We start from the raw sequence: 113,567 nt of genomic DNA on the forward strand, positions 1-113,567 counted from the left end.
GCGGCGGGGCGCCCGTGCTTTACACCCCCCCCCACCCCCCCCCCCCCCGGGGGGGGGGGGGGCCCCCCCGGCCCCCCCCCCCGCCCCGGTGACTTTCGGGCGCCCGCAATCCTGCCCATTGACAACGCCACAAATCGGACTTTAGGTTTGCGAAACGTTTCGACTTCTCACATCGACCGTTGGAGCGCCATGACCTCGTTGCGCGACGTGGCAGCACGCGCGCAGGTGGCCGTCAGCACCGTCTCGGCCGCGCTCAACGGCACCCGCCCCGTGGCGGCGGCCACGAAGCTGCGCATCGAGCAGGCCGCCCGCGAGCTCGGCTACCGGCCGAATCTGCTGGCCAGGGGCCTGCAGAGCAAGCGCACCCGGATCCTCGCGCTGCTGTTCCCCGCGCCGATCGGCGGCTTCGGGCCGACGGAGATGCGCTTCGCCACCGGCGCCGCCGAGGCGGCCAAGGAGCTGGGCTACCACGTGCTGCTCTCGCCGGAGAGCGCGGGACCCATCGAGGAGCTGCGCCACCTGACCGGGCTCGGCCTGGTGGACGGCGTGCTGCTGATGGAGGTGCGGCTCGACGACGAGCGGCCGGCGTTCCTGACGCGGGCGGGGGTGCCGTTCGCGATGATCGGGCGGACCCGCGAGCCCGGCGGCATCGACTACGCCGACATCGACTTCACCGCGACCGCGCGGCAGGCCGTGGCGCACGTGGCCGGGCTCGGCCACCGGGTGCTGGCCTTCGTCAACCTGCCCGCCGCCGCTTTCGCGGCCGGGTACGGCCCCGCCGTCCGCGCCTCGGCCGCGCTCGCCGCCGCCGCCCGGGAGGCGGGCCTGGCGTACGTGGACGGCGGCCACGCGGGCGCGCCCGAGGAGGGCGCGCGAGCGCTGGACGCCCTGCTCGACGCCCGCCCCGACGTGACCGCGCTGGCCGTGATGGACGACCGCGCGGCGGCCGGGGTGCTGGCCGCCGCGGCGCGGCGCGGCCTGCGCGTCCCCGACGATCTGACCCTGCTGCTCGTGCTGTCGTCCGCGCGGGTCGCGCAGATGTTCCACCCCAGGCTGACCACGCTCGAACCGCCCAGCGCGGAGCTGGGCAGGCTGGGTGCCCGCATGCTCATCGACCGGTTGGGCAGCGGCGGGCCGCCCCGGCAGCGGCTGGTGCCCTGCCGGCTGGTGGCCGGCGACAGTTCAGCACCACCACGTACGGGAGCCGCTTCGTGAAGCTCGGAATGCACACCCTCACGCAGAAGAGGGGGCTGCTGTTCGGCGGGGACTACAACCCCGAGCAGTGGCCCGAGGAGGTGTGGGCACAGGACGCCGCGCTGATGCGCGAGGCCGGGGTCAACCTGGTCACGGTCGGCGTGTTCAGCTGGGCGCGGCTGGAGCCGGAGCCGGGCAAGCACGACTTCGGCTGGCTGGACCGGCTGCTCGACCTGATGGCCGGGCACGACATCGCCGTTGACCTGGCCACGCCGACGGCCTCGCCGCCGCCCTGGCTGGGCCACCGCTGGCCGGAGACGCTGCCGGTGGACGAGTCGGGCACCACGCTCTGGTACGGCGCGCGGAACCAGTTCTGTCCTTCTTCGTCCGTTTATTGGGAGCGCTCCCTCGACATCGTGACCGCCCTGGCCGACCGCTACGCCGGCCATCCCGCGCTGGCGATGTGGCACGTGGGCAACGAGTACGGCCAGTTCTGCCACTGTGACGAGTCGGCCGCCGCGTTCCGCCGCTGGCTGCGCGAGCGGCACGGCGACCTGGAGACGCTCAACGAGGCGTGGGGCACGACGTTCTGGAGCCAGGGCTACGGCGACTGGGAGGAGATCCTGCCGCCGCGCACCGCCCCGTACATCATCAATCCCGGCCAGCGGCTCGACTGGCGGCGCTTCTGCAACGACCAGCTGCTCGCGCACTTCCGCGCCCAGCGGGACGTGCTGCGCGCCCGCACCCCCGAGGTGCCGGTCACCACGAACTTCATGGGCTTCTTCAAGCCGGTCGACGCCTGGGCGTGGGCCGCGGAGGAGGACGTGGTCGCCAACGACTGCTACCCCGAGCCGGGCGACCCGCTCACCCCGGCGCGGACGGCGCTCACCCACGACCTGATGCGCGGCCTGGCCGAGGGCCGGCCGTGGCTGCTGATGGAGCAGGCCACCACCGCCGTCAACTGGCGGCCGCACAACCTGCCCAAGCCGCCGGGGCAGTTCCGCTTGGAGTCGCTGCAGGCGCTCGCGCGCGGCGCGGACGGGCTGTGCTACTTCCAGTGGCGGGCCTCCCGCTTCGGCGCCGAGCGCTTCCACGCGGCGATGGTGCCGCACGCCGGTCCTGAGACGCGGCTGCACGCCGCCGTGCGCGCGCACGGCCAGGAACTGCGCGGGCTCTCCCGGGTGGCGGGCACCGAGGTGCCGGCGCGGGTGGCGATGGTGTTCGGCTGGGACAGCTGGTGGGCGCTGGAGGATCGCGGGCGGCCCAGCGACCGGCTCAACGCCGACGAGCAGCTCCTGAACTACTACGTGCCGTTCTTCGAGCGCGGCGTCGCCGTGGACGTGGTGCCGCCCGGCGCGGACCTGGACGGCTACGCGCTGGTCGTGGTGCCGAACCTGTTCCTCGTCAGCGACGAGCAGGCGGCCTGGCTGGACGCGTACGCGCGAGGCGGCGGGGTGCTCGTGGTGGGGCCGTTCTCGGGGATCGTGGACCCGCGCTCGCACGTGCGCACCGGGCGCTTCCCCGCGCCGCTGCGCGAGGTGCTGGGCGTCTCCGGCGAGGAGTGGCTGCCCGTGGGCGGGCCCGTACGGTGCCGGTGGAGCGGCGGCGAAGACGGATTCGCCGCCGGCACCTGGACCGAGTTGCTGGCCGCCGAGGGCGCCGAGGTGGTGGCCGAGTTCGCCGACGGCGACCTGGCCGGGCACCCCGCGATCACGCGGCACCGGCACGGCGACGGCCTGGCCTGGTACGTCGGCACGATGCCCGAGCAGGCCGCCCTGGGGGCGCTGGCCGAGCGCGTGCTGGCCGATGCGGGCGTGGCGGGCGAGTTGCCCGATCTGCCGCCAGGCGTGGAGGCGGTGCGCCGCGGCGAGGTGCTGTTCGTGCTCAACCACGGGACGCGGGACGTACGGGTGGAGCTGCCGGGCCGCGCCGACGACCTGCTGACCGGCGCGCCCGCCGAGGGCGCGATCACGCTGGCGCCGCGCGAGGTCGCCGCCCTGATTACTACCTGACTTTCACCCTGAATCCACCATTAATCACCCCAAGGAGTGACATGTCCGTCTTTCCCGACAACTTTGTGTGGGGCACCGCCACCGCCGCCTACCAGGTCGAAGGAGCCTGGAACGAGGACGGCCGCGGCCCGTCCATCTGGGACACCTTCTCCCACACGCCCGGCCTGGTGGCGGGCGGCGACACCGGCGACGTGGCCTGCGACCACTACCACCGCCTGGAGGAGGACCTCGACCTGCTGGCCGCGCTGCGCGTCGGCGCCTACCGCTTCTCCATCTCCTGGCCGCGCGTGCAGCCCGGCGGGACCGGCCCGGTCAACGCCGCCGGGCTCGACTTCTACCAGCGGCTCGTCGACGGCCTGCTGAGCAGGGGCATCGCGCCGGTCGCCACCCTCTACCACTGGGACCTGCCGCAGGAGCTGGAGGACGCGGGCGGCTGGCCGCATCGCGACACCGCGGAGCGCTTCGGCGAGTACGCGAGGCTCATGGGCGAGGCGCTCGGCGACCGCGTGCACACGTGGATCACGCTGAACGAGCCGTGGTGCTCGGCCTACCTCGGCTACGCCTCCGGCGTGCACGCCCCCGCGCGCACCGAGCCGGCCGCCGCGCTGGCCGCCGTGCACCACCTCAACCTCGGCCACGGCCTGGCCGTGCAGGCGCTGCGCTCGACCGCGGCCAAGGACGCGCAGATGTCGGTGACGCTCAACCTGCACCACGTGCGCGGCGTGTCGGAAGCCGACGCCGACGCGGTGCGCCGCGCGGACGCGCTGGCCAACCGGGCCTTCCTCGGCCCGATGCTGGAGGGCGCCTACCCGGCCGACCTGCTCGCCGACACCGCCGGGGTGACCGACTGGTCGTTCGTGCGCGACGGCGACGAGGCGACCGCCTGCCAGCCGCTCGACGTGCTCGGCGTCAACTACTACAACCCCACGCTGGTACGCCACTGGGACGGCAGCGGCCCCAAGGAGACCGCCGACGGCCACCAGGACGGCGCCGCCTCGCCGTGGATCGCCTGCGAGAGCGTGGAGTTCGTCCGGCAGCCGGGCCCGTACACGGAGATGGGCTGGAACATCGACGAGACCGGCCTGACCGACCTGCTGCTGCGCCTGCACCGCGACTACCCGGACCTGCCCACCATGATCACGGAGAACGGCGCGGCCTTCCCCGACCCGGTCTCCCCCGACGGGCGCGTCCGCGACCAGGACCGCGTCGACTACCTGCACCGCCACCTGACGGCGGTCAGCGAGGCCATCGCGCAGGGCGCGGACGTGCGCGGCTACTTCGTGTGGTCGCTCATGGACAACTTCGAGTGGGCGCACGGCTACGCCAAGCGGTTCGGCATCGTCCGGGTGGACCGCGAGACGATGGAGCGCACCTGGAAGGACAGCGCCCACTGGTACCGCGACGTGGTCACCTCCGGCAAGCTGCCGGTCGGCTGACGTCCGGGCTCAGGGTCAGCGGGCTCAGGGTCAGCGGGCTCAGGGTTTGCGTGCCACGCCGCCGACGAAGGTGTGGTACGTGATCCCCGGCGTCGCCTGGTGGTCCCCGGTCTCCGGGCGCCATTCGGGCAGCGGCACCAGGCCGGGCTCCAGCAGCTCGAGCCCCTCGAAGTAGGCGAGGATCTCCTCCCGGGTGCGCCAGCGGCCGGTGCCGAGGTTCTCGTTGAAGATCTTCTCGGCGCTCCTCGCCTGCTCCGACACCTCGGGCAGCGCCGCGCCCGGGTTGTGGAAGTGGGAGATCACCACGTGGCTGCCGGGGGCGAGCCTGCTGATGTAGCGGGCGGCGACGCCTCCGGGGTCCTCCTCGTCGTTGAGGTGGTGGAGGATGCCGAAGAGCAGCAGCCCGACCGGCTCGGAGAAGTCGATGAGGGCCTGCGTCCTCGGGTCGTCCATCACCTTCTCCGGCTCGCGGGCGTCGGCGTCCACGATCGTGGTGGTCTCGTCCACGGCCAGCAGGGCGCGGCCGTGGGCGAGCACGATGGGGTCGTGGTCGACGTACACGACGTGGGCCGCCGGCGTCACCGACTGGGCCACCTCGTGCACGTTGCCCTGGGTGGGCAGGCCGGAGCCGATGTCCAGGAACTGGCGGAGACCGGCCTCGGCGAGGTAGCGCACGGTGCGCCGCAGGAACTCCCGGTTGGCCATCGCCGCCTGCGGCGCGTCGGGCGCGACCTGCAGCGCGGCTGCGGCCACCTGGCGGTCGATCTCGTAGTTGTCCTTGCCGCCGAGAAAGTAGTCGTAGACGCGGGCGACGCTGGGCTTGCTCGTGTCGATCCCGCTGGACGCGCTTTCCCGCTCGCTCTCGGGCACTGTCGGCTCCTCGTGGATGATCGTCAAGGGGGTATGGCGATGATCCTAAGATGGAGCACCTGGCAAGGCGCGGCAATCCGGGAAATATCGGGTTTGCGGTGAATGGTCACCATTGGTCGATGTGTAGCACCTCGTCCAGCGGCTGCCGCTTCGCCCGCCCGAACGTCTCCCCCGTGTAGTACGCGGTCGGGATGAGCACCCCCTGCCGCACGTCGTCCGGGATGCCGAGCAGCTCGGCGATCTCGGCCTCGTACGCCAGGTGCAGCGACGTCCAGGCGGTGCCCAGCCCCCGGGCGCGGGCGGCCAGCATGTAGCTCCAGGCCGCCGGCAGCAGCGAGCCCCACAGCCCGGCCTGGTTCCCCTGTGGCAGGGCCGGCACGGTCAGGCAGCCCAGCACCAGCACCGGCACCTCGCCCATGTGCTCGGCCAGGTAGGCCGCGCTGGCCGAGACCCGCTGCTGGGTGGCGACCCTGGCCGGGTCGTTCTCGTACAGCCGCTCGGGCGACGCCTTCGACTCGTAGTAGCGGCGCCACGAGCGCCCGTAGTAGTCACCGATGGCCTTGCGCTTGTCCTCGTCGGTGACCACCACCCAGTGCCAGCCCTGCGCGTTGCTCCCGGTGGGCGCCTGGAGCGCGATGTCCAGGCACTCCCTGACCAGGTCGAGCGGGACCCGGCGGGTCAGATCGAGGCGCTTGCGGACGCTGCGGGTCGTGGTGAGCAGCTCGTCTGCTGAGATCGTCATGCGCTTCATCATGCCCATCCCGGACGCCGCGGACCCCGCCCGGCCCCGCCCGGCCGCGTGCGGTCAGCCGCGGCCGAGCACCGTCAAGGCCGGGAGCGCGCGGCCCGAGTAGTCGAACAGCGCCTGGTTCTCCCAGCCGTTGCCGGACGACGGGTCGGCCGGGTCCCAGCCGTTGCCGCGCACGCCGGTCCAGGTGGCCTCCCAGGTGTAGAGGCCGAGCCCGCGGCCGTTCGGGACGTTGCGCACGATCTCGGCGACCTTGGCCAGCATCGCCGACTGGCCCTGCGGCGTGGCCCGGTAGCCGGGGTACGGCTCGCCGGCGGTGATGATGTTGGGCCAGCCGTCGGCGTCGGCCGTCGTGAACGGGTACGCGGTCTCGACGACCAGCACCGGCTTGCCGTACCGGGTGGCGACGTCGTTGATGTTGGCCCTGAAGGCGTCCAGCGTGCCGTGCCAGTAGGCGTAGTACGACAGCCCGATCACGTCGTACCGGATGCCGTGCGCGCCGGCGTTGTCGAACCACCAGCGGTAGAGGCCGTTGTCGCCGCCGTCGGCCAGGTGCAGCACGACCTTCGTGCTCCCCGAGACGGCCTTGACGGCGTCGTAGCCGGCGTTCAGCAGGGCGGCGGTGTTCGGCCAGGTGGAGTTGGAGCCGTCGGGCCACAGCAGGCCGCCGTTGATCTCGTTGCCGACCTGCACCAGGTCGGCCGTGGTGCCCTGGCGGCGCAGGGCGTCGAGCACGTCGTAGGTGTGGGCGTACACCGCCTGCTTCAGCTGCTCGAACGACAGCGACTGCCAGGCGGCGGGCTTGACCTGCTTGCCGGGGTCCGCCCAGCTGTCGGAGTAGTGGAAGTCGACGAGCAGGCTCATGCCGAGCGCCTTGGCGCGCCTGGCGACGGCGAGCACCTGCGTCTTGGTGTTGTAGCCGTCGGCCGGGTTCACCCAGACCTTCAGCCGGATGGAGTTGAGCCCGCCCCGCGCGAGGATGCGCAGCGCGTCGCCGGCCCGCCCGCTCGCGTCGCGGTAGACGCCGCCGAGCGCCTCCGACTTGGCCAGGCTGGAGACGTCCGCGCCCCTGATCGCCAGTCCTCCCGGACCCTTCGCGGCGTGCGCGGGCTGGGCGACGACGAGGGCGCCGAGTAACAGCAGTGCGGTGAGGATGCGTCTCATGACGGTCTCCCTAGGGGTGGGGGGTTGTTTCCTGGGTCTCTTCGATGACCGTGACGGCCCCGGCCGCGACGGTGACCGGCCCGTCGTGCCGTACGCCGTCGAACACGCTCACGCCGCTCACCCCCTCGACCGTCACGGGCCGGTCGCCGTGGTTGATGAGGAACAGGTGGCGGCCCCTGCGCACGCGTTCGAGCGTGTCGGGCAGGCCGCGCGGCCGGGTCACCCCGGCGTGGTCGAGCACCTGGCCGAGCAGGCCGGGCAGGCCGGTGACGGGGGCCGTCGCGAGGTACCAGGCGGTGCCGGCGCCGAGGTCGTGACGGGTGAAGGCGGGGTGGCCCGCGTCGGGCCCCGCGCCGAAGCGCCGCACGGCCCTGGCCCCCGCCAGGCGCACCCGCTCCGACCAGACGCGTGCCTCCTCCTCGGCAGGACCGTCGATGGAGCCGTCGATGAGGGTGACCGTCTCGTGCTCGCGCAGCGGGTGGAACTCCTCGATCGACAGGCCGAGCAGCTCGCGCAGCGCGCCGGGGTGGGCGCCGGGGTGGATGGTGTCGTGCTCGTCCACGATGCCGGAGAAGTACGACACGAGCAGGTTCCCGCCGGACTCCACGTACCGGTGGAGGTTCTTGGCGGAGGCTTCGGTCAGCAGGTACGAGCTGGGCGCCACCACCACCCGATATCCCGAAATATCGGCGGAAGGGTGGACGAAGTCCACCGTGACGTGCTCCCGCCACAACACCTCGTAGAAGGCGTCCATCCGCTCTCTGAACCCCAGGTCGACCGACGGCCGCCAGTCCAGCTCCAGCGCCCAGTACGACTCCCAGTCCCACACCAGCGCCACCTCGGCCCGCACCCGGCTCCCCCGCACCCCGGCCAGCCGCCGCAGGTCGGCGCCCAGCCGCACCACCTCGCGCCACTGCTCGGAGTCGGTCCCGGCGTGCGGCACCATCCCGGAGTGGAACTTCTCGGCCCCGAACCGCGAGGCCCTGAACTGGAAGAACAGCACGCTGTCGGAGCCGCGCGCGACGTGCGCGAGGCTGTTGCGGCGCATCTCGCCGGGCCGCTTGGCGAGGTTGCGCGGCTGCCAGTTGACCGCGCCCGCCGAGTGCTCCATGAGCATCCACGGCGCGCCGCCCGCCACGGACCGGGCGAGGTCGGCCGACATGGCGAGGTCGATGTGGTTGTCGGGCCGCTCGGCCTGCAGATAGTGGTCGTTGGCGACGACGTCGAGCTCGCGGGCCCACTGCCACAGGTCGGTGGACTTGCAGTTGACGGTGCCGGCGAAGTTCGTGGTGACCGGCAGGTGCGGGGTCAGCTCGCGCAGGATGTCGCGCTGCAGCGCGTAGTGCGCGCGGTGCTCGCCGTCGCTGAAGCGGGCGTAGTCGAGGCGCTGGGCCGGGTTGACCGCCGTGTGGTTGGCGCGCGGCGCGTCGATCTGCGACCAGTCGGTGTAGGTCTGGCCCCAGAACGTGGTGCCCCAGGCGTCGTTGAGCGTGGCGAGGTCGAGGTAGGTGTGCCGCAGCCACTCCCGCCAGGCGGCCACGCTGTGCGCGCAGTAGCACTCGCCGAGCGGGGCGCCGTACTCGTTGTGCACGTGCCACATGACCACGGCAGGGTGGTCGCGGTAGTGCTCGCCCAGCGCGCGCACCAGCCGGGCGGTGGCCGCGCGGAAAGCCGGGGCGCTGGAGCAGGCGCTCTGCCGCCCGCCGAACCCGATCCGCACGCCCTCCCTGCTCACCGGCAGCACGTCGGGGTGGCGGGCGACGAACCAGGCGGGCGGCGCGGCGGTCGGGGTGGCCAGATCGACCGCCACGCCGGCCGCGTGCAGCCGGTCGATGATCTCGTCGAGCCGGCCGAACGTGAAGCGCCCCTCCTCGGGCTCCATCAGCGCCCACGAGAACATGCCCAGGCTGACCAGGGTGACCCCGGCCTCGCGCATGAGCGCCACGTCCTCCTCCAGCACTTCGCGCGGCCACTGCTCCGGGTTGTAGTCGCCGCCAAAGGCGATCCCGGCTGGACGCTCCGGATACATCCGTTCCCCCCGCAGACTTTTGTGTGAACGTGCACAGTAAAGCCGACGTGCCCCGGGGAAGAACAGTCACCTCTGCGCCCAATTTTTCCAGGCACGCAACGAGAACGTAACGACCTCTTGACGCCTATTTCCGGGCTGTTCCACTCTGTGCACGTTCACAGAACCCTCTGGAGGTACGCATGCGCGCCCACCGCCTTGGAGCAGCCCTGGCCGTCGCACTCACGGCCACACTCGCGAGCTGCGCGTCCGGCGAGCCCGCCGAAGCGCCCGAGGCGGCGCAGAGCCAGGCGACCGCCGTCCAGGGGCCCGTCAAGCTCACGTACTGGACCTGGGCCCCCAACATGGACAAGATCGTCGAGGTCTGGAACGCCGCCAACCCGGACATCCAGGTGACGGTCAGCAAGCAGGCGGGCGGCGACGACGCGGCGGCCAAGTTCCTCACGGCGGCCAAGGCCGGCAACCCGCCGGACGTGGTGCAGGCCGAGTACCAGCACCTGCCGTCGTTCATCGCCGCCGACGCGGTGGCCGACCTCAAGGCGGAGACGGCGTCGATCAAGGGCGAGTTCACCGACGGGCTGTGGGGCCTGGTGACGCTCGGCACCGACGCGGTCTACGGCATCCCGCAGGACAGCGGCCCGATGATGCTCTTCTACCGCAAGGATCTCTTCGACAAGTACGGCATCGAGGTCCCGAAGACCTGGCAGAAGTACGGCGAGGCGGCCCGCACGGTCAGGAAGAAGGACTCCAAGGCTTACCTCGGCACGTTCTCCAGCAACGATCCGGGAGCGTTCACAGGTCTGGCGCAGCAGGCGGGCGCGCAGTGGTGGTCGATCAGCGGCGAGTCATGGAAGGTGAACATCGCCGACGAGGCCACCACCAAGGTCGCCGACTACTGGGGCGGCCTGGTGAAGGAAGGCGTCATCGACGACATGCCGTACTTCACCCCCGAATGGAACAAGGCGCTCAACGACGGCAGGCTGCTCACCTGGCCGTCGGCCGTGTGGGCGCCCGGCGTGCTGTCCAGCAACGCGCCCAAGGGCAAGGGCAAGTGGGCCGTCGCGCCGCTGCCGCAGTGGAACGCCGGCGAGAGCTTCAGCGGCTTCTGGGGCGGCTCGTCCACCGCCGTGGCGGCCAAGTCGCCGAACAAGGCGGCCGCCGCCCGCTTCGCCACCTGGCTCAACACCGACCCCAAGGCCATCGACCTGCTGGTCAAGGAGGCCGCCATCTACCCGGCCGCCACCAAGGCCCAGTCGGCGCTGGGTGCGGCCCCCGGCTACTTCTCCAACCAGCCCGACTTCTGGCAGCAGGCCGCCGCCGTCTCCGCCGGGGCGCGCGGGTTCACCTTCGGGCCGAACGTGGGCGTGGCGTACAACGCGTTCAGGGACGGCTTCGGCAAGGCGCTGCAGAACGGCACCCCGTTCGCCGACGCCGTACGCGGCATGCAGGAGGCCACGGTCGCCGACATGCGCAAGGCCGGCTTCCAGCTCGCGTCATGACTCGCCCTTCCATGAGGCGGCCCGAGCAAGGGCCGTGGCCGTACCTGTTCCTGGCCCCCGCGATGGTGCTGTTCACGCTGTTCCTCGCGGTGCCCATCGGCTACACCGTCTACCTGGCCCTGCACAGGACCCGCGTGTCAGGGCTCGGGCTGGGCAAGGGGGCGCGCAGGGAGGTGTACGTCGGGCTCGAGAACTTCGCCGCCGCCCTCGCCGACGCCGAGCTGTGGGCCGGGTGGCTGCGCGTGCTCGGCTACGGCACGCTGGTGCTGGTCGTGATGCTGGGGCTGGCGCTGCTGTTCGCGCTGCTGCTCGACTCGGCGCGGGTGCGGCTCGCCCGCTTCTCCCGCATCGCGATCTTCCTGCCGTACGCGGTGCCCGGCGTGGCCGCGACGCTGCTGTGGGGCTTCCTCTACCTGCCCTCGCTCAGCCCGATCCGCGACGTCCTCGACGTGGACTTCCTGAGCGCCACGACCGTGACGTACTCGATGGCGAACGTGGCGGTGTGGGGCGGCACCGGCTTCAACATGCTGGCCCTCTACACCACGCTGCGCGCCATCCCCCGCGACCTGTACGAGGCCGCCCGCCTCGACGGCGCGTCCGAGCTGCAGATCGCGATCCGGGTGAAGATCCCGATGCTGACCCCGGCGATCATCCTGACCACGGTGTTCTCGATCATCGCGACCGTCCAGGTGTTCACCGAGCCCACCGCGCTGCGCCCGCTGACCAACACCATCAGCTCCACGTGGAGCCCGCTGATGAAGGTCTACCGCGACGCGTTCGTCACCGGCGACCTGTACTCGGCCGCCGCCACCTCGATCGTCATCGCGGCGATCGCGCTCGTGCTGTCCTTCGGGTTCCTGCGGGTGGTCCGCGACCGCGCCTTCGGGGAGGGCTGATGGCTCCGCTCACCGTCTCGCACCGCCGCCCGCGCACCGGCCGCACGGCGGGGCTGGTCCCGACGGCGCTGCTGCTGATCGGCGCGCTCTACTGCCTCTTCCCCGTGGTGTGGGTGCTGATCGCGGCCACCAAGTCGCCCGGCGAGCTGTTCAGCACCTCCACGCTGGCCTTCGGCACCGGCTTCCTCGACAACGTGGGCGAGCTGTTCGCCTACCGCGACGGCGTGTTCTGGCTGTGGGCCGCCAACACGCTGCTCTACGCGGGCGGCGGCGCGCTGCTGTCCACCGCCGTGTCGGCCGTCTCCGGGTACGCGCTGGCGAAATACCGCTTCCCCGGCCGGGCCCTCATCTTCAACCTGCTGATCGGCGGCATCCTCGTGCCCAGCGTGGTGCTGGCGGTGCCGCAGTATCTGCTCTTCTCCAAGGTCGGGCTGGCCGACAGCCACTGGGCGGTGCTGCTGCCGCAGATACTCAACCCGTACGGCATCTACCTGGCCCGCGTCTACGCCACCGCGTCCGTGCCCGACTCGCTGCTGGAGGCCGGCCGCATCGACGGGGCCGGCGAGTGGCTGCTGATGCGGCGGGTGGCGCTGCCGCTCATGGTGCCCGGCATGGTGACGATCTTCCTGTTCCAGTTCGTGGCGATCTGGAACAACTTCCTGCTGCCGTTCATCATGCTCGGCGACGACGGCAAGTTCCCGCTCACGGTGGGCCTCTACACGCTGCTCGCGGCCGGCGCCAACCAGCCCGCCCTCTACAACCTGATCCTCACGGGCGCGTTCCTGTCGATCCTGCCGCTGATCGCGCTCTTCCTCACCATGCAGCGATACTGGAAGACCGACCTGTCCTCCGGAGCCGTGAAATGAAACGCCCTACGATCCACGACGTCGCCGCCGCCGCGGGAGTCTCCCGCGGCACGGTCTCCCGCCTGCTCAACGGGGACAGATACGTGAGCCCGGCGGCGCGCGTGGCCATCGAACGGGCCATCTCCGAGACCGGCTACGTCGTCAACCGTGCCGCCCGCAGCCTGGTCACGCAGCGTACGGGGTCGGTCGTCATGGTGCTGTCGGAGCCCCACGAGAAGCTGTTCGAGGACCCCAACTACAGCACGCTCATCAGGGTCGCCATCCGCATGCTGGCCGAGCGCGACCTGTCGCTGGTGATGATGCTGGCCGGCGACGAGGGTGACCGCGAGCGGGTGGTCCGCTACGTGCGCGGCGGCCACGCCGACGGGGTGCTGCTCGTCTCGACGCACGCCGGCGACCCGCTGCTCGACGCTTTGCGCACCGGCCCGCCCGCCGTCTCGTGCGGGCCGGTCATCGGGCGCGAGACCGTCATCCCGTACGCCGCCGCCGACGACCGGCTCGGCGCCCGACAGATGACCGAATACTTCGTCGGCCTCGGCCGCAGGCGCATCGCCATGATCACCGGGCCGATGGACACGCCGGGCGGCATCCAGCGGCTCGAAGGCTTCGCCGACGTGCTCGGCCGCAAGGCCACCAAGCGGCTCATCGCCCACGGCGACTGGACCCAGGCCAGCGGCGAGCGGGCCATGACCGAGCTGCTGGAGCGCGCCCCCGACATCGACGCCGTGTTCGTGGCCTCCGACCTGATGGCGGCGGGCGCGCTCGCGGCGCTGCGCGCGGCCGGCCGCCGGGTGCCCGACGACGTCGCGGTGGGCGGCTTCGACGACTCCTCGGTGGCCCTCTCGACGCACCCGCCGCTGACCACCATCCGCCAGCCGCTGGCGGAGATGGCCCAGGAGACGCTCCGCCTGCTGCTGGCCCTCATCGACGGCGCCGGCCACGTCGACCCGGTGGTCCTCCCCACCGAGCTGGTCATCCGCGAGTCCGCATAGGGACGAACGGCACCCGCGCCACCGGGAGCCGGAAGCGTTCGCTGGTCAGACGACGCCGGCGTAGACCCAGCGGCCGTCCAGGCGGACGAAGCGGCTGTGCTCCTCCATCTCGCCCGGCCGCCCCCGCTCCAGGTAGTGGGCGCGGAAGCGGACGGTGCCCTCGGTGTGCACGACGCTGCCGCCGGTGGTCTCCAGCACCTCCAGCCGCACCCACTTGACCCGCCGGTCGATGCCGGCGCGCTGCGGCCGGTCGGACGGGTGCCAGGTGCGCAGCAGGTAAGCCTCGTCGCCCACGCCGAAGGCGCTGAAGCGGGAGCGCATGAGCTGCTCGGCGGTGGCGGCCGCCGCCTCACCCCGGTGCAGCCTGCCGCAGCAGTCCTGGTAGGAGGCGGGCAGGCCGCAGAGACACGTACGAGGAGGCATGGCCCCTATTCTGCCCCGAGCAGGGCGGTGAGGTCGGTCAACGCCGGCCCGAGCGGCGCGTCAAGCGTGAGCGAGGCGTCGCCGTCACCGCCGGTCGGGCCCTGGTTGACGATGGCGATGGGGATGCCGAGCTCCGCCGCCCTGGTGACGAAGCGCAGCCCCGACTTGATGGCCAGCGACGACCCGAGCACGAGCAGCGCCCGCGCGCCGCCCACCACGGCGAAGCACTCGTCCACCCGCGGCCTCGGCACGTTCTCGCCGAAGAACACCACGTCCGGCTTGAGCACCCCGCCGCACCCCGTGCAGTCGACCAGGTTGAACCCGGCGATCTGCGCGTCGGTGAGCACCGCGTCGCCGTCGGGGTTGATCGCGGCGCCCGCCTCGTCCCAGCCGGGGTTCGCCTCCCGCAGCCGGCGCTCCAGCTCGGCGCGCGGGGTGCGCTCGCGGCACGACAGGCAGACCACGCGGTCGAGCCCACCGTGCAGCTCGATCACCTGGCGGGCGCCCGCCGCCTGGTGCAGGCCGTCGACGTTCTGGGTGACGATGCCGGCCAGCAGGCCGCGCCGCTCCAGCGCGGCGACCGCGCGGTGCCCCGCGTTGGGGCGGGCCGCGCCGATGTGCCGCCACCCGACGTGGCTGCGCGCCCAGTAGCGCTGCCGGGCCTGCGCGCTGCCGACGAACTTCTGGTACGTCATCGGCTCGGCCCGCCTGGACCGCCCTGTCGGACCCCGGTAGTCGGGGATGCCGGACTCGGTGGACAGCCCGGCCCCGCTGAGCACGGCCACCCCGCCCCGGGCGACGAGCCCGGCCAGCTCCGCCACCTTCGTGGTGCTCGATATCACCCTTCTATGGTGCCTTCCGTTCCACGCTCTTCGTCCCGCCGGGCCTCGCCGAGGTCCGCGCGTTCCCCGCCCTCGGCGAAGCCGAGGTCCGCGCGTTCCTCCGCCTCGGCGACCAGCTCGGCGTGCCACAGCCGGCGCATCTCCGGGCAGCTCTCCAGCAGGTCGGCCAGCCGCCCCCGCCCGGCGACGCGGCCCCGGTCGAGGACGATCACCTGGTCGGCGCGTTCGAGCGCGGCCTGCCGGTGCGAGACGACCAGCACGGTCTCCGGGCCGCGCCCGGCGATCCGCTCCCACAGCAGCCGCTCGGTCTCGACGTCGAGCGCGGACGACAGGTCGTCCACCACCAGCAGGTCGGGGTCGCGGACGAGGGCGCGGGCGGCGGTGACGCGCTGGGCCTGCCCGCCCGACAGCCGGGTGCCGCGCGGCCCGACGACCGTGTCGAGGCCGCGGGTCAGCTCGGCCAGGTCCCGGTCGAAGACGGCCAGCTCCAGGGCCCGCCGCGCGTCCTCGTCGCCGGCGGCGCGGCCGAGCAGCAGGTTCTCGCGCAGGGTCTCGGAGAACAGGCGGGGTACCTGGCCCGCGTACGCGACCCGGCCTGGGACGAGGAACGTGCCCGGGTCGCGGATGGGGACGCCGTTCCAGGCGATCTCGCCCGCGTCGGCCCGCAGGAGACCGAGCAGGGCGCGTACCAGGGTGGTCTTGCCCGCGCCGACCGCTCCGGTGACGACGGTGAAGGAGCCGCGCTCGACGCGCAGCTCGACGTCGTGCAGCACGCCGCGCACGGTCAGTCCGCGCGCCTCCAGCACCCGCAGCCGGTCGTCGTGCGGCGGCGGCTGCGGCGCGGGCGGCGGGTCGCCGCGCAGCCACACCCCGGAGCCGCGCACCAGATCGGCGGCGTCCTCGTGCGGCGCCATGAGCCTGGTCAGCCGCTCCGTGGCGACCGCGGCCTGCGGCAGCCGGGAGAGGAACACGCCGATCGACCTCGGGAACGCGGTGAGCCAGCCGATGTAGGTGGTGAACAGCGCGAGGTCGCCCACGGTGAAGTCGCCGCCGCGCATGGCGGGCGCGGCGAGCAGCAGCACCAGGCCGGTGCCGAGCTCGACGGACGCGGTGGTGGCGGCGCCCAGCAGGTCGGTCGCCAGCCGGTCCTTGACCGCGGCGTCGCGGCGCCGCCGGTTGTGGGCGCGCAGCCGGTCGAGCACCGCCGCCTCGGCTCCCGCCGTCTTGATGGCGAGCACACCGCCGAACACCTCCCCCACGTACGCCGTCACGGTCGCGCCGAGCCGCCTGGCCCGCCCGTGCAGCCGGGCGACCACCTGCCGCATGGTCCTGCTCAGCACGCCCGCCGCGATCATCGGGACGACGAGCACCAGCGTGATCAGCGGATCGACGGAGGCCAGGATCGGCAGCGCCACGGCGGCGAACACCGCGGTGCCGAACAGGCTGACGCTCTCGTCGGTGAAGTCCACGGCGTCGGCCACGTCGTCCCGCATGCGGGCCACGGCCTCGCCGGAGGAGTGCGGCAGCCGGGCGGCGGCGGGCCCGCGCGCGGTCAGCAGGGAGCGCAGCACGTTCGAGCGCAGCAGCGAGGCCGCCGCCGCCCACCAGTAGACGCCGTACGTCCACGCGACGACGATCATCACGCCCCGCACGACCTCGACGCCCACGAACGCCGCACACCACCACAGCACGCTGTCCAGCCCGGCCGCCCGCTGCCCGCTGATCTCGTCGAACACGCGCTGCAGGACGAGCCCGCCGCCCAGCGGGATCACATGCACCGGAAGCCACAGCAGCGCCCCGACCAGGAACCGCCGGAAGTCGAACGTGGCCAGCCGCGTGGCCACCACCGTCACGGGCTTCACCGGCTCACCCCCGCCCGATCGCACGGCCGGGCGGCCATCGCCGTGTCGCGCCTCATCGGCTCACCCCCGCCAGGTCGAGGAGGTGGCCGAAGCGACTGTGCGGGTCGGCGGCCAGGTGGGCGCGGGGGCCGTACTCGACGATCTTGCCCCGGTCGAGCACCGCGATCGTGTCCACGCGGGCCAGCGACGACAGCCGGTGCGCGATGATCACCCCGGTCCTGCCCTCCAGGAGCCGCGCGACGGCCGCCTCGGCCCGCCGCTCGGTGGCCGGGTCGAGCCGGCTGGACGCCTCGTCCAGCACGACCAGCCCGGGGTCGGCCAGGAACACGCGGGCGAACGCGAGCAGCTGCGCCTCCCCCGCCGACAGCTCGGGCAGCTCGGCGTCGAGCCCGCCGGACAGGGAGGCCGCCCACGCGCCGAGCCCGACCTCTCCGAGCACCTCCAGCAGCCGCTCGTCGCCAGGCGACGGCCGGAACAGGGTGAGGTTGTCGCGCACGCTGGCCCGGAACAGCTGCACGTCCTGCGTCACCACGCCGGCCCTGCGCCGCAAGGAGTGCGGCTCGGCCTCGCGCAGATCGACACCGCCCACCCGGACGGCCCCCTGCACGGGATCGTGCAGCCGCAGCACCAGCCTGGCCAGGGTGGTCTTGCCGCTGCCGGTCCGCCCGACCAGCCCGAGCGTCTCGCCGGGCGCCAGGCGCAGCCGCACCCCCGACAGCACCTGCTCGTCGTCACCGGGGTAGGTGAAACCGACGCCGTCGAGGTCGAGCCCGAGCGGCCCTGTGGGAGGCAGCGGCCGGGTGCCGGGCGTGAGCGCCGGCCGCTCGGCCAGCAGCCCCGCGATGCGGGCCACCCCTGCCAGCGCCGCCTGATACTGCCTGATCTGGTCGATCAGCCGCTCGAACGGCGCCCGCACCATCATCGTGTACTGCAGGAGCAGCACGGCGGTGCCGACCGTGAGCGCCCCCGACCGCATGGTCCACGCGGCCAGCCCCAGCATGATCGCGGTTCCCGCGGCGAAGGCCACGGAGGTGCCCGCGAGCAGCACGGTGCCGATGCGGGCGTCGCGGTGCTCGGCGCGGAACAGCGCCGCGCTGACCTGGTGGAAGCGGCGTACGGTGTGCGCGCCGGCGCCGTTGGCCCGCAGGTCCTCTGCCCCGGCCAGCCGCTCTTCGAGCGCGCCGAACAGCGCGGCGCTCGCGGCCCGCGACCTGGCCGCCGACGGCACGGCCAGCCGCTGGGCGCGCGCCATGCCGTACCCGATGACCAGGCAGTACGCCAGCAGCGCCAGCCCGATCCGCCAGTCCACGAGGAGCACGGCGACGACCACGCCGGCCAGCAGCAGCACGCCGGCCACGACGTCGAGCAGGAACGCGACGACGAAGTCGGCGACGGCCACCACGTCGCCGTCGACCCGCTCGATCAGCTCGCCGGGCGTGTGCCGGCCGTGGAAGGCCAGGTCGAGGTGGAGCGCGTGACCGGTGAGGCGTTCGCGCAGGCGGTTGGAGCCGTCCCAGGCGAGCCGGCCCGCCAGCCACGCGGTGACGGTGCGCGCCGCCTGTCCGGCGACGGCGAGCACGAGGTAGCCGGCGGCGATCAGCGTGAGGTGGCGGATGCTCGCGCCGCCCATCGCGTCATCGACGAACCACCGGGTGACCTGCGGCGCCGCCAGCGGCAGCGCGGTCGCGGCGGACACCGCGCCGATCAGCGCGGGCGCGGCCCGCCAGGACGGCAGGAGCAGGCGGAGGACGGAAGAGGTGTCAGGTGAGAGATTCCCGGGTGTGGAGGGAGTCAAGAAGCGTCATGCCCTTTGCGTCGGAGGATTCGGTGAGCTGAGGGATCACGGACGCTTCGCGCATCGTGGGCCTCCTCCTTCGACGGGCGGTCAACGCCCGGGAGTACACCAGCCGCGCCCCGCCGGGCGCAACCGGTTTATCCCGGGGGCGGGGCTCAGCGGCTCTGGCGGGTGGTCTCGCCGGGCCAGGGGTAGGGGTGCGCGGACATCCTGCCGAACAGGCGCCTGACCGGCTTCGGGGCCGGTGCGGGCGCGCGGCGGGCGCTCGTGCCGGAGGGGCGGCGCTCTCCCCCGGCCGGGCGCAGGTAGACGCAGCGCAGCTCGGCCGCGAACCGGTGCTCGCCGTCGCGCAGCCAGCACCCCTCGGGCCCCGGCAGCACCTCGCTCACCGTGACCCCGTCGCCGCCCGCGGCCAGGCGGGCGAGCCCTTCGAGGAGGGCGGGCGAGCGGGTGTCGACGTAGACGCGCTCGCGGGCGGTGGCGGCGAAGAACACGACGGGCAGCTCGTACGCCTCCCGCAGCCGGGCCATCGCCACCAGCAGGTCGCCGTCCCCGCCCGCCTGCCCGAACCCCTCGAACGCGGCACCGCCGACATGCCAGCGCCGCCCGGCCAGGACCACGTTGTCCCAGGTCAGCCGGGGCATGCGGGGCAGGTCGCCGAGCCTCGGCAGCCGGAGCCTGGGCAGGGCGAGCGCCGTGTGCAGCGCCGTGTCGTGCTCGCCGTCGTGGAACAGCAGCGGCTCCTCGAACCCCTTGGCGTGCAGGACGGCGCGGTGGCCGTCGCTGTGCACGTACAGCTCGTCGAGGCCGATCCTGCGCCGGTCCTCGCCCGCGGTCGCGCCGCCGAGCTCCAGCACGGGTCCTGGCAGTTCCGGCCTGGGCACGCCGTGCTCGGGGCGAGAGACGACGTTCAGCACCGTGAACCCCGACAGCGCCCGCCGCACCTGCGCGTCGCGCTCGGCCAGGCAGGCGGCCTCGTCGTCGTGGAACTGCAGCGCCCACGGCGTGAGCAGCACCCCGTCGTGCAGGGCGGTGAGCACCAGCGGGGTGACGCCCGGCTCGTACGCCTCCAGCGACGGCGCAGCCACCATCACGTCCGCCGAGCACAGCACGGGCGCGGCCGGCGGAGCGGGCTCGTCCAGCAGGTTCGCGAGGTTCAGCTCGGCGGTGCCCGGCTTCGCGGCGCGGACCAGCTCCGCGATGCGGGCGGGCAGCCGGTCGCCGTGGTCGATCTCCAGGTCGCCGGTCATGCGCAGGGCGTCGGACAGCGCGTACGTGCCGGGCCCGAGCCGCCCGGCCAGCAGCCGGTTGGTGCGCAGCCGGGTCAGCTCCGCCTCCTCGGCCAGCAGATCCAGCACTCTCGGCACCCGCTCCCGCAGGTCGGCGGCCAGCGCGTCGCCGACGCCGACCCGCAGCGTGCCGGCGGCGGCCTCGTGCACCGTCACCCGGTCGTCGCGGTGCCCGCCGACGCCCGCCAGCGCCTCGATCCTGCGCTGCACGGCGAGCTTCACGTCGGGTGAGGCGGCGGGATATTGCGCGAGCAACTCGCTGATCTCCCCGACCCGCCGCCCCACCGGCAGCTCGGACCTGGACGCCTGGCCGGCGCCCTTCAGCCCGCGCTGCACGGGCACGCCCGCGGGGGCCACGAACCCCCGCCTGGACGCCCCCGACGCTGCACCCCCGGCCTCCCTGACCGGCCTCCCCCCGAAGCCTGCCGGCCCCGCCCCGCCCCGAATCCCGGCGTCGGGCCCGGGCCTGGGCCCACTCTCGGGACCGCCTGCGGGGCCGCTCTCGTGGCCCGCTACGGGGCCCGCTACGGGGCCCGCTACGGGGCCCGCTACGGGGCCCGCTACGGGGCCGCCCGCGGCTTCACCGGCACCCCCGTGCCCGGTGAGGCCCGCGCTGCCGCTGGAGGCTCGTCGCGCTGCGGCGGCGGGAGGAAGGGAGCCGGGGTGCGCGGCGGGAGGAAGGGAGTCCGGGTGGGCGGGGTGCGGCGTCAGCCCGCACTCACAGGGCGCCGGCGGCTGCACCCGCTCCCTGTGCGGTGCGGTGCCGCCGTCCTCCGTGGGCCGCCCATGGGTGGGACCGTCGCCGTGGGTGAGGGGGATGGCGCGGGTGGTGAGGCGGTCGCGGAGCCAGGCGAAGGGGTCGGTGACGCCGGCGGGCGGGCACAGGTCGTGGGTGAGCAGGCCGCGGCGGACCGCCACGGTGAGCGCCGCGGCCGCGCGTTCCATGTCGGTGCCCGTCGCGGCGGCGATCTCGGCGAGCGTACGGGCGCCGTCGCAGTGGCCGGTGAAGGCGGCCCCCTCACGTACCTCGCCCACCAGGGTCCTGCGGCGCGGCACCAGGCCGGGCACCAGCGCGGGGTCGGCGAGGATGCGCTGCTGGAGCGCCTCGTTCACCCGCCCGGCCGGGTACGCCACCCGCTGCCGGTAGACCCGGTGCCCCTTCCACGTGTGACCGGAGGGGCCGGGCCGGACGGCGCCGTAGTTCAGCGGCCCGTAGCAGCCGTCCGTCTCGCACGAGGTGGCCAGCCGCTGCAGGTGCGCGGCCAGCTCCCGGCGGGTCCTGCCGCCCTTGGCACCGTGGCGCAGGTCGCGGTAGAGGGCGGGCGCGGAGCAGACGAGCGCGTCGAGGAAGCGTTCGTCGGCGGTGAGCCGGGACACGGCGGCCCTGGTGAGGGCGGCGTCACCGCCGACGAGCGCGGTGAGCGTGAGCTTGGCGCGCTCCAGCATGCTGGTGACCTCGTTCCAGGCCAGCACCCAGTTGCCCGCGCCGGCGGCGTCGGAGACGACGGCCCCGGACGGCAACGGCCGCAGGTCGCGCAGGCGCCCCCGCAGCCCGCGCGACGTCCGCCCCGTCTCCGCCCCCGCTCCTGCCCCGGCTACTGGACCCGTGCCCGTGTTCGCCCGGCGGTCAGGCGCGCCGGCCGGGCGGGGGCCTGTCGCGTGGGCGGGAGCGTCGGCGAGCAGGTCGAATGCCTTGCGCTCCAGTTGTACGACGACCGCGGCCGCCTCCGCCGCCCTGAGGTAGGCGAGTGACAGCACCAGCTCCCACGGAAATCCGGCGCTGCGGACGACCACGGCCGGCAGCAGGGTCCAGTCGTGCTCGATGTCCATATGGACCGCTCCCTTTCCTGACATGAATTCACCGCCGCACCGCGTCTCAACTCAGATGCTTACAAGATCATTTATTTCTGTCAATGCGTTTGGCCAGGAAAAGAAAATGAGAATCAGTGACGCCCTCTTGTCCCTCCCATCGAAAACACCCAACAATGCCAGCAAACCACTCCAAACAGGACGCGACTGTTTACTTTCCGTAGTCACTGGGCCTATCCTTCCCGCACACAGAGTCAACGATCCACACACATCCACCACCTGAAACGACCCGGAAAAGCATTAAGGACGGCCTTGCCAGGCCGTCGTTTTCCCGCCATTGAAAACGCGGGCGAGCGGCGCGGAACAACGTACGCGGCCGGTCGGATAAACGCGTGAACGCACCCGTGCGAATAACTCTCATTTACCCGCGCGGGGCAAGGTGGGGTCAAGGACGCGCGCCGTGGGCCGGGCAGGCGAAACCGCCTGATAGAAGGTGACATGGGGGGTGCGGGCGACAGTGACGGGACAGGCGCGGCGCAGGCGCGGGAGGCCGGTCGGCGGCGGGCGCGGCAGCAGGGCGAGCCAGGTGCCGAGCGGGGGGCGCTATCTGTGGACGCCCCTGTTCCTCGCGGGGCTGTTCCTCGTCACCGCCGTGGTGATCGCACTGGACCTGACCACGGGCACGGCCATCAGGCTGTACCCGCTGCTGATCTTCCTGCCGGCCATCGTGTCGGGCCTCGGCGACGTGAAGCAGACGATCGCCGCCTCCGTCTGGGTGGTGCTGGTGGAGGTCGGCACCGGCGCCTACCTGGGCGCGCAGGTCGACGACCTGCTGCTCGCGGCCGGGTTCACCACGATCTTCGGCGTGGTGAGCGTGCTCGGCTGCCGTTACCGCGTACGCCGGGAGGAGGAGGTGCACCGGCTGCGGTCGGCGGCCTCGGCGCTGCAGCGGCTCATCGTGCGCCCGCTCCCCCTGCGTACGGCCGAGGTCGCCGTGGACGGCCTCTACCACCCGATCGAGGAGGACGCCCTGGTCGGCGGCGACGTGTACGACGTCGCCGTGTCCCGCCACGGCACCCGGGTGCTGATCGCGGACGTCCAGGGCAAGGGCCTGCCCGCGATCGGCACGGCGCTGGCCGTGCTGGGCTCGTTCAGGGAGGCCGCCTACCGCGAGGACACGCTGACCGGCGTCGTGGCCGCCCTGGAGACGACGGTGGTGCGGCAGAACGTGTTCGCCGCCATGACCGGCGAGCCCGAGCGGCTGGTCACGGCCCTCGTGCTGGACATCGCCGGCGACACCGAGGTGGAGGCGATCAACTGCGGCCACATCGCCCCTTTCGTGCTGCACGACGGCGAGGCGTACCAGGTGGACCTGGGCGAGCCCGCCCTGCCGCTCGGGCTCGCGTCGCTGACGGCGACGCCCCGCCGCGGCACGCGCTTCGCCTTCCCGCTGGGCGCGACGCTGCTGCTGTGCACCGACGGGGTGACCGAGGCACGTGACCCGCGCGGCGCGTTCTACCCGCTGGAGGAGCGGCTGCGCGCGTGGGCGCCGGACCCGCCCGCGCCGCTCGGCCGCGCGCTGGGCGCCGACCTGCAGGAGTTCACGGGCGGAGACGTCCGCGACGACGTGGCCGTCCTGACGCTGCGCCGCATGGGCCCGCCGTCGATCCCACCGTGAAGAAGATCACATCGGGAAATCTCCTGAACCGTGTCCCGGATCGGCGCGTACCTCCACACATCGGACACGTGGTCCATGGAGGTGTCGTGGAGCTCAGTCTCTTGCGGGCCCAAGCGCACAGCCCGTCGTACTTCTCACTCATGCGCGGCTCGGTGGGAGAGCGCGCCCCGGTGGACTTCTGCATCCCCTGTAATCCGTACTTCCCCACGCCGGACATATTCGAGCACCTCGGGAGGAACCTGGAGACGATCCTGAAGTTCTATCCCAGCGACGCAGGGACGATCACCGAGGAGCTGTGCGCCACGCTCGGCCTGCACCCCAAGACGGTCGCCATGGGCAACGGCTCGACGGAGCTGATCACCTGGATCGACCACCTGCTGGTCCGCGAGAGCCTGGCGGTGCCCATCCCCACCTTCGGCCGCTGGACCGACCAGCCGCTGGAGACCGGCAAGCGGGTGGACATGTACCCGTTGCAGGAGAGCCGCAACTTCGCGCTCGACGTGGACGACTTCGTGTCGTTCATCCGCATGCGCGGCTCGCGGGTGGCGGTGATCTGCAACCCGAACAACCCCGACGGCGGCTACCTGCCCAAGCACCAGGTCCTGTACCTGCTCGACCAGCTCATCGACCTCGACCTGGTGATCGTGGACGAGTCGTTCGGCGAGTTCGTGGACGCCGAGCCGTACCCGGGGGTGGCCGCGGAGGCGGCGGTGCGGCCGAACGTGATCGTGCTGCGCAGCCTGGGCAAGAACTTCGGCCTGCACGGCATCCGCTTCGGCTACATGGTGGCCAACCCCGCGCTGGCCGGCCGGGTGCGCGACGCGCTGCCCAAGTGGAACCTGAACTCCTTCGCCGAGGTCGTGGTGTTCATGATGCGGGAGTTCATGAACGAGTACCAGGACAGCCTCAGGCGGCTGGGCGCCGACAGACGGGCGATGTTCCAGCAGCTCAGCACCATGCCGGGGCTGTCGGTGTACGCCTCGCAGGGCAACTTCCTGCTGGTCAAGCTGCCACCGGGGCACGACGGGGTGCCGCTGCGCGACCACCTGCTGACCGAGCACGGCGTGTACGTCCGCGAGTGCGGCAACAAGCTGGGCACCACGAGCCAGTTCCTGCGCCTGGTCGTGCGCCCGCAGGAGGACGTGCGGCGGCTGCTCATCGGCATGACGCAGTTCCTGTACTCAGGCAGCCTGCACGAGATCCCGGTGATCGGGGTGCACCACCGCCACGTCAACCCGCTCTCGGCGTAGCGCACGAATCCGCCTGAACCGGCCCGTACGAGAGCACCGGCGGGCCGGTGTAAGCTGTCTCGGCCAAATCTCCTTACAGCATAAACAGTCGGCCGATGACGAAAGGATCCCGTGCTCCCCGAGGCAAGCACCGACCCCGGCGTTGATCACAGCACCGATCACAGCACTGATCACAAGGCAGCGGACAGTCACGACCACATCCAGGTCCGCGGCGCCAGGGAGAACAACCTCAAGGGCGTCTCCCTCGACGTCCCCAAGCGGCGGCTCACCGTGTTCACCGGCGTGTCCGGTTCCGGGAAGTCCTCGCTCGTCTTCGACACGATCGCCGCGGAGTCCCGCCGGCTGATCGACGAGACGTACACCGCGTTCATCCAGTCGTTCATGCCGAGCCTCGGCCGGCCCGACATCGACGCGCTGCACAACCTCAGCGCGGCGATCATCGTCGACCAGGAGCGCATGGGGGCCAACTCGCGCTCCACCGTGGGCACCGTCACCGACGCCCACACCATGCTGCGCATCCTCTTCAGCCGCATCGGCAGCCCGCACGTCGGCCCCGCCTCCGCCTTCAGCTTCAACCGGGCCGAGGGCATGTGCCCCGAGTGCGAGGGCCTCGGCAAGGCGTCCGAGATCGACGTGGACGAGCTGGTCGACCGTGAGCTGTCGCTCGACGACGGCGCCATCAAGATCCCCGGCTTCCCGGTCGGGAGCTGGCAGTGGCAGGTCGTGGCCGGCTCGGGGCTGTTCGACCCTGGCACGAAGCTGAAGGACTTCACCGAACAGCAGTGGCAGGACCTGCTGTACAAGCCGGCAAGCAAGCTGAAGTACGGCACCAACAACTTCACCTACGAGGGCCTGATGCTGAAGGTGCGCAAGTCGTACCTCGGTAAGGACCGCGAGTCGATGCAGTCGGCGGCGCGCGCGTTCGCCGACCGGGCGATCAAGTCCGCGACCTGCCCCTCGTGCGGCGGCACCCGCCTCAACGAGGCCGCCCGTTCGGCCCGCGTCCAGGGCCGCGGCATCACCGACCTGTCGGCCATGCAGATCGACGACCTGGCGGCGTTCGTCCGCGGCATCGGCGACCCCTCGGTCGGGCCGGTGCTCGAAGGGCTGCTGTCCACGCTCGACTCCCTGGTCGGCATCGGGCTCGGCTACCTCAGCCTCGACCGCGAGTCCGCCACGCTCTCGGGCGGCGAGGCCCAGCGGGTCAAGATGGTGCGCCATCTCAACTCCAGCCTCACCGACGTCACGTACGTCTTCGACGAGCCGACCGCCGGGCTGCACCCGCACGACATCCAGCGGATGAACAGCCTGCTGCTGCAACTGCGCGACAAGGGCAACACGGTGCTCGTCGTCGAGCACAAGCCCGAGCTGATCACGATCGCCGACCACGTGGTGGACCTCGGGCCGGGGGCGGGGACCGCCGGCGGCGAGATCTGCTACCAGGGCGACCTCGCGGGCCTGCGCGCCTCGGGCACGCTCACCGGCCGCTACCTCGACCACCGGGTGGGCCTGCGCGAGGAGGTGCGCAAGCCCACGGGGCAGCTGCCGATCAGGAACGCCACCCTGCACAACCTGCGCGACGTGAGCGTGGACATCCCGCTCGGCGTGCTCACCGTGGTCACCGGCGTCGCCGGATCGGGCAAGAGCTCGCTCATCCACGGCTACGTCGCGGGCCGCGACGGCGTGGTGGTGGCCGACCAGTCGCAGATCCGCGGCTCGCGCCGGAGCAACCCGGCCACCTACACCGGGGTGCTCGACCCGATCAGGGCGGCGTTCGCCAAGGCCAACGGGGTCAAGCCGGGCCTGTTCAGCGCCAACTCCGAGGGCGCATGCCCGGCCTGCAAGGGCATCGGGCTGATCTACACCGACCTCGCGATGATGGCCGGGGTCGCCTCGGTGTGCGAGCAGTGCGAGGGGCGGCGGTTCACGCCGGAGGTGCTGACGTACCGGCTGCACGGCAAGAACATCAGCGAGGTGCTGGAGATGCCGGTCGCCGAGGCCAGGGAGTTCTTCCCGAAGGGGCAGGCGGGCGTCATCCTCGACCGGCTGGTGGCCGTCGGGCTCGGCTACATCGGGCTGGGGCAGCCGCTCACGACGCTGTCGGGCGGCGAGCGGCAGCGGCTCAAGCTGGCCATCAACATGGCCAGGAACGGCACCACGTACGTGCTGGACGAGCCCACCACCGGCCTGCACCTGGCCGACGTCGACCAGCTGCTGTCGCTGCTCGACCGGCTGGTGGACGACGGCAACTCGGTCATCGTGATCGAGCACCACCAGGCGGTCATGGCGCACGCCGACTGGATCGTGGACCTCGGGCCCGGGGCCGGTCACGACGGCGGCCAGGTGGTCTTCGCCGGCACGCCGGGCGAGCTGGTCGCCACCGGCACCTCGCTCACGGCCGTCCACCTGCGGGACTACGTCGGCATGAGCTGAGCGTCAGCCCGGCGCGCGGTTTCAGACCCCGGGTGTCAGACCGCGAGCCGGGCCAGCACGCGCGCGAACTCGGGCGGCGGCGCCACGACCAGCCTGGTCTGCCCGTCCTGGGCGACGATGTCGGCCCTGATCAGCGTCAGCTGCCCGTCGTGCCACCAGTAGACCTGCGGGCTGAGCCCGTCGGTGCGGACGGCGTGCACGCGCAGCCGTTCGAGCGCGCGTACCACGCCGATGCCGTCGACGGGGTGCACGAGCAGCGTGTACGGGTCGGGCAGCACCACGAGCACCCCGTCGGCGGGCACGGTCAGGTGCTCGTCCAGCCAGCGCAGGTGGGTGGCGGCCGACGGGCTCTCGGCGGTCAGCCGGATGATCGGGGTGCCGGACAGCGCGATGTTCTCGGACGTCAGCGAGCCGTGCCTGCGCACGTTGGCCACCGCCCGGTCGAGCGCCTGCCCGCCGGAGACCGGCCAGCAGCCCGACTCCTCCGGCCTGACCAGCCGCGCGCCCACGGTGAGCAGCTCGACCAGGTCGGCGTTGAGGTGGCGGCCGACGACGCGGGTCAGGTCGGGCACCGCGTCCACCGACTCGACCCTGATCCGCAGCAGCGGCCCGGCCTGCTCCAGGTCGGACACGTCCACGCGCTCGTCCGCGGTGGCGACGGCGTGCGCCAGGTGCTCGGAGACCAGCACCGGCCAGTCCTCCCTGGCCCGGCGCGCGGCCTCGCGGCGCAGCCCGGTCAGCTTGACGACCAGCTCGGGGGTGGGCCGCCCTGCGGTGGGTCGCCCTGGGGGTTGCTCGGCACGTTCAAGGGTGAGGAGCGAGCCGTCGCCGGAGAAGGCGAAGGAGTATCCGAGGGACTCCGCGACGAGGGCCAGCAGCGAGTCGAGATCGACGTCCTCGACCGGACGGCGCGGGGCCTCGCGGTCACGCTCGTACCAATTCACGCCGCTGTGTCCCTTTCTGTCGGATTCGTCCCTCTACCTTGCCTGCTCTCCCATTCCCCACGAGCCAGTCAGGGAGCACGATTCGGTATCGATAACACCAAGTGCCCCAAACCACACACTCATCTGGGGTGTCCCGTGTCCCACCGGCAACCCGGCGACGATGGGCACCCCCAGCGGGCGCAGCCGGTCTTCGAGCACCGGATAGGGGTCGCCGCAGCCCACCCACGAGCCGAGCGCGATGCCCCGCACGCCGTCGAACGCGCCCGCCTGCAGCAGCTGCGTGAGCATGCGGTCGATGCGGTACGGCTCCTCCCCGACGTCCTCGAGGAACGCGATGCCGTCGGCGAACGACGGCTGCCACCGGGTGCCGCACATCGAGGCGAGCAACGACAGGTTACCGCCGCGCACCACGCCCTCCGCGCGGCCCTCCGCGCGGCCCTCCGCGCTCCCGGGCGCCAGCACCCGGTCACCGGCGACCGGCGTCACTCCTTCGTCCGGCCCGAACAGCGCCTCACGCAGGCTCTCCCAGGTCAGCGGCTCTGGCCCGGCGTCGTCGCCGGCGATCACGTCGCAGGCGATCATCGGCCCGTGCAGCGTCGGCACGTCCAGCTCGATCGCGAACGCGTTGTGCAGCGCCGTGATGTCGCTCGACCCGAGCAGCGTCTTGGGCCCTGCCGCCCGCCCTGCCGCCCGCATCGCGTCCCAGTCGAGCAGTTCCAGCAGCCGGCCGGCGCCGTAGCCGCCGCGGCAGCAGAAGACCGCCGAGACGGCCGGATCGCACCAGGCGTCCTGCAGGTCGGCCGCCCTGGCGGCGTCGGCACCCGCCAGGTAGTCGAGGTCCTGCCGGTCGAGCGCGTGCGCCCCGACCACGACCTTCAGGCCGAGGCCCTCCAGCCGCTCGACGCCGCGGCGCAGCAGCTCCGGGTTCGGCGGTCCTGACGGCGAGACGATGGCGACGGTGTCACCTGGCCGCATCGATCAACTCCTTGACGAGCGTGGGTAGTGCGTTGCCGATCGGCTCGTTGACGACCCGGTCGGCGAAGGGGTCGTAGGGGGTCGGCTCGGCGTTCACGATCACCAGCCGGGCGCCCGCGTCGAGCGCCTCGCCGCACAGCCCGGCGGCCGGGTGCACGGTCAGCGACGTGCCGACCGCGAGGAACAGCTCGCACGTACGGGCCGCGTCGAGCGCCGCGCCCAGCACCTCCGGCTTGAGCGACTGCCCGAACGAGATCGTGTTCGCCTTCTGGATGCCGCCGCAGCGGGGGCACGGCGGGTCGTCCTCGCCCGCGTCCACCCTCCCCAGCACTTCTTCCATCGGCGTGATCAGGTCACAGGAGAGGCACTCGGCGCGGCGCATGGTGCCGTGCAGCTCGATGACCTTCTCCGGCGACGAACCGGCGCGCTGGTGCAGCTCGTCGATGTTCTGGGTGATGAGCGCGCGCAGCAGCCCGGCGTGCTCGAGCTCGACCAGCGCCTGGTGGGCGGCGTTCGGCTGCGCCCGCCAGGCCGGCGAATCGCGCCTGGAACGCCAGCTCGCCCGCCTGACCTCGGGGTCGGCGAGGTAGCGGTCGATCGTCGCGTCGGCCTCGGCGCGCGGGTTCTTCGTCCACACGCCCTGCGGCCCCCGGAAGTCGGGGATGCCGGAATCGGTGGACACACCCGCTCCGGTGAGGACCGACACTGAGGATGGCGCGTTCACCTGGCAAACGGTGTCACACTTGGCTGCTGTATGCGACTTCCGCCCCACATCCTCGTGGTCAACGGCATCAAGGTCCGCCGGCCGGTCTTCCTGCTCGGAGCGCCGCATTCCGGCGTGGACCTGCTCGCCCGCGCCCTCAAACGGTCCCCCGGCTTCCACGTGACGATGGGCCGCGCGAGCGTGGCGCACGTGGTCTACGCCTTCGCCCGCAAGCCGTCGCTCGCCGCGACGCCCGGCTCCGTCCGCGTGCTGCGCGACGCGCTCGCCGAGTCGTGGCAGGTGCTGCCCCGCTCGTGCGGCGAGTGCGCCGAGCCGTGCAGGGACGCGGGCGGCGTCACCGGCGCGGGCCCGTGCGTCAGCGCCGCCGACGTCACCCGCTTCGGCGACGGCAGCCCCGACCTGCTGTACAGCGCTCCCGTACTGCTGCAGGCGTTCCCCGACGCCCGGTTCGTGCAGCTCATCCGCGACGGCAGGGACGCCGTCGCCGGCATGCTGGCCGACCCCGCCTGCCTGGCCTGGTTCAAGCCGGCCATGCTGGCCGAGCGGACCGAGTTCCCCAGCGCGTTCCTCGGCGTCGCCAAGGAGGAACACCTGGAGCGCTGGAAGGCCATGCCGGCGGCGGGCAAGAGCGCGCTGCGCTGGCGCGGCGCCGTCCGGGTCAGCGCCGAGCTGCGCCGCACCCTGCCCGAGACGCACCTGCTGACGCTGCGGTACGAGGAGCTGGTCGGCAGGCCGCAGCAGGCGGTCGCGACGCTCGCCGAGTTCCTGGAGACGCGCGTGTCCAAGGTCGTCATGTACGACCCCGCCGTCCCGAAGGTCGGCGCCTGGCGCACCGCCCTCGCCCGCGACGACCTGGAGCTGGTGGAAAAGGTCGCCGCCAAGGAACTCACCCGCCTCGGCTACCTGCCCGCCTGACCCCCGCCCGACCCCACCTGACCCCACCTGACCGCCCGACCCCACCTGCCCGCCCGAAGCTCCGCTCGGCCACGCCCCGGCCTTCGGCCGCCCGCTCAGCGGGCGTCAGGCGGCCGGGTTGCTGTCGGAGGAGCTGAACTGGGTGCGATAGAGCTCGGCGTAGAGGCCGCCGCGGGCCAGCAGCGCCTCGTGCCTGCCCCGCTCGGCGATGCGGCCGTCCTGGACGACGAGGATCTCGTCGGCCTCCCTGATCGTGGACAGCCGGTGCGCGATCACCAGCGAGGTGCGGCCTTCGAGCGCGGTCTTCAGCGCCACCTGCACCGCCGCCTCCGACTCGGAGTCGAGGTGCGCGGTGGCCTCGTCGAGCACGACCACGCGCGGCGCCTTGAGCAGCAGCCTGGCCAGCGCGAGCCGCTGCTTCTCGCCGCCCGACAGCCGGTAGCCGCGATCGCCCACCACGGTCCCCAGCCCGTCGGGCAGACCCGCGACCAGGTCGGCGATCTGCGCCGCCCGCAGCGCCTCCCACATCTCCGCCTCGCTCGCGTCGGGCTTGGCGTAGCGCAGGTTGGCCTCGATCGTGTCGTGGAAGAGGTGGGGGTCCTGCATCACCACGCCCACGGTGTCGCGCAGCGAGGCGAGCGTGGCGTCGCGTACGTCGAGGCCGTTGACGCGTACGGCGCCCTCGTCGACGTCGTAGAGCCGCGACACCAGCGAGGTGATCGTGGTCTTGCCCGCGCCGCTCGGCCCGACTAGCGCGATGAGCCGCCCGGGCTCGGCGGTGAACGACACGCCCTTGAGCACCGGGTGCGAGGGCCCGGTGTCCTGCCCGGCCACCGACTCCAGCGAGGCCAGCGAGACGTCCTCGGCGGCCGGGTAGCGGAAGTGCACGTCGTCGAACTCGATGGTCACCGGCCCGCCCGGCGCCGGCACGGCTCCGGGCCGCTCGGCCACCATGGGCTTGAGGTCGAGGATCTCGAAGACGCGGTCGAAGCTGACCAGCGCGGTCATCACGTCGACGTGCACGTTGGACAGCGAGGTCAGCGGGCCGTAGAGGCGCATCAGCAGCGCGGCCAGCGCCACCAGCGTGCCGAGCTCGAACGCGCCGGAGACCGACAGCACGCCGCCGATGCCGTAGACCAGGGCCGTGGCCAGGGCGGCGATGAGGCCGAGCGCGACGCGGAAGACCGTGCCGTACATGGCGACGGTGACGCCGACGTCGCGCACCCTGGCGGCCCGGCCGCCGAACATGGCGGCGTCGTCCTCGGGGCGGCCGTAGAGCTTGGCGACCGTGGCGCCGGCCACGTTGAAGCGCTCGGTGGTGACCGAGCTCATCTCGGCGTCGAGCTGCATCTGCTCACGGGTCAGCGCCGACATGCGGCGGCCGACGTATTTCGCGGGCACGATGAAGATCGGCAGCAGCACCAGCGCGACCAGCGTGACCTGCCACGACAGCGCCAGCATCGCGCCCAGCACCAGGATCAGGCTGACCACGTTGGCGACGACCGAGGACAGGGTGCTGGTCAGCGCGCGCTGGGCGCCGATCACGTCGGTGTTGAGCCGGCTGACCAGCGCGCCGGTCTGGGCGCGCATGAAGAACGCCACCGGCATGCGCTGCACGTGGTCGAACACCTCGGTGCGCAGGTCGTAGATGAGGCCCTCGCCGATGCGGGCGGAGAACCACCGCTGCACCAGCGTCAGCCCTGCGTCGACGAGCGCGAGCGCGGCGATCGCCACCGCCAGCCAGATGACCACGCCGGTGCGCTTGACGAGGATGCCGTCGTCGATGATCGCCTTCATCAGCAGCGGGTTGGCCACCACGATGACCGCGCCGGCCACGACGAGCAGCAGGAACGCGACGATCTGCCGGGTGTAGGGGCGGGCGTAGCCGGCGATGCGCCGCGCGATGCCGGGGCGCAGCCGCTGCTTGGTGACCGAGCCGTCGCGTCGCAGGGACGCCCACACCTGGGGCCCGAAGCCGCCACCCATCATCGCCATCCGGCAGATCCCTCCTCCGTCGCCGGAGACAGCGCTCCGGCGGCGCCCGGAGATTCCCCGATCAGCTCACCGCGAAACCCACCCCCGAAACCCACCCACTCAACCCGCCCCGCAACCCACCCACGAAACCCGGGGCTCCGCCCGGCCCTCTCCGCGCCTTTCGACGGTTCCAAACCGGGACGGGCCGCCGTGAACCGGGGCTGATCGCCGCTCTGCGTGCCGCTGAGCGCCCGTGACGGCCTCGCCGGACCATCGGGGCCACCCCGCCCCCTCAGAACGCCTCACAACGGCTCAGAGCGCGCCGGGGCGCCGCCGTCCCGCCGAGCGACGCACGTCAGCGGGACGACCCTGATCTCCGGCTCAGCCGGCACTGATCCCCGACTCAGCCGGACCCCACCCCGATCGCGGGTCCGGCTCCCGAGCCTGCTTCAGCCGAAGAGCGCCTTGATGCGTGCGGCCTGTTCGATGCCCTCGGCCACACTCTGCTCCTCCAGGGTGCGGTGGCTCGCGCCCTGGAGGAGCCTTTTCGTCGCCACGGCCGCGTCCCTGTCGGTGGACAGCAGCTGGGCGATCTTGTCCTGTACCGCTTGCTCCAGGTCGCCACGGGCGACCACTTGCTCCGCGAGGCCGATGCGCATGGCCTCGTCGGCGTGCACGGTCCTGGCGGTCAGGCAGATGTCGATGGCCTTGGCCAGGCCGACCAGGTCGACCAGGGGCTTCGTCCCGGTCAGGTCGGGCACCAGTCCCAGTGCGGGCTCTTTCATACAGAACGCGACATCCTCGGCCACGATCCGGAGGTCGCAGGAGAGCGCGAGCTGGAACCCCGCGCCGATCGCGTGCCCCTGCACCGCCGCGATGGAGACGATCTCCGGGCGGCGCAACCACAGGAACCCCGCTTGGGCCTGTCTGATGCGCTGCTCGAAGCCGGCGTCGCCGATCTTGGCCGCCGTACTGAACGAGCCCTGTCCGGGAACCCCCTCAGGTTTGAACATTCGCAGGTCGATGCCTGCCGAGAAGGACGGTCCCTCACCTTTCACGACGACGACGCGCACCTGCTCGGGCAGGCTCTCGCCGATGCGAGCCAGTGCCGACCATGTCGCGAACGTCTGTGCGTTGCGCTTGTCCGGCCGGGCCAGCGTGATCGTCGCTATCTCACCGTCCACCTCGTAGCGGACTCCGTCCTCCGCCGCAGCGGAGCCGTCATCCGCGTTCCCCCCGCGCTGCCGCGCCTGCGCTTCCGCCATCGCCCGCTCCCTCCGCTTCCGGGATGCCCGGAATGCTGATCGTCGCGCCCGAGCCTACAGAATATGATTCTGGCTCGGGCGCGACGCCGGCTGACTTGGGACGGGCGGCTGCGGTCGCACGTTCCGAGGCGGCCGTCAGCGCTTGGACTTGCCTCGGGTCGCCCCTCCGCGCCCGCGCAGAGTCACGCCGGACTCGCTCAGGATGCGGTGGATGAACCCGTAGGACCGACCGGTCGAAGCGGCCAGGGCGCGGATGCTCTCACCCGCGGCGTAGCGCTTCTTGAGATCGCCGGCCAGTTTTTCCCGGTCGGCCCCGGTGACCCGGGTGCCCTTCTTCAGTGTCTCGGCCACGAGTACCTCCTGTAGTGCCGGACTTCCGCAGCGTTACTCCGCCATGATCAGTCATTTCAGCGGGATCGGCTACCTACTCCACGGGAAAAGATCCGTACCCACTCAAATTAAGATCAGGCGAGTGCCACAAGATCGGAAAATTCGTCGCTCCATGCGTCTTCAGTTCCGTCAGGTAGCAAGATCACCCTATCCGGTGACAGGGCGTCAACGGCACCCTCGTCGTGCGTGACTAGGACGATTGCTCCTGAATACGACCTCAGAGCATTGAGAACCTGCTCGCGGCTGACAGGATCGAGGTTGTTCGTGGGCTCGTCGAGAAGCAGGACATTAGCGCTGGAGAGCACCAAGATCGCAAGTGCGAGACGGGTCTTCTCCCCACCGGACAACACCCCGGCGGGCTTGTCGACGTCGTCTCCGGTGAACAGGAACGACCCGAGCACCTTGCGCAACTCGGTGTCGGTGAACTCGCCACCGGCCGAACGCATGTTCTCCAATAGCGTACGGTCGGCGTCAAGGGTCTCGTGTTCCTGGGCGTAATAACCGATCTTGAGCCCGTGTCCCGGCTTGATCTCCCCGGTGTCGGGCTTTTCCAGACCGCCCAGCAGGCGCAGCAGCGTGGTCTTGCCGGCGCCGTTCAGGCCCAGGATGACGACCCTGTGACCTCGGTCGATGGCCACGTCGACGTCGGTGAAGACCTCCAGCGACCCGTACGACTTCGACAGCTCCCGCGCCGTCAGCGGGGTGCGCCCGCACGGCTGCGGATCGGGGAAGCGCAGCTTCGCCACCTTGTCGTTCTTGCGCTCCTCCTCGGTGCCCGCGAGCAGCCGGTGCGCGCGGCGCATCATGTCTTGGGCCGCCTTGGCCTTGGTGGCCTTGGCGCGCATCTTGTCGGCCTGCGCGAGCAGCGCGCCCGCCTGTTTCTCGGCGTTGGCGCGCTCGCGCTTCCTGCGCTTCTCGTCGGTCTCGCGCTGGGCGAGGTAGGCCGTCCAGCCGACGTTGTAGTGATCGATCGCGGCCCGGTTGGCGTCGAGGTGGAGGACCTTGTTGACCGTGGCTTCAAGAAGGCCGACGTCGTGGCTGATGATCACCAAGCCACCTTGATGACTGCGCAAAAAATCACGAAGCCACCCGATTGAGTCCGCATCTAGGTGGTTTGTCGGCTCGTCGAGAAGGAGAGTTTCCGCCCCGCTGAAAAGAATTCGCGCCAATTCCACCCGGCGCCGCTGACCGCCGGAAAGCGTTTGCAGCGGCTGACCGAGCACGCGGTCGGGCAGACCGAGACTGGAGGCGATGGAGGCCGCCTCCGACTCGGCCGCGTAACCGCCGAGCACGTGCATCTGATCTTCGAGCCGCCCGTAGCGGCGCACGGCCTTCTCCCTGGTGCGGTCGTCGGCGGAGGACATGGCCAGCTCCGCCTCGCGCAGCTCGCGGATGACCTCGTCGAGGCCGCGCGCCGACAGGATGCGGTCGCGGGCCAGCACCTGCAGGTCACCGGTGCGCGGGTCCTGGGGGAGGTAGCCCACGCTGCCGGTGCGCGTCACCGTGCCTGCGGCGGGCAACCCCTCGCCCGCCAGCACCTTGGTCAGCGTGGTCTTGCCCGCGCCGTTGCGGCCGACGAGCCCGATCTTGTCACCGGGGTTGACCCGGAAGGAGGCTTTTTCGATGAGCAGGCGCGCGCCCGCGCGCAGCTCGATATCATTGGCGATGATCATGTGACCGGACACTCCCGAGCTAGGAAACAAGGATTGGGCGTGCGACGCCGGTCAATCGGGAGTATGCATACCGATCAGTGTAGAGCCCCCAGCAGGGGCTCCACCTCTGCTATTTCTCCGGCAGGTGCTCCCCTATCAGGGCCAGGTTGTGGATCGCGGCCAGGCCGTACTGCGCCGCGCTGTTGGTGCTGACGAACGCCGCCTCGCGCACCGCGTGCGGCACCCGCGGGCCGTCCACCGTCGTCAGCGCCCACTCCTTCTGCTCGGTCAGCGGGTTGTCGTTGAGCTGGTCGCCCTCGCCGGTGAAGAACTTGCGCCACGCCAGAGCCGCGAGCCCCGCGTCCCCCGTGCGCGCCGCCGCGTACGCGGTGAGCCTGCTGTGCGCCTCGATCAGCGAGATCCCGGTCAGCGGCCGGCCCACCGCCGCCTCCTGCTGCTCGGGGGTGGCGAGGTAGAGGCGGCAGTACTCCAGCCAGGCCTCCTCGAAGCCGGGCACGTCGATGCCGAGCCCGATCAGCTCGGCGCAGATCTCCGGCAGCCCGAACAGCGACGACAGGTGCGAGATCGAGATCTGGTCGCGCGAGGTGTCGAAGCGGCCGGTCTCCAGGTCCAGCCGGCCCTCCCCGGTCAGGAAGCGGCGCGGCATCGCGGCGATGCCGGCCATGGTGCCGAGCAACCGGTCGCGGGCGCGTTCGTCGCCGTGCCGCTCCCAGCGGGTGAGCCAGGCGGCGGCGAGCGCGCCCCAGTCGGTGCCGAGCCCGACCGACAGGGCGGAAGGGTCGGGCGTGTAGACGTCGTCGCGCACCTTGCGCAGCGGGTCCACGGCGAGGAACGTCCGCTCGGGCGCACTCTGCTCGTCCAGCAGGTCGCCGGTGCGCTCGTCGGCGGTCAGGTAGTAGTGGAAGCGCCGGTAGGCGGCGTTGGAGATGCGCACCTGCTTGCAGCTGCAGCCCCAGTGCTGCACGTTGTGCCTGCTGCCCATGCCCTGCCACCTGCCGAGGTGGTAGACGTCCACCTCGCCGGTGTGGCGGGTCATCGCCTCGGCGAAGCGGAAGACGTCGGCCCTTCCCGTGCGCAGATACTGCAGCCAGAGCCACAGGTCGGGCGACAGCTCGGAGTTGTCCCAGGCGTAGCCGCCCACGTCGTAGCGCCAGGTGTGCCGGTCGGCGTCGTAGGTGTGCATGACGTCGCCGTAGTCCCAGAAGCCGTACCAGCGGCGCTGCTCGCGTTCGCGGGCGTACAGGTCGAACAGGAAGTCCAGGCGGTCCTCGATGGCGGCGCGGGCGGGGGTGGAGCGGTCGGGCAGCTCCCAGACGCCGAACACGCCCGCCTCGCGGATCCGCTCGGGGCTCGCGGTCAGCAGGCCGGGCTCGTTCATCGCGGCGGCGTGCGCGGCCAGCTCGCCGGCGGCCGGCGTGCTCTCGTGGAAGCGCAGGCTCAGCTCATGCGTACGCGCGATCCCCCGCGGGTCACCGAACCCGGGCTCGTAGTCCTCGTACGTGACCTCCAGCCCTTCGAGCTGCTCGGCGAAGGTGTCCTGGCCCATGCCGTCGTGGTAGAAGCGCAGGTCCATGGCCGGGGCGGAGGGCGACCAGAGCCAGACGGTGGCGGTGGCGAGATCGGTGGCGGCGTTCCTGACGTCGAGGCGGGTGGGGTGCAGGCGCCAGAAGTCGCGCAGCCCGAAGCCGAGGCCGCCGCTCACCCCGCCGACGTAGCCGTAGCCGGCCGAGCGCGTCCCCGACGGGATCGTCACCCAGGCGTGGCCGTCCTTGGTGCGCTTGCGCAGCGTGTAGCCGTCGGCCGAGCCCTGGTCGAGGGTGTAGTCGCTCCAGGTGGGGATGAGGTGCAGCCGGGTGGCGACCCCGGGGGCGAGCGGCCCGGCGGGGCGGCCCTCGACCTGGTTGCGGCGGGCCGCCTCGCCCGGGTCGATGCGCAGGCCGGTGAGCCCGCGTACCGCCTCGGTGAGGAAGCCCGTGGCGCCGGCCAGGCGGACGTGCCGGTCGTGCGGCTCGTCGCGCATGACCACGTCGGCGCGCACTCCGAGCCCGGCCAGGAAGTCGCGGTCGGGGTCGCCGTCCCAGACGAAGGTGTGCATCAGCCGTACGTGCTCGGCGCCGGCGTGGAAGTAGAGCCGCACGGTGAACGGCAGCCAGTCGCCGTGCCTGCCCTCCAGCCGCACGACCGCGCGCACCGGCCCGTCCTGCTCGACGGTGACGCTCTCGACGACGCCGTCCGCCCGCTCGCGGGCCACGTGGCCGCCCTCGTCGGGCGCCGGCTCGCGCTGGCGCAGGCTGACCAGGCGCACGTCCCTGGCGATCTCGCGGCCCGCGCGCGTGACCGACCTGGCCAGCGTGCCACCGCCGATCCGCCAGGTGATCACGCCGGTGCTCACCACCAGCTCGCGGCCCTCGCGGGCGACCGTGACGGGCGTCGCGGTGGCGGCCGGCTCGGGTCCCGGCTCCAGCCGGTACGCCTCCGCGTGGGGCCCGGCCCCGATCGTGTGCGCCGACCACTTGACCGAGCCGTCCGGCCAGGTGGCGCTCACCCAGCTCTGCACCGGCACCGCACGCCCCCCGGCGTCGGCCAGCGCGAACGGCGTGCCGGACGCGACCGCGCCGCGCGGCCACGGCACTCCCCAGGTCGTTCCCTGGTCGCCGGGCCGGTCCAGCCAGCGCAGCTCGGTCATGTGAGGTCCTTCCCTTCCCTTATTCCTTGACCGACCCGATCAGCACGCCCTTGACGAAGTGCTTCTGCAGGAACGGGTAGAAGCACAGGATCGGCAGCGTGGCGATGACCACGACGGCGAACTTCAGCCCCTGCGTGGGGAAGAAGACCGATTCGAGGGCCGACAGCGCGTTCTGCGCGTCCGCGCCGGTGAGCTGGCGGACCAGCACCTGCAGCGTCCACTTGCTGGAGTCGTCGATGTAGAGCAGCGGCGACATGTAGTCGTTCCAGATGCCCACGGCGTAGAACAGCGAGAACGTCGCGATGATCGGCTTCGACAGCGGCAGCACGATCCTGAAGAAGACGCCCATCTCGGTGCAGCCGTCGATGCGCGCCGCCTCCTCCAGCGCCTCCGGCAGCTCCTGGAAGAAGCTCTTGACGATGAGCAGGTAGAACGGGTTGATCGCGAGCGGCAGGATCAGCGCCCAATAGCTGTTGAGCAGCCCCAGGTCGCGGACCACCAGGTAGGTCGGGATGATGCCGCCGCTGAACACCACCGTGAAGATCACCAGGTTGAGCGCCAGCGCCCGGCCCGGCAGGTAGCGCTTGGCCAGCGGGTACGCCATGGTCAGCGTCAGCATGAGCTGCACGACCGTGCCGACGAGCGTCACCCCGACCGTCGTCAGCAGCGCCCTGATGAACACGTCGGTGGCGAAGATGTACTCGTAGGTGCTGGTGACGAACTTGTGCGGCCACAGGAAGAACGTCCGCGAGGCGATCTCCGACTCCGAGGCGAACGAGCCGGCGAGGACGTACAGCAGCGGCAGGAGCGTGATCAGGCCCAGCCCGGTGAGCAGGGTGATGTTGATCGCGTCGAAGATCCGGCTGCCCGTGGAGCGGTACTGGTTGACGGACATGCGGCGCTCCTAGAACAGGCCCCGCTGGCCGAGGCGCTTGGCCAGCCAGTTGGAACCGAAGATCAGCAGGACTCCCGCCACGCCCTTGAACAGGCCGACGGCCGTGGCGTAGCTGTACGCGCCCTGGTTGATGCCCACGTAGTAGACGAAGGTGTCGAAGACGTCGGCGGTGGCGCGGTTGAGGTTGTTGGTCATGAGCCAGATCTGCTCGAAGCTCATGTCGAGCAGGTTGCCCGACATGAGGATGGCCATGACGACGATCGTCGGGCGGATGGCGGGCAGCGTGACGTGCCAGAGCTGCCGCCAGCGGCCGGCGCCGTCCATCCTGGCCGCCTCGTACAGGTCGTGGTTCACGCCCGCGAGCGCCGCCAGGTAGATGATCGTCGTCCACCCGGTCGTCTTCCACAGCGTCTGCAGGATGATGACCGGCCTGAACCACTCGGGCTGCGCCACGTAGTCGACCTTGGTGCCGCCGACCACCTCGTGGATCCAGCCGGCGATCACGCCGTAGTCCACCGAGAACAGGATGTACGTCAGCGACGCGACGATCGTCCACGACAGGAAGTGCGGGATGTAGATCAGCGACTGCACCGAGCGCTTGAGTATGTTGATCCGCAGCTCGTTCAGCATCAGCGCGACGATGATCGGCGCGGGGAAGACGAAGATGATGTTCAGCAGCGCCAGGAACAGCGTGTTGTACATCAGGCGGTTGAAGTCCGGCCCCGTGAACAGGTCCACGAAGTGCTTGAAGCCCACCCATTCGCTGCCGTTGTAGCCCAGGAACGGGATGAAGTCCTGGAAGGCGATCTGCAGGCCGCGCATCGGGACGTACTTGAAGACCAGGAAGTACGCCAGCCCGGGAACGAGCATCAGGTACAACCATCGGAACCGCCACAGCCAGCGAGCCACGCCGGGCGGGCTCCCGGGCGTCCTGGCCGTCTTGACCGGTGGCGTCGCCAGGTCGGTGGCCACTCGGCCTCCTTTCCATGGGAGGGGCCCGGCCGGGCCCCTCCCTGCTTGCGTCACTGGCCGAGCTTGGAGACCAGGTCCTGGATCTCTTGGGCGATCTGCGTGCCGCCGCTGTCGTACCAGCGCTTGATCTCAGCCTTGAGCTGGTCTTCGCTGATCTGGCCCGCGAGGTACTTGACCCGGGCGTCGGTGACGATCGGGTTGAGCGTCGCGCCCTTCTCCACCGCCGTCGGCGAGACCACCGGGGCGCTGATGTCCCACACGGCCGTCTTCAGGTCCTCCTCGACGCGCTTGGCGCGCTCCTCGAGGTCCTTGCGGTACGGCTCCTCCGGCGGCACCCGCGGGTAGGCGACGCCGCCGACGCCCGTGCTGGCCTGCGTGCCGAGCTGGATGAACGCCTTGTCCACGTCGTCCTGGAGCTGCTTGACCTTGGGGTCGTCCTGGTTGATGAGCACGGCCACGCCGTTCTCGACCTTGAAGTTGCGGCCCTCGATGCCGTTGGACAGCAGCACCTGGCCTTCCTTGGTGGCCAGCTTGTCCAGCGTGGTGAGCAGCTGATCCAGCTGTGCCTCGGTGCGGATGCGCTGCTTGGAGATGGCCAGCACGTCCTTGTAGCCGGTGAACGGCAGCGAGAACTTCTTGCCGTCGGGGCGGGCCAGGTTGCCGACCGTCAGGACCTTGTCGCCGTACGTCTCGGGGTCCTGCTCCTTGAGCAGGTCGAGCAGCTGCGTCGTGCGGACGTCGACGTCGATGATGATGCCGCCCTTGCCCTGGACGAACGGGTCGTTCCACTTGGCGGTGTCGAGGGTGTTCCAGTCGGGGTTGACCAGGCCCTCGTCGATCATCTTCTTCATGAAGCGGTTGGCCTCGAAGAACTCGGGCACGTCGAACTCGGGCACGATCTTGCCGTCGCGCTCGCCCCAGTTGTTCGGCGCGCCGAACCAGACGTCCATCACGTTGAACGGGCTGGAGGCGGAGAACGTGACGCCCGGCCACTTCGGGATGATGAGGCCGTAGGTGTCGTCCTTGCCGTTGCCGTCCGGGTCCTTCTTGGTGAACGCCTCGGCGATCTCGTAGAGGTCGTCCGTGGTCTCGGGCGCCTCCAGGCCGACCTTCTTCAGCCAGTCCTTGCGGATCATCACCGCGGAGCGGAGCTGCGGCCTGATGCGGTAGATGCCGTACACCTTGCCGTTGATCGAGGAGTTCAGCAGGACCTTGGGGTCACCGGCGAGGTTCGGGTACTTCTTGATCTTCTCGGTGAGGTCCCAGAACGCCCCGGCCTCCGCCGCCTTGCCGAACGCCGGCGACTTCGGGTCGACCACCATGACGTCGGGCAGGTTGTCCGAGGCCAGGGTGACGTTGACCTTCTCCGAGTACTCGGCGTTCGGCACCCAGGTGACCTTGATCTTCTTGCCCAGGAACTTCTCGACCGCCTGGTGCAGCTCACCCTGGGGGTCGGGGGCGGTGCCGAACAGCTGCGTCATGAACGTGATCGTGCCGTCGTCCGCCTGGCCTTCACCTCCGCCGGCGCCGGTGCCGGAGCACGCGGAGGCCACCAGGGCGGTTGTTAGCGCTAACGCTCCAGCCAGGAGGCGACTACGGGATGCGCTCATGGGTTTCCTTCCGAATGCAGACGCGCCTCGTTCTCCTCGAAGAAGCGCAGGCAGAGCCAGGTGTTGACAGAGATCCACGCGCCGATGCTGACCAGGGGCGCCAGGACGGGCAGCTGCGAGGTCGCGTAGACGATCGCCCACAGCGTGAACATCAGCAGCACGGTGGAGGCCGGCCGGGTCAGCGCGAGCAGCGACGCCTTCGGGATGTACGCCCACAGCGGCAGCTCGTAGTGCGTGTAGAGCGGGCCGACGTAGGCCCCGACGGCGGCCAGCGCCAGCAGCGCCACGAACGTCGTGACACGCAGCGCGCCCGCGTCCTGGCCGAGGACGGAGAAGTACAGGTAGTTGCCGGCCAGGACGACGGCGAGCACCGCCGGCGGCAGGACGAGCAGCGAGCCGCGGACGAACTCCCGCCGGTAGGCGGCCCAGAATTCGGCCCACGCCTGAAACGATTCATTCCTGGCGTGCCGCCGGGCCAGCGTGTACGCGGCCACGGTGGCGGGCCCGATCCCGAGCACCACGCCTCCCGCCAGGGTGAAGACGAGCCACATCAGGTTGAGCTGCACCACCCAGATGAGCTCTGAGCAGGCAGCTTGGATCCTGATCGACATGGCGGGATGGTTCATCCGGCACCACCTTCTCGTGGCACGTGCACGAATGCGGGGGTGGAGTGTTGCACCGTGGTTCCTGCCCAGTTACAAGGTAGTGAACGGCGGTTGGTGCGAAATTAGTGTTGAATCGACTCAAAGTCAATGACACAAACATCCGACATTTCCGATTCCCACCCAGAACCCCTCCCCCAACCAGCCCAAACCGTAGAAACCAGCACCCCCCGAGACCAAATCGTTGATTCCCACTCACAAGACCACTCGGGGCCACACCCCGAAGCCGCCACCCACGACGCCACCTCCCACCCCCGCCCACCTCCCCTGAAACACCACCGCCCCACCACCGCCCACAGCCCGCATAACCAGCCACAACGCCACCATCGAAAGGCACCGAAGCGCTGGGCGGGCACACCCCGGCGCCTGCGCACACCTTCAGATCACACGCGCGGGGCGCGAGCACCACACCCGGACGCCCCACACCCGGACGCCGCACAGCCAGGCGCCGCACGCCCGGGCGCCGCACAGCCAGGCGCCGCACAGCCCTCCCAGCCCCTGCCCTCCCTAAGGGCGGGTCAGGTGGGGGGCGGTGGAGTCGCGGATGACGAGGTCGGGCTGGAAGATGACCTGGCGGTGGCGGTGTTCCCCGGGCTCCGAGACCTCCTCCAGGAGCAGGTCTATGGCGGTGCGGCCGAGCAGCTCGCGGGGTTGCCTGACCGAGGACAACGGGACGGCGGCCGCGGCGGCGAAGTCGATGTCGTCGTAGCCGATGATGGCCATGTCGGCCGGCACCCGCAGCCCGTTGGAGGCCATGGCCTGCAGGAACCCCAGCGCCATCATGTCGTTGGCGCAGAAGGCGGCGGTGGGGCGTTCGGAGGGGGGCAGGGCGGCGACGCGTTCGCCGATGGCCCGCCCCTCGGCCACGGTGAGGGTCGGCGAGGTGGCGGTGAGCAGCTCGACGGCCCCACCGGCGGCGGCGACGGCGCTGGTCACGCCGGCCTGCCGGTCGGCGACCTGTTTGATGCTCGGCGGCCCGCCGACGAAGACGATGCGCCGGTGCCCGCGCTCGATGAGGTGGGCGCCGGCGATCTGGCCGCCGAGCCGGTCGTCCACGGCCACCGAGCATTGCAGCCCGGTGGCGGGGCTGTCGACGAGCACGACGGGCGTGCCGCGGGCGACGAGCTCTTCGAGCCAGGGCGGCTCGGCCTCGACGGGCGTGATGAGGACGCCCATCACCCGCTGCTGTTCGAGCTGGTCGAGGTGGCGGCGCTCGCGGCCGGAGTCGCCGGCGCTGTTGCAGAGCACCACCATCGTGTCGTGGTCGTCGGCGACCGCCTCGGCGCCGGTGGCGACGTCCACGAAGAACGGGTTGGCGACGTCGAGGACGACCAGCCCGACCGTACGGCTGCGGCCCGCCCGCAGGTGGCGGGCCACCTCGTTGCGGACGAACCCGAGTTTCTTGATCGCTTCGAAGACGCGTTCGCGGGTGGCCGGGGACACGATCTCGGGGCGGTTGAGCACATTGCTCACCGTTCCGACCGAGACGCGCGCCAGCTGCGCGACCTCCTTGATGTTCGTGGTCGCCATCGATCCTCACGAGGCCGTGCTGCTGAAGGTGCGGGTGCGCCCCCTGGGTGCCCGCCTGACGCGGCGCACCGGCGGGAGGCGTGACCCGGTGTCGTCCGGTGGGCCGCAGAACGCGGTCCACCGAGAACTCGGCTCATCATAGCGGCAAATTATTGAATCGTCTCAAGAGCTTCACGCTCACGAGTTCGGGACGCCTGACCTCATGCCGTCGAGCATCAGCCCCAGGTACCGCCCCGGATCGGCGGCCACGGGCGCCGGGAGGTGGTCGGGGTGGCAGGTGAAGACGTTCAGGAGGTGGACGAGGTCGTCCACGCCGACGTCCGCCCGCATCGAGCCGTCGGCCTGCGCCCGGCGTACGAGGTGGTCGAGCCGCTCGACCCACTCCTCCCGCGCCCGCCTGAACTCGGCCCGCCCCACGATCACCTCGTCGGGCAGGTCGGCGAGCGCCGTGGACAGCGCGGTGCGCCCCGGCTCGGAGGCCCATGAGACGAAGGCGCGGATCGCGCTCCACGCGTCGCCGTTGTCCGCCGTGGCGGTGTCGAGCGCCTCGGTCATCGTGTGCACGTAGTGCTCGCCGATGGCCGCGACCAGGGCGTGGCGGTCGGGGAAGCGCCGGTAGAGGGTGCCGACGCCGACGCCCGCGCGCCGGGCGATGACCTCCATGGGGACGTTGACACCGCGCTCCGCGATGGCCTCGGCGGCGGCTGTGACGATCTTGCCGAGGTTCCGTCTTGCGTCGGCGCGCACGTACCGGCTCCTAAGTGGACGATTCGATTCCGCATAGTGTACCGTCCGGTCAACCGGAATACGACTTTCCGCTTATGGAGGTGTGCTCGTGATCGTGGTGACCGGTGCCACCGGGTCCGTCGGCCGTGCCCTCGCCGCGCGCCTGAAGGGCCTGGACGTCGTGGCCGCCGTCCGCCGGCCCGCCGGCGACCTCGGGATCCCGTACCGGCCGGCCGACTTCGAGCGTCCCGAGACGATCGGTGCGCTGCTGTCCCCCGGCGACCGGCTCTTCCTCAACAGCTCGATCTGGCCCGGTTTCGCCGACGCTCACCGCGCCGTCATCGACCTCGCCGCGCGCGCCGGCGTGACGCAGATCGTCACGGTGTCGGTACGCGGCGCCGCACCCGGCGGCCGGCTCGCCACCGGCCTGCACGGCATCGTGGACGACCACCTCAGGCAGTCGGGCGTGCCGTGGGCGATCCTGCAGCCGACCGGCTTCATGCAGAACCTGCCGTACGACTTCGCGGCCGGCGTCATGCACGGCTCGTACGGCACCGCCCCCGTCAACTACATCGACGCCCGCGACGTCGCCGGCACCGCCGCCGCCCTGCTGACCGCTCCCGTCGGCCCCGGCCGCGACCACGTGCTGACCGGCCCAGAGTCGCTGCCGCACGCCAGGATCGCCGAGGAGATCGGCCGCGTCCTGGGCCGCGCGTACCGCTACGTGGACCTCCCCGTCCCCGAGATGGCCGCCCGCCTCGAGACCCGTGGCATGCCCCGCCTCCAGGCGGAGGAGCTGGCCGCCCTGATGGCCGAGATCGGCGACGGCCGCTGGTCATCGACCACCACGACGGTCAAGGACCTCACCGGCCGCCCGCCCCGCTCACTGGCCGCCTACGTCACCGACCACCTCCCCGCCTTCAGCCGTTGAGAGGTCATCCCGGATCCACCACGCGGATCCGTACCGCCCTGAACTGCGCGGGCGTCTCCCGCAGCACCGCCAGCCGCGGATCCGGCACCACCAGGAACGGCTCCCGCTCCAGGGCCAGCAGCGGGGCGAGCCGCCGGTCCTGCCGCAGCGCGTCCACGGCTCTCCTGTCGCCGCCGAACACCACCCCGTCCAGCTCCCCCAGGTACGGCGTCAGCACCCGCACCGCCGTCTCCACGGCGTCGTCGTACACCCGCGCCGCCTGGTTCGCCCGCCGCCTGGCGTAGCGCTGCTGCGACCATCCCCCGGCCGCCGTACGCCCCTGCACCAGCCGCGACCCCACCTTGGACACCGCCAGCTCGTCCCCATGGAAGACGCCGGCCGCGTACCCACCGAGCCGCACCAGGAACACCCCGACCCGCCGCGCGGCCCGCGCGTGCGTGACCAGCCGGGTGACGTGCGGCGGCCCAGGCGGCGCCAAGGGCGGAAAAGGCACCTGGAGATCGGCCATCGCCCCATCGTCGGCCACCAGCCGGACGACGCGGCCATCACCGCTCGCTGAGAAGGGCCCATGGCGCCCGGCGAACCCGTCGATCCACGGGTGCAGGCGCTCCGGCGGCACGCAGACCCACCGGCCGCCGCCCTTCGCCGGACGCCCGCCCATGCCGCGAACCCTACCGAACAACCCCCACCCCCTCGACCACCCCACCCAGGGCGGCGCCGGTGCGCCGACGCGTGGAACGGTCCCTCGCCCTCCCACCCGGGAGACCTTGAGGGACGGTCGCTCGCTCCCCAACCCCCGCGAACCTCAACCGAAATGCCGGTGAATTCTCCTTTTCTGGCCTTCTGGCGGGAGCTGCGAAAGGACCACCATTCCTTACGTGTCCTCCCTGCTCACCAGCCCCTTGGTGGATCTCGACACCGGGGCCGTCATCGCGCATCCCGCCGTCGTGGACCCCTCCGGCGTCCTGCGCGCCACGCCGCTGCCCATGGTGCTGGAACTGCCGATCGGGGCGGTGCTGCCGGGCGCGGGCGCGCTGGCCCCGCTGCACGAGGCGCTGCGGCGAGCGGGACGGCATCCGCGCGAGGCGATCCTCCTCCTCACCGGTACGTGCCGCGAACAGGACCGGCCGCTGCTGAAGGTGGGCATCGACGGGCTGCGGTCGATCGGCTACCTGCTGGGCTTCGCGGACATGGGTGCGGCGGGCCCGAGCCTGGACCTGGTGGCCGGCGCGGCCCCGTACCTGCTGGCCCTGGACCCCGAGGTGGTGGCGCGCATCCCAGGGGACCACCGGGCGACGGCGGTGGCGCGGGCGGTGGTCACGCTGGCACGCGGCATCGGCGCACACGTCATGGCGCCGGGCGTGGAACGGGAGCAGCAGGCGGCGGTGATGCGCGGGCTGGGCGTCCGCCTCGCACACGGCCCGCTGCTCGCTCCGGGCCCGGACGGCAAGGTACGTGTCCCGCTGCCGATCACCGACGAGCCGCCCGCCTCAGCCATGCTCGGTCCCCGCGTCCAGGAGCTGCTGCTGCCCGCCGTGACGCTGCCCGCCGAGGCCAAGGCGGAGGAGGCGGTGGCCGCCTTCGGCCATGAGCCGACGATCACCAGCGTGATCCTGGTGGACGAGTTCCAGCGCCCGACGGGCAGCCTCGACCGCAGCCGCTTCCTGCTCTCCATCGCCGCCCGCTACGGCCACGCCCTGCACGGCTCCAAACCGGCCCGCCGCCTGGCCGACCCCCCGCGCACGGTCCCCCGCACGACTCCGGCCGTCGCCGCCATGCAAGCCGCCGGCCGCGACGCGACCCGCGTCTACGACGACCTGGTGGTAACGGACGAACTGAACCGCTGCCTGGGCATCGTCCGCATCTCAGACCTGATCAGACAGCTGACGACCAGAACCTGACCCCACGCCCAAGGGACCGAAGGACGAGGCCAGGGGCGGGTGTTAGAGCCAGCCCTGCGTGCGGGCTCGTTGGACGGCTTCGATGCGGTTGCGGGTGTGGGTTTTCTGGATGGCGGACGACAGGTAGTTGCGGACGGTGCCCTCCGACAGGTGCAGGCGTGCGGCGATGTCCACGATCGTGGAGCCGTCGGCCGCCGCGCTCAGGACGTCGCGCTCGCGTCCCGACAGCGGGTTGGGCCCCGCGCTCAGCGCAGCCGCCGCCAGGGCCGGGTCGATGACGCGTTCCCCCGCGTGGACCCGCCGGATGGCCGCCGCCAGCTCCCTGGCCGGGCTGTCCTTGACGAGGAAGGCCACGGCGCCGGCCTCCATGGCGGTGCGCAGGTAGCCGGGCCGGCCGAAGGTGGTGAGGATCATCACCCGGCAGCCGGGCACGTCGCGGCCGATGGCGCGGCAGGCGGCGAGCCCGTCGGTGCGGGGCATCTCGATGTCGAGCAGCGCCACGTCGGGCCGGACGGCGGTGGCGACGGCCAGCGCCTCGTCGCCGTCGGCGGCCTCGCCGACGACCTCGATGTCGGGTTCGAGGCCCAGCAGGGAGGCCAGCGCCCCGCGTACCATGCCCTGGTCTTCGGCCAGGAGAACTCTGATCATGCGTACTCCACCGCAGGAACCAGCACCCTGAGCCGGTGGTCGCCGACCGTGACCGTGCCGTTCGCGCCGGTCACCCGCTCGGTGAGCCCGCGCAGGCCGCTGCCCATCGCGTACGGCCCGCCGCCGCCGTCCCCGTCGTCCACGATCTCCAGCACGGCGCCGGACTCCGAGACGGTCACGGTGATCTCGCACCGGGTGGCGTGCGCGTGGCGGACGACGTTGGTGACGCCCTCGCGCACGCTCCACCCGAACAGCTCGTCGAGCACGGCGGGCGGCGGCCCGCCGGCGACGCGCACGTCGGCCGCGACCCCGGCGGCCGCCAGCACCGCGCGGGCGCTGTCGAGCTCCTCGGCGAGGCTGCGCTGCCGGTAGCCGGTGACCGCCTCGCGCACCTCGGTCAGCGCCTTCCTGGCGACGGACTCGATGTCGGCGATCTCCTGGCGCGCCCGGGGCGACTCCTCGGCCAGCCGCCCGGCCAGCTCGCTCTTGAGCACGATCAGCGACAGGCTGTGGCCGAGCAGGTCGTGCAGGTCGCGGGCGATGCGCAGGCGCTCCTCGGTGGCGGCGAGCCTGGCGACCTCGTCCTGGGCGAGGCGCAGCCGGTGGCTCAGCGCGCGGGTGTTGCGGACGCTGATGAACAGCACGCCGAGCGTCACCACCTGGACGGCGAGCACGGCGATGGTGTCCCAGGAGTCGCGGTGCAGCACGCCGCCGCCGATGACGACCAGCAGGCTGAGGACCATGCCGATCAGGGCGTGGGCGGGCCGCAGAGCGAAGGCGTACAGGACGACGGTGTAGACCGGCAGGCTCAGCCAGGCTCCGCCGAAGGCCAGCGCGGCGGTCACGCCGAGCACGCTGACCAGCGCGAACAGCGGGTAGATGAAGCGGCCCAGACTGAGCCTGCTCGGAGAGCTCGCGACGACGAGGACGTAGGCGCCGACGTACGTCATCAGCAGCAGGCAGGCCCAGACCGCCTTCGCCCCGGTGAAGGCGCCGGTCACGATGTCGGCGACGGGGAAGAGGAGATAGACCATGCCGACGGAGACGCCCACCAGTCGCCTGGCGGGCGACCCGTTCTCGTCGGGGCCGTCGAAGCTGATCCGGTCGGCGAAGCTCATGCCCGTACGGTAGCCCGCCGGTACAAGCAGGCCGCGAGCCCGCCCAGGACGACCGCCCACCCGGCGATGACCAGCACGTCCGTCATCACCACGCCGTTCCCGGCGGCGAGGCTCCAGCCGAGGCTCGCGTAGTGGAAGGAGGGCGTCAGCCCGGCCACGGTCTTCATGGTGGCGCCGAAGACCTCCGGCGGGAACCACAGGCCGCCGGCGATGGCCAGCACGAACATGCAGATCATCGCGACGGGCTGGGCGGCGTCGGCGGTCAGCGCCGACCCGATGGCCAGCCCGAGCGCCACGAACGGCACCGCGCCCAGCCACAGGGCCAGCAGCAGCGCCAGCCACCTGCCGGGCGGCAACGACACGCCCTGCTGCACGATCGCGGCCAGGCTGACCAGCACGAGCGCGGGCAGCACGAGCGTCATCGCGGTCATCAGCTTGGCGGCGATGACGGCGGAGCCGGGCAGCGGCGTGATCTGGAGCTGCCGCAGCCAGCCGGACTGCCGCTCGGTGGCCAGCGGCACGGCGGAGCTCATCGTGGACGACGCGAGCGCCCCGTAGGCGGCCATCGACACCATGAGCAGGACGCTGTACTTGACGCCGCCCGCGTCGGTGTCCTGGCCGTAGATGCTGGCGTTGATCACGTACAGCAGTACGGGGAAGGCCACGACGAAGACGAAGTAGCGCCTGTTGCGCAGCATGCGCAGGATGTCGGTCTTGGCGAAGGCGAGCATCAGGGCTCCCGGGTGAGCTGGAGGAAGGCGGCCTCGAGGTCGGCGCCGGCCAGCCGGACGCCGCGCACGTCGAGCGTGGTGCCCCGGTAGAGGGCGTCGAGGGTGGCGTCGGGGTCGGAGGTGTGCAAGGTGGCCGTGCCGTCCAGGATCTCGACGGCGCTGACGCCGGGCAGCCGGTCGAGCCCGGCCGCCGGCCGGTCGCCGAGGTCGAAGCTGACGGCGCTGTCTCCGGCGCCGGCCTTGATCTGGGCGGCGGTGCCGTCGGCGGCCAGCCGGCCGCGCGCGATGACGACCACCCGGTCGGAGTGCTCGTCGGCCTCCTCCAGGTAGTGGGTGGCGAACACGACGGTACGTGCCCCGGCTGCGTAGTCGTGCATGCCGGCCCAGAAACGCAGCCTGGACTCGACGTCCATGGCGGCGGTGGGCTCGTCGAGCAGCAGGATCTTCGGCGCCCCGGCGATCGCGAGGGCGAACCTGACCCGCTGCGCCTGCCCGCCGGACAGCTTGCCCGCCCGCCGCCCGGCCAGGCTCGTCAGGTCGGCCAGCTCCAGGACGTCGGCCAGGTCGAGGGGCCGGGGGTAGAGGCGGCGGACGAGGTCGACGAGCTCCTTGACGGTCAGCTCCGGGATGAGGGCGCCGTCCTGGAGCATGGCGCCCATCTCCCCCGCCCTGACGGCCTCGGCGGGGGCGCGCCCGTGCACCGCCACCGTGCCCGCGGTGGGCAGGAGGAGGCCGAGCAGCAGGTTGATGGAGGTGGACTTGCCGGCCCCGTTGGGGCCGAGCAGCGCGACCGTCGAGCCGGGCTCGACGGACAGTGACAGGTCGTCGACGGCGAGCACGTCCCCGTAGTGCTTGCTGACGTGGTCGAACACGATGGCGTTCATGCCGGGAACGCTACGGGCGTGGCCGGTGGGGACGGCAGTGCGTTCCCTCCGGCCTTCGCCGTGACATTTGTCAGATCAGAGGCGGCAGGCGTAGATGTCGGTGACCAGGATGGCCCGCGCGCCGATGTCCCAGAGCTGGTCCATCACCTGCTGGTGACCCTTGCGGCGGACCATGGCCCGCACGGCGACCCATCCCTCGCGGTGCAGCGGCGAGACCGTCGGCCCCTCCATGCCGGGGGTGAGCGCGATGGCCTCCTCGATGCGCTCGGCGCGGATGTCGTAGTCCATCATCACGAAGTCGCGGGCGTGCACGACGCCCTGGAAGCGGCGGACGAGCTGGCCCGCGCCCGGCGACTCCGGCGCGCCCTGCCGCTTGATGAGCACGGCCTCGGAACGCATGATCGGCTCGCCGAACACCTCGAGCCCGACGTTGCGCAGCGTGGTGCCGGTCTCGACGACGTCGGCGATGGCGTCGGCGACGCCGAGCCTGATGGCGGTCTCGACGGCGCCGTCGAGCTTGATGACCCGGGCATCGACGCCCTGGTCGGACAGGTATTTGTCGAGCAGGCCAGGATAGGCGGTGGCGATGCGGCGGCCGTCGAGGTCGGCGACCGAGGTCATCGCCCCCGCGGCGGCGGCCAGCCGGAAGGTGGAGCCGCCGAAGCCGAGCGGCATGATCTCCTCGACCGGCGCGCCGGAGTCGATCAGCATGTCGCGGCCGGTGATGCCGAGGTCGAGGGTGCCTTCGCCGACGTAGACGGCGATGTCTCTGGGCCGCAGGAAGAACAGCTCGCAGCCGTTGGCCTCGTCGACGACGACGAGCTCCTTGCTGTCTCTGCGCGACCGGTAGCCGGCCTCTTTGAGCATGCTCTGGGCGCCCTCGCTGAGCGCGCCCTTGTTCGGTACTGCCAGACGCAGCATGTCAGGTCCTTACGTGTCTCGCTCTCATTGTCTCTCCGCGGTGGCCGGGCGCCGGGGCGCCCTAGAGATGCTTGTAGACCTGGTCGAGGCCGATGCCTCTGGCGATCATGAGCACCTGGACGTGGTAGAGGAGCTGCGAGATCTCTTCCGCTGCCCTGTCGTCTGACTCGTATTCGGCCGCCATCCAGCTCTCGGCGGCCTCCTCGACGACCTTCTTGCCGATGGCATGGACGCCGGCGTCGAGCGCGGCCACGGTGCCCGAGCCCGCGGGCCGGGTCCTGGCCTTCTCTGACAGCTCGGCGAACAGCTCTTCGAAGGTCTTCATGGTCTCTCTCGTCGTTCGGCTGGCGTGCCTGCTAAGCCTAGTCTGCGTCACGGGGTGACGCCGCCCGGCGTCCGCCACGCGAGACGACCGTCATCACCTGGTCATGAGTCCGGACACATCGGACGGCTGCTTTCGTCCCGTCCCCAACCGATGAACCGGCGGGCAGCGCCATCCCGCTCGCGTGACCAGGAAAGCACGTCGCCCGCCGCACCTCGGGGGTGCGGCGGGCGACGTTCGTGCATCAGAACCGGTCAGCGCTCGTAGCGGCGGCCGGAGTTGCGGCGGTAGCCGCCGTTGCCGCGCTCGTCGGTACGCCCGGAGCGGTAACCCCCAGGACGGTCGTCGGAACGGTAACCGGCGGGCCGGTCGTCGGAACGGTAGCCGCGGTCGCGGTCACCCGAGAACGGGCGGCCACGGTCGGAGCCGTAACGCGGGCCACGGTCGTCCTGGCGCAGCGGGCGGTCGTCGGAGCGGTAGCCGCCCCGGCCGCCGCGCCCCTCGCGCCGGCGGTCGTCACTGAACGTGCGGGGCTCCTGCGAGCCCCCGAACGGCCGCTCACCCTCACCGTGCCGGTGGGGGCGGCGCTCGTCGGACGGAGCGCTGAACGGCCGGTCGCCGTCGTGGCGGCGCGGCGCGCGGTTGCCGTCGAACTCGCGGCGGGGCCTGCGCTCACCGTCGAACTCCCGGCGCGGACGCCGGTCGTCGCCGAACGACCGCTCGCCGTCCTCGTGGCGGCGCGGGCGGCGCTCACCGTCGAAGTCACGGCGGCCGCGGCGGCCGCCACGGCGCTCGGAGGTGCCGCCGTCGCGGCGCGGGCGCAGCGGCTTGCGGACGTCGGGCTCCCACACGGGGATGGACTCGCCGCTCGGCGTGCGGGCCCCGGCCACCTCGGCGAGGCGCGGGTGGCCCGGCGTGGCCTTGAGACGGAACGGGTGGATGCCGGCCCTGCGGGTGAGCGCGTCGGTGGAGCGGCGCTCGTTGGGCAGCACCAGCGTCACCACGGTGCCCTTCTCGCCGGCGCGCGCCGTGCGGCCGCCCCGGTGCAGGTAGCTCTTGTGGTCCTGCGGCGGGTCGACGTGCAGCACCAGGCTGATGTTGTCGACGTGGATGCCGCGGGCGGCGACGTCGGTGCAGACCAGCACGTTGACGGAGCCCTCGCGGAACTCCGACAGGATGCGGGTGCGCTGGTTCTGGCGCTTGCCGCCGTGCAGGCCGCCGGCCTTGACGCCGACCCTGGCGAGCTGCTTGCACAGCCGGTCGACGCCGTGCTGGGTGCGGACGAAGATGATCGTACGGCCCTCGCGGTTGGCGATCTCGGCCGTGACGTCGAACTTGTCGTCGCGCGTCACCTGCACGACGTGGTGCTCCATGGTGTCGACCGGGGAGGTCGCGGGCGCCACGGAGTGGGTGATGGGGTTCTTCAGGAAGCGCTGCACCAGCTTGTCGACGTCGCCGTCGAGCGTGGCGGAGAACAGCAGCCGCTGGCCGTCGGACGGGGTCTGCGCGAGCAGGTCGGTGACGACCGGGAAGAAGCCGAGGTCGCACATGTGGTCGGCCTCGTCGAGGACGCTCACCTCGACGTCGCCGAGCGAGCACTCGCCCTGCCTGATGAGGTCGCCGAGGCGGCCGGGGGTGGCGATGACGATGTCGACGCCGCGCCGCAGCGCCTCGATCTGCTTGCCCATCGACATGCCGCCGACGACGACCTTCATGCGCAGGCCGAGGCCGCGGCCGAGGGGCTCGAGGGCGTCGTGCACCTGGAGCGCGAGCTCACGGGTGGGCACGAGGATCATCGCGTGGGGCCGCCCTGGGGCGGGCTTCACGCCGGCGATGCGGGCCATGGTGGGCAGGCCGAAGGCGAGCGTCTTGCCGGAGCCGGTCTGGCCGCGGCCGAGCACGTCATGGCCGGCGAGCACGTCGGGGATCGTCGCGCTCTGAATGGGGAACGGACTGTCGAAGCCCAGCTTGGCCAGCCCGTTGACGAGCGGCTTCGGCAGGCCGAGCAGCTCGAATTCGGACGGGGCCGGCTCGATCGTGGTGTCGTCGAGCGTGGGCATGACAGCGTCAAGCATGGTCACGAAAGTCGTGCCTTTCCGTCGAAGTGGCACGTCACTTCTGCGAAAGGACGAGCCAAGGCATGCGGCGGGGCCGCACAGGTTCAAGGGCACCCGCCGTCATGGGGGCGGGAAGAGGAGGGGGGACATACCTGGCACCGGCCGCAGGCGGTGCGAGACGCGCGATGAGGCGTCAGGTACATCTGTTACCAACGCCGGGGATGTTATCGGATATTCCCCCGGGACGCGCCCGGACTTTCCGGAAACGCTATTGCACACTGAAACGGCTGACGCTTTACGCCAGCCGTGACAGCGGAAAAGATCAGACGTTGAAGCCTAGCATACGGAGCTGCTCGCGCCCCTCGTCAGTGATCTTGTCAGGGCCCCACGGCGGCAGCCAGACCCAGTTGATCTTCACGTCGGACACCATGCCGTCGAGCGCGGAATGCGCCTGGTCCTCGATGACGTCGGTCAGCGGGCAGGCGGCGCTGGTCAGCGTCATGTCGATGGTGGCGACGGGCTTGCCCCCGTCGGCCGAGTCGAGGTTGAGCCCGTAGATCAGGCCCAGGTCGACGACGTTGATGCCGAGCTCGGGGTCGACGACGTCCTTGAGGGCTTCCATGACCTCGTCGGCACTCGTCTCGCCGTCGAAATCGGTCGGCGTCTCCACTGGCTTGCTCATTGGGCAGCGCTCCTCACAACCGCATCCTTGTAGGCCATCCAAGAAAGCAACGCGCATTTAACACGCGCCGGGAACTTGGCCACGCCCGCGAACGCGACCGCGTCGCCGAGGACGTCCTCGTCGGCCTCCACCTGTCCCCTGCCTTGCATCAGCCGGGTGAACTCGTCGACCACGGACAGCGTCTCCTGAACCGTCGAGCCGGTGGTCAGCTCGTGCAGCACGGAGGCGGCGGCCTGGCTGATGGAGCAGCCCTGGCCGTCGTAGGAGACGTCGAGGATCGTGCCGGCGTCGTCCACCTTGACCCTGAGCGTGATCTCGTCGCCGCACGTCGGGTTCACGTGGTGAACCTCGGCGTCGTACGGCTCGCGCAGCCCCCGCCCCTGCGGGTGCTTGTAGTGTTCCAGGATCAGCTCCTGGTACATCGACTCGCCGATCATGGCTATGCGAACACCTTCTGAACGTGATGGAGACCGCGCACCAGGGCGTCGATCTCGCCCGTGGTGTTGTACAGGTAGAAAGACGCCCGCGTGGTCGCCGGTATTCCGAACCGCAGGTGCAGCGGCCGCGCGCAGTGGTGCCCGACGCGTACGGCCACCCCGAACGAGTCGTCCAGGATCTGCCCCACGTCGTGCGGGTGGATGCCCTCCAGCGTGAACGACACCGTGCCCCCGCGCTCCTCCAGCGTCTCGGGGCCGATGACGCGCAGCCCGGGCAGCTCGCGCAGCGCCTCGAGGGCGTAGGCCGTCAGGGCGCGCTCGTGCTCCTCGATGGCGTCCATGCCGACCTCGGTGAGGTAGTCGACCGCCGCGCCGAGCCCGATGGCCTCGACGATGGGCGGCGTGCCCGCCTCGAACTTGTGCGGGATCGGCGCGTACGTCGAGCGGTCCATCCAGACCGCCTCGATCATCTCGCCGCCGCCCAGGAACGGAGGCATCGCCTCGAGCAGCTCGGCCCGCCCCCACAGCACGCCGATGCCCGAGGGGCCGACCATCTTGTGGCCGGTGAAGGCCACGAAGTCGGCGCCCAGCGCGGTCACGTCGGTGCGGTGGTGCGGCACGGACTGGGAGGCGTCGAGCGCGAGCAGCGCGCCCACCTCGTGAGCCCGCCGCGCCACCTGGGCCACCGGGTTGATCGTGCCGAGCACGTTGGACTGGTGGGCGATGGAGACGACCTTGGTGCGCTCGGTGACGAGCGCGGGGTCGTAGTCGAGCCGGCCGTCGCCGGTGACGCCGAACCACTTCAGCGTCGCGCCGGTGCGCTGCGCGAGCAGCTGCCACGGCACGATGTTGGAGTGGTGCTCCATCTCCGAGACGACGATCTCGTCGCCCGGCCCCAGCGTGAAGCGGGGGTCGGTGTTGGCGGGGTTGCCGAAGGAGTAGGCCAGCAGGTTGAGCGCCTCGGAGGCGTTCTTGGTGAAGACCACTTCCTCGCGTGCCGGCGCCCCGATGAAGCCCGCCACCTTGTCGCGGGCTCCCTCGTAGGCGTCGGTGGACTCGGCGCCCAGCACGTGCATGGCGCGCCCGACGTTGCTGTAGTGCAGCGCCAGGTGCTCCCGCATGGTCTCGATGACCTGGTTGGGCTTCTGTGAGGAGTTGCCCGAGTCGAGATAGACGAGCGGACGCCCGTCGGGCAGCTCGCGGGAGAAGACCGGGAAATCCTTCCTGATCTTCTCCACATCGAAGCTGATGGAAGTCATGCAGATGCCTTCGTGTACTGCTCGTAGCCCTCGGCCTCGAGCTTCTCGGCCAGTTCTGGCCCGCCCGCCTCGACGATGCGGCCCGCCGCGAAGACGTGGACGAAGTCCGGCTTCACGTAGCGCAGGATACGGGTGTAGTGGGTGATGAGGAGCACGCCGGTCTCGCCGGAGGCGCGGAAGCGGTTGATGCCCTCCGACACCACGCGCAGCGCGTCGACGTCGAGGCCGGAGTCGGTCTCGTCGAGCACCGCGATCTTCGGCTTGAGCAGCTCCATCTGGAGGATCTCGTGGCGCTTCTTCTCGCCGCCGGAGAAGCCCTCGTTGAGGTTGCGCTGGGCGAAGGCCGGGTCGATGGACAGCGCGTCCATGCCGTTCTTCAGGTCCTTGGCGAACTCGCGCAGCTTCGGCGCCTCGCCGCGGACCGCGGTGACGGCCGAGCGCAGGAAGTTCGAGACCGACACGCCGGGGACCTCGACCGGGTACTGCATGGCCAGGAACAGGCCCGCGCGGGCCCGCTCGTCGACCGACAGCTCCAGCAGGTCCACGCCGTCGAGCAGCACCTGGCCGCCGGTGATCGTGTATTTGGGATGACCGGCGATCGCGTAGGCGAGCGTCGACTTGCCCGAGCCGTTGGGGCCCATGATGGCGTGGGTCTCGCCGGCCTTCACGGTCAGGTTGACGCCGCGCAGGATTTCCTTGTCCTCGACGGCGACCTGCAGGTCACGGATCTCAAGGGTGGACATGTGCTTAGGACTCCTTCGAGAGCGAGACGAGGACGTCATCGCCGTCGATCTTCACTGTGTAGACGTTGACTGGGCGGGTCGCGGGAGGTCCGGTGGGCTTGCCCGTGCGGATGTCGAAGCACGAGCCGTGCAGCCAGCACTCCAGCGTGCCGTCGTAGACTTCGCCCTCGCTGAGCTTGACCTCGGCGTGGGAGCAGACGTCGTGCAGGGCGAAGACGTCGCCGCCCTTGCGCACGAGCGCGACCGGGGTCTCATCGACCTCGACGCCGATGACCCCGTCTTCGGGGATGTCGGCGAGCTTGCACACCTTCTCGAAACCGCTCATCGCGCGAGCTCCGCCTCCAGGGCGTTCAGGACGCGCTCACGGATCTCCTCGATCTCGATCTTCTCGATCAGCTGGCCGAGGAAGCCGCGCACGACCAGCCTGCGGGCCTCGTCGTGCGGGATGCCGCGGGCCTGGAGGTAGAAGATGTGCTCGTCGTCGAGGCGGCCGGAGGCGGAGGCGTGCCCCGCGCCGGCGACCTCGCCGGTGAGGATCTCGAGGTTGGGCACCGAGTCGGCGCGGGCGCCGTCGGTGAGGATGAGGTTGCGGTTGAGCTCGTAGGTGTCGGTGCCCTCGGCCTCGACCCTGATGATGACGTCGCCGATCCAGACGGCGTGCGCCTCCTCGCCCTGCAGCGCGCCGCGGTAGTCGACGTTGCTCTTGCAGTTGGGCTGCGAGTGGTCGACCAGCAGGCGGTGCTCGAGGTGCTGGCCCGCGTCCACGAAGTAGACGCCCGACATGTCGGCGTCGCCGCCCGCGGCGGTGTAGGAGACGCTGGGCGACAGGCGTACGAGGTCGCCGCCGAGCGTCACCACGAAGCTGCGGAACGTCGCGTCCTTGGCGAGCTGGGCGTGGTGGGCCGAGACGTGGACCGCGTCGTCGTTCCAGTCCTGGAGGCTGACGACCTTGAGGCTGGCGCCCTCGCCGACGACGAACTCGATGTTGTCGGCGTAGACGGCGCTGCCCTTGTGGTCGAGCACGAGCACGGCCTCGGCTAGCGGCTCGACCTTGACCACGATGTGGCCGTAGGCGGCGCCGCCGGCGACGGCCTGCTCGCCGGTCAGCGTCAGCACGGTCGGCCTGGAGGTGACGGCCTCGCGCGGCACTGTGATGACGGTGGCCTTCTCGAAGCTGGTCCAGGCCTGGGCGCTGACCCGGTCGGACGGCACGAACGACGTGCCGAGGCGGGCGTCGTCGCGGCCGACCGTCTCGACGGTCACCTCGGGCGCCGCCTCGACGTCGACGCGGACGTGGCCGGCCGGCTCGGCCTTGCCGCTGTGCAGGCCCTTCAGGCGGGAGAGCGGCGTGAAGCGCCACGCCTCCTCGCGACCCGTCGGGACGTCGAAGTCGGCCAGGTCGAAGGACGACTTCTCGTGCAGGGTCGACAGGGGCTTCTCGTTCAGGCCCATCAGCCGACGGCTCCTTCCATCTGCAGCTCGATCAGCCGGTTGAGCTCGAGCGCGTATTCCATGGGCAGCTCACGCGCGATCGGCTCGACGAAGCCGCGCACGATCATCGCCATCGCCTCGTCCTCGTCGAGCCCGCGGCTCATGAGGTAGAACAGCTGGTCCTCGCTGACCTTGGAGACCGTGGCCTCGTGACCCATCGAGACGTCGTCCTCGCGGACGTCGACGTAGGGGTAGGTGTCGGAGCGGCTGATCTGGTCGACCAGCAGGGCGTCGCACTTGACGGTGCTGGCGCTGCCGTGGGCGCCCTCCTCGATCTGCACGAGACCGCGGTAGGAGGTGCGGCCGCCGCCGCGCGCCACCGACTTGGAGATGACGCTGGAGCTGGTGTTGGGCGCCAGGTGCACCATCTTCGAGCCGGCGTCCTGGTGCTGGCCCTCGCCGGCGAACGCGACGCTCAGCGTCTCGCCCTTGGCGTGCTCGCCCATGAGGTAGACGGCCGGGTACTTCATGGTCACCTTGGAGCCGATGTTGCCGTCGATCCACTCCATGGTCGCGCCCTCGTAGGCGACGGCGCGCTTGGTGACCAGGTTGTAGACGTTGTTGGACCAGTTCTGGATGGTCGTGTAACGGCAGCGGGCGTTCTTCTTCACGACGATCTCGACGACCGCGCTGTGCAGCGAGTCGGAGGAGTAGATCGGCGCGGTGCAGCCCTCGACGTAGTGGACGTAGCTGTTCTCGTCGACGATGATCAGGGTCCGCTCGAACTGGCCCATGTTCTCGGTGTTGATCCGGAAGTAGGCCTGCAGCGGGATCTCGACCTCGACGTTCGGCGGCACGTAGATGAACGAGCCACCGGACCACACGGCGGTGTTGAGCGCGGCGAACTTGTTGTCGCCCACCGGGATCACCGAGCCGAAGTACTCCTTGAAGAGGTCCTCGTGCTCGCGCAGGCCCGTGTCGGTGTCGACGAAGATGACACCCTTCTCCTCGAGGTCCTCACGGATCTTGTGATAGACGACCTCGGACTCGTACTGGGCAGCGACGCCGGCGATGAGGCGCTGCTTCTCCGCCTCGGGGATGCCGAGCTTGTCGTAGGTGTTCTTGATGTCGGCGGGCAGCTCGTCCCAGGAAGCGGCCTGCTTCTCGGTCGAGCGCACGAAGTATTTGATGTTGTCGAAGTCGATGTCGGTGAGGTCGGAGCCCCACGTCGGCAGCGGCTTCTTGTCGAACAGGCGGAGGCCCTTCAGGCGAAGGTCGAGCATCCACTCCGGCTCGCTCTTGAGCGCGGAGATGTTGCGGACGACCTCCTCGGACAGGCCTCGCTTGGCCGCCGCACCCGCGGCATCCGGGTCGGCCCAGCCGAACTTGTAATTCCCGAGGCCTTCCAGCTCCGGGCGGTCGGTGACAGTCACCTTCCGGTCTCCTTGCTCTTGTCTTTATGTGCGGAATCGGCCAGGGACTGGGGGGACACGTGCGTGGTGCACACCCCGTCGCCGTGGGCGATCGTGGCCAGGCGCTGCACCGGGGTGCCGAGCAGCTGCGCGAACGCCTCCGTCTCGGCCTCGCACAGCTGCGGGAACTCCGCGGCCGCGTGAGCCACCGGGCAGTGGTGCTGGCAGAGCTGGTCGCCGCCGGACTTGGCCTTGGTGGCCGAGGCGGCGTACCCCTCCGCCGACAGAGCCTGCGCCAGCATCTGCACGCGCTGGTCCGCGGGCACCGTCCGCATGGCCGGCTCCAGCCGCTGGAGCAGGCTCGCCACCTGCTCGCGGGCGAAGTCGGCCACGGCTTCCTCTCCCATGCGCCGGGCCAGGAATCGCAGCGCGCTCCCTGCCAGGTCGTCATAGGCGTGCTCGAAAGCACTGCGCCCCGCATCGGTGATCGCGAACAGCTTGGCCGGCCGTCCGCGCCCGCGCTGACCGCGCGGGCGGATCATGCGAGGCTCGATCATCCCCTCGGCCACCAGGGCGTCGAGGTGACGCCGGACGGCGGCGGGCGTGAGCCCGAGCCGCTCGCCCAGGGCGGCGGCCGCGATGGGACCATGCTCCAGGATCAGCCTGGCGACACGGGCGCGCGTGCCGCGCTCGCTGCCTGGCTCCATCGTGGACATGTTTTTCACAACATCAGTGTGCCGTAATTCCTTCCCGGTGCACAAACGGATCTGAGCAGGGGCGGGAATGGAGTTTGTCACGCAGGGTAGGCTTACCTAACTTTTGTCGCCTTTGCCCGGCCCAGGATCGTGAACGACAGCGCCGAGCACAGGAAGAGCCCGAGCATGACACATGCCATGGGCAGCGCGGAGCCGGATCCGGCAAGTCCGACCAGCGGGGCGGCGGCCGCGCCCAGCGCGAACTGCAGCACGCCGGTCAGCGCCGAGGCGCTGCCCGCGACCTGGGCGGGCTGGGAGCCGAGCGCCAGCGCGCCGGTGCCGGGCAGGGTCAGGCCCTGGCCGAGCATGATGACGAACAGGCCCGCCACCACTCCCCACAGGCCGAGCCCGGCCAGCGCGGCGGTCAGCAGCAGCACCGCGCCCGCCAGCGAGGTGGCCAGGCCGATGCGGACCAGCAGGACGGGCGGCACCCGTCCCGACAGCCGGCCGCCGACCTGCGCGGTGATGGTCAGCGCCAGGGCGTTGAGGCCGAAGATGAGCGAGTACTGCTGGGGCGTGGCGCCGTACACCTCCTGGAGGACGAACGGCGAGCCGGAGATGTAGCCGAACATCGCGCCGAACGCCAGGCCGCCGGTCAGGGCGAAGCCCATGAACGTACGGTCGCGCAGGAGCTGCCAGAACGTCCGCACGGTGTGCTTGAGGCCGCCGGCCTCGCGCTGTCCCGCCGGCAGGGTCTCGCGCACGCCGGCCAGCACGGCCACCAGCAGCACGACGCCCGCGAGGCTGAGCGCCACGAACACCCCGCGCCACGACGTGAACGCCAGCAGCTGCGCGCCCGCGATCGGGGCGAGGATCGGCGCGAGACCGCTGACCAGCATCAGCGTGGCGAAGATGCGGGCGATGGCGGCGCCGTCGTACAGGTCGCGCACGACCGCGCGCACGATGACCAGCGCGGCGCCGCCCAGCACGCCCTGCAGCAGCCGGAAGACGATGAGGGCCGGCACCGAGGTCGCGAACGCGCACAGCAGCGAGGCGGCCATGAACCCGGCGACGCCGATCATCAGCGGCACCCGCCGCCCGCGGACGTCGCTGAGCGGCCCGGCGACCACCTGGCCGACGGACACGCCGATGAGGCAGGCGGTCAAGGTGAGCTGCACCTGCGCGGGCGCGCTCAGCATCTCGGAGGTGATGGCGGGCAGGGCGGGGAGGTACATGTCGATGGACAGCGGGCCGATCGCCGACAGCGCGCCGAGGATCAGCAGCAGCAGTCCGCGGCGGCTCCTCCGCTCCTGCGGGACGGCCGTGCCTGCTGGACCTGCTGCGTTCTGTGCTGAACCCGGTGCTGCGGGTGTGGTGACGGACGGTGCTGCGGACGTGGCGGCTTCGGCCACGGACATGCGTGTTCCCCTCTCCCTCGTCGGCGCTGGCCCCACGAGGGCCGAGGTGTAGGAACGGTGTTCCGGTCCTCCTAATTCCCGGTTATCTGATATTTCCTGACTTTACGCAAGAGCCGCGCCCGGCGGCGCTCTCACCTGCGCGGCGAACCGCCCCGTGGAGTCCCTAAACTCGTGGCCATGGAATCCCGAGCCGCCGACCCGCTGCCAGGGCCGGTCCCACGGCAGCCGCCGGAGCCGGCCGTCGAGGTCGCCGGCCTGGTCAAACGCTACGGCGCCACCACGGCCGTCGACGGCCTCACCTTCCGGGCCGAACGCGGCGAGGTCACCGCCGTCCTCGGCCCCAACGGCGCGGGCAAGACGTCCACCGTGGAGATCTGCGAGGGGTTCCGCAGGGCCGACGGCGGCACGGTGAAGGTGCTCGGCCTCGCCCCGACGCGGCCCGAGCTGCGCGCCCGCGTCGGCATCATGCCGCAGGCCGGTGGCGTGCCGCCGGCCACGCGCTGCGCCGAGTGGCTGCGCCTGGTCGCCCGCTTCTACGCCCGTCCGCTCGATTCCGGCGCGCTGCTCGCGCGGCTGGGGCTGACCGAGCACGCCCGCACCCCGTTCCGGCGGCTGTCCGGCGGGCAGCAGCAGCGGCTGTCGCTGGCCGCGGCCGTCATCGGGCGTCCCGAGCTGGTCTTCCTCGACGAGCCGACGGCCGGCCTCGACCCGCAGGCCCGCCACGCGTGCTGGGACCTCGTCGCCGAGCTGCGCGGCTCGGGGGTGTCGGTGGTGCTCACCACCCACCACATGGACGAGGCCGAGCGGCTGGCCGACCACGTCGTCATCATCGACAGGGGCCGCGTGGTCGCCGAGGGCAGCCCGGCCTCGCTGACCGGGGCCGAGCGGCAGCTGCGGTTCAGGGCGCGGCCAGGGCTGGCGCTGGAAGAGCTGCTCAACGCGCTCCCCACGGGCAGCGCGGCCAAGGAGTCGCCGGCCGGCCACTACATCATCGAGGGCCTGGTCGGGCCCGAGCTGCTGGCAACCGTCACCGCCTGGTGCGCGGCCGAGGGCGTCACGGCCGACGACCTGCGCATCGAGCGGCGCACCCTCGAAGACGTCTTCCTCGAGCTGACCGGCAAGGAGCTGCGATGACCGCGCTCGACCTCACGCCCGCGCCCGGCGCGGCGCCGTTCCCGCGCATGGTGCTGGCGCAGGCCGGCGCGGAGATGCGGGCCACGCTGCGCAACGGCGAGCAGCTGCTGCTGACGCTCATCATCCCCGTGCTGCTGCTGACCGGCTTCTCGCTGGCGCCGCTGATCGACGTGGGGGGCGGCCGGCGGGTCGACTTCCTGGTGCCGGGGGTGCTGGCGCTGGCGGTCATGTCCACCGCCTTCACCGGGCAGGCCATCGCCACCGGCTTCGAGCGCCGCTACGGCGTGCTCAAGCGGCTGGGCGCGACGCCGCTGTCCAGGAGCGGGCTGATGCTGGCCAAGACCGCGGCCGTGGTGGGCGTCGAGCTGGTGCAGGCCGTGGTGATCGTGGCCGTGGGGCTGGCGCTGGGCTGGCGGCCGCACGGCTCGTTCCTGGGCGCGGCGCTGCTGATCGTGGCGGGCACGGCGGCCTTCAGCGGGCTGGGGCTGCTCATGGCCGGCACGCTGCGGGCCGAGGCCACGCTGGCCGCCGCCAACCTGGTCTACCTGGTGCTGCTGGGGGTGGGCGGGGTGATGTTCCCGCTGAGCGCGTTCCCCGAGGGGGTGCGGCCGGTGCTGGAGGCGCTGCCCATCGGGGCGCTGACCGGCGGCCTGCGCTCGGTGCTCGCCGACGGCGCCGCGCTCCCGCTCGTGCCGCTCGCCGTGCTCGCCGCGTGGGCGGTGCTGTCGCTGGCGCTGGTCTCGCGGACGTTCCGCTGGGAGTGACGCTCAGCCTCCCGGCCCGGCTCCCGGATCCGTGGCGGCGCGCAGGGCGCCGTAGCGGCGGCGGCTGAGCACGGCCACCGCCGTCAGCGGCACGGCGGCGGCCGCGGCCAGGCCGAACAGCAGCGCGTACCGTCCGTCCTCGGCGAGCGGGCCGGCCGCCCACGACGCGACCGCGCTGCCGACGAACAAGGCGCAGGCGAAGAACGCGATCGTGGTCCCTCTGGCCTCGGAGACGACCGAGGTGGCCCAGGTCTGCAGCGAGGAGTGCAGGAACGACCAGCCGCCGCCGAGCAGCAGCGCGGTGACGGCCACCAGCGGCACGTTGACGTGCACGCTCACCAGAGCGAACCCGAGGCACAGCTGCGCGCCGCCGACCAGCATGAGCACGGGTGCGGGCCAGCGTCCCGAGAGCGTCTTGACCAGGCGGGAGAAGCCCCAGAGGCCCAGCCCGTACGCGGTGATGGCGAGGCCCGCCACGGCGGCGGCCAGCCCGGTGTGCTGCAGCGCGGTGGCGAGGAACGGCATCGCGCCCAGCATGATGGCCCCTTCGGTGAACGCCAGCCCGAACACCAGCAGCGCCCACCGCTGCCCGAGCACCGCCCCCAGATGCCCGGCGACGCCCCTGCCCACTCCCGGGTGCGCGGGCGGCTCGGGCAGCGAGCGCAGCGCGAGGGCGCAGACCAGCGCGCACACCGCCGGTACGGTGAACGCCACCCGCCAGTCCACGAACCCCGCCACGACCCCGCCGAGCCCGGTGGCCAGCGCCGTGCCGAGCGCGGCGGCGGCCATGAGGTCGGTGAGCGCACGCTGGCGTACGGAGGGCGCGACGGTGTCCCCCACGTACGTCAGGCTCGTCGGGATGACCGCGCCGAAGCACGCGCCCGTGACGACCCTGGCCAGCACCAGCGCCCACAGCACCGGCATCAGCGCGGAGACCGCGCCCGCGGCTGCGGCGCCGGACAGCGCCCAGCGCATCACCCGCACCCGCCCGAACCGGTCGGACAGCAGGCCCCACAGCGGCTGGGTCAGCCCGTACGCCAGGTAGTAGCCGCTGGCGGCGGTGACGGAGGCCGACAGCGGGACGTCCAGGTCGGCGGCGATGAGCACGAGCATGGGGCTCACCGCGAACCGGTCGAAGCTGCTGACGAAGGAGGACACGGACAGGGCCAGCGGCGGCCGGGCGAGGTTCACCGGCGGAGTGGGGGCTTTCATCGATCCCTGGTGGTTTTGTCCGGAAATATGAGCCAAATGTCAGTCGTACCACCTCAGACCGGGAATGTCGCCTGACCTGGGTAAGCTCAGACGGTTGTCCCAGCACCACCGAGGAGTTCCGTGACCGACTTCGCCCTCGATGATCCGCTCGACCGCGGATCCCGCCTGAGCGGCGCCGGCAACCTGCTGCGCAGCGCCGCCGACTCGATCCCGCCCACGGGGCTCGTGCTGCTCGGCATCTTCTCGGTGCAGTTGGGCGCCGGATTCGCCAAGGAGCTGTTCGGGGTGCTGCCGCCGAGCGCGGTGGTGTTCCTGCGCATCGCGGCGGGGGCGCTCATCATGGGGGCGTTCGTCCGGCCCAGGCTGAGGGGGCTCTCCTGGCGTGACTGGGCGGTGGGCGCCGGGTTCGGCGTCACGCTCGCCCTCATGAACCTCGTCTTCTACGAGGCCCTCGCGCGGCTGCCGATGGGCATCGCGGTGGCGATCGAGTTCCTCGGGCCGCTCGGCGTCGCCGTGGCGGCCTCCCGGCGGCGCATCGACCTGCTGTGGGTCGGGCTGGCCGGTGCGGGCGTGGTGCTGCTGGCCCCGTGGGGCGAGTCCGACACGGTGAGCTGGCTCGGCATCGCGTTCGCGCTGATGGCGGGCGTGTTCTGGGCGGCGTACATCCTGCTGTCGGCCGCCGCCGGGCGGCGCTTCCCCGGGACGAGCGGGCTCGCGTTCGCGATGATCGTCTCGACCGTGGTGATCGCGCCCGTCGGCGTCACCACCGGCGGCGCCGACCTGCTGCAGCCCGAGCTGCTGCTCATCGGGCTCGGCGTGGGGCTGCTGTCGTCGGTGATCCCCTACTCGCTGGAGCTGCAGGCGCTGCGGCGGATGCCCAAGCACGTCTTCGGCATCCTCATGAGCATGGAGCCGGCCGCGGCGGCGCTGATCGGCGTGCTGGTGCTCGGCGAGATCCTGCACGTGCAGCAGTGGGCCGCGATCGTGTGCATCGTGGCCGCCAGCCTCGGCTCGACCAGGACGAGCAGGGCCCGGAGATAGTCACGAGGGTTCCGCCGCGCGCCCGTGGGATGGGGTCTCTCGGGCGCGCGGCGGTGGGCTCGGCTCGGTGGGCGGGGTGTGCCGAGCCCGGGAAGGTCAGCGGAGTGCGGGAGTCCGCTTGACCAGGCATGCGCCATCAGCGGATGCGGGGTGACCGCAGCCGTCATGGACGAGAATGGTGGGACCGCCGGCGTTCGCCGCTCTGGCGGCCCGCATCGAGATTACCCCCATCGGGGAGTGCTCGATCCGTGAATGTCGGAACTTGCGGTCAGTGCAGCGTTCTGTTCCCGGCTCAGTGTTCTGCCCAGATGCCGCGTACGTGGCCGATGTGCTCGGCCATCAGGTGCCCGACCGCCCTGCCGTCGCCGCTTTTGAGCGCGTCGAGCAGCTGCAGGTGCTCCCTGGCCGAGTCGGTCAGCGTGCCGCGCTCCGACAGCTGCGACAGGCCGTACAGCCTGGCCCTGTTGCGCAGGTCGCGGACCACCGACACCAGGTGCGTGTTGCCGCTCAGCGACAGCAGCTCGACGTGGAAGCGCAGGTCGGCGTCCACGTACGCGAGCAGGTCGCCACGCTCGCTGGCCGAGACGATCTCCTCGGCGATGGGCCGCAGCCGCTCGAACTCCTCCGCCCGCGAGCTGTCGGCCAGCCGCGAGACCGTCGGCACCTCGATGAGCTGGCGGATCTCGGTCAGCTCGTCGAGGTCGCGGTCGGACAGCTCGGTCACCCTGAAGCCCTTGTTGCGCACCGCCTCGACCAGCCCTTCCTTGGCCAGGTCGAGCATCGCCTCGCGGACGGGCGTCGCCGAGACGCCGAACTGGGCGGCCAGCACCGGCGCGGAGTAGACCACACCGGGGCGCATCTCACCCGTGATCAGCGCGGCCCGCAACGCGTGCGCCACCTGCTCGCGCAGGCTCTGGCGCTCTCCCACCATCGGCAGATCCAGCCGGTCGTCGGCGGTCATCCGCCCATCCCTTCTATGTCCACGCCTCGTAAGCGGCTGCCGCGACCACGAGGTCCTCCCACGCCATGCCGGTGCTCTTGAACACGCGCGGCCCCGGCCCCGCGACCACCCTTCCGGCGATCAGGTCGGCGAGGTTACCGGCGAGATGGCGAGAGGTGATCGTACCCCGGCCTATCGGCACGAGGAGGTCTCCCGCCTCTTCCAGGGCGGCCGCCCTCGCCTCGACGACCACGGTGGCGCGCGCGACCAGGTCGTCGTCGAGCTCGCGGGCGCCGGGCTCGTGGGAGCCGACGGCGACGACGGTGACACCGTCGCGGGCGAGCTTACCGGGGAACAGGGGGGTCCTGGCGGTGGTGCAGCACGCGACCAGATCAGCCCCGGCGACGGCCTCCGCTGCCGGGCCGGCGGCGGGGTCCGCGGGCGCGGCCGCGCGGTTGGTCAGGGCGCGGGCGGTGAGGCCCTGGGCGCGGCAGTGGGCGGCGAGCGCCTCGGCGCGGGCGGCGTCGCGGCCGACCACCGTGACCTCCTCGACGGGCCGCACCTCACGCAGGGCCGCGACGTGCCCGTACGCCTGCGGCCCGCTGCCGAACACCACCAGCCGCCGCGCCCCCTCCTCGGCCAGGTGCCGGACGGCCAGGGCCGAGACGGCGGGCGTGCGCAGCGAGGTCAGCGCGATCCCGTCCAGGGCGGCGAGCGGCGCCAGGGTGTCGCCGTCGAACAGCAGGTACGTCCCCTGGATCCGGGGCAGCCCGCGCTCCGGGTTCCCGGGGGCGATGCTGACGACCTTGACGCCCGCGTACCGCCGGGTGGCGGCGGGCATGAGCAGCAGCTGGCCCGCGGCCACGTCCACGACCGGCCGTCGCGGTGTCTCCTCCGGATCGAGCCCGGCCCGCAACGCCTCCTCCAGCACCGCCACGGCCCGCCCCATGGGCACCAGCCGCTCGACGGTGGCCGCGTCGAGATAGGGCAACCCGCCCGCCGGCGCGCTCATCGGAGCGTGAATCCGGTCGGGAACGGGTCGGCCGGGTCGAGCTCGAAGGTGTGCCGGCCCGTCCTGTAGGCCGTGCCGTCGATCTCCGCCACCACGCCGTCGCTGCTCGTGGCGCCCACGCGGGCGGTGAAGACGCTGCCCACGACGCTCTCGTGCACCAGCGTCGCGGTCCCGTCGGCGTCGTGCAGCAGCGCCATGCGGGCGGCCGTGCCGGAGCCGCAGGGCGAGCGGTCCACCTCGCCGTCGGCGAAGACGGTGACGTTGCGCTGGTGCCGTACGCCGTCCAGGTCGGGCAGGTCGGGCAGGTCCTCGTGGAAGATCACGCCGTACACGCCGGAGAGCCGCTCGTCGGACGGGTGCCGGGTGGCGGGGTGGCCGGCCAGCGCGGCCTTGATGCGGCGGGCGTGCTCGATGAGCGCGCCCAGGTGCCGGGGCTCGACGGTCAGTCCGAGGCCGGCGGCGGGCAGCGAGGCGTAGACGGCGCCCCCGTACGCGAGATCCACCAGCACGTCCCCGGCGGGCACGCCCCTGGCCAGGACGAAGGAGGGGACGTTGACGAAGGTGACGGCGTCGACGCGGCCGGCGGCGGTGCGTACGCGGGCGGTGACCCGCCCCGACGGCACGTCCACCACCACGTCGGTCACCCCGTCGGCCGGGGCCTCGACCAGCCCTTCGTGCACCGCGTACGCGCCCAGCGCGATCGTGCCGTGCCCGCACGCGGTGGAGAAGCCGTCCTTGTGCCAGAACAGCGCACCCAGCCGCGCGCCCGAATCGTCGGGCGGCACCAGGAAGCAGCCGTACATGTCGGCGTGACCGCGCGGCTCGTTGCACAGCAGCCGCCGCACGTCGTCGAACTCGGCCATCGCGGTGGTGCGCCGGTCGAGCACCCCGGACCCGGCGATCTCGGGCACCCCGCCGGTGACGATGCGGAACGGCTCACCGCCCGTGTGGTAGTCGACGGTCGTGATCATCGCGGCGTCCTCACAGCTCGAAACCGGCGGGGAACGGGTCGCGAGGGTCGAGGAAGTATTGGGCGGTGCCGGTGATCCAGGCCCGCCCCGTGATCGAGGGCAGGATCGCGGGCCGCCCGCCCACCTCGGTCTCCTCCAGCACCCGGCCGATGAACCGGGTGCCGATGAACGACTCGTTCACGAACTCCTTCCCGGTCTCCAGCTCGCCGCGTGCGTGCAGCTGCGCCATGCGCGCGCTGGTGCCGGTGCCGCACGGCGAGCGGTCGAACCAGCCGGGGTGGATGGCCATGGCGTGCCGGGAACGCGTGGCGTCGGAGCCCGGCGCGGCGAAGTAGACGTGGTGGCAGCCGCGGATGCGGTCGTCCTCGCGGTGCACCGGCTCGTCGGCAGCGTTGATCGCCTCCATGGTGGCCAGGCCGGCGGCGATGATCTCGTTCTTGGCGGCGCGGTCGAACGGCAGGCCGTAGTGGTCGAGGTTGACGATGGCGTAGAAGTTGCCGCCGTACGCCAGGTCGTACGGGATCTCCCCGAACCCCGGCACGCTCACCTTGGCGTCCAGCCGGTCGCAGTAGGACGGCACGTTGCGCAGCGTCACCGACATGGCCATGCCGTCCTCGACCTCGACGTCCACCTCGACCAGCCCGGCGGGCACCTCGAGACGTACGGTGGTGACCGGCTCGACGACCTCCACCATGCCGGTCTCGACCAGCACGGTCGCCACCCCGATGGTGCCGTGGCCGCACATCGGCAGCAGCCCCGACACCTCGATGAACAGCACCCCGAAGTCCGCGTCCGGTCTGGTCGGCGGCTGCAGGATGGCGCCGCTCATGGCCGAGTGGCCGCGCGGCTCGGTCATCAGCAGGGTGCGGATGTGGTCGAGGTTGTCGCGGAAGTGGACGCGCCGCTCGGCCATGCTCGCGCCGGGGATGACGCCGATGCCGCCGGTGATGACGCGGGTCGGCATGCCCTCGGTGTGGGAGTCGACGGCGTGGAAAACGCGCTTTGTCCTCATCGCAGCCCTTCTGCCAGTGCCTTCTCGGTCGCCGCCCGCACGATAGCGGCCTGCTCGTCGGTGAGCGGCTGCCTGGGCGGCCTGCACCGGCCGCCGTGCCGGCCCGCCAGGTCCATCGACAGCTTGATGGCCTGCACGAACTCGGTCTTGGAATCCCAGCGCAGCAGCGGGTGCAGGCTGCGGTAGAGGGGCAGCGCCGTCTCCAGGTCGCCCGCCACCGCCGCCCGGTAGAGCGCGGCGCTCGACTCGGGCAGCGCGTTCGGGTAGCCGGCGATCCACCCCTTCGCGCCCGCGAGGGCCAGCTCGAGCAGCACGTCGTCGGAGCCGATCAGCAGGTCCAGCTCGGGGGCCAGCTCGGCGATCTCGTACGCGCGCCGCACGTCCCCCGTGAACTCCTTGATCGCCACGATGAACCCCGCCTCGTGCAGCCTGGCGAGCAGCGCGGGGGTCAGGTCGACCTTGGTGTCGTACGGGTTGTTGTAGGCCACGACCGGGATGCCCACCTCGGCGACCTGCGCGTAGTGCTCCATGACGGCCCGCTCGTCGGCCCGGTAGGTGTTGGGCGGCAGCAGCAGCACCGAGCCGCAGCCGGCGTCGGCCGCCTGCTCCGCCCAGCGGCGCGACTCGGCCGCGCCGTACGCGCCGACCCCGGCCATCACCCGCGCGCCGCCCACGGTCTCGACGGCGGTCTCGATCACCTTGGCCCGCTCGTCGTGGGTGAGGGTCTGGTATTCGCCGAGCGAGCCGTTCGGCACGACGCCGTCGCAGCCGTGCTCGACCAGCCAGGCGCAGTGCTCGGCGTAGCGGCCGTAGTCGACCGACAGGTCGTCGCGCAGGGGCAGCGCGGTGGCGACCATGATGCCGTGCCAGGGCTTGCTGCGGTTGTCCATCGGGGCAGTCCTCCAGAGGTCAGTGAGCGGGGCGCTCGTCGGGGTCGGTGGTGAGCTCGGCCAGCGCGCCCAGCGTCACCGGCTGGGCGATCGGGCGGCGCGGCGGCTGCGGCGGCTCCCCGGCCAGGCAGGAGACGGCGTAGCCGCAGATGCGGCCCTGGCACCAGCCCATGCCGGGGCGGGCCAGGAGCTTGACGGCGCGGGCGTCGGTGGCGCCCAGCTCCTGCGCCTCGCGTACGCGCGCCAGCGGCACCTCCTCGCACCGGCACACGAGCGTGTCGTCACGCAACCAGGTGCGCCACCCCGCCTTGACCGGGTACGCCTCCTGCAACGCCACCCCGAACCCCCGCCCCCGCTCCCGCCGCCGCAGCAGCACCGCGGGAACACCGTCGCTCCCAGCGCCCGCCCCTACGGCGGCGCGGCCTGCGGTGGTGGGGCTGTTTGCGGTGGTGGGGCTGTTTGCGGTGGTGGGGCTGTTTGCGGTGGTGGCGCCGCCGGGGGCGGTGGTGCGGCCGGCGGCGGTGGCGATGGCGTGCCCGGCGATGCGGCCCTCCAGCTCGGCGGGCCGCCATCCGGCCACGCCGGTGGGCTCGCCGGCCGCCCAGACGCCGGGGACGCTGGTGCGCAGGGCGACGTCCACGTCGAGCACGGGGCTGCCGTCCACGTCGTTCCTGGTCGCGCAGCCGAGCTGGGTGCCGAGCTCGATCTGCGGCACGAACCCGTAGCCCACGGCCACCGTGTCGCACTCGACGACGCGGGTGGCCAGCACGTTCCAATCGGCGTCGAGCCTGGCCACGGTGACGGCCTGGACCTCACGCTCGCCGTGCGCGGCCACGACCGCCTGTCTGGTCCGGTACGGCACCCGATGCCGGGCCAGCGCGGCGGCGTACCCGGCGGCCTCCCCCGCCTTGCCCAGGGCCCGCAGAGGATGCCTGGCCAGCCCGAGCCCGCCGTTGGCCTCGTGCACACCGAGCACCCGCGCCCCGGCCGCGGCCAGCCCGGCCGCGACCGGCAACAGGAACGGCCCGGTACCGGACACCACGATCCGCCGCCCCGCGACGACCCCGGCCCCCTTGAGCAGCGCCTGCGCGCCTCCGGCGGTGAGCACCCCGGGCAGATCCCACCCGGGGAACGGCAACGGCCGATCATGCGCACCGGTCGCGATCAGCAACCGCCGGGCACGCACCTCGACGACCCGCTCCCCATCCGTGCGCAGCTCAGGTGGGCGCTCCTCGCTCGTCCGCTCCCTCACCGTGCGGTCCCCGTCCGGCCGCCGCCCGGCCGTGCCGCGCGTCGCGCAGTGCACGAGGAACTCGCCGTCGGGTTCGTGGGAGACGTTCCAGACCTGGTGGCGCAGCAGCACGTCGGCGCGCGCCTCCAGGTCCCGCGCCTGGCGCAGGAAACGGGCGAGGTCGGGCGAGACCTTCCCGCCGGTGCGCCCATCGCCGTCAGAGGCCCTCGCGCCGGTCCGCCCGCCGGTCCGCCCGCCGGTCCGCCCGCCGCCAGGCGCGGCGCTGCCGGCTTCCTCGGTGGCAGTGTGGCGGAAGTACTGGCCGCCGAGTCGGAGGCCGGAGTCCAGCAGAGCCACACGGAGGCCGGCCAGGGCCGCTGTGAGGGCTCCTGCCACCCCGGCGGGGCCGCCGCCGATCACCACGAGGTCGTATGTCCCACCCTCGGGACCCCTGCCGCCGATCACGGTGCCGTCGGTCGATGGCGTGCTCATGCCGTCGTCACCTCGTCCCCGGGAGCCGCCTCCAGGAGGCAGGCGCGCTCGGGCGCGCGGCCGTTCACCGAGATGAGGCAGTCGAAGCAGACGCCGATGCCGCAGAACAGCCCGCGTGGCCGCCCGCCGAAGCGGGTGCTGCGCCACGACCGCACCCCGGCCGCGTGCAGGGCCGCGCCGATGGTCTGGCCGGGCACGACCGGCACCTGCCGGCCGTCCACGGTGATGTGGAAGGTCATGCGGCCTCCTCTGCGAAGCGGTCGGGGCGGAAGGGGAGCAGGTCGAGCGCGGGCGGCTCGCCGGTGAGCAACTGGGCGAGCAGGGCCCCGGTGGCGGGCGCGAGCCCGATGCCGGCACCCTCGTGCCCGCAGGCGTGGTAGAGCCCTGGTACGCGCGGATCGGCGCCGATGACGGGCAGGTGGTCCGGGCAGTACGGCCGGAACCCGCAGTAGGACCTGATGGCCCGGATCCCGCCCAGCGCGGGGAACAGCTCGACCGCCTGCCGGGCGAGCCGGGCGAGCACGGGCACGGAGGTGGTGCGGTCGAACCCGACGCGTTCCCTGCTGGCCCCGATGAGCACGGTCCCGGCGGGGGTGCCCTCGATGACGGCCGAGGTCTCCAGGCCGGCGTTGTCGCTGGCGACGTTGGTGACGTAGGCGGCGGTGTAGACCTTGTGCCTGATGAGCGGCTCGCTGAGCGGCTCGGTGACGAGGATGAAGCCGCGCCGCGGCAGGATCGGCAGCTCGACCCCGGCCAGCGCGGCGACCTCGCCGCCCCAGGTGCCCGCCGCGTTGACGACGGCGCCGCCGAGCACGTCGCCCTGGGTGGTGCGCACACCGGTGAGCCGGTCGCCGGAGCGCAGGAACCCGGTGACGCGGGCGCCGAGCCGCAGCCGCAGCGTCCCCTTACCGAAGCTGTCGGCGCCGTGCCTGAGCAGGGTGGCGGCCGCGAGCATGGGCTGGACCTGGGCGTCCTGCGGGTAGAAGACCCCGCCGGCCAGCCCGTCCGCGAGGTGCGGCTCGTAGTCGCGCAGCCCGGTCGCCGGGACGAGGCGGTGCTCCACGCCCTGCTGCCCGGCCAGGTCGGTGAGCGCGACCATGACCTTCTCGGTCTCGGCGACGACGAGCCCGCCCTTGGGCTCGAACTCGAACCCGCCGTGGCCGGCCAGCTCGCGCCACAGCCGGTTGGACAGCACCGCCAGCTCCAGCTCGGGCCCCGGCTCCTTGTCGGAGACCAGCACGTTGCCCTCGCCCGAGCCGGTCGTGCCGCCGGCCACGGGCCCGCGGTCGATCACGGTCACGTCGAGTCCCGCGCGCGCGGCGTAATAGGCGCAGGCCGCGCCCACGACTCCGGCGCCGACGACGATCACGTCGGACATCACCACCTCCTTCCAGTAATATGTCACATACCTTGAGGGCTTGAGAAGCCCGTACCAGCGGGTCCGGTGGCCGATGGCGGGACCGCCCGGTCCGGCCCCTACCATCGATGACGTGAAGCTACCCGCCGACAGCACCCACCCCTTCGTCCGGCTCCTGCGCTCGTTCTGGGTCCCGACCGAACGGTCCATGCGGGCATGGGCGCTGGCGTCCGTGGTGGTCAACGCCGGCATCACGGTCACCGGGGCGGGCGTGCGCGTGACCGCCTCCGGGCTGGGCTGCCCGACCTGGCCGCGGTGCACGCCCGACAGCTTCGTCCCCGTGCTGCATCCCGAGGTCGATCCGCTCAACATGGCGGTGGAGTTCGGCAACCGGCTGCTGACGTTCCTGGTGCTGGCCGTGGGCGTGGCGTGCGTGCTCGCGGCGCTGCGGATGGCGCCCCGGCGCACCTCCCTCGTCCGGCTGGCCTGGCTGCAGCCGGTCGGCATCGTCGCCCAGGCGCTGTGGGGCGGGCTGGTGGTCAACACCATGCTCAACCCGTTCACGGTCGGCATGCACTACCTGATCTCCAGCGGCCTCATCGCGGTCTGCTGGCTGCTCTACGCGCGCTCCGGCGAGGGCGACGCCCCCGTGCGGCGCATCACCCACCGCGACATCAGGCGGCTCGGCCACGTGCTGCTGGCCGCCGTGTTCGTGCTGCTGGTGGTGGGCGTCGGGGTCAGCGGCACCGGCCCGCACTCGGGCGACGCGCTGGCCTCCCGCTTCGACTTCGACATCGAGGCCATCGCCCGCTTCCACGCCGACATCGCCTACGCCGTGGTCGGGCTGACGTTCGCGCTGCTGTTCGCCCTCCACGTGACCAACGCGCCGCGTCCGGCCCGGCGGGCCGCGCTCGCCCTGTTCGGGGTGGAGCTGCTGCAGGGCGTGATCGGCTACACGCAGTGGTTCCTCGCCGTGCCGGCGATGCTGGTGCTGCTGCACGTCCTCGGCTCGACCCTGGTGTGGATCGCCGCGCTGCGGGTCGTCACCTCGCTGCGGTCTCGCGACCGCGAGCCCGCCCCCGTGAGCCCCTCCCCCACCGAAACGGCCGCCGCCCTCTGATCGGATATGCCAGGGTTTGAGGGGTGATGTCCGCCACTCCCCCGGCTCCGAAGGGGTGCGATTTGCTGGGAAAAGTCCGCCTCTCCCGTAAGGCGCTCCGCCGCACGTACCAAGGGCTGGTGCTGGCCAGCGTGCTGGCCTTGGCCCCCATGACGTGGGCCTGGCTGAGCAGCTACGGGCATCGGACCACGGTGGAAGACACGGTGGAAGACACGACGGAGGACACGACGGAGGACACGGCGGAGGACACGGCCGGGGACCAGGGCTGGCAGGCGCGGGTGCCGGCCGCGCAGGCCGCGCTCGTGCTGGGCGCCGGCCTGTACGACGGCGTCCACCCCAGCCCGATGCTGGCCCGCAGGCTCGACATCGCCGCCGACCTCTACCGGACCGGCAAGGTGCGCGCCCTGCTGCTGTCGGGCGACAACAGCCGCGCGGACTACGACGAGCCGACGGCGATGCGCGACTACCTGCGCGCCAAGGGCGTGCCCGACGCCGTGATGGTGCTCGACTACGCCGGGTTCGACACGTGGGACTCGTGCGTGCGGGCCCGCCGCGTCTTCGGCGCCGAGCAGGTCACCGTGGTGACCCAGGAGTTCCACCTCCCCCGCGCGGTGACGTTGTGCAGGGCGGCGGGGCTGGAGGCGTTCGGCGTGGGCGACGACTCGGCCGGGCGCTACGCCGCCACCACCTACGCCGGCGCCGCCCGCGAGCTGTTCGCCGCCGGCAAGGCGTTCGCCGACGCCGTGATCCTGCGCTCCGACCCCGTCTTCCCGGGGCCGCGCGAGATCTCGCTCACGCGGATCCTGGCCGAATCACCAGCCGGTCAGGTGGGGGCGCCGGGAGCGTAGCCGGGCGGGGGTGAGCCCCGCGCCGCCGAGCGCGCGTGGATCGACGGCACGGGGAAGTCGGCCCTGGCCGTGCTCATGCACTCCAGCAGCGCCCGCTGCTCCTCGTGGAAGGTGTGCTCGTCGACCATGTGGCGGGCCGCCCGCTCGTGCAACAGCCCCAGCTCGGTGGCGGCGAGCTGGTAGTCGCGCATGGCGCGCACGCCGGTCTTGCCGCCGTGGGCGCGCGCCCACTGCCGGGCCTGGCGGCGCCGCGAGAAGGCCGAGAGCATGTAGATGTCGGCCTGGGTGACGAGCTTGGTCGGCTCGTACGGCGGCAGGTAGCGCTGGATGAGCGCCACGATGCGCCGCCGGTCCCTGAACACCACGCCGATGAGCACCACCAGCACGACCAGCAGCGCCAGGTAGGCCACCACGAGCCCGGGGAACCCGCCGTAGGAGGCCAGGCCGTTCCACAGCCCGTGGAGGATCATCGCGCCGGTCCAGCCGGCCAGCACGTACGTGGTGCGCTCAGGCCCGCTGCGCTGCGCCGCGTACGCCACCGCGACCCCGATCATCGAGCTGAACAGCGGGTGGGCCAGCGGCGACAGCACCCCGCGCAGCACCACCGTGACGGCCAGCCCCTTGACGCCCGAGGTGGACAGGGCGCCGAGGTAGTAGCTGACGTTCTCGCTCATGGCGAAGCCGAGGCCGACCATGCTGGCGTAGATGACGCCGTCGGTGGGCCCGTCCAGCTCGGCCCTGCGGAAGCGCAGCAGGCCGAGCAGCACCAGCCCCTTCATCGTCTCCTCCACGACCGGGGCGCCGAACGTGGCCGCGATGTTGCGGGCGCTCGCCTCCGACAGCTTGGCGGTGTCGATGATGTAGTGCAGGTTGAGCGAGTTGATCACACCGGCGACGAGCACCGCGATGCCCGCGCCCCAGGCGAAGGCGAAGATGAGGTTGCTGCGCGGCTCTGGCTCCATGCGGTCGAGCGCCAGCACCGCGGCGAGCAGCAGCGGCACCGGCGCGAGCGCGAGTGCGAGGGCGATGAAGAACTGCACCGGCGCGCCGTTGATCACGTCGAAGGAGAACGAGACGAGGGCGCAGATGCCGGTGACGACCAGCCCGATGATCAACGCGAACGACGGGCGGTCCTTCAACACCCAGCGTGGATCACGGGTCGCCATAGGGTGACTTTAACGGATCAGAGTGCCGGGGTCCGTGCGGGTCCGCGCAGTGCCGGTCGAGCCCCGGCACCCCGTGATCGACCTGCAGCGTCGTGTGACCGATCGCGAACCGCTCGTGCAGCAGGTCCGCGAGCCGGGTGCGCACCTGGTGGCAGTCGGAGCCGCGGGCCACGATCACGTGGGCCGACAGCGTCGGATAGCCACTCGTCACCGTCCAGACATGCAGGTCGTGCACCTCCTCCACGTCGGCGTCCGCGGCGAGCAGGCGGCCGATCTCGTCGGGGTCGAGGTCGCTGGGCGCCGCCTGGAGCAGCACGCGGCCGGAGTCGCGCAGCAGCCCCCAGCCGGCCTTGAGCATGAGCGCCGCCACCACGAGCGCGGCGATGGCGTCGGCCTGGCGGAAGCCGGTCAGCCAGACCACGAGGCCGGAGACGGCGGTGGCGACGAAGGCGTACATGTCGTTGAGCACGTGCTGGAAGGCGCCCTCGACGTTCAGGCTGCGCCGGTTCGCCTTCGACAGCAGCAGGGCGGCGCCCGCGTTGACCGCGATCCCGGCCACCGCGGTGACCAGCACGATCGGGCCGTGCACGTCGGGCGGCTCCAGGATGCGGTGCACGCCCTCGTACACGAAGTACGCCACGAGCAGCAGCAGCGTCACGCCGTTGATCTGGGCCGAGAGGATCTCGGCGCGCTTGTAGCCGAAGGTGTAGGCGCCCTTGGGCGGGCGGGCGGCGATGCGCATGGCGATCAGCGCGAGCGCGATCGCGCTGGCGTCGGTCAGCATGTGGGCGGCGTCGGAGATCAGCGCGATCGAGTTGGCGACCACGCCGGCGACCACCTCGGCCACCATGAAGGTGAGGATGAGCGCGAGCGCGCCCCACAGGTAGCGCTTGTCGGCTTCCTGGCTCAGGGCATGCCCGTGCCCATGACCATGCCCGTGCCCCCCGCTCATCCCGTCTCCTTCAGATGCTCCCGGCTCAGGTCGAGCAGCATGCGGACGTGGGCGTCGGCCAGCCGGTAGTAGATCGTCCTGCCGGCCCTGCGGCTGGCCACGATCCCGGCCGTGCGCAGCAGGCGCAGCGCGTGGGAGACGGCGGTGTCGGTCACCTCGACGGCGTCCGCCAGGTCGCACACGCACAGCTCGCCCGCCTCCAGCAGCGCGTACAGCAGCCTGGCCCTGGTGGGGTCGCCGAGCAGGCGGAACAGCTCGGCCAGCCGGGTGGCCTCCTCAGGGGTCACGAGCCGGTCGCGGGTGGCCGCGACCCTGGCGGCGTCGGCCTCCGGCACGGCGCATCCGTCCAGGCTGGTGACAACATCTGAAGAGGTGTTCATATGTGCATGATACGAACGTGAAAAAGCCCGGCGCAATGGCCGGGCCGGAAAAGTCAGGACAAGAGGGGGTCGATCGCCACGGCGAGGAACAGCAGCGCCAGGTAGGCGTTCGACCAGTGGAAGAAGCGCATCGGCCGCAGCTGCACGCCCGTCTTGCCGGCGTTGAGCCTGGCCAGCAGGCGGTGCACCTCCCACAGGCACACCGCTCCCAGCACGGCCGCCACCACCGGGTAGAACAGCGTGGTGCCCGCCACCGGCCACAGCGCCAGCGAGCACAGCACGGTCGCCCAGGTGTAGGCGATGGACTCCAGCACCACCCGCCGCTCGGTGGCCACCACCGGCAGCATCGGCACCTTCGCCGCCGCGTAGTCCTCCTTGTAGCGCATGGCCAGCGTCCACGTGTGCGGCGGCGTCCAGAAGAACACCACCCCGAACAGCACCAGCGGCGCCCAGTCGAGCCGCTCGGTGATGCCGGCCCAGCCGATCATCACCGGCATGCAGCCCGCGATGCCGCCCCACACGATGTTCTGGGCCGTGCGGCGCTTGAGGATCATCGAGTAGACCAGCACGTAGAACAGGATCGCGCCGAGCGACAGCAGCGCGGCCAGCCAGTTGGTGGTCAGCCACAGCCCCAGCGTGGACGCCACACCCAGCGCGATGCCGAAGATCAGCGCGTTGCGCGGCGACACCTGGTGCCTGGCCAGCGGCCGCCTGCGGGTGCGCCGCATCTTCTGGTCGATGTCGCGATCCACGTAGCAGTTGAGCGCGTTGGCGCTGCCCGCCGATAGGGTGCCGAACACCATGACCGAGATCGACGTCCACAGCGGCGGCAGGCCGCCTGCCGCGAGGAACATCACCGGCAGTGTCGTGATCAGCAGCAGCTCGATGATCCGCGGCTTGGTGAGAGCGATGTAGGCCTTGACGGTCATGCCGATCGAGCGCGGCGCCTCCACCTGCGGAGAGGGGGCCGTCGCCTGCCTGTTGGTCAGCACCGTCAAGGCGCTTCCAGCCTGTCGGAAGTCAACGCGTAACCTCTGATTAGAGCGGATCCATGGGCGGGCGCCGGAACGCCCCTGCGAACAAACAAACTGTAGTCGCAGGGTGAGCCGGTCCGGCCAATGGGGGGCTTGAGCCGTACATGGACACGCGAGGGTGGAATGGGAATCGATCGCCCCGCCGCCTCGGTTAGTGTCCGGTGTAGGCGCGGGCCACGCGATCTCGCGGCCGATCGTGCGGGCCGCGGGCGGGACAAGCCACAACCAATGACAACTAGATTCCGGAGATCGAGCACTTGAGCACCGAACTCGTGCCAGCCCTTGAATGGACCGACCTCGACAAGAAGGCGGTCGACGTCGTCCGGGCACTGGCGATGGACGCAGTGGAGAAGGCGGGCTCGGGTCACCCCGGCACCGCCATGAGCCTGGCCCCCGCCGCCTACCTGTTGTTCCAGCACGTCATGCGGCATGACCCGACCGATCCTTCGTGGATCGGGCGTGACCGCTTCGTGCTGTCGTGCGGCCACACCAGCCTGACGCTCTACATCCAGCTCTACCTGTCGGGCTACGGCCTCACGCTGGACGACCTGAGGCGGCTGCGCCAGTGGGACAGCCTGACCCCCGGCCACCCCGAGCACGGACACACCGCGGGCGTCGAGACCACGACGGGCCCGCTCGGCCAGGGCCTCGGCAACGCGGTCGGCATGGCGATGGCGGCCCGCCGCGAGCGCGGCCTGTTCGACCCCGACGCCGCGCCCGGCACCTCGCCGTTCGACCACCACATCTGGTGCATCGTCAGCGACGGCGACATCGAGGAGGGCATCAGCCACGAGGCCAGCGCGATCGCCGGCCACCAGAAGCTGGGCAACCTCGTGGTCGTCTACGACGACAACCACATCTCCATCGAGGACGACACCCAGATCGCCAAGTCCGAGGACGTCGTGGCCCGCTACGAGGCCTACGGCTGGCACACCGAGAGCGTCGACTGGACCGCGACCGGCGACTACGTCGAGGACGTCCAGGCGCTCTACGAGGCGCTCCAGGCGGCCAAGGCCGAGACCGACCGCCCGTCGTTCATCCGGCTGCGCACGATCATCGGCTGGCCCGCGCCCAACAAGCAGAACACCGGCAAGATCCACGGCTCCGCCCTGGGCGAGGCCGAGGTCGCCGCCACCAAGGAAGTGCTCGGCATGGACCCGAGCAAGAGCTTCGACGTGCCGGCCGAGGTGCTGGAGCACGCCCGCGGCATCGCCCGGCGTGGCCGCGCCGAGCACGCCGACTGGGACAAGCGCTACAGCGAGTGGCGTCTGGCCGACCCCGAGCGGGCCGCCGAGCTCGACCGCATCTCCCACCGCGAGCTGCCGGCCGGCTGGGCCACCGCGCTGCCGTCGTTCGACAAGGGCGCCTCGATCGCCACCCGCAAGGCCTCCGGCGAGGTGCTCAACGCGCTCGCGCCGGTGCTGCCCGAGCTGTGGGGCGGCTCGGCCGACCTGGCAGAGTCCAACAACACCACGATGAAGGGCGAGCCGTCCTTCATCCCGGAGGAACACCAGACCAAGGAGTTCCCCGGTAACCGCTACGGCCGCACGCTGCACTTCGGCATCCGCGAGCACGCCATGGGCGCCATTCTCAACGGCATCGCGCTGCACGGCGGCACCCGCCCCTACGGCGGCACGTTCCTGGTCTTCTCCGACTACATGCGGCCGTCGGTGCGCCTGGCCGCGCTGATGAAGCTGCCGGTCACCTACGTGTGGACGCACGACTCCATCGGCCTCGGCGAGGACGGCCCCACCCACCAGCCGATCGAGCACCTGTGGGCGCTGCGCGCGATCCCCGGCCTCGACGTGGTCCGGCCCGCCGACGCCAACGAGACGGCCTACGCCTGGAAGGCCGTGCTCGAGCACACCGACCGGCCCGCCGCGCTGGCGCTGACCCGCCAGAACCTCCCGGTCTACGAGGGCACCAGCGCCGACGGCGTGGCCCGCGGCGGCTACGTGCTGCGCGAGGCGTCCGACGGCCAGCCGAAGGTCATCCTCATCGCCACGGGCAGCGAGGTGCAGCTCGCCGTCGAGGGCCGCGAACTCCTGGAGTCGCAGGGCATCCCGACGCGGGTGGTCTCGATGCCGTGTGTCGAATGGTTCAAGGGGCAGGATTCCGCATATAGGCAGACGGTTCTGCCCTCGTCGATCCGGGCTCGGGTCGCGGTCGAGGCGGGCATCGCGCTCGGCTGGCACGAGTACGTCGGCGAGTGCGGCGAGGTGGTCAGCCTCGAACACTTCGGTGCTTCGGCCCCGTACAGGACTCTGTACGAGCAGTTCGGGCTGACGGCGGAGCGCGTGGCGGCCGCGGCGAGGGCGAGCCTGGCCAAGCTGGGTCAGGACAAGGGCGAGACGACGGGAAACTGAAGAAGAGATGAGCGAGATCCTCAACAAGCTGTCCGGCCAGGGCGTGGCCATCTGGCTCGACGACATCAGCCGTGAGCGGCTGCGCACCGGCAACCTCGAAGAGCTGATCCGCGTCAAGAACGTCGTCGGGGTGACGTCCAACCCGACGATCTTCGCCAACGCGCTCAGCAAGGGCGACGCCTACGACGCCCAGCTGCACGACCTCGCGGTCCGCGGCGTCGACGTCGGGGAGGCCGTGCGCGCCATCACCACCTACGACATCCGCTGGGCCGCCGACGTGCTGCGCCCGGTCTACGACTCCAGCGGCGGCGTGGACGGCCGCGTTTCGCTGGAGGTCGACCCGCGCCTGGCGCGCGACTCCGAGAAGACGATCGCCGAGGCCAGGGCGCTGTGGTGGCTGGTCGACCGGCCCAACCTGATGATCAAGATCCCGGCCACGGTGGAGGGTCTGCCCGCGATCACGCAGGCGCTGTCGGAGGGCATCAGCGTCAACGTCACGCTGATCTTCTCCCTCGAGCGTTACCGCGCGGTCATGGACGCCTGGCTCGCCGGCCTGGAGGCCGCGCAGGCCAAGGGGCTCAACCTGGCCACGATCGAGTCGGTGGCCTCGTTCTTCGTCAGCCGCGTCGACACCGAGATCGACAAGCGGCTCGACAAGGTGGGCAAGCCGGAGCTGAAGGGCAAGGCGGGCGTGGCCAACGCGCGCCTGGCGTACGCGGCGTTCGAGGACGTGATGAACTCCGAGCGCTGGCAGCGCCTGCGTGAGGCGGGCGCGCGGCCGCAGCGGCCGCTGTGGGCCTCGACCGGCGTCAAGAACCCCGAGTACTCCGACACCCTCTACGTCGACCAGCTCGTCGCGCCCGGCACCGTCAACACGATGCCGGAGAAGACGCTCGACGCCACGGCCGACCACGCCGCCGTCTCGGGCGACACCGTGCGCCCGTTCTACGAGCAGGCCTGGAACACCATGGCCGCGCTCAAGGACGCCGGCATCGACTACGACGACGTCGTGAAGGTGCTGGAGGACGAGGGCGTGGAGAAGTTCGCGGCGTCCTGGAACGAGCTGCTCGAGAGCGTCACCAAGAACCTGGTTCCGTGATGGAGGTCTCCTACCGCGAGGAGGGGGTGGCATCCGCCGCCTCCTCCGTCGCGGGGCGCCTCGTCGCCGACGGCGTGCCCGCGCGGCTCGCCGGCGGCGACCCCACGTTGTGGGGTGAGGACGCCGAGGCGGAGGCGGCGGCCCGGCTCGGCTGGCTGTCGCTGCCCCGCCACTCCCGCGAGCTGCTGCCCGTGCTGGGCGAGCTCGCGGGCCGGGCCCGCGCCGCGGGCCTGACGAACGTGGTGCTGGCCGGCATGGGCGGCTCGTCGCTGGCGGCGCAGGTCATCTGCGACACCGCCGACGTGCCGCTCACCGTGCTCGACACGACCGACCCGGGCCAGGTCCGCAGGGCCCTGGCCGAGGGCCTTTCCGCCACGGTCGTGGTGGTGGCGGGGCGCAGCGGCTCGACGGTCGAGACCGACAGCCTGCTGCGCGTCTATGAGCAGCACTTCGCCGACGCGGGGCTCGACCCGGCCGGCCACATCGTGATCGTCACCGCTCCCGGCTCGCCACTCGAACGGCGGGCCGTGTCGGCCGGCTACCAGCTCGTGCCCGCCGCCCTCAGCGTGGGCGGCCGCTACTCGGCGCTGTCGGCGTTCGGGCTGGTGCCCGCCGCGCTGGCGGGGGCCGACGTGGAGCGGCTGCTGGACGACGCCGACGAGGTGTCGCCGCTGCTGTCGCGCGACACCGGCAACCCCGGCCTCGACCTGGGCGCCGCGCTCGCCGGCGCGGCGCTGGCCGGCCGCGACAAGCTGGTGCTCGAAGACCAGCTGACGGCCATCAACGGCCTGCCCGACTGGATCGAGGAGCTGGTCGCGGAGTCCACCGGCAAGCAGGGCAGGGGGATCCTGCCGGTGGTGGGCGCCGACCCCAACGGCACCCGCGACGAGCTGGTCGTCGCCATCGACTCCGACGTCGGCGACGTGCGGGTGGACGGGCCGCTGGGCGCGCAGTTCCTGGTCTGGGAGTACGCGACCGCCCTCGCCTGCTCGGTGCTGGGCGTCAACCCGTTCGACGAGCCCAACGTGGCCGAGTCGGCCGCGGGCGCCGACGCGCTGCTGGCCCTGCCCGACCTGCCGACCGGCGCGCCGTCGTTCGTGGACGGCCCGGTCGAGGCGTACGGCGCGGCGACGGCGAAGGATCTGCCCGGCCTGTTCGCCGAGCTGCTGCACGCGATCCCGGGCGACGGCTACCTCGCGATCACCGCCTACCTCGACCGGCTGGCCGCCTTCGACGCCCCGGTGCCCGACGGCGCCGACTTCGAGCAGATGACCGACGCCTGGATGATGGCCGACCCGCTGACCCTGCGCACCCTGCTCGCGCTGCGCACCGACCGGCCGGTGACGTTCGGGTGGGGGCCGCGCTACCTGCACTCGACCGGGCAATACCACAAGGGCGGGCCACAGAACGGCGTGTTTCTGCAGATCACGGGGGCAGTGGAGGAAGACGTCGCCGTTCCCGGCCGGCCCTACACGCTGGGCCGGCTCCAGCTCGCGCAGGCGCTGGGCGACCTGGGGGCCCTGGAGACCCGCGGGCGTCCCGCCGTACGCCTGCATCTGACCGACCGCGCGGCGGGAGTCGCGCGTTTGCTCGCAGCCGCACAGGAGGCTTGAGATGACTGACCGCGCAGACCCCGCGGCATCCGCGAAGGAGCCCGTCGCCGCGGCTCCCGCGGAAGAGGCGCTCGCCGTGGCGTCGGCCGTCGCCGGCACCGCCACGACCGAGGCGGTGGCGGCGGCCAACCCGCTGCGCGACCCGCGCGACAAGCGGCTGCCCAGGGTGGCAGGGCCGTGTGTGATGGTGTTGTTCGGCGTGACGGGTGACCTGGCCAAGCGCAAGCTGTTGCCGGCCATTTACGACCTGGGCAACCGAGGGCTGCTGCCGCCCGGCTTCTCGCTGGTCGGCTTTGCCCGGCGCGATTGGAAGGACCAGGATTTCGCCCAGTTGACGTACGAGGCCGTCAAGGCGCATGCGCGGACGCCGTTCCGCGAGGAGGTCTGGAAGCAGCTGCGCGAGGGCATCCACTTCGTGCCCGGCGAGTTCTCCGACGACGGCGCCTTCGACGCGCTCGCCATGGCGTTGGCCGAGATCGACGAGACCCGGGGCACGGGCGGAAACTACGCTTTCTACCTGTCGGTGCCGCCGAAGTTCTTCCCCGTGGTGGTGGAGCAGCTCAAGCGCACCCGCCTGTCCGACGCCCCCGACGGCTCGTGGCGGCGCGTGGTGATCGAGAAGCCGTTCGGCCACGACCTGCAGTCGGCCCACGAGCTCAACGAGATCACCACCTCGGCCTTCCCGGAGAGCTCGATCTTCAGGATCGACCACTACCTGGGCAAGGAGACCGTCCAGAACATCATGGCGCTGAGGTTCGCCAACAACCTCTACGAGCCCATCTGGAACCGCAGCTTCGTCGACCACGTGCAGATCACGATGGCCGAGGACATCGGCATCGGCGGCCGGGCCGGCTACTACGACGGCATCGGCGCCGCCCGCGACGTGATCCAGAACCACCTGCTCCAGCTGCTCGCGCTGGTCGCGATGGAGGACCCGACCTCGTTCGAGGCGGCCTCGCTGCGCCGGGAGAAGGAGAAGGTGCTCAAGGCCGTGCGGCTGCCGGCCAACCTGGGGCTCAACACCGCGCGCGGCCAGTACGCCGCCGGCTGGCAGGGCGGCGAGAAGGTCGTCGGCTACCTCCAGGAGGAGGGCATCTCGGCGGAGTCCACGACCGAGACGTACGCCGCGATCAAGCTGGAGATCGCCAACAGGCGCTGGGCCGGGGTGCCGTTCTACCTGCGCACCGGCAAGCGGCTGGGGCGCCGGGTGACCGAGGTGGCCGTGGTGTTCCAGCGGGCGCCGCACCTGCCCTTCAGCGCCGACGACACCGAGATCCTCGGCCAGAACGCGCTGGTCGTGCGCGTGCAGCCGGACGAGGGCATCACCGTGCGCTTCGGCTCGAAGGTGCCGGGCACGGCGATGGAGGTGCGCGACGTGTCCATGGACTTCGCCTACGGCGAGTCGTTCCTGGAGTCGTCGCCGGAGGCGTACGAGCGCCTGCTGCTCGACGTGATGATCGGTGATCCACCGTTGTTCCCGCACCAGCGGGAGGTGGAGCTGTCGTGGAAGATCCTCGACCCGATCGAGGAGTTCTGGGCCACGCAGGGCCAGCCGGAGGCGTACGAGTCGGGGTCGTGGGGCCCCGAGTCGGCCGACGCGATGATGGCCCGCGACGGCCGCGTGTGGAGGAGGCTCTGACATGACGACCTTCATGCTGACCGACACCACGGCAGGCAAGATCGCCGCCCAGTTCACGCACCTGCGGCACCAGATGGGCGCGCCGGCCATCGGCATGGTGCTCACGCTCGTCGTGGTGAGCGAGGAGCGCCACCAGTACGACGCGCTGCGCGCCGCCACCGAGGCGGCCCGCGAGCACCCGTCGCGCATCATCGTGGTGATCAAGCGCGAGGAGGACGAGCCGATCAGGCTCGACGCCGAGCTGCGCATCGGCGAGAACACGCCGGGCGAGGTCGTGGTGCTGCGCCTGTACGGCGAGCTGACCGAGCACGCCGACTCCGTCGTGAGCCCGCTGCTGCTGCCCGACACGCCCGTGGTGGCGTGGTGGCCGGGCGCGGCGCCGGACGCGCCGTCCAAGGACGCCATCGGGGCACTGGCGCAGCGGCGCATCACCGATGCCAAGGGCTTCGACGACGGCGGCGTCAAGTCGCTGGTGACCCGCGCCAAGGGCTACGCCCGCGGCGACACCGACCTGGCGTGGGCCCGGCTGACGCCGTGGCGCAGCCTGCTCGCCGCCGCGTTCGACCAGCCGGTGGGCAAGGTGCGCAAGGGCGTCGTCGAGGCGTCGGCGGGCCACCCCAGCGCGCCGCTGCTCGCGGCGTGGCTGTCGGAGCGGCTGGGCTGCTCGGTCAGGGTGACCGAGTCGGCGGGTCCCGGCCTGACCGCCGTACGCCTGCAGCTCGCCGAGGGTGAGCTGTCCGTCGTGCGCACCGACGCCCGGCTGGCCACGCTCTCCCGCCCCGGCCAGCCCGACAGGAACGTGGCACTGGCCAGGCGGCAGACGTCGGAGCTGATGGCGGAGGAGCTGCGCAGGCTCGACAGCGACGAGATCTACGAGGCCGCGGTGAAGCGGTTCGCGAGGACGTTCAAGGGATGAGCAAAGTGAGCGTGCCCAGCATCGTCGTGCACCGCGACGCCGACGTCCTGGCCAAGGCCGTGGCGGCGCGCATCATCACACGGCTGGTCGACGTGCAGTCGGCGAAGGGCTCGGCGTCGATCGTGCTGACGGGCGGCACGGTCGGCATCGCCACACTGGCCGCCATCGCGGCCACGCCCGCCAGGGACGCCGTCGACTGGCGGCGCCTCGACGTCTGGTGGGGCGACGAACGCTTCCTGCCCGACGGCGACAAGGAGCGCAACGAGACCGGCGCCCGCCAGGCGCTGCTCGACCACGTCGACGTCGATCCGGAGCGCGTGCACGTCATGCGCGGCTCCGACTCCGGCATGTCGGCCGAGGAGTCCGCCGACGCGTACGCCGCCGAGCTGCGCAAGGCGGCGCGACCCGAGGACCACGGCCCGGTGCCGGCCTTCGACGTGATGCTGCTCGGCATGGGGCCCGACTCCCACGTGGCGTCGCTGTTCCCCGGCATGCCCGCCCTGTACGACACGCGTCCCGTGGTGGCCGTGCACGGCTCGCCCAAGCCGCCGCCGACCCGCATCTCGCTGACCCTGCCCGCCATCCAGGCCTCGCGCGAGGTGTGGGTGGTCGCGGCCGGTGAGGAGAAGTCGGGCGCGGTGCGGATGGCGCTGTCCGACTCCGGCCCCGTCCAGGTGCCGGCGGCGGGGGCGCGGGGGCGCGGGCGGACGTTGTTCCTGCTCGACCGGGCCGCTGCGGCCAAGATCCCGCCCGGCCTCGGCCGCCACGCCTCTCCCTGACCCGGCCCGCGAGCCACCGGCCTCGCGGGTTCGCCCAGGTCATTCCGGGCCCGGTCTCCTCGTGAGACCGGGCCCGTCCTGTTCGCCTTCGAGCGGCTTCTGCCGCGTCAGGCCGTCGCGGTGAGGGCGTCGATCTCGGCGAGCAGCGCCTGCTTGCGCTCTTCGGCCAGGTACGACGCCCGCACCCCGTTACGTGCCAGCTCGGCCAGGTCCTGCCGGCCGAGCCCGAAGACCCGGGCGGCGACCCGGTACTCGTCGGCCAGCGTGGTCGCGAACATGGGCGGGTCGTCGCTGTTCAGCGTCACGAACAGGCCCTCGGCCAGCAGGCGGGGCAGCGGGTGGTCCTCGATGCGGCCGATCTGGCCGGTGCACAGGTTCGAGGTGGGGCACACGTCGAGCGGGATCCCGGTCTCGCGCAGGTGGGCCACCAGGCGGGGGTCGTCCAGGCAGTTGATGCCGTGGCCGATGCGCTCGGCGCCGTAGTGCTCGACGACCTCCCAGATCGTCTCGGGCCCGCTCATCTCCCCGCCGTGCGGGACGCTGTGCAGCCCGGCCGCCCGCGCGGCGGTGAACGCGGCGCGGTAGGCGTCGCGGTACTTCGGGCGTTCCTGCTCGATCCCGCCGATGCCGAAACCTACCAATGCGGCGGGAGGTTCCTGCAGGGCGTGCTCCAGCGTCACCTTGGCGGCCTCCTCGCCGTACTCGCCGGGGATGTCGAAGATGTACGCCATCTCGACACCGTGCTCGGTGAGCGAGCGGCGGGCGGCCAGGTCGAGCGCCTCGGTGACCGCGCGCATGGGGAGCCCGACCACGCGGTGGGCGTACGGGGTGACCTGCAGCTCCGCGTAGCGGCCGCCCTGGGAGGCGAGGTCGCGGGCCAGGCCGAGCACGAGGGTGGCGATGTCCTCCGGCTCGCGTACGAGGGCGTTGACGGCGCCGTACACGCGGGCGAAGTGCGGGAAGTCGGTGAAGGTGTAGAAGCGGCGCAACTCCTCCTCGTCCGTGGGCACGCCGCTGCCGGGGTGGCGCCTGGCGAGCTCCAGGACGGTCGGCACCGAGGCGGAGCCGATGAGATGGACGTGCAGCTCGACCTTGGGCAGGGCGTCGATGAAGGCGTCGATGGTCATGCGGACGACCCTAGGACGGGCATTCCCCCGAAGAACAGGCTTTTCCGCTGAATCTCACACGACATTGTCAGTTTACTCGACTGGGTTAGGCTGAGGCGGTGACCAACGCCGAAGCGTACGATCGCGGCTTCGCCCACCTCAGCTGCCACACCGTCGGCCCCCTCCTCGCCAGGGCGTGCCCTGGCCGCGCGCCGCGCCTGCTCGACGTGGGCTGCGGCACCGGCGTGGTGACGGCCGCCGCGCTGGCGCTGGGCGCCGAGGTCACCGCCGTCGACGCCGACGCCGCCATGCTGGAGCTGGCCGCCCGGCGGCACCCGTACGCGACCGTGCGGCTCGCCGCCCTGCCCGACCTGCCGTTCGAGGACGGGCGTTTCGACGCGATCGCCGGCAACTTCGTCATCAACCACGTCCCCGACACCCGCGCGGCGCTCGCCGAGCTGCACCGGCTGCTGCGTCCCGGCGGCACGCTCGCGCTGACCTGGTGGAAGGGCGACGAGATGACCGCCACCAACGTCTTCGCCGACGCCATCGCCCAGGCGGGCATCCCCTACGACCCGCCGGTCAGGCCGTTCTCCGCCCACGACACCCCGTCCCGCTTCACGGCCCTGCTGACCGAGACGGGCTTCGGCGAACCGGCCGTGGAGTGCGTCCGCTGGCGGCACCAGGTCGACCTCGCGACGTGGTGGACCGACGTGGTGGCGGCGGGCGGCGCCCGCTTCGGCACGATCGCCGGCCGCCCGCCCGAGGTCGTGGCACGCGTCAGAGCCCACTACCTGAGGCTCGCGGCTCCGTACGGACAGGACGGCTTCCCCGTCTGCGCCTACCTCGCCACCGCCCACCGCCCCACGTAACCCCCGCGCCACCCCTGCGCGTCCGCCCGGCTCACCATCGCGGCCCGCCCCCGTCCGCGCCGGTCACCGTTCCAGCCGTTGCCGGGCGTGGCGTTCCTCCCGCTTCGTGACCTCCAGGCGCTGCCTGGCGTCGTCGAGCTTCTTGCGGGCCTTGGCGAGCTTCTTCTCCAGACGCTCCACCTTCTCCGCGCGCTCGTCGTACTCCCGCTGAGCGCTCTCCAGCGTCGCCAGCCACTCCCGGTGCGCCGCCTGGGCCTCCTCGCGCTCCTCGGCCTTCCTGGCCGCCTCCTCCTCGCGCCTGCGCGCCTCGGCGGCCTCGCCGGCCTCGCCGGCCTCGCCGGTCTCGTCGGCCTCCTCAGCGGCGCCCTTCTTCTTGGCGCGCGACGGCCGCGGCCGGGTGACGGGCGCGGGGGCGAAGCCGCTGTACCGCAGGGGCTTGGCCAGGCGGCCCCGCCGCACCTCGGCGGCCGCCTCCTCGTCCACGAGCGCCGCGTCCAGCGTCTGGTCCACCTCGGTGGCGGCGGCGGCCGACAGGTCGCCGGCCTGCCTGGCCAGGCGGCCCACCTTGGCGCTCACCTCGCCCCTGAGCCGGGTCAGCTCGGCCAGCTCGTCCGCGTCCTGCTCCTGCCAGGCAGCGCGCAGCCGCTCCCCCACCTCCAGCAGCTCGTCCAGCTCGGCGGAATGCTCGCGGGAGAGCCGGTTCACCGCCCAGGCCGACACCGTGGGCTTGCCCAGCTTCGCGATCTCCTTGGCGAGCCCGGCGTCGCCCGCCTCCTTGGCCGCGCGGGCCGCCTCCGCGCGGGCGGCGGTGAACTCCGGCGGCGGCACCCCGTACAGGCGGTCCGCCACCTCGTCGAGATCCACACAGGACAAATACCCCTCACGGCCGGTTTTCTAGCGCATAGTGGAGGCAGCCCCAGCCGAACGGAGGCCCCCGGTGTTCGAACGCTTCACCGACCGTGCGCGCAGGGTCGTCGTCCTCGCCCAGGAGGAGGCGCGGATGATGAACCACAACTACATCGGCACGGAGCACATATTGCTCGGCCTCATCCACGAGCGCGAAGGGCTCGCCTCCCTCGTGCTCGACGGGTGCGGCGTGCAGCTGGAGCGCGTACGCGCCTTCGTGGAGCGGGAGGTCGGCCACGGCGACAAACCGCCCGGCGGGCACATCCCGTTCACGCCGCGCGCCAAGAAGGTCCTGGAGCTGTCGCTGCGCGAGGCCCTGCAACTGCGCCACAACTACATCGGCACCGAGCACATCCTGCTCGGGCTCATCAGGGAGGGCGAGGGCCCGGCCGCCCAGGCGCTCGCCGACGCGGGCGCGGACCTGACGGACGTACGCCAGCGCGTGCTCAACCGCGTCGGCCGCGGCTCCAAGGAGCGCTCCGGCGAGATGCTCTTCTCCAACGACCCCTCATTGATCGACCGCCTCACCAGGATCCAGGAGAGCCTCGACCGCATCGAACGCCACCTCGGCATCCAGCGCGAAGAACCCGCCACGGACCGGCGCCAGAACGACGCGAGCGAGGACGAGACCGGCACGGGCTGACGCCGGTTCGCGGAGGTCAGCGCAGGGCGGCCACCGTGTCGAGTGGGTTGTCCAGGAGGCCGGCGAAGGCGAGCTCGGCCGCCCCGGCGAGCGTGGTGTCGTCGCCGAGCGCGGTCACGGCCAGCCGGACGCGTTCGCGCGAGACCGGCAGCACGTGCGCGTCCACGCGGGTGCGCACCCGTGGCGCGGCGCCCGGGTAGACGTCGCGCAGCATGCCGCCGAAGACCACGAGCGCCGGGTTGAACAGGTTGATGAGGTTGACGATGCCGACGCCGAGCCAGTCGCCGACGCGGTCGAGCGCGTGGCGGGCGCGGGCGTCGCCGGTGGCGGCGAGGGCGACGACGGTCCTGATGCCCTCGCGGCCGACGAGCTCGCCGGTCCGCCCCGCGTACCCGAGCAGCGCCTCCTCCCCCGCCTCCGCCTCCAGGCAGCCGCGCGATCCGCACAGGCAGGGCCGCCCGTCGAAGGGGTTGACCAGCATGTGGCCGAGCTCGCAGCCGTAGCCTCCGTCGCCGTCGAGCAGCTTGCCGCCGACGATGATGCCGCCGCCGACGCCGACGTCGCCGTGCAGGTAGATGAGGTTGTCGACGTCGCGGCCCGCCCCTCGTACGTGCTCGGCGACCGCGCCCAGGTGCGCCTCGTTGCCCACCTCGACCGGCAGCCCGAGCCCGAGCCCGGCGGCCAGCTCGGCGCCGAACGCCTGGTCCACCCAGCCGAGATGCGGCCCGTAGCGTACGGTGCCGTCGGCCCGCCTGATCAGCCCGCAGTACGACGCCCCGACCCCCACGCACACCGACCCGGGAGCGGCTTCGGCGACCAGTTCGCGGCCGAAGGCGGCGAGGACGCCGACGACGTCCTCCAGATCGACCCCGGCCCGCGTGCGCACGGCCTCACGCCGGTCGAGCACCCGCCCGCCGAGCCCCACCCGGGCCGCGAGCAGCCGGTCCACGGCGACGTCGAACGCGAGCCCGTAGAGCCGCTCCTGCTCGGGCACGACCACGATGGACGGCCGCCCCGCACGCCCCCGGCTGCCGGGCACCCCCTCGCGGACGAGCCCGGCCGCGGCCAGCTCGGCCGTCAGGTCCATGATCGTGCTGCGGTTGAGTCCCATGCGGCGGCTCAGCGCGGCCCGCGACACCGCCCCCTCTTTGTGCACGCGCCGCAGCACCTCGCTCAGGTTCCGCTGCCGCAGCTGCTCCTGCGTCCGCGCGCCCGCCGCCGTCGCCGTCACCCTCGCCAGCTTAGAACGAGTTCCCGTACGAGCCCAGCGAGGCGGCTCCCGATCTAGGCCGGCACCACCGCGCCCACCGGCAGCCGCGCCTCGACCACTCCGGGGTCGTCGGTGTAGCCGAGCGTGGCGCCCAGCGAGACGAGCAGCCGGCGCATCCGTGCGTTGTCGGACAGCATGGACGCCTTGACCTCGGCGTAGCCCAGGTCGCGGGCCGTGCGGACGAGCATCCGCGCCATCGCCGTGCCGAGACCGCGCCCCTGCCAGCGGTCCTCGACCAGGAAGGCCATCTCCGCGATGCCGGGGTCGGGGGTGAACAGCAGGTTGGCCATGCCCACGACCTGCCCGTCGTGCCCGGCGACCAGCGAGTGGCCCTTGTTCCTGTCGCAGAGCCGGTCGAACATGCGCGGCGGCAGCGTCGGCATCGCGGTGAAGTAGCGGAACCTGCGCGATTCGGGCGAGCAGCGGTCGTGCAGGTCGCGTACGGCCTCGCGGTAGATCGAGGTGAGCGGCCGCACGGTCACCTCCACGCCGTCGGCGAGCTTGATCGCGCGCTCGGCGGCGGGCTGCTCGGTGGCGGGCTGGGCGAGCCTGGCGAAGGCGGCCGCCCTGGCCGCCTCGGTCAGGGTGAAAGGCAGCTCCGCGCGGCGCAGCCGGACCGCCCGCTTGGGCGCGACCGGCACGAGGAGCTGGGTCGGGTCGGGAAGATCACTCACGGCCTCACCATAGATCCACCTGGCGTCGTCCGCGCGCAGCAGCTCGGCCAGCAGCTCGGGCAGCCGCCACGGCATCGTGCGCAGCCTGGAGGCCAGCAGCAGCGCCCTGGTGGGCTCGTCGGTCAGCTCGTGGGCGGTGGCCGGCACCACCTGGACGCGGCGGCCGCCGGCCGCCTCCAGGGCCTCGCGCACGGTCTCGGGCGCGGCGGGGATCTCGGCGACGAACTCGTCGACGGTGCCTTCCGTGTCGGACTGTACGCTCAGGCCGAGGATGTTGCCGCCCCTGTCGGCCAGGGCCGCGGCCAGCGAGGCCAGCCGGCCGGGCCGCTCGTCCACCGTGGTGCGGATGCGCAGGAATCCCATGCGTCAGAGCCTGCCGCGCGGCTGTTACGCGGCCGCTACCGACGTGTTTACATCGCGTGATTCATCGCCAGATGTCCGCTTATATCGCCCTATGTCACCTCGGGACCCTGGAGGCCAGCGGGCACGGCAAGATGGAGCGACTGCGAGAAAGGACACACGCGATGGACATCCTCTTCCGCGGCGGCCGGGTCTTCACCCCCGAGGGCGTCGTGACCGCGGCCGTGCTGGTGCGGGGCGGCGTGATCGCCGCCGTGGGGCCGGAGGGGGAGCTGGCGCGCAAGCCGCACGAGACGGTCGATCTCGGCGGCGGCCTGCTGGTGCCGGGTTTCACGGACGCGCACATGCACCCGATTCAGGCGGGCCTCGAACGCGCAAAGTGCGACTTGTCCGAAGTTTTCGGCCTTGAGGCGTACAAAGAAAAGATCGCGGACTATGCCGCGAAAAATCCGGATAAAGAGTGGATCGATGGCGGCGGATGGGACATGTCGGCATTCCCCGGCGGTCTTCCCCACCGGGACGAGATCGACTTTCTCGACCGCCCCGCCTATCTGATCCAGCGCGACCACCACGCCGCCTGGGTCAACACCCGGGCACTCGAACGCGCCGGCATCACCCGCGACACCCCCGACCCCGCCGACGGCCGCATCGAGCGCGACGCGAGCGGCGTGCCGACGGGCGTCCTGCACGAGGGCGCGATGGACCTCGTCGGCCTGCTCACCCCCCGCCCGACCGCCCAGGACCTCCAGGACGCGCTGGCGGACTCCGAGCGGCACCTGTTCTCGCTGGGCGTCACCGGCTGGCAGGACGCCATCGTGGGCTCGTACGCGGGCTCCGACGACCCGTTGCCCACCTACCTGTCCGCGGCCCGCTCAGGGCGCCTCCGGGCCCGCGTGACGGGCGCCCTGTGGTGGGACCGCACCCGGGGATCGGACCAGGTCGAGGACCTGGAGGCGAGGCGCGCGTCGGCGGCGGGCCTGGAGCGGTTCACGGCCGGCTCGGTGAAGATCATGCAGGACGGCATCACGGAGAACTTCACCGCCGCCACGCTGGAGCCGTACTGCCTGTGCGGGGGCACGGGCCTGTCGTACGTGGACCCCGTCAAGCTCAAGGAGTACGTCGCCGAGCTGGACAGGCGCGGCTTCCAGGTGCACTTCCACGCCATCGGCGAGCGCGCGGTGCGCGAGGCGCTCGACAGCCTGGAGGGCACCGACCCGGCCAACCGCCACCACATCGCCCACCTGCAGATCATCGAGCCGTCCGACGTGCCGCGCTTCGCCGCGCTCGGCGTCACGGCCAACCTGCAGCCGCTGTGGGCCACCCACCACGCGCAGATGGACGAGCTGACCCTGCCCTACCTGGGCGAGCCGCGCTCGTCGTGGCAATATCCGTTCGCCGACCTGGTGGCCTGCGGCACCCGGCTGTGCGCCGGCAGCGACTGGCCGGTCTCCAGCGCCGACCCGCTGCAGGGCATGCACGTGGCGGTCAACCGTACGGAACCAGGCGGCTCGGTGCACGCCGGCTACCCGACCGCGCAGACGCCGTTCCTGCCCGGCCAGCGCATCGGCCTGGCGACGGCGATGCGGGCCTACACCGAGGGCTCGGCCTGGATCAACCGCTCACCGGCGGGGCGCATCGAGCCGGGCAGGCCCGCCGACCTGGTGGTGCTCGACCGCGACCCGTTCGCGCTGCCGCCCGGCGACATCTGGACGACGCGGGTGCGGATGACGTTCGTGGACGGCGAGATCGTGCACGAGAGGGCCTGAGACAGGCCGAAGGGGCCCCGGCGTCGCCGGGGCCCCTTCTTCTACCACCGCTACCAGGGGGACTTGCTGCTGCGCAGGCGTTCCAGTGCCTCCTCGAGGATCGCCTTGCCGTCCTTGTCGCTCCTGCGCTCCTTCACGTAAGCCAGGTGCGTCTTGTACGGCTCGTTCTTCGGCGGGGCAGGCGGGGCCTCCTCGTCCTGGCCGGCTGGGAGGCCACAACGGGGGCAGTCCCACAGCTCGGGGACCGCCGCGTCGCTGGCGAAACTGGGGCGCGTCTCGTGCATGTTGGCGCACCAGAACGAGACCCGCACTCTCGGAGCTGCCTCGCCGCGCTCGGCCTCCCCCATCGGGCCGGCGCCGACACGGCTGCCACGGATCGCGTTGCCACTACCCACGGATGAACTCCTCGCTCGATCGCCCCGTGTGCGGACACGGGGGGAGAATCACTGTCACGCGTTAACTGATTGCTCAGGACCGCAGAAGCAGGCCCAGAGCGATGATGCAGACGAACCAGACCACGCCCGTGATGACGGTCAGCCGGTCGAGGTTGCGCTCCACCACCGAGGAACCACCGAAGTTCGACGAGAAACCGCCGCCGAACATGTCAGACAGGCCACCACCCTTGCCCTTGTGGAGCAGGACGAGCAGGATCATGAGAAGGCTCGCCAGGATGAGGGCGATGGAGATTCCGAGTTCCACGGTATGCCTGTTCCTTCGATGCTCTGTTACGCGTGACGATTCAAACTTGCCTCTTGAGGGTACGACCTGATGTCAAGTCGCACCCCCAGAACGGCCGAGTTAGCCGGGTATATCAGAGAATCGGCAGATCTTCGCGAACTCCCCGGCGTCGATGCTGGCACCGCCCACGAGCGCGCCGTCGACATCCGGCTGAGCCATGATCCCCGCGATGTTCCCTGACTTGACCGAGCCACCGTAAAGGATACGGACCCCCGAGGCCACTTCGGTGTCGTAGAGCTCAGCGAGTCTCACTCGCAACGCCCCGCAGACCTCCTGCGCGTCCTCAGGGGTGGCCACCTCGCCGGTGCCGATCGCCCACACCGGTTCGTAGGCCACCACTATCGATTTTGCCTGCTCGGCGTCGATTTTGCGCAGCGCGCCGTCGAGTTGGCCGAGACTGTACGCGATGTGGCGGCCCTCTTGACGCACCTCCAGGCCCTCGCCCACGCACAGGATGGGCGTCAGCGAGTGGCGGTAGGCCGCCTGCACCTTGGCGTTGACGAGGTCGTCGTCCTCGCCGTGGTATTGGCGGCGCTCGGAGTGGCCGATCGTCACGTAGGTGCAGCCGAGCTTGGCCAGCATGACGCCCGACACCTCACCGGTGTAGGCGCCCCCGTCGTGCCTGGACAGGTCCTGGGCGCCGTACACGATCCTGAGCTTGTCGCCGTCGACCAGGGTCTGGACGCTGCGCAGGTCGGTGTAGGGAGGCAGGACGGCGACCTCGACCTTGTCGAAGTCCTTGTCGTTGAGCGCGAAGGCCAGCTTCTGGACCAGCGCGATGGCCTCGAGATGGTTGAGGTTCATCTTCCAGTTGCCGGCGATGAGCGGCTTGCGCTGCAACTCTCAGTCCTCCAGGGCCGCGAGTCCGGGGAGGGTCTTGCCCTCGAGATATTCGAGGCTGGCCCCGCCACCCGTGGAGATGTGCGAGAAGCCGTCCTCGGGCAGGCCGAGCCTGCGTACGGCGGCCGCGGAGTCGCCGCCGCCCACCACGGTGAACGCGTCGGCGCCGATGAGCGCCTCGGCCACGGCCTTGGTGCCGCCGGAGAACGCGTCGAACTCGAACACGCCCATCGGCCCGTTCCAGAACACGGTCCTGGCGTCGGCGACCTTGCTCGCGAACAGCTCGCGCGTCTTCGGCCCGATGTCGAGCCCCTCGCGGTCGGCCGGGATCGCGGTGGCCTCGACCACGTCGTGCTCGGCGTCGGGGGCGTAGGTGACCGCCGCGAGCACGTCGACGGGCAGCACCAGCTCGACGCCGCGCCGCCCGGCCTCGTCGAGGAAGCCGCGCACCTGGTCGAGCTGGTCCTCCTGCAGCAGCGAGTTGCCGACCTCGTGGCCCTGGGCCTTGAGGAACGTGTACGCCATGCCGCCGCCGATGAGCAGCCTGTCGACCTTGGTCAGCAGGTTGGCGATGACCCCCAGCTTGTCGGAGACCTTGGCGCCGCCGAGCACGACCACGTAGGGGCGCTCGGTGTCCTCGGTGAGCCTGCGCAGCACCCCGACCTCGGCCTCGATCAGCCCGCCCGCCGCGTGCGGCAGCAGCCTGGGCACGTCGTAGACGCTGGCGTGCTTGCGGTGCACGGCGCCGAAGCCGTCGCCGACGTAGAGCTCGGCGAGGCCGGCCAGCCTCTCCGCGAACGCGCCGCGCTCGGCGTCGTCCTTGGACTCCTCGCCCGGCTCGTAGCGGAGGTTCTCCAGCAGGGCCACCTGGCCGTCCTGGAGCGCCTCCACCGTGCTCGCGGCGCTGTCGCCGACCACGTCGGTGGCGAAGGCGACGTCCTGGCCGAGCAGCTCGCCCAGGCGGGCCGCGACGGGCCGCAGCGAGTATTTCGGCTCGGCCTTGCCCTTGGGCCTGCCCAGGTGGGCGCAGACGACGACCTTGGCGCCCCGCTCCAGCAGGGCCCTGATCGTCGGGACCGACGCGCGGATGCGGCCGTCGTCGGTGATCGTCTCCCCGTCGAGGGGGACGTTGAGGTCGGCGCGCACGAGCACGCGCCGCCCCTTCACGTCGAGATCGTCGAGCGTGCGCATGCTCATGCTCCCGTTCCTGCGGGACACGCGGACGGCGCGCCCCGGTGTGTACGCGACCGCTCCGGCATCAGAGCCCGCGGCCCACCAGCTCGACCAGGTCGGCCAGGCGGTTGGAGTAGCCCCACTCGTTGTCGTACCAGCCGACGACCTTGACCTGGTTGCCGATCACCTTGGTGAGCCCGGCGTCGAAGATGCAGGAGGCCGGGTCGGTGACGATGTCGGAGGACACGATCTGGTCCTCGGTGTAGGTGAGGATGCCCTTGAGCGGGCCCTCGGCGGCGGCCTTGACCGCGGCGTTGACCTCCTCGACCGTGACGTCGCGGCCGACCTCGACGGTCAGGTCGGTGGCCGAGCCGGTGGGGATCGGCACGCGCATGGCGAAGCCGTCGAGCTTGCCCTTGAGCTCGGGCAGGACCAGGCCGATGGCCTTGGCGGCGCCGGTGGAGGTGGGCACCACGTTGAGCGCGGCGGCGCGGGCGCGGCGCAGGTCCTTGTGCGGGCCGTCCTGCAGGTTCTGGTCCTGCGTGTAGGCGTGGATGGTGGTCATCAGACCCTTCTCGATGGTGAAGGAGTCGTGGATGACCTTGGCCATCGGGGCCAGGCAGTTGGTGGTGCAGGAGGCGTTGGAGATGATCGTGTGCTGGGCCGGGTCGTACGCGCCGTCGTTGACGCCCAGCACGAGGGTGACGTCCTCGTTCTTCGCCGGGGCGGAGATGATGACCTTCTTGGCGCCGTTGTCGGCGTGCACCCTGGCCTTGGTGGCGTCGGTGAACAGGCCGGTCGACTCGACGACGACGTCGACACCGAGGTCGCCCCACGGCAGCTTGCCCGGGTCGCGCTCGGCGAAGACCTTGATCGACTTGCCGTCGACCGTGATCTCGTCGCCGCCGGCCTTCACCTCGTAGGGCAGGCGGCCCAGGATGCTGTCGTACTTCAGCAGGTGCGCGAGCGTCGCAACGTCGGTCAAGTCGTTGACCGCGACGATCTCGATGTCCTTGCCGCTGGCGGCGACAGCGCGCCAGAAGTTGCGACCGATGCGGCCGAAGCCGTTGACGCCTACGCGGATGCTCACGGGAACCGATCTCCTCGAACAGATGCGGGCTGGAAACCTCAATCACGAACCTTATCGGACCCAAATTGGTTTAGACCACTGCAGGTACCGGCATGTGAATCGGCGTTCCTACGACACGTTTTGCGAGGTTCGAGTAAAGTGCCCGACTCGTCGGAGTAAATTCGTGCATTCTCTGGGGGCTGAGATGTCACATAAGCGGTCCGGCCTACTATCCGGGCTCTTCATCGGCCTGCTCGCCGCGCTCGTCTGCGCGGCGGGACTGGGGGCGGCCGTGCTGTACCAGGAGAGCCTGCCGGAGGCGGTGATGAGCCTCGGGGGCGGAGTGCCCATCTCGCTGGCACTGTCGCTGCTCATCGCCCTCCTCGTCACGCTCGCCATGGGCGCCGTACGCCCGCGCAGCCTCCTGCTCGTCCCCCTCGCCGCCGTGTACGCGGGCGGCGCCGTCGCGGCCGGCCAGATCACCGGCTCGTCCGTGCTGATCGGCGCGGGCCTGCGCACGCCGGGCGAGCGCACGCCCGCCGACCTGTCCGACGTCAGCCTGCCCGTCTTCAACCAGGGTCTGCCGTACGCGCTGCGCGTCTACCGCGAGCCGCTGGCCGAGACCTGGCCGGCCTGGCTCTACATCGCCGTGGCCGCGCTGGCCGCGCTCGTCCTGCTCACCCTGCGGGTCCTGCGTGTGCGCCGGGCGCAGCGCGCCGAGACGCCCGACCAGCCGGAGGACTCCTCCGGCGAGCCGGAGTATCGAGCCCCGTTCGAGCCCGCCCAGCAGCCCGCCCCCAAGCCCACCACGGACCTGTTCACCCCGCGCAAGCCCGCCCGCGACTAGCCCGCCGCCCCCGGCGAGGGACGGGCAGCACCCCGTCCCTGGTCGCCGGCGAGTCCGGTCACGGGGCCAGCATGTCCACTGTGAGATTGGCCTCAGTGTTGGGGATGCCCAGGTCGGACGCCCTCTTGTCGGCCATCGCCAGCAACCGCCTGATGCGCCCCGCGATGGCGTCCTTCGTCAGCGGCGGGTCGGCGATCTGCCCCAGCTCCTCCAGCGACGCCTGCTTGTGCTCCACCCGCAGCCGCCCGGCCACCACCAGGTGCTCGGGCGCCTCGTCGCCGAGGATCTCCAGCGCCCGCTGCACCCGCGCGCCCGCCGCCACCGCGGCCCGCGCCGAGCGCCGCAGGTTGGCGTCGTCGAAGTTGGCCAGCCGGTTGGCGGTGGCCCGCACCTCGCGGCGCATCCGCCGCTCCTCCCAGGCCAGCACGCTGTCGTGCGCCCCGAGCCGGGTCAGCAGCGCGCTGATGGCGTCGCCGTCGCGGACCACCACGCGGTCCACCCCGCGCACCTCGCGCGCCTTGGCGTGGATCTTCAGCCGCCGCGCCGAGCCCACCAGCGCCAGCGCCGCCTCCGGCCCCGGGCAGGTGACCTCCAGCGACATCGACCGGCCTGGCTCGGTCAGCGAGCCGTGAGCCAGGAACGCGCCGCGCCAGGCGGCCTCGGCGTCGCAGGCCGCGCCCGCCACGACCTGACGCGGCAGCCCCCGCACGGGGCGGCCGTGGTTGTCGATGAGACCCGTCTGCCTGGCCAGCGCCTCACCGTCGCGGTAGACGCGTACGACGTAGCGCGAGCCCTTGCGCAGCCCGGCGGGAGCCAGCACCAGCACCTCGGCCTTGTGCCCGAACACCTCGCCGATGTCCTTGATCAGCCGCCGCGCGGTGGCGTTGGTGTCGAGCTCGGCCTCGATCACGATCCGCCCGCCCACCAGGTGCAGGCCGCTGGCGAACCGCAGCAGCGTCGAAACCTCCGCCTTGCGGCAGCACGGCTTCAGCACCGGCAGGCGGCTCAGCTCGTCCTTCACCACACCTGTCATCGCCATGCGTTAGTCCTCTCCCCCATTCAGACCGGCTCTCTTGAGTCTCTCGCACCTTCGCGCCACGCCGACCAGGATCAACGCTTCTGGAGGAAAATCTCGTCCAGGACGGAGGCAAGACGTCGTGGGTCATGCCGGGGCGAGCCGTCGGAGGCGGCCACGTCGGCCATGACGAGCCTGGCGCCGAGCGCGCCCGCCGCCTTGTCGAGGGCGTCGGGATCGTCGACGACCCCGGTGTCGGCGAGCACCACGTCGATCGACAGGCCGGGAGCGTGCTGCCTGAGCACCTCCAGGTGCTGCTGGGGGGAGAAGTCGTCGGTCTCGCCCGGCTGGGGGGCGAGGTTGAGCGTGACCAGCCTCTTCGCGCGGGTGGCGTGCAGCGCCCTGGCCAGCGCCGGCACCTTGAGGTGCGGCAGCACACTGGTGAACCACGACCCTGGCCCGAACACCACCCAGTCGGCCTCCTGCACCGCCGCGACCGCCTCCGGCCTGGCCGGCGGGTCCTCCGGCACCAGCGAGATGGCCTGCACGCGGCCGGGCGTCGAGGCGCAGGCCACCTGGCCGCGCACGGGCGAGATGACGCCGTCGAGCTCCACCTCGGCCACGATGTCGAGCGGCACCGAGGCCATCGGCAGCACCCGCCCGTGTGCGCCCAGCAGCCGCCCGACCCAGTCGAGACCGGCCACCGGGTCGCCGAGCAGCTCCCACAGCGCCACGATCAGCAGGTTGCCGACCGCGTGACCGTGCAGCTCGCCCTCACTGCGGAAGCGATGCTGGACGACCTCGCTCCAGGTGCTGCCCCACTCGTCGTCGCCGCACAGCGCGGCCAGCGCCATGCGCAGGTCACCGGGCGGCAGCACGCCCAGCTCACGGCGCAGCCGCCCGCTGGAGCCGCCGTCGTCGGCGACCGTTACCACGGCGGTCAACCGGTCGGTCACCATCCGTAAGGCCGACAGGGACGCGTAGAGCCCGTGGCCGCCGCCCAGCGCGACGACCGCCGGCCCGATGCCGGTCCTGCCGACGCCCAGGACGTCGGGTGCGCCCGTCATCGGTGACGGAACGCCGTCATCGGTCACTCCCGCCCCACATCCCGGTGGCTCACCTGGACCTCCATGCCGCGGTCACGCAGCCGGGCGGCGACCTGCTCGGCCATGGCCACGCTGCGGTGCTTGCCGCCGGTGCAGCCCACCGCGAGCGTCGCGTAGCTCTTGCCCTCGCGCGCGTAACCGGCCGCGACCACCTGCAGGACCTCCTCGTAGGCGTCGAGGAACTCCTTGGCCCCCGGCTGGCCGAGCACGTAGTCGCTGACCGCGGGATCGAGCCCGTTCATCGGCCGCAGCTCGGGCACCCAGTGCGGGTTGGGCAGGAACCGGCAGTCGACCACGAGGTCGGCGTCGACCGGCAGGCCGTACTTGAAGCCGAACGACACGACGTTGAGCCGCAGCCCCGGCCGGTCTTCGCCGCCGAAGAAGTCGACGATCTTGCCGCGCAGGTCGTGCACGTTGTGGGTAGAGGTGTCGATCACCAGGTCGGCGTTGGCGCGCACCTCGCGCAGGATGCCGCGCTCCCTGGTGATGCCGTCGACCAGCCGCCCCTCACCCTGCAGCGGGTGGGGCCTGCGGACGTTCTCGAACCTGCGCACCAGCTCCTCGTCGCTGGCCTCGAGGAAGACCACCCGCACGCGGACCCCGCGCCCTTCGAGCTCCTCGATGGCGGCGTTGAGGTCGGTGGTGAAGGCCAGGCTGCGCACGTCGACGACGGCGGCCACCTTGTCGGCGGCCAGCTTGACCTTGCCGGCCTCCTCGGCCATGGCGAACAGCAGCCCGGGCGGCAGGTTGTCGATGACGAACCAGCCCAGATCCTCGAGCGCCTTGGCGGCGGTGCTGCGCCCCGCCCCGGACATGCCGGTGACGATGACGAACGCCGGCTCGGTGCTCATCGTCTCACCTCATCCGCGGGCGGACAGGAACGTACGGCGTGCGCACCCTGGCATCCTGGCGAGATCAAGGTGACTCTCCCTTCAGCGTCGACACGATGACCTCGGCGATGGACGGGCCGATGCCGGGAACCTCGCAGATTTCGGCGGCAGTGGCCTCGCGTAGCTTTTTCACGGAGCCGAAGTGTCTGAGCAGCGCCTGCCTTCGCGCCGGCCCGAGGCCGGGCACGCCGTCGAGCGCGCTCTCCTTCACCGTCTTGGACCTCTTGGATCGATGGTAGGTGATGGCGAACCTGTGCGCTTCGTCCCGCACCCGTTGCAGCAGGTAGAGACCCTCACTTGAACGAGGCATGATCACCGGCTGGTCGTCGCCCGGCAGCCACACCTCCTCCAGCCGCTTGGCCAGGCCGCACACCGACACGTCGTCGATGCCGAGCTCGTCGAGCGCCCGCTGCGCGGCCGCCGCCTGAGGGCCGGCGCCGTCGACCACGACGAGGTTGGGCGGGTAGGCGAACTTGCGCGGCTTGCCGGTCTCCGGGTCGATGGGGCCGCCGCCCGCGTCGTCGTCGGCCGCCAGCTCGCCGGTGGCCGAACGCTCCTCCAGATAGCGGCGGAAGCGGCGGGTGATCACCTCGTAGATCGAGGCGACGTCGCCCTCCTTGGTCTTGACCGCGAAGCGCCGGTATTCGCTCTTGCGGGCCAGGCCGTCCTCGAAGACCACCATGGAGGCCACGACGTTCTCGCCCTGCAGGTGGGAGACGTCGTAGCACTCGACGCGCAGCGGCGCCTGGTCGAGGTCGAGCGCGTCGGCGATCTCCTGCAGCGCCTTGCTGCGCGTGGTCAGGTCGCTGGCGCGGCGGATCTTGTGCTGGGCCAGCGACTCCTTCGCGTTGCGCTCGACGGTCTCCATCAGCGACTTCTTGTCGCCGCGCTGCGGCACCCGCACCTCGACGCGGGCCCGGCGCTGCTCGGTCAGCAGCTCGGCCACCGCCTCGGTGTCGGGCGGCAGCGCGGGCACCAGCACCTCGCGGGGCATCGACTCGGCGCCCGCCTCGGCGTACATCTGCAGCAGGAACTGCTCGACCAGCTCGCCGGGCGAGGTCTCCTCGACCTTGTCGACCACCCAGCCGCGCTGGCCCCTGATGCGCCCGCCGCGCACGTAGAACACCTGCACGGCCGCTTCGAGCGGGTCTTCGGCCAGCGCGATCACGTCGGCGTCGGTGCCCTCGCCGAGCACGACGGCCTGCTTCTCCAGCGCCCGCTGCAACGCCTGGATGTCGTCGCGCAGCCGGGCGGCGCGTTCGTACTCCTGCTCGGCGGCCGCCTCGCGCATCTCCTTCTCGAGACGCCTGATGAAGCGGCTGGTGTTGCCCGCCATGAAGTCGCAGAAGTCCTCGGCCAGGTCACGGTGCTCCTCAGGAGTCACCCGGCCGACGCACGGCGCCGAGCACTTGTCGATGTAGCCCAGCAGGCACGGCCGCCCGATCTGCCCCGCCCGCTTGAACACCCCGGCGCTGCACGTGCGCACAGGGAAGACCCGCAGCAGCAGGTCGACGGTCTCGCGGATGGCCCAGGCGTGGGAGTAGGGCCCGAAATAACGGGTGCCCTTGCGCTTGGCTCCGCGCATGACCTGCACGCGCGGGAAGTCGTCGCCCATGGTGACCGCGAGGTAGGGGTAGGACTTGTCGTCGCGGTACTTGACGTTGAAGCGGGGGTCGAACTCCTTGATCCAGGAGTATTCGAGCTGCAGCGCCTCGACCTCGGTGCCGACGACCGTCCAGTCGACGTCGGCGGCCGTGGTCAGCATCGACTGCGTGCGGGGATGCAGCGCGGAGAAGTCGGCGAAATAGGAGTTGAGCCGCTGGCGCAGGCTCTTGGCCTTGCCGACGTAGATCACCCGGCCGTGCGCGTCCCTGAACCTGTAGACCCCCGGGGACTCCGGGATCGAACCCGGCCTGGGCCGGAAACTCAAGGTGTTAGCCGCTGATCTCGCCACGCCTGTCAGCCTAGTAGCCCATACCGACAGAGTTGCCCGCCGTACTCTTCGCGCTCGTACGGCGGGCACCTCATCAAATCGGCATGGTCAGGCCGGCATGGTCAGGCCGGCATGGTCAGGCCAGCATGATGCTGTCGCCCTCGACCTTGATCTCCTGCGCCGGCAGGGGCTTCTGCGCCGGCCCGCCGGACACGGATCCGTCGGCGATGGCGAACATGCTGTTGTGGCACGGGCACACGATCGCGCCGTTCTCGACGCTGGTGACCGGGCAGCCCTTGTGCGTGCACAACGCGCTGAACGCCTTGAACTCGCCCTCGGTGGGCTGCGTCACCACGATCTTCTGCTCCTTGAAGACCGTGCCGCCGCCCACCGGGATGTCGGCGGTCTTGGCCAGCGCGCCGCCGGCCGGGGCCTCGGACGCCGTCGCGCTCGCCTCGGGGGCACCCGACTGCGGGGCGCTCGACTCGGCTGGGGATGGCGCGGTCTGCGCCGTGTCGGTACCGGAGTCGCCGCTGCACGCGCTGATCGCCAGCGCCAGGCCACCCACGCCGACACTCGCGAACACCGCTCTGCGGCTCTGAAGGTCATCTGCCATGCGCCTCACCCAAGCGCACCCAGCTTAGAAATTCATGAGATGAGTCTCAGGCAAGTCTGATCTTCTCGCCGTCCACCTCGATCTGCTTCTCCTCCAGCGGGCTGCCCGCCGGTCCGTCCGTCACCGAGCCGTCGGCGATGCTGAACTTGCTGCCGTGGCAGGGGCAGTTGATCGTCTGGTTCGAGACGGAGGCGACCGTACAGCCCTGGTGGGTGCAGACCGCGCTGAACGCCTTGAACTCGCCGGCCGTCGGCTGCGTCACGACGACCTGCTGGTTCTTGAAGACCTTGCCCCCGCCCTCGGGGATGTCGCCGGTGTCGGCCAGCGCCTTCGCCTTGGCCTTCGCCTCGCCCTTCTTGGGTGCGGACGACGCCTCCTCCTCAACCGGCGCCTCCACGTCCGCCTCGGTCTCCGGCGTGCCGTAGCTCGCGCAGGCCGTCAGCACGGCCGCCAGGCCGGCGGTGCCGGCCCCGAAGACAACCGTCCGCCGCGTCGTTTCCGTCATCGTGCGTCCTCCCAGATCGGCTTTCACTCCCAGGTACGGCCCGCGCCCTGGCAGGGGTTCAGCGTGCCGCACCCCAATCGAGCCGACTACGCACAATTACCGATTGGCGAAACGCCTTCCGGCGGCCGGAGCTCAGCCGACGATCACGATGCCGTCGCCTTCCACCTTGACCGGGAAGGAGGGCAGCGACCCGGTGGCCGGACCCTTCGTCGCCTTACCGGTGTCCGCGGTGAACTCGCTGCCGTGGCACGCGCACCTGATGACGTTGTCCTTGGGCGTACCGACCTGGCACCCCTTGTGCGTGCACAGCGAGCTGAACGCCTTGAAGACTCCCGGCTCGGGCTGCGTCACCACGACCTTCAGGTCCTCGATGAGCTTCCCCCCGCCCACCGGCACGTCCGCCGTCTTGGCCAGCACCTTCCCCTTGAGGCTCGGCTGGGCCTGCGCGCCCCCTGATCCGCACGCGGTCAGCGCCGCCAGCCCACAGGCCGCCGCCCCCGCCGCACCCAGCATCTCCCGCCGCCCCAACCCGTTTCCGGACATGGCTCCGCCCCGATCTGTCCCGTCGCCTGATGTCTTTCGCGCGTACGAATGCGCGTGCCGTATCTGCCGGCCGCCGGTGTCGCCCCCGATGCGGCCATCATCGTGAGAACAGCTTATTGACGGCACCCCTCGGTCCGGTCAGCGGGTGGTACGCCCACGGTCAGCGCCACCCCCCACCCTCGGACCATGACCCTCCCCACCGGCCCAACCCCCACCGGCCCAACCCCCACTGGCCCGCTCACCTCTGACCGAGCCACGTCCGGCTCAGACGCCTCCAGCCCTGGCCCCTTCGACCCCACGCGGGCGGACCCGCTCCCCCTCGACCGAGCCACCTCGGGTCGGGGCGCTCCTGCCTCGGGCGTGCGTCCTCGATGGTGGCGGAGGCCGTGGGTGGCGCCGTTGATGGTGGTGGCGGCGGCGTTCGTGGCGTTCTCGCTGCCGCCGTACCTGTCGCTGGACCCCGCACAGTCACGAGTGCCGGCCCCTGACTTCTTCCCGCCGCACTTCGCGGTGCTCTCCCTGCACGTGGTGTTCGGCTCGATCGCGATGATCACGTGCTGCCTGCAGATCTGGCCGTGGTTCCGCGCCCGCTACCCCCGTGCACACCGCCGGATCGGCCGCGTGTACGTCTTCGCCGGCTGCCTCCCGAGCGGTCTCCTCGGACTGACCGTGGGCGTGGCGACACCATGGGGCCCGGTCACGATGGTCAGCAACGTCCTGCTGGCCCTGCTGTGGCTGGGCTGCACGCTGGCCGGCTGGCGGATGGCCAGGCAGCGCCGCTTCGCTGACCACCGCCGCTGGATGGTGCGGAGCTTCGCCCTGACCATGTCGATCGTCACCAACCGCATCTACGGCGTGCTGTTCGGAATCCTGTTCTTCCCCCAGCTCGACACGACCTTCAACGGCGACGAGACGCAGCTGATGCAGACGATCGCGGCCCTGAGCGCCTGGCTCGGCTGGGTGCTGCCCCTGCTGGTGGCCGAGTGGTGGCTGGAACGCACCGACGCCGCCAAGCGCCGCGCCCGCACCCGCGCCCACCGCTCAACCTGACGACCGACCACCACACCCGGCCACACCACACAACCTGACGACCGACCACCACACCCGGCCACACCACACAACCTGACAACCGACCACCACATCCGAGCACCCGACCAGCCACCTCGACCCATCGGCCACGACACCCGCCCCCTCGCCGACAGCCCCACGACCGGGCGATCCGCCCCCCGGGCGTCAGGGGGCGGATCGGGTGGGTCAGAGGGAGAGGATCTTGCGGAGGAAGCGGCCCGTGTGGCTCTCGTCCACCAGCGCGACCTCTTCCGGCGTCCCCGCCGCCACCAGCGTGCCGCCGCGCGACCCGCCCTCGGGACCCATGTCGATGATCCAGTCGGCGGTCTTGATGACGTCGAGGTTGTGCTCGATGACGATGACGGTGTTGCCGCCGTCGACCAGCCGCCCGAGCACGCCGAGCAGCCGCCTGATGTCCTCGAAGTGCAGCCCGGTGGTGGGCTCGTCGAGGACGTAGATCGTCCGCCCGGTCTGCCGCCGCTGCAGCTCGGAGGCCAGCTTGACGCGCTGCGCCTCACCGCCGGACAGCGTGGTGGCCGGCTGCCCGAGGCGTACGTAACCGAGCCCCACGTCGTTGAGCGTCTGCAGGTGCCGCTTGATGGCGGGGATCGCGTCGAAGAAGCCGAGGGCCTCTTCGATCGGCATGTCGAGCACCTCGGCGATCGTCTTGCCCTTGTAGTGGACCTCCAGCGTCTCCCTGTTGTAGCGGGCGCCGTGGCAGACCTCGCAGGGGACGTAGACGTCGGGCAGGAAGTTCATCTCGATCTTGATGGTGCCGTCGCCGGCGCACGCCTCGCAGCGCCCGCCCTTGACGTTGAAGCTGAAGCGCCCCGGCTGGTAGCCGCGCACCTTCGCCTCGGCCGTGGCCGCGAACAGCTTGCGGACGTGGTCGAAGACGCCGGTGTAGGTGGCCGGGTTGGAGCGCGGGGTGCGCCCGATCGGCGACTGGTCGACGTGGACGACCTTGTCGACCTGGTCCATGCCGTTGATGCGGGAGTGCCGCCCCGGCACCGTACGGGCGCCGTTGAGCTCTTTGGCCAGCGCGTTGTAGAGGATGTCGTTGACCAGCGTCGACTTGCCGGACCCCGACACCCCGGTGACCGCGGTGAACACGCCGAGCGGGAACTCGATGTCGACGCCCTTGAGGTTGTGCTCGCGCGCCCCCTTGACGGTGATCTGCCGCTTCTTGTCACGCTTGCGGCGCTTGGCGGGCACGGCGATGCTCCTGCGCCCCGACAGGTACGCGCCGGTCATCGACTCCTCGCTGGTGAGGAGGTCCTGGACGGTGCCGGACACGACGACCTGGCCGCCGTGCTCGCCGGCGCCCGGCCCGATGTCGACCACCCAGTCGGCGGCGGCGATGGTGTCCTCGTCATGCTCGACCACGATCAGCGTGTTGCCCATGTCGCGCAGCCTGATCAGGGTGTCGAGCAGCCGCATGTTGTCGCGCTGGTGCAGGCCGATGGACGGCTCGTCCAGCACGTAGAGCACGCCGACCAGGCCAGAGCCGATCTGCGTGGCGAGCCTGATGCGCTGCGCCTCGCCACCGGCGAGGGTGGCGGCGGCGCGGTCCATCGTGAGGTAGTCGAGGCCGACGTCGAGCAGGAAGCCCATGCGGGCGTTGATCTCCTTGACCACCCGCTCGGCGATCTGCATGTCGCGGTCGGACAGCTTGAGCGCGGCGAGGAACTTGGCGCACTCGCCGATCGACATCGACGAGACCTCGGCGATCGACTTCCCGGCGACCGTGACCGACAGACTGACCGGCTTGAGCCTGGCCCCCTTACAGGCGGGACACGGGATCTCGCGCATGTAGCCCTCGAAGCGCTCGCGCGCCGCGTCGCTCTCGGCCTCGGCGTGCCTGCGCTGCACCCACGGGATGACGCCGTCGTAGGTGGTGTAGTAGGCGCGCTGGCGGCCGAAGCGGTTGCTGTAGCGCACGTGGATCTGCTCTTCGTGCCCGTAGAGCAGCGACTTCTGGGCCTTCTTCGGCAGCCGCTCCCACGGCGTGTCGAGGCCGAACCCCATGGCGTGGCCGAGCGCCTCGATCAGCCTGGTGAAGTATTCGCTGGTGTGGCCGCCCGACCAGGGGTGGATGGCGCCGTCGCCGAGCGCGCGCTCGGGGTCGGGCACGACGAGGTCGGGGTCGACCTCCATCTTGGTGCCGAGACCTGTGCACTCGGGGCAGGCGCCGAACGGCGAGTTGAAGGAGAACGAGCGCGGCTCCATCTCCTCGAACGACAGGTCGTCGTAGGGGCAGTAGAGGTGCTCGGAGTAGAAGCGCTCGCGGTTGGGGTCGTCTTCCGGCAGGTCGACGAACTCCAGCGTGATCGTGCCGCCGGACAGCTGCAGCGCCGTCTCGACGGAGTCGTTGAGCCGCCGCCGCGCCGACTCCTTGACCGACAGGCGGTCGACGATGACCTCGATGTCGTGCTTCTCGTACTTCTTCAGCGTCGGCGGCTCCTCCAGCCGCACGACGGTGCCGTCGACCCGCGCCCTGGCGAAGCCCTTGGTCTGCAGCTCGCGGAACAGCTCGGCGTATTCGCCCTTGCGCCCCCTGACGACCGGCGCGAGGACCTGGAACCTGGTGCCCTCTTCGAGGTCCATCACGCGGTCGACGATCTGCTGCGGCGACTGGCGGGCGATCGGGCGCGCGCACACCGGGCAGTGCGGCTTGCCGATGCGGGCCCACAGCAGCCGCAGGTAGTCGTAGACCTCGGTGATGGTGCCGACGGTGGAGCGGGGGTTCTTGCTGGTGGCCTTCTGGTCGATGGAGACCGCCGGCGACAGGCCCTCGATGAAGTCGACGTCGGGCTTGTCCATCTGGCCGAGGAACTGGCGGGCGTACGCCGACAGCGACTCGACGTAGCGCCGCTGGCCCTCAGCGAAGATCGTGTCGAAGGCCAGGCTCGACTTGCCCGAGCCGGATAGGCCGGTGAAGACGATCAGCGAGTCTCGCGGCAGATCCAGCGAGACGTCTTTGAGGTTGTGTTCTCGTGCACCACGCACGATCAGGCGGTCAGCCACGGCGATCCCGGAAGTCGAAAGGCGGATAGGTCCACGGGGGATGGTAGACGGCGGCTCCGACAATTTCGGCGGCCCGATCCACGGCCCCCGAAAATCCGTCTCTCCCAGGTTACGGCCATCTCCCGGCAGGGGAGGACCCCTTGGAATGTCAACTCGCTGACCTGCGGTTTTATGCCCTCCTCCATTCGGCTGCCGCAGATGGTGAAATATCCGTACATGAGCGTCCTACCCGCGTTGCAGGCCGAGCTGGCCGTGGCCACCAACCGGCTGCTGGCCACGGCCGCGTCCCTCTCCGACGCCGACCTCGCCGCCCCCTCGCTCCTGCCGGACTGGACCAGGGGCCACGTGCTCGCCCACCTCGCCCAGAACGCCGACTCCCACCTCAACCTGCTGTCCTGGGCGCGAACCGGCGTCCGCACCCCTCAGTACGCCTCGTTCGCCGCCAGGTCCGCCGCGATCGAGGCCGCCGCCACCCATCCCGTGGCCCGCCACCTGGCCGAGCTGGAGGACGGCGCCGCCCGCCTGGCCGCCGCCGTGCGTGACCTGCCCGCGTACGCCTGGCCGGCGCAGGTGGAGGGCATGCGCCCGCCGCCGCACCCCGCCTGGTACCTGCTCGTCCGCCGGCTGCGCGAGATCGGCTTCCACCACGTCGACCTGGCCGCCGGTCACACCCCCGGCGACTGGCCCGCCCCCTTCGTACGCCGGGAGCTGCACGACTGCCTGGCCACTTGGCCCCGCGACCACAAGGCGGTGGGCCGGATCGAGCTCGTCGAGGACGGCCGGATCACCGCCAGGCACGGGCTCGGCGACGGTCCTGCCGTCCGCGGCGCGCCGCACGACATGCTGGCCTGGCTCACCGGCAGGTCGCGTGGCGAGGGGGTTAGTCTGGTGCCCGTGGGGCGATCGTCCACTCCCGGACGCGGAGAAGTCGGTGGCGATGTCGGTGCGGGTCTTCCCGATCCGCCGCCGTGGCTGACGATGCCGGCCCCCGCTGATCTGCCCACGACACCCCCAGAGGACTACCCATGACCTATACCGGTGACGTCCAGGTCGGCGGCCCCGCCGACGTACGCGAGCTGCCCGCGCTGACGATCTCCAAGCTCGCCGTAGGCCCGTTCGACAACAACGCCTATCTGCTGCGCTGCACCGCGACCGGCGAGTCGGTGCTCATCGACGCCGCCGCCGAGTCCGACCGGCTGCTGGCCCTCATGGGCGACCGGCCCGTCCGCGCGGTCATCACCACCCACCAGCACGGCGACCACTGGCAGGCGCTCGAGCAGGTGACGAAGGTGACCGGCGCCCAGGTGATCGCCCATCCGCTCGACGCGCCCGCGCTCCCCCTCCCGGCCGACCGCACGGTCGAGCACGGCGACACGATCACGTTCGGCGAGGTCACGCTGGAGGTCATCCACCTGCGCGGCCACACGCCCGGCTCGATCGCCCTGCTGTACGACGCCGGCCCCGAGGGCCACCACCTGTTCACCGGCGACTCGCTGTTCCCCGGCGGCGTGGGCAACACCCAGAAGGACCCCAAGCGGTTCAACCAGCTCTTCACCGATGTCGTCGAGCGCATCTTCGACCGCCTGCCCGACGAGACCTGGGTCTACCCGGGCCACGGCAAGGACACGACGCTCGGCGCCGAGCGCCCGGCCCTCCCGGAGTGGAAGGCCAGGGGCTGGTAACAGGGGGACGGTCAGCGGGTGGCGAGCACGTGGGCGATGCGCTCGGCCGCCAGGGCGGGATCGTCGGCGAGCCCGACGAGCTCGCCCCACGACCACCGGTAGAACCAGCCCTCCGACAGAGCGGCGCAGTCCACGGTCTCGGCCATCAGGGCCGCGTCGGGGTGGCTGATGCGCAACGCGGGCGGGTCCGACCGCAGCAGGGCGGTCAGCCCGCGTTGTTCCAGCTCCGTCGCCAGCTTGCCGAGGTAGTACGTACGCGTGTGCTCGCGCGGCGTGGCCGACATGGCTCCATCAAAGCCGAAATAAGACGAAAAATCCCGTCAGTTGCTCATCGA

At 71.6% G+C, this 113,567-nt stretch carries 101 protein-coding genes and 1 pseudogene; 31 read left to right on the forward strand and 71 right to left on the reverse strand.

Going from position 1 to position 113,567, the window contains the following annotated elements:
* Positions 1–189: 189 nt before the first annotated feature.
* The 3 genes from AB0K28_RS40665 to AB0K28_RS40675 are packed head-to-tail and all read left to right on the forward strand — an operon-like array spanning position 190 to position 4,642.
* Positions 190–1,215 carry a LacI family DNA-binding transcriptional regulator gene (locus AB0K28_RS40665; protein WP_364380928.1) on the forward strand — a complete coding sequence of 342 codons (1,026 nt, stop codon included), beginning with the start codon at positions 190–192 and terminating at the stop codon, positions 1,213–1,215.
* A complete protein-coding gene (locus tag AB0K28_RS40670; RefSeq protein ID WP_364380931.1) occupies positions 1,212–3,206 on the forward strand; it encodes a beta-galactosidase in 1,995 nt (664 codons plus the stop codon). The genes AB0K28_RS40665 and AB0K28_RS40670 overlap by 4 nt, the downstream gene beginning before the upstream one ends.
* A gap of 41 nt (positions 3,207–3,247) precedes the next feature.
* A complete protein-coding gene (locus AB0K28_RS40675; RefSeq protein WP_345386010.1) occupies positions 3,248–4,642 on the forward strand; it encodes a GH1 family beta-glucosidase in 1,395 nt (464 codons plus the stop codon).
* A 39-nt stretch (positions 4,643–4,681) separates the two neighbouring features.
* Here the strand turns inward: AB0K28_RS40675 and AB0K28_RS40680 are convergent, their stop codons facing one another.
* From AB0K28_RS40680 to AB0K28_RS40695, 4 genes are all read right to left on the reverse strand, one after another.
* The gene (locus AB0K28_RS40680) at positions 4,682–5,539 is read right to left on the reverse strand and encodes an SAM-dependent methyltransferase (RefSeq protein WP_364380934.1); all 858 of its coding nucleotides are present in this window, start codon (positions 5,537–5,539) and stop codon (positions 4,682–4,684) included.
* A gap of 79 nt (positions 5,540–5,618) precedes the next feature.
* The gene (locus AB0K28_RS40685) at positions 5,619–6,254 is read right to left on the reverse strand and encodes a nitroreductase family protein (RefSeq protein ID WP_364380937.1); all 636 of its coding nucleotides are present in this window, start codon (positions 6,252–6,254) and stop codon (positions 5,619–5,621) included.
* 63 nt (positions 6,255–6,317) lie between these two features.
* A complete protein-coding gene (locus AB0K28_RS40690) occupies positions 6,318–7,424 on the reverse strand; it encodes an arabinogalactan endo-1,4-beta-galactosidase (protein WP_364380940.1) in 1,107 nt (368 codons plus the stop codon).
* A gap of 10 nt (positions 7,425–7,434) precedes the next feature.
* A complete protein-coding gene (locus tag AB0K28_RS40695) occupies positions 7,435–9,453 on the reverse strand; it encodes a beta-galactosidase (RefSeq protein ID WP_364380943.1) in 2,019 nt (672 codons plus the stop codon).
* A gap of 179 nt (positions 9,454–9,632) precedes the next feature.
* Here AB0K28_RS40695 and AB0K28_RS40700 point away from each other — a divergent pair, with 179 nt between their 5' ends.
* From AB0K28_RS40700 to AB0K28_RS40715, 4 genes are read left to right on the forward strand one after another with little or no spacing between them, the layout of a single operon-like run.
* The gene (locus tag AB0K28_RS40700) at positions 9,633–10,949 is read left to right on the forward strand and encodes an extracellular solute-binding protein (RefSeq protein ID WP_364380946.1); all 1,317 of its coding nucleotides are present in this window, start codon (positions 9,633–9,635) and stop codon (positions 10,947–10,949) included.
* Positions 10,950–10,960: 11 nt separating this feature from the next.
* Positions 10,961–11,845, forward strand: a complete 885-nt coding sequence (locus AB0K28_RS40705) for a sugar ABC transporter permease (protein ID WP_364380949.1) — start codon at positions 10,961–10,963, stop codon at positions 11,843–11,845.
* Complete coding sequence (locus AB0K28_RS40710; RefSeq protein ID WP_364380952.1) at positions 11,845–12,711, forward strand: carbohydrate ABC transporter permease; 867 nt, start codon at positions 11,845–11,847, stop codon at positions 12,709–12,711. Before AB0K28_RS40705 ends, AB0K28_RS40710 begins: the two co-directional genes overlap by 1 nt.
* Positions 12,708–13,703 (forward strand): LacI family DNA-binding transcriptional regulator, encoded by a 996-nt coding sequence (locus AB0K28_RS40715; RefSeq protein WP_364380955.1) that lies wholly within the window; start codon positions 12,708–12,710, stop codon positions 13,701–13,703. The genes AB0K28_RS40710 and AB0K28_RS40715 overlap by 4 nt, the downstream gene beginning before the upstream one ends.
* A gap of 45 nt (positions 13,704–13,748) precedes the next feature.
* On the opposite strand, the gene AB0K28_RS40720 is transcribed toward AB0K28_RS40715, so the two are convergent.
* The 5 genes from AB0K28_RS40720 to AB0K28_RS40740 form a co-directional block, all read right to left on the reverse strand.
* Positions 13,749–14,126 (reverse strand): YchJ family metal-binding protein, encoded by a 378-nt coding sequence (locus AB0K28_RS40720; protein WP_364380958.1) that lies wholly within the window; start codon positions 14,124–14,126, stop codon positions 13,749–13,751.
* Positions 14,127–14,131: 5 nt separating this feature from the next.
* Positions 14,132–14,968, reverse strand: a complete 837-nt coding sequence (locus AB0K28_RS40725; protein WP_364380961.1) for an NAD-dependent protein deacetylase — start codon at positions 14,966–14,968, stop codon at positions 14,132–14,134.
* Positions 14,965–16,830: an ABC transporter ATP-binding protein gene (locus AB0K28_RS40730; RefSeq protein ID WP_364380964.1), complete on the reverse strand. Its 1,866-nt coding sequence runs from the start codon at positions 16,828–16,830 to the stop codon at positions 14,965–14,967. Before AB0K28_RS40730 ends, AB0K28_RS40725 begins: the two co-directional genes overlap by 4 nt.
* A 52-nt stretch (positions 16,831–16,882) precedes the next feature.
* Positions 16,883–18,625 carry an ABC transporter ATP-binding protein gene (locus AB0K28_RS40735; RefSeq protein ID WP_364380966.1) on the reverse strand — a complete coding sequence of 581 codons (1,743 nt, stop codon included), beginning with the start codon at positions 18,623–18,625 and terminating at the stop codon, positions 16,883–16,885.
* 155 nt (positions 18,626–18,780) lie between these two features.
* Positions 18,781–21,744, reverse strand: a complete 2,964-nt coding sequence (locus AB0K28_RS40740) for a lantibiotic dehydratase (protein WP_364380969.1) — start codon at positions 21,742–21,744, stop codon at positions 18,781–18,783.
* Between the two features lie 484 nt (positions 21,745–22,228).
* Here AB0K28_RS40740 and AB0K28_RS40745 point away from each other — a divergent pair, with 484 nt between their 5' ends.
* From AB0K28_RS40745 to AB0K28_RS40755, 3 genes are all read left to right on the forward strand, one after another.
* Positions 22,229–23,401, forward strand: coding sequence for a PP2C family protein-serine/threonine phosphatase (locus AB0K28_RS40745; protein WP_364380972.1), 1,173 nt, complete (start codon positions 22,229–22,231; stop codon positions 23,399–23,401).
* A gap of 86 nt (positions 23,402–23,487) precedes the next feature.
* Positions 23,488–24,651: a histidinol-phosphate transaminase gene (locus AB0K28_RS40750; protein ID WP_364380975.1), complete on the forward strand. Its 1,164-nt coding sequence runs from the start codon at positions 23,488–23,490 to the stop codon at positions 24,649–24,651.
* 198 nt (positions 24,652–24,849) lie between these two features.
* Complete coding sequence (locus AB0K28_RS40755) at positions 24,850–27,084, forward strand: excinuclease ABC subunit UvrA (RefSeq protein ID WP_364381182.1); 2,235 nt, start codon at positions 24,850–24,852, stop codon at positions 27,082–27,084.
* A 35-nt stretch (positions 27,085–27,119) separates the two neighbouring features.
* Here AB0K28_RS40755 and AB0K28_RS40760 read toward each other — a convergent pair whose 3' ends face one another.
* Genes AB0K28_RS40760 through AB0K28_RS40770 form a run of 3 tightly spaced genes read right to left on the reverse strand, consistent with a single transcriptional unit; the run spans position 27,120 to position 29,727 of the window.
* Positions 27,120–28,028, reverse strand: a complete 909-nt coding sequence (locus tag AB0K28_RS40760) for a hypothetical protein (protein ID WP_364380978.1) — start codon at positions 28,026–28,028, stop codon at positions 27,120–27,122.
* A gap of 33 nt (positions 28,029–28,061) precedes the next feature.
* Positions 28,062–29,003, reverse strand: a complete 942-nt coding sequence (locus AB0K28_RS40765) for an LD-carboxypeptidase (RefSeq protein WP_364380981.1) — start codon at positions 29,001–29,003, stop codon at positions 28,062–28,064.
* Entirely contained in the window at positions 28,990–29,727 is a 738-nt protein-coding gene (locus AB0K28_RS40770) for a Sir2 family NAD-dependent protein deacetylase (RefSeq protein ID WP_364380984.1), read from the reverse strand. Before AB0K28_RS40770 ends, AB0K28_RS40765 begins: the two co-directional genes overlap by 14 nt.
* A gap of 30 nt (positions 29,728–29,757) precedes the next feature.
* Between AB0K28_RS40770 and AB0K28_RS40775 the strand changes: the two genes are divergently transcribed.
* Positions 29,758–30,642, forward strand: coding sequence for a sulfotransferase (locus tag AB0K28_RS40775; RefSeq protein WP_364380987.1), 885 nt, complete (start codon positions 29,758–29,760; stop codon positions 30,640–30,642).
* Positions 30,643–30,747: 105 nt separating this feature from the next.
* On the opposite strand, the gene AB0K28_RS40780 is transcribed toward AB0K28_RS40775, so the two are convergent.
* The 11 genes from AB0K28_RS40780 to AB0K28_RS40830 all read right to left on the reverse strand — a co-directional run bounded on the left by AB0K28_RS40780 (position 30,748) and on the right by AB0K28_RS40830 (position 45,046).
* The gene (locus AB0K28_RS40780) at positions 30,748–32,637 is read right to left on the reverse strand and encodes an ABC transporter ATP-binding protein (protein ID WP_364380990.1); all 1,890 of its coding nucleotides are present in this window, start codon (positions 32,635–32,637) and stop codon (positions 30,748–30,750) included.
* Between the two features lie 428 nt (positions 32,638–33,065).
* Positions 33,066–33,881 (reverse strand): enoyl-CoA hydratase/isomerase family protein, encoded by an 816-nt coding sequence (locus tag AB0K28_RS40785; RefSeq protein WP_364380993.1) that lies wholly within the window; start codon positions 33,879–33,881, stop codon positions 33,066–33,068.
* A 135-nt stretch (positions 33,882–34,016) separates the two neighbouring features.
* Positions 34,017–34,232 carry a helix-turn-helix domain-containing protein gene (locus AB0K28_RS40790; protein ID WP_020547488.1) on the reverse strand — a complete coding sequence of 72 codons (216 nt, stop codon included), beginning with the start codon at positions 34,230–34,232 and terminating at the stop codon, positions 34,017–34,019.
* Between the two features lie 113 nt (positions 34,233–34,345).
* Positions 34,346–35,944, reverse strand: coding sequence for a ribosomal protection-like ABC-F family protein (gene abc-f / locus AB0K28_RS40795; protein WP_364380996.1), 1,599 nt, complete (start codon positions 35,942–35,944; stop codon positions 34,346–34,348).
* Positions 35,945–36,053: 109 nt separating this feature from the next.
* The gene (locus AB0K28_RS40800; protein WP_364380999.1) at positions 36,054–38,630 is read right to left on the reverse strand and encodes a Tat pathway signal sequence domain protein; all 2,577 of its coding nucleotides are present in this window, start codon (positions 38,628–38,630) and stop codon (positions 36,054–36,056) included.
* 19 nt (positions 38,631–38,649) lie between these two features.
* Positions 38,650–39,525: a carbohydrate ABC transporter permease gene (locus AB0K28_RS40805; RefSeq protein ID WP_345386057.1), complete on the reverse strand. Its 876-nt coding sequence runs from the start codon at positions 39,523–39,525 to the stop codon at positions 38,650–38,652.
* Between the two features lie 9 nt (positions 39,526–39,534).
* Complete coding sequence (locus AB0K28_RS40810) at positions 39,535–40,497, reverse strand: ABC transporter permease subunit (protein WP_364381002.1); 963 nt, start codon at positions 40,495–40,497, stop codon at positions 39,535–39,537.
* Positions 40,498–40,547: 50 nt separating this feature from the next.
* Positions 40,548–41,978, reverse strand: coding sequence for an extracellular solute-binding protein (locus AB0K28_RS40815; RefSeq protein ID WP_364381005.1), 1,431 nt, complete (start codon positions 41,976–41,978; stop codon positions 40,548–40,550).
* A gap of 125 nt (positions 41,979–42,103) precedes the next feature.
* Entirely contained in the window at positions 42,104–42,733 is a 630-nt protein-coding gene (locus tag AB0K28_RS40820; RefSeq protein WP_364381008.1) for a DUF624 domain-containing protein, read from the reverse strand.
* A 543-nt stretch (positions 42,734–43,276) separates the two neighbouring features.
* The gene (locus tag AB0K28_RS40825; protein ID WP_345386066.1) at positions 43,277–44,299 is read right to left on the reverse strand and encodes a LacI family DNA-binding transcriptional regulator; all 1,023 of its coding nucleotides are present in this window, start codon (positions 44,297–44,299) and stop codon (positions 43,277–43,279) included.
* Between the two features lie 177 nt (positions 44,300–44,476).
* Entirely contained in the window at positions 44,477–45,046 is a 570-nt protein-coding gene (locus AB0K28_RS40830) for a TetR/AcrR family transcriptional regulator (RefSeq protein ID WP_345386068.1), read from the reverse strand.
* 88 nt (positions 45,047–45,134) lie between these two features.
* Between AB0K28_RS40830 and AB0K28_RS40835 the strand changes: the two genes are divergently transcribed.
* Positions 45,135–45,956: an NAD(P)H-binding protein gene (locus tag AB0K28_RS40835; RefSeq protein WP_364381012.1), complete on the forward strand. Its 822-nt coding sequence runs from the start codon at positions 45,135–45,137 to the stop codon at positions 45,954–45,956.
* A 4-nt stretch (positions 45,957–45,960) separates the two neighbouring features.
* Here the strand turns inward: AB0K28_RS40835 and AB0K28_RS40840 are convergent, their stop codons facing one another.
* A complete protein-coding gene (locus AB0K28_RS40840) occupies positions 45,961–46,617 on the reverse strand; it encodes an acVLRF1 family peptidyl-tRNA hydrolase (RefSeq protein ID WP_364381015.1) in 657 nt (218 codons plus the stop codon).
* A gap of 217 nt (positions 46,618–46,834) precedes the next feature.
* Between AB0K28_RS40840 and AB0K28_RS40845 the strand changes: the two genes are divergently transcribed.
* Entirely contained in the window at positions 46,835–47,857 is a 1,023-nt protein-coding gene (locus AB0K28_RS40845) for an EAL domain-containing protein (protein WP_364381018.1), read from the forward strand.
* 42 nt (positions 47,858–47,899) lie between these two features.
* Here the strand turns inward: AB0K28_RS40845 and AB0K28_RS40850 are convergent, their stop codons facing one another.
* From AB0K28_RS40850 to AB0K28_RS40925, 16 genes are all read right to left on the reverse strand, one after another.
* On the reverse strand, positions 47,900–48,505 hold the full coding sequence (locus tag AB0K28_RS40850; protein ID WP_345386074.1) for a response regulator transcription factor: 606 nt from the start codon (positions 48,503–48,505) through the stop codon (positions 47,900–47,902).
* Entirely contained in the window at positions 48,502–49,623 is a 1,122-nt protein-coding gene (locus tag AB0K28_RS40855; protein ID WP_345386076.1) for a histidine kinase, read from the reverse strand. Before AB0K28_RS40855 ends, AB0K28_RS40850 begins: the two co-directional genes overlap by 4 nt.
* Entirely contained in the window at positions 49,620–50,354 is a 735-nt protein-coding gene (locus AB0K28_RS40860; protein WP_364381022.1) for an ABC transporter permease, read from the reverse strand. Before AB0K28_RS40860 ends, AB0K28_RS40855 begins: the two co-directional genes overlap by 4 nt.
* Positions 50,354–51,238 carry an ABC transporter ATP-binding protein gene (locus AB0K28_RS40865; protein WP_364381025.1) on the reverse strand — a complete coding sequence of 295 codons (885 nt, stop codon included), beginning with the start codon at positions 51,236–51,238 and terminating at the stop codon, positions 50,354–50,356. Before AB0K28_RS40865 ends, AB0K28_RS40860 begins: the two co-directional genes overlap by 1 nt.
* 75 nt (positions 51,239–51,313) lie before the next feature.
* On the reverse strand, positions 51,314–52,159 hold the full coding sequence (gene hisG / locus AB0K28_RS40870) for an ATP phosphoribosyltransferase (RefSeq protein ID WP_345386084.1): 846 nt from the start codon (positions 52,157–52,159) through the stop codon (positions 51,314–51,316).
* Positions 52,160–52,220: 61 nt separating this feature from the next.
* Positions 52,221–52,484 carry a phosphoribosyl-ATP diphosphatase gene (locus AB0K28_RS40875; RefSeq protein WP_345386086.1) on the reverse strand — a complete coding sequence of 88 codons (264 nt, stop codon included), beginning with the start codon at positions 52,482–52,484 and terminating at the stop codon, positions 52,221–52,223.
* A gap of 251 nt (positions 52,485–52,735) precedes the next feature.
* Positions 52,736–54,556: a DEAD/DEAH box helicase gene (locus AB0K28_RS40880; protein WP_364381028.1), complete on the reverse strand. Its 1,821-nt coding sequence runs from the start codon at positions 54,554–54,556 to the stop codon at positions 52,736–52,738.
* 304 nt (positions 54,557–54,860) lie between these two features.
* Positions 54,861–55,220, reverse strand: coding sequence for a metal-sulfur cluster assembly factor (locus tag AB0K28_RS40885; RefSeq protein WP_345386090.1), 360 nt, complete (start codon positions 55,218–55,220; stop codon positions 54,861–54,863).
* Positions 55,217–55,657 carry a Fe-S cluster assembly sulfur transfer protein SufU gene (gene sufU, locus AB0K28_RS40890; RefSeq protein ID WP_345386092.1) on the reverse strand — a complete coding sequence of 147 codons (441 nt, stop codon included), beginning with the start codon at positions 55,655–55,657 and terminating at the stop codon, positions 55,217–55,219. Before sufU ends, AB0K28_RS40885 begins: the two co-directional genes overlap by 4 nt.
* A gap of 2 nt (positions 55,658–55,659) precedes the next feature.
* Positions 55,660–56,916 (reverse strand): cysteine desulfurase, encoded by a 1,257-nt coding sequence (locus AB0K28_RS40895; RefSeq protein WP_364381033.1) that lies wholly within the window; start codon positions 56,914–56,916, stop codon positions 55,660–55,662.
* Positions 56,913–57,659 carry a Fe-S cluster assembly ATPase SufC gene (gene sufC, locus AB0K28_RS40900; protein ID WP_345386094.1) on the reverse strand — a complete coding sequence of 249 codons (747 nt, stop codon included), beginning with the start codon at positions 57,657–57,659 and terminating at the stop codon, positions 56,913–56,915. Before sufC ends, AB0K28_RS40895 begins: the two co-directional genes overlap by 4 nt.
* Positions 57,660–57,663: 4 nt before the next feature.
* Positions 57,664–57,984 (reverse strand): non-heme iron oxygenase ferredoxin subunit, encoded by a 321-nt coding sequence (locus AB0K28_RS40905; protein WP_345386096.1) that lies wholly within the window; start codon positions 57,982–57,984, stop codon positions 57,664–57,666.
* Complete coding sequence (gene sufD / locus AB0K28_RS40910) at positions 57,981–59,111, reverse strand: Fe-S cluster assembly protein SufD (protein ID WP_345386098.1); 1,131 nt, start codon at positions 59,109–59,111, stop codon at positions 57,981–57,983. The genes AB0K28_RS40905 and sufD overlap by 4 nt, the downstream gene beginning before the upstream one ends.
* Entirely contained in the window at positions 59,111–60,523 is a 1,413-nt protein-coding gene (gene sufB, locus AB0K28_RS40915) for a Fe-S cluster assembly protein SufB (protein ID WP_345386100.1), read from the reverse strand. The genes sufD and sufB overlap by 1 nt, the downstream gene beginning before the upstream one ends.
* Positions 60,520–61,218: a metalloregulator ArsR/SmtB family transcription factor gene (locus AB0K28_RS40920; protein ID WP_364381038.1), complete on the reverse strand. Its 699-nt coding sequence runs from the start codon at positions 61,216–61,218 to the stop codon at positions 60,520–60,522. Before AB0K28_RS40920 ends, sufB begins: the two co-directional genes overlap by 4 nt.
* Before the next feature lie 92 nt (positions 61,219–61,310).
* A complete protein-coding gene (locus AB0K28_RS40925) occupies positions 61,311–62,615 on the reverse strand; it encodes a multidrug effflux MFS transporter (RefSeq protein WP_345386102.1) in 1,305 nt (434 codons plus the stop codon).
* A gap of 177 nt (positions 62,616–62,792) precedes the next feature.
* On the opposite strand from AB0K28_RS40925, the gene AB0K28_RS40930 reads away from it, so the two are divergent.
* Both AB0K28_RS40930 and AB0K28_RS40935 read left to right on the forward strand, forming a co-directional pair.
* Positions 62,793–63,749: an ABC transporter ATP-binding protein gene (locus AB0K28_RS40930; RefSeq protein ID WP_364381041.1), complete on the forward strand. Its 957-nt coding sequence runs from the start codon at positions 62,793–62,795 to the stop codon at positions 63,747–63,749.
* On the forward strand, positions 63,746–64,513 hold the full coding sequence (locus AB0K28_RS40935; RefSeq protein ID WP_364381044.1) for an ABC transporter permease: 768 nt from the start codon (positions 63,746–63,748) through the stop codon (positions 64,511–64,513). The genes AB0K28_RS40930 and AB0K28_RS40935 overlap by 4 nt, the downstream gene beginning before the upstream one ends.
* A gap of 3 nt (positions 64,514–64,516) precedes the next feature.
* On the opposite strand, the gene AB0K28_RS40940 is transcribed toward AB0K28_RS40935, so the two are convergent.
* Positions 64,517–65,725, reverse strand: a complete 1,209-nt coding sequence (locus tag AB0K28_RS40940; RefSeq protein WP_364381047.1) for an MFS transporter — start codon at positions 65,723–65,725, stop codon at positions 64,517–64,519.
* Between the two features lie 120 nt (positions 65,726–65,845).
* On the opposite strand from AB0K28_RS40940, the gene AB0K28_RS40945 reads away from it, so the two are divergent.
* A complete protein-coding gene (locus tag AB0K28_RS40945) occupies positions 65,846–66,766 on the forward strand; it encodes a DMT family transporter (protein ID WP_364381050.1) in 921 nt (306 codons plus the stop codon).
* A gap of 292 nt (positions 66,767–67,058) precedes the next feature.
* Here the strand turns inward: AB0K28_RS40945 and AB0K28_RS40950 are convergent, their stop codons facing one another.
* From AB0K28_RS40950 to AB0K28_RS40985, 8 genes are read right to left on the reverse strand one after another with little or no spacing between them, the layout of a single operon-like run.
* The gene (locus tag AB0K28_RS40950; protein WP_364381053.1) at positions 67,059–67,727 is read right to left on the reverse strand and encodes a GntR family transcriptional regulator; all 669 of its coding nucleotides are present in this window, start codon (positions 67,725–67,727) and stop codon (positions 67,059–67,061) included.
* Positions 67,728–67,740: 13 nt separating this feature from the next.
* Positions 67,741–68,718, reverse strand: a complete 978-nt coding sequence (locus tag AB0K28_RS40955) for an ornithine cyclodeaminase family protein (RefSeq protein WP_364381056.1) — start codon at positions 68,716–68,718, stop codon at positions 67,741–67,743.
* Positions 68,715–69,689, reverse strand: coding sequence for a proline racemase family protein (locus AB0K28_RS40960; protein ID WP_345386115.1), 975 nt, complete (start codon positions 69,687–69,689; stop codon positions 68,715–68,717). The genes AB0K28_RS40955 and AB0K28_RS40960 overlap by 4 nt, the downstream gene beginning before the upstream one ends.
* Before the next feature lie 10 nt (positions 69,690–69,699).
* On the reverse strand, positions 69,700–70,701 hold the full coding sequence (locus tag AB0K28_RS40965; protein ID WP_345409239.1) for a proline racemase family protein: 1,002 nt from the start codon (positions 70,699–70,701) through the stop codon (positions 69,700–69,702).
* Positions 70,698–71,591, reverse strand: coding sequence for a dihydrodipicolinate synthase family protein (locus AB0K28_RS40970; protein ID WP_364381059.1), 894 nt, complete (start codon positions 71,589–71,591; stop codon positions 70,698–70,700). Before AB0K28_RS40970 ends, AB0K28_RS40965 begins: the two co-directional genes overlap by 4 nt.
* Before the next feature lie 19 nt (positions 71,592–71,610).
* Positions 71,611–73,314, reverse strand: coding sequence for an FAD-dependent oxidoreductase (locus AB0K28_RS40975; protein WP_364381062.1), 1,704 nt, complete (start codon positions 73,312–73,314; stop codon positions 71,611–71,613).
* Positions 73,311–73,553: a (2Fe-2S)-binding protein gene (locus AB0K28_RS40980; RefSeq protein ID WP_345386119.1), complete on the reverse strand. Its 243-nt coding sequence runs from the start codon at positions 73,551–73,553 to the stop codon at positions 73,311–73,313. Before AB0K28_RS40980 ends, AB0K28_RS40975 begins: the two co-directional genes overlap by 4 nt.
* A complete protein-coding gene (locus AB0K28_RS40985) occupies positions 73,550–74,923 on the reverse strand; it encodes an FAD-binding oxidoreductase (protein ID WP_364381065.1) in 1,374 nt (457 codons plus the stop codon). The genes AB0K28_RS40980 and AB0K28_RS40985 overlap by 4 nt, the downstream gene beginning before the upstream one ends.
* Here AB0K28_RS40985 and AB0K28_RS40990 point away from each other — a divergent pair.
* Both AB0K28_RS40990 and AB0K28_RS40995 read left to right on the forward strand, forming a co-directional pair.
* Entirely contained in the window at positions 74,805–75,791 is a 987-nt protein-coding gene (locus AB0K28_RS40990) for a COX15/CtaA family protein (RefSeq protein ID WP_345386124.1), read from the forward strand. The genes AB0K28_RS40985 and AB0K28_RS40990 overlap by 119 nt on opposite strands.
* 62 nt (positions 75,792–75,853) lie before the next feature.
* The gene (locus AB0K28_RS40995) at positions 75,854–76,639 is read left to right on the forward strand and encodes an ElyC/SanA/YdcF family protein (RefSeq protein ID WP_364381068.1); all 786 of its coding nucleotides are present in this window, start codon (positions 75,854–75,856) and stop codon (positions 76,637–76,639) included.
* On the opposite strand, the gene AB0K28_RS41000 is transcribed toward AB0K28_RS40995, so the two are convergent.
* The 4 genes from AB0K28_RS41000 to AB0K28_RS41015 are packed head-to-tail and all read right to left on the reverse strand — an operon-like array spanning position 76,615 to position 80,135.
* Positions 76,615–77,805, reverse strand: a complete 1,191-nt coding sequence (locus AB0K28_RS41000; RefSeq protein ID WP_364381071.1) for a PrsW family intramembrane metalloprotease — start codon at positions 77,803–77,805, stop codon at positions 76,615–76,617. The two genes, AB0K28_RS40995 and AB0K28_RS41000, sit on opposite strands and share 25 nt — an antisense overlap.
* Positions 77,792–78,757: a cation diffusion facilitator family transporter gene (locus AB0K28_RS41005; protein ID WP_345386131.1), complete on the reverse strand. Its 966-nt coding sequence runs from the start codon at positions 78,755–78,757 to the stop codon at positions 77,792–77,794. The genes AB0K28_RS41000 and AB0K28_RS41005 overlap by 14 nt, the downstream gene beginning before the upstream one ends.
* On the reverse strand, positions 78,754–79,137 hold the full coding sequence (locus AB0K28_RS41010; protein ID WP_345386133.1) for a metalloregulator ArsR/SmtB family transcription factor: 384 nt from the start codon (positions 79,135–79,137) through the stop codon (positions 78,754–78,756). The genes AB0K28_RS41005 and AB0K28_RS41010 overlap by 4 nt, the downstream gene beginning before the upstream one ends.
* 53 nt (positions 79,138–79,190) lie before the next feature.
* Complete coding sequence (locus AB0K28_RS41015) at positions 79,191–80,135, reverse strand: heme o synthase (protein ID WP_364381074.1); 945 nt, start codon at positions 80,133–80,135, stop codon at positions 79,191–79,193.
* Between the two features lie 308 nt (positions 80,136–80,443).
* Between AB0K28_RS41015 and tkt the strand changes: the two genes are divergently transcribed.
* From tkt to pgl, 6 genes are read left to right on the forward strand one after another with little or no spacing between them, the layout of a single operon-like run.
* On the forward strand, positions 80,444–82,537 hold the full coding sequence (tkt, locus tag AB0K28_RS41020; protein ID WP_364381077.1) for a transketolase: 2,094 nt from the start codon (positions 80,444–80,446) through the stop codon (positions 82,535–82,537).
* Between the two features lie 7 nt (positions 82,538–82,544).
* Positions 82,545–83,636 (forward strand): transaldolase, encoded by a 1,092-nt coding sequence (gene tal, locus AB0K28_RS41025; RefSeq protein WP_345386137.1) that lies wholly within the window; start codon positions 82,545–82,547, stop codon positions 83,634–83,636.
* The gene (locus AB0K28_RS41030; protein ID WP_364381185.1) at positions 83,636–85,249 is read left to right on the forward strand and encodes a glucose-6-phosphate isomerase; all 1,614 of its coding nucleotides are present in this window, start codon (positions 83,636–83,638) and stop codon (positions 85,247–85,249) included. The genes tal and AB0K28_RS41030 overlap by 1 nt, the downstream gene beginning before the upstream one ends.
* Position 85,250: 1 nt before the next feature.
* Entirely contained in the window at positions 85,251–86,888 is a 1,638-nt protein-coding gene (gene zwf, locus AB0K28_RS41035; RefSeq protein WP_364381080.1) for a glucose-6-phosphate dehydrogenase, read from the forward strand.
* 1 nt (position 86,889) lies between these two features.
* Positions 86,890–87,804: a glucose-6-phosphate dehydrogenase assembly protein OpcA gene (locus AB0K28_RS41040; RefSeq protein WP_345386141.1), complete on the forward strand. Its 915-nt coding sequence runs from the start codon at positions 86,890–86,892 to the stop codon at positions 87,802–87,804.
* Positions 87,805–87,809: 5 nt separating this feature from the next.
* Entirely contained in the window at positions 87,810–88,583 is a 774-nt protein-coding gene (pgl, locus tag AB0K28_RS41045) for a 6-phosphogluconolactonase (protein ID WP_364381188.1), read from the forward strand.
* 107 nt (positions 88,584–88,690) lie between these two features.
* Here pgl and add read toward each other — a convergent pair whose 3' ends face one another.
* Positions 88,691–89,710: an adenosine deaminase gene (gene add, locus AB0K28_RS41050; protein WP_345386143.1), complete on the reverse strand. Its 1,020-nt coding sequence runs from the start codon at positions 89,708–89,710 to the stop codon at positions 88,691–88,693.
* A gap of 98 nt (positions 89,711–89,808) precedes the next feature.
* Between add and AB0K28_RS41055 the strand changes: the two genes are divergently transcribed.
* Positions 89,809–90,561, forward strand: a complete 753-nt coding sequence (locus AB0K28_RS41055; RefSeq protein WP_364381084.1) for a methyltransferase domain-containing protein — start codon at positions 89,809–89,811, stop codon at positions 90,559–90,561.
* Positions 90,562–90,624: 63 nt separating this feature from the next.
* On the opposite strand, the gene AB0K28_RS41060 is transcribed toward AB0K28_RS41055, so the two are convergent.
* The gene (locus AB0K28_RS41060; RefSeq protein ID WP_364381087.1) at positions 90,625–91,425 is read right to left on the reverse strand and encodes a hypothetical protein; all 801 of its coding nucleotides are present in this window, start codon (positions 91,423–91,425) and stop codon (positions 90,625–90,627) included.
* Between the two features lie 73 nt (positions 91,426–91,498).
* Here AB0K28_RS41060 and AB0K28_RS41065 point away from each other — a divergent pair.
* A pseudogene (locus AB0K28_RS41065) lies at positions 91,499–91,915 on the forward strand (Clp protease N-terminal domain-containing protein); the annotation flags it as partial.
* A 211-nt stretch (positions 91,916–92,126) separates the two neighbouring features.
* On the opposite strand, the gene AB0K28_RS41070 reads toward AB0K28_RS41065, so the two are convergent.
* Both AB0K28_RS41070 and AB0K28_RS41075 read right to left on the reverse strand, forming a co-directional pair.
* A complete protein-coding gene (locus AB0K28_RS41070; protein WP_364381191.1) occupies positions 92,127–93,350 on the reverse strand; it encodes an ROK family protein in 1,224 nt (407 codons plus the stop codon).
* Positions 93,351–93,394: 44 nt separating this feature from the next.
* On the reverse strand, positions 93,395–94,417 hold the full coding sequence (locus AB0K28_RS41075) for a GNAT family N-acetyltransferase (RefSeq protein ID WP_364381090.1): 1,023 nt from the start codon (positions 94,415–94,417) through the stop codon (positions 93,395–93,397).
* A gap of 161 nt (positions 94,418–94,578) precedes the next feature.
* Between AB0K28_RS41075 and AB0K28_RS41080 the strand changes: the two genes are divergently transcribed.
* A complete protein-coding gene (locus tag AB0K28_RS41080) occupies positions 94,579–96,180 on the forward strand; it encodes an amidohydrolase (RefSeq protein WP_364381093.1) in 1,602 nt (533 codons plus the stop codon).
* Between the two features lie 50 nt (positions 96,181–96,230).
* Here the strand turns inward: AB0K28_RS41080 and AB0K28_RS41085 are convergent, their stop codons facing one another.
* From AB0K28_RS41085 to gap, 5 genes are all read right to left on the reverse strand, one after another.
* The gene (locus AB0K28_RS41085) at positions 96,231–96,575 is read right to left on the reverse strand and encodes an RNA polymerase-binding protein RbpA (RefSeq protein ID WP_355421780.1); all 345 of its coding nucleotides are present in this window, start codon (positions 96,573–96,575) and stop codon (positions 96,231–96,233) included.
* 73 nt (positions 96,576–96,648) lie between these two features.
* Positions 96,649–96,879 carry a preprotein translocase subunit SecG gene (secG, locus tag AB0K28_RS41090; protein ID WP_345386151.1) on the reverse strand — a complete coding sequence of 77 codons (231 nt, stop codon included), beginning with the start codon at positions 96,877–96,879 and terminating at the stop codon, positions 96,649–96,651.
* A gap of 99 nt (positions 96,880–96,978) precedes the next feature.
* Positions 96,979–97,758, reverse strand: coding sequence for a triose-phosphate isomerase (tpiA, locus tag AB0K28_RS41095; protein ID WP_364381097.1), 780 nt, complete (start codon positions 97,756–97,758; stop codon positions 96,979–96,981).
* Positions 97,759–97,761: 3 nt separating this feature from the next.
* Positions 97,762–98,949 carry a phosphoglycerate kinase gene (locus AB0K28_RS41100; protein ID WP_364381194.1) on the reverse strand — a complete coding sequence of 396 codons (1,188 nt, stop codon included), beginning with the start codon at positions 98,947–98,949 and terminating at the stop codon, positions 97,762–97,764.
* Positions 98,950–99,016: 67 nt separating this feature from the next.
* Complete coding sequence (gap, locus tag AB0K28_RS41105; RefSeq protein ID WP_345386153.1) at positions 99,017–100,021, reverse strand: type I glyceraldehyde-3-phosphate dehydrogenase; 1,005 nt, start codon at positions 100,019–100,021, stop codon at positions 99,017–99,019.
* Between the two features lie 184 nt (positions 100,022–100,205).
* Here gap and AB0K28_RS41110 point away from each other — a divergent pair, with 184 nt between their 5' ends.
* Entirely contained in the window at positions 100,206–100,847 is a 642-nt protein-coding gene (locus AB0K28_RS41110; protein WP_364381100.1) for a hypothetical protein, read from the forward strand.
* Positions 100,848–100,905: 58 nt separating this feature from the next.
* Here the strand turns inward: AB0K28_RS41110 and whiA are convergent, their stop codons facing one another.
* The 7 genes from whiA to AB0K28_RS41145 all read right to left on the reverse strand — a co-directional run bounded on the left by whiA (position 100,906) and on the right by AB0K28_RS41145 (position 107,455).
* Positions 100,906–101,886 (reverse strand): DNA-binding protein WhiA, encoded by a 981-nt coding sequence (gene whiA, locus AB0K28_RS41115; protein ID WP_026214667.1) that lies wholly within the window; start codon positions 101,884–101,886, stop codon positions 100,906–100,908.
* A gap of 71 nt (positions 101,887–101,957) precedes the next feature.
* Entirely contained in the window at positions 101,958–102,929 is a 972-nt protein-coding gene (gene yvcK, locus AB0K28_RS41120; protein ID WP_364381103.1) for a uridine diphosphate-N-acetylglucosamine-binding protein YvcK, read from the reverse strand.
* Positions 102,930–102,952: 23 nt separating this feature from the next.
* The gene (rapZ, locus tag AB0K28_RS41125; RefSeq protein WP_364381106.1) at positions 102,953–103,819 is read right to left on the reverse strand and encodes an RNase adapter RapZ; all 867 of its coding nucleotides are present in this window, start codon (positions 103,817–103,819) and stop codon (positions 102,953–102,955) included.
* 64 nt (positions 103,820–103,883) lie between these two features.
* Positions 103,884–105,812 carry an excinuclease ABC subunit UvrC gene (gene uvrC / locus AB0K28_RS41130; protein ID WP_364381109.1) on the reverse strand — a complete coding sequence of 643 codons (1,929 nt, stop codon included), beginning with the start codon at positions 105,810–105,812 and terminating at the stop codon, positions 103,884–103,886.
* A 115-nt stretch (positions 105,813–105,927) separates the two neighbouring features.
* Positions 105,928–106,407: a Rieske (2Fe-2S) protein gene (locus AB0K28_RS41135; protein WP_345386159.1), complete on the reverse strand. Its 480-nt coding sequence runs from the start codon at positions 106,405–106,407 to the stop codon at positions 105,928–105,930.
* 46 nt (positions 106,408–106,453) lie between these two features.
* Positions 106,454–106,912 (reverse strand): Rieske (2Fe-2S) protein, encoded by a 459-nt coding sequence (locus AB0K28_RS41140; protein WP_364381112.1) that lies wholly within the window; start codon positions 106,910–106,912, stop codon positions 106,454–106,456.
* Positions 106,913–107,044: 132 nt separating this feature from the next.
* On the reverse strand, positions 107,045–107,455 hold the full coding sequence (locus AB0K28_RS41145) for a Rieske (2Fe-2S) protein (RefSeq protein WP_364381115.1): 411 nt from the start codon (positions 107,453–107,455) through the stop codon (positions 107,045–107,047).
* A gap of 390 nt (positions 107,456–107,845) precedes the next feature.
* On the opposite strand from AB0K28_RS41145, the gene AB0K28_RS41150 reads away from it, so the two are divergent.
* Positions 107,846–108,505: a DUF2306 domain-containing protein gene (locus tag AB0K28_RS41150; protein ID WP_364381118.1), complete on the forward strand. Its 660-nt coding sequence runs from the start codon at positions 107,846–107,848 to the stop codon at positions 108,503–108,505.
* 204 nt (positions 108,506–108,709) lie between these two features.
* Here the strand turns inward: AB0K28_RS41150 and uvrA are convergent, their stop codons facing one another.
* Positions 108,710–111,550: an excinuclease ABC subunit UvrA gene (uvrA, locus tag AB0K28_RS41155; protein ID WP_364381121.1), complete on the reverse strand. Its 2,841-nt coding sequence runs from the start codon at positions 111,548–111,550 to the stop codon at positions 108,710–108,712.
* A gap of 216 nt (positions 111,551–111,766) precedes the next feature.
* Between uvrA and AB0K28_RS41160 the strand changes: the two genes are divergently transcribed.
* Positions 111,767–112,579 carry a maleylpyruvate isomerase family mycothiol-dependent enzyme gene (locus AB0K28_RS41160; RefSeq protein ID WP_364381124.1) on the forward strand — a complete coding sequence of 271 codons (813 nt, stop codon included), beginning with the start codon at positions 111,767–111,769 and terminating at the stop codon, positions 112,577–112,579.
* Positions 112,576–113,232 (forward strand): MBL fold metallo-hydrolase, encoded by a 657-nt coding sequence (locus tag AB0K28_RS41165; protein WP_364381126.1) that lies wholly within the window; start codon positions 112,576–112,578, stop codon positions 113,230–113,232. Before AB0K28_RS41160 ends, AB0K28_RS41165 begins: the two co-directional genes overlap by 4 nt.
* Positions 113,233–113,243: 11 nt before the next feature.
* Here the strand turns inward: AB0K28_RS41165 and AB0K28_RS41170 are convergent, their stop codons facing one another.
* Complete coding sequence (locus AB0K28_RS41170; RefSeq protein WP_345386173.1) at positions 113,244–113,516, reverse strand: hypothetical protein; 273 nt, start codon at positions 113,514–113,516, stop codon at positions 113,244–113,246.
* Positions 113,517–113,567 lie beyond the last annotated feature (51 nt).

The organism is Nonomuraea sp. NPDC049504, from assembly GCF_040676845.1.
Taxonomy (GTDB): Bacteria; Actinomycetota; Actinomycetes; order Streptosporangiales; family Streptosporangiaceae; genus Nonomuraea; species Nonomuraea salmonea.

What these genes read in the sequence shown, in the direction of transcription:
- AB0K28_RS40665 (WP_364380928.1), top strand. Translation starts at nt 190, where the DNA reads ATGACCTCGTTGCGCGACGTGGCAGCACGCGCGCAGGTGGCCGTCAGC.
- AB0K28_RS40675 (WP_345386010.1), top strand. Translation starts at nt 3,248, where the DNA reads ATGTCCGTCTTTCCCGACAACTTTGTGTGGGGCACCGCCACCGCCGCC.
- AB0K28_RS40685 (WP_364380937.1), bottom strand. Translation starts at nt 6,254, where the DNA reads ATGACGATCTCAGCAGACGAGCTGCTCACCACGACCCGCAGCGTCCGC.
- AB0K28_RS40690 (WP_364380940.1), bottom strand. Translation starts at nt 7,424, where the DNA reads ATGAGACGCATCCTCACCGCACTGCTGTTACTCGGCGCCCTCGTCGTC.
- AB0K28_RS40695 (WP_364380943.1), bottom strand. Translation starts at nt 9,453, where the DNA reads ATGTATCCGGAGCGTCCAGCCGGGATCGCCTTTGGCGGCGACTACAAC.
- AB0K28_RS40700 (WP_364380946.1), top strand. Translation starts at nt 9,633, where the DNA reads ATGCGCGCCCACCGCCTTGGAGCAGCCCTGGCCGTCGCACTCACGGCC.
- AB0K28_RS40705 (WP_364380949.1), top strand. Translation starts at nt 10,961, where the DNA reads ATGAGGCGGCCCGAGCAAGGGCCGTGGCCGTACCTGTTCCTGGCCCCC.
- AB0K28_RS40710 (WP_364380952.1), top strand. Translation starts at nt 11,845, where the DNA reads ATGGCTCCGCTCACCGTCTCGCACCGCCGCCCGCGCACCGGCCGCACG.
- AB0K28_RS40715 (WP_364380955.1), top strand. Translation starts at nt 12,708, where the DNA reads ATGAAACGCCCTACGATCCACGACGTCGCCGCCGCCGCGGGAGTCTCC.
- AB0K28_RS40720 (WP_364380958.1), bottom strand. Translation starts at nt 14,126, where the DNA reads ATGCCTCCTCGTACGTGTCTCTGCGGCCTGCCCGCCTCCTACCAGGAC.
- AB0K28_RS40740 (WP_364380969.1), bottom strand. Translation starts at nt 21,744, where the DNA reads ATGGACATCGAGCACGACTGGACCCTGCTGCCGGCCGTGGTCGTCCGC.
- AB0K28_RS40765 (WP_364380981.1), bottom strand. Translation starts at nt 29,003, where the DNA reads ATGCGGCCAGGTGACACCGTCGCCATCGTCTCGCCGTCAGGACCGCCG.
- AB0K28_RS40775 (WP_364380987.1), top strand. Translation starts at nt 29,758, where the DNA reads ATGCGACTTCCGCCCCACATCCTCGTGGTCAACGGCATCAAGGTCCGC.
- AB0K28_RS40780 (WP_364380990.1), bottom strand. Translation starts at nt 32,637, where the DNA reads ATGGCGATGATGGGTGGCGGCTTCGGGCCCCAGGTGTGGGCGTCCCTG.
- AB0K28_RS40785 (WP_364380993.1), bottom strand. Translation starts at nt 33,881, where the DNA reads ATGGCGGAAGCGCAGGCGCGGCAGCGCGGGGGGAACGCGGATGACGGC.
- abc-f (WP_364380996.1), bottom strand. Translation starts at nt 35,944, where the DNA reads ATGATCATCGCCAATGATATCGAGCTGCGCGCGGGCGCGCGCCTGCTC.
- AB0K28_RS40800 (WP_364380999.1), bottom strand. Translation starts at nt 38,630, where the DNA reads ATGACCGAGCTGCGCTGGCTGGACCGGCCCGGCGACCAGGGAACGACC.
- AB0K28_RS40805 (WP_345386057.1), bottom strand. Translation starts at nt 39,525, where the DNA reads ATGTCCGTCAACCAGTACCGCTCCACGGGCAGCCGGATCTTCGACGCG.
- AB0K28_RS40815 (WP_364381005.1), bottom strand. Translation starts at nt 41,978, where the DNA reads ATGACGCAGCTGTTCGGCACCGCCCCCGACCCCCAGGGTGAGCTGCAC.
- AB0K28_RS40820 (WP_364381008.1), bottom strand. Translation starts at nt 42,733, where the DNA reads ATGAACCATCCCGCCATGTCGATCAGGATCCAAGCTGCCTGCTCAGAG.
- AB0K28_RS40825 (WP_345386066.1), bottom strand. Translation starts at nt 44,299, where the DNA reads ATGGCGACCACGAACATCAAGGAGGTCGCGCAGCTGGCGCGCGTCTCG.
- AB0K28_RS40840 (WP_364381015.1), bottom strand. Translation starts at nt 46,617, where the DNA reads ATGGGCGGGCGTCCGGCGAAGGGCGGCGGCCGGTGGGTCTGCGTGCCG.
- AB0K28_RS40850 (WP_345386074.1), bottom strand. Translation starts at nt 48,505, where the DNA reads ATGATCAGAGTTCTCCTGGCCGAAGACCAGGGCATGGTACGCGGGGCG.
- AB0K28_RS40855 (WP_345386076.1), bottom strand. Translation starts at nt 49,623, where the DNA reads ATGAGCTTCGCCGACCGGATCAGCTTCGACGGCCCCGACGAGAACGGG.
- AB0K28_RS40860 (WP_364381022.1), bottom strand. Translation starts at nt 50,354, where the DNA reads ATGCTCGCCTTCGCCAAGACCGACATCCTGCGCATGCTGCGCAACAGG.
- AB0K28_RS40865 (WP_364381025.1), bottom strand. Translation starts at nt 51,238, where the DNA reads ATGAACGCCATCGTGTTCGACCACGTCAGCAAGCACTACGGGGACGTG.
- hisG (WP_345386084.1), bottom strand. Translation starts at nt 52,159, where the DNA reads ATGCTGCGTCTGGCAGTACCGAACAAGGGCGCGCTCAGCGAGGGCGCC.
- AB0K28_RS40875 (WP_345386086.1), bottom strand. Translation starts at nt 52,484, where the DNA reads ATGAAGACCTTCGAAGAGCTGTTCGCCGAGCTGTCAGAGAAGGCCAGG.
- AB0K28_RS40880 (WP_364381028.1), bottom strand. Translation starts at nt 54,556, where the DNA reads ATGCTTGACGCTGTCATGCCCACGCTCGACGACACCACGATCGAGCCG.
- AB0K28_RS40885 (WP_345386090.1), bottom strand. Translation starts at nt 55,220, where the DNA reads ATGAGCAAGCCAGTGGAGACGCCGACCGATTTCGACGGCGAGACGAGT.
- sufU (WP_345386092.1), bottom strand. Translation starts at nt 55,657, where the DNA reads ATGATCGGCGAGTCGATGTACCAGGAGCTGATCCTGGAACACTACAAG.
- AB0K28_RS40895 (WP_364381033.1), bottom strand. Translation starts at nt 56,916, where the DNA reads ATGACTTCCATCAGCTTCGATGTGGAGAAGATCAGGAAGGATTTCCCG.
- sufC (WP_345386094.1), bottom strand. Translation starts at nt 57,659, where the DNA reads ATGTCCACCCTTGAGATCCGTGACCTGCAGGTCGCCGTCGAGGACAAG.
- AB0K28_RS40905 (WP_345386096.1), bottom strand. Translation starts at nt 57,984, where the DNA reads ATGAGCGGTTTCGAGAAGGTGTGCAAGCTCGCCGACATCCCCGAAGAC.
- sufD (WP_345386098.1), bottom strand. Translation starts at nt 59,111, where the DNA reads ATGGGCCTGAACGAGAAGCCCCTGTCGACCCTGCACGAGAAGTCGTCC.
- AB0K28_RS40920 (WP_364381038.1), bottom strand. Translation starts at nt 61,218, where the DNA reads ATGTCCACGATGGAGCCAGGCAGCGAGCGCGGCACGCGCGCCCGTGTC.
- AB0K28_RS40925 (WP_345386102.1), bottom strand. Translation starts at nt 62,615, where the DNA reads ATGTCCGTGGCCGAAGCCGCCACGTCCGCAGCACCGTCCGTCACCACA.
- AB0K28_RS40930 (WP_364381041.1), top strand. Translation starts at nt 62,793, where the DNA reads ATGGAATCCCGAGCCGCCGACCCGCTGCCAGGGCCGGTCCCACGGCAG.
- AB0K28_RS40935 (WP_364381044.1), top strand. Translation starts at nt 63,746, where the DNA reads ATGACCGCGCTCGACCTCACGCCCGCGCCCGGCGCGGCGCCGTTCCCG.
- AB0K28_RS40940 (WP_364381047.1), bottom strand. Translation starts at nt 65,725, where the DNA reads ATGAAAGCCCCCACTCCGCCGGTGAACCTCGCCCGGCCGCCGCTGGCC.
- AB0K28_RS40950 (WP_364381053.1), bottom strand. Translation starts at nt 67,727, where the DNA reads ATGACCGCCGACGACCGGCTGGATCTGCCGATGGTGGGAGAGCGCCAG.
- AB0K28_RS40955 (WP_364381056.1), bottom strand. Translation starts at nt 68,718, where the DNA reads ATGAGCGCGCCGGCGGGCGGGTTGCCCTATCTCGACGCGGCCACCGTC.
- AB0K28_RS40960 (WP_345386115.1), bottom strand. Translation starts at nt 69,689, where the DNA reads ATGATCACGACCGTCGACTACCACACGGGCGGTGAGCCGTTCCGCATC.
- AB0K28_RS40965 (WP_345409239.1), bottom strand. Translation starts at nt 70,701, where the DNA reads ATGAGGACAAAGCGCGTTTTCCACGCCGTCGACTCCCACACCGAGGGC.
- AB0K28_RS40970 (WP_364381059.1), bottom strand. Translation starts at nt 71,591, where the DNA reads ATGGACAACCGCAGCAAGCCCTGGCACGGCATCATGGTCGCCACCGCG.
- AB0K28_RS40975 (WP_364381062.1), bottom strand. Translation starts at nt 73,314, where the DNA reads ATGAGCACGCCATCGACCGACGGCACCGTGATCGGCGGCAGGGGTCCC.
- AB0K28_RS40980 (WP_345386119.1), bottom strand. Translation starts at nt 73,553, where the DNA reads ATGACCTTCCACATCACCGTGGACGGCCGGCAGGTGCCGGTCGTGCCC.
- AB0K28_RS40985 (WP_364381065.1), bottom strand. Translation starts at nt 74,923, where the DNA reads ATGCCGGCGTTGACCACCACGGACGCCAGCGCCCATGCCCGCATGGAC.
- AB0K28_RS41000 (WP_364381071.1), bottom strand. Translation starts at nt 77,805, where the DNA reads ATGGCGACCCGTGATCCACGCTGGGTGTTGAAGGACCGCCCGTCGTTC.
- AB0K28_RS41005 (WP_345386131.1), bottom strand. Translation starts at nt 78,757, where the DNA reads ATGAGCGGGGGGCACGGGCATGGTCATGGGCACGGGCATGCCCTGAGC.
- AB0K28_RS41010 (WP_345386133.1), bottom strand. Translation starts at nt 79,137, where the DNA reads ATGAACACCTCTTCAGATGTTGTCACCAGCCTGGACGGATGCGCCGTG.
- tal (WP_345386137.1), top strand. Translation starts at nt 82,545, where the DNA reads ATGAGCGAGATCCTCAACAAGCTGTCCGGCCAGGGCGTGGCCATCTGG.
- AB0K28_RS41030 (WP_364381185.1), top strand. Translation starts at nt 83,636, where the DNA reads ATGGAGGTCTCCTACCGCGAGGAGGGGGTGGCATCCGCCGCCTCCTCC.
- zwf (WP_364381080.1), top strand. Translation starts at nt 85,251, where the DNA reads ATGACTGACCGCGCAGACCCCGCGGCATCCGCGAAGGAGCCCGTCGCC.
- AB0K28_RS41040 (WP_345386141.1), top strand. Translation starts at nt 86,890, where the DNA reads ATGACGACCTTCATGCTGACCGACACCACGGCAGGCAAGATCGCCGCC.
- add (WP_345386143.1), bottom strand. Translation starts at nt 89,710, where the DNA reads ATGACCATCGACGCCTTCATCGACGCCCTGCCCAAGGTCGAGCTGCAC.
- AB0K28_RS41075 (WP_364381090.1), bottom strand. Translation starts at nt 94,417, where the DNA reads ATGGGATTCCTGCGCATCCGCACCACGGTGGACGAGCGGCCCGGCCGG.
- AB0K28_RS41080 (WP_364381093.1), top strand. Translation starts at nt 94,579, where the DNA reads ATGGACATCCTCTTCCGCGGCGGCCGGGTCTTCACCCCCGAGGGCGTC.
- AB0K28_RS41100 (WP_364381194.1), bottom strand. Translation starts at nt 98,949, where the DNA reads ATGCGCACGCTCGACGATCTCGACGTGAAGGGGCGGCGCGTGCTCGTG.
- AB0K28_RS41110 (WP_364381100.1), top strand. Translation starts at nt 100,206, where the DNA reads ATGTCACATAAGCGGTCCGGCCTACTATCCGGGCTCTTCATCGGCCTG.
- whiA (WP_026214667.1), bottom strand. Translation starts at nt 101,886, where the DNA reads ATGGCGATGACAGGTGTGGTGAAGGACGAGCTGAGCCGCCTGCCGGTG.
- yvcK (WP_364381103.1), bottom strand. Translation starts at nt 102,929, where the DNA reads ATGACGGGCGCACCCGACGTCCTGGGCGTCGGCAGGACCGGCATCGGG.
- rapZ (WP_364381106.1), bottom strand. Translation starts at nt 103,819, where the DNA reads ATGAGCACCGAGCCGGCGTTCGTCATCGTCACCGGCATGTCCGGGGCG.
- AB0K28_RS41135 (WP_345386159.1), bottom strand. Translation starts at nt 106,407, where the DNA reads ATGGCAGATGACCTTCAGAGCCGCAGAGCGGTGTTCGCGAGTGTCGGC.
- AB0K28_RS41140 (WP_364381112.1), bottom strand. Translation starts at nt 106,912, where the DNA reads ATGACGGAAACGACGCGGCGGACGGTTGTCTTCGGGGCCGGCACCGCC.
- AB0K28_RS41145 (WP_364381115.1), bottom strand. Translation starts at nt 107,455, where the DNA reads ATGTCCGGAAACGGGTTGGGGCGGCGGGAGATGCTGGGTGCGGCGGGG.
- AB0K28_RS41160 (WP_364381124.1), top strand. Translation starts at nt 111,767, where the DNA reads ATGAGCGTCCTACCCGCGTTGCAGGCCGAGCTGGCCGTGGCCACCAAC.
- AB0K28_RS41165 (WP_364381126.1), top strand. Translation starts at nt 112,576, where the DNA reads ATGACCTATACCGGTGACGTCCAGGTCGGCGGCCCCGCCGACGTACGC.
- AB0K28_RS41170 (WP_345386173.1), bottom strand. Translation starts at nt 113,516, where the DNA reads ATGTCGGCCACGCCGCGCGAGCACACGCGTACGTACTACCTCGGCAAG.